A 115,343-nucleotide genomic window follows, 5' to 3' on the forward strand; every position below is an offset into this window, starting at 1 on the left:
TCAGCCAGAGATGATGTTGTGCCCCTTGAAGGCGCAATACGGCATGCCAGCCGTCAGATGCCTGTCTGATGGCGCCCGATGAAAGGTCGGCAAGCGGTAGCCCCGCGCCGACCGCTTTTTCGCCGGACGCGCTGCGAACGACCGGCACCACCGTCGGCAACGCCTCAGGTGACCAGAAGATTGTTTGTTGGTGAAAGGACCCCTGGGGGTCATGAGCGAAAGCAGACGCCCCATCTCCTTCGGAATTCGGAAGTCATCTGCGATCGATTTTGACGATAGGAAGCCCGATAGTTGGAGCTGCGCCGCAGTGACTCCCAGGCGAAATCCGCCATCTCGCCCGACTTGATAGCCTGCTGATACGCCTCTGGTGAGCGCCAGTCGAACTCAGACATTGCTATGATTCCCTGCCGTGATCGATTGCGGCGCAATGTCTATGAAGCTTAGCATTGTAGGAAGTCACCAATTGTGCATCGCGTGATGCATGCAGGCGATCACGCGTCAGCGGAGAAATCTCTTCTCGAGTGCGAACTCACCATGAGAAATTTTGCTATTTAGTCGCGCCGCCGCGAAGCAAGTTACGGTAGCCGTGGTCTGCCATCCATTTTGCGCGGGCCAGATGACTATCAAACGCATTGCGGGCGCGAGCCGGTTCACGATCTGGATCGATATGCAACACGATCCGAGCCACTTCTTTCCAATCGGCGCCGTCAGTCTCGGCATCAAGAAGTCGCCAATACGTTATCAGATGCTGCTCGTCATAGGTCGTCAGCACCGGCTCATGCGGCGCGACATCGGCGACATCAGGATCTAGCTGCGGCTTCGTCATGACCATCCCAGCAAACAGCGAATGATTCAAACCTCTCTGAACGGCCGAAATTGTTTAAGCGTCCAATTTTAGCCCCATTCCGGGCCGGCCGGCCAGCGAGGACCGAGGAATACATACTATAGGAGATAAACCTCATAGTATGTAAAGACGCAATTTGCGCTAATGGACATGCGCAGGTTGGTCGGCCGAAATTTCGCAAGACTGCGGAAGCAGAAGCGCTTCACGCAGGAGAAATTCGCCGAAGTGTCCGGTTTCACCCAACAGTATATCAGTGACCTGGAACGTGGGCGCCGCAATCCAACCGTTGTAACCTTGTTTGAGCTCGCCAGCACATTGGGCATCAGCCACGTTGATCTCGTCCTCCCGGACGAAGAGGCGCGTAACGAGCGATCGAAGCCTGCCAGGCGAAAGTAATCGGGCCGCAAGAGTTGATTCGGCCAAGCGAGACCGGCACCTTCGCAAATCGCGCCCCACAGATGACGCGCCGGCCTCTCATCAAATGTAGTTGCTCGTCAGCTGCGCACCAATCAAGCCTAGCGCAACGGCCTGTCGGTCGGTGCGCGGACTGGGTAGGAGTTTAGGAAGCCCCGCTCGAGGGATCGGGCGGGGCTTGGTGGAGGGATTCTTACTCGCCGTTCTTGCGGGGCCGCGACCAGAGCAAGGTGTAGCCTTCGCCGCCTTCCTCATCGAACAGGTTCGCGTAGATCGGCGCGTTGAACGAGGGGTCGTCGAGCTTGAGCGAGAGGTAGTCGCGTCCCTCTTCGGAGCGCTTCGACCAGGCTGCCCCGATCTCGACGTTATGTCGTGCACCACATAAGACCGATTGGTAGGGCTTGCTTAAAGCATCCGAGGAGAAGCCCTGTCACCTTTCACTCAAGCTCGACGACCCCTCGTTCAACGTGGCGCCCTGTGCGACCTTCGACCGATGATGGCGACGAAGCGTCATCACTCATGCGTGGCGGCTGTGAGAACTGGTCGAGGCGTATTCTCCACCCTGCCGGCGGACTGCAAGGGGCGGATTTTCGCGAAAACGGTCAAGCGCGCCCATGTCATTGCCTGATGATCAATCCTCTCAGAGAATGTGCGACTCCGCGAGTCCAAGACGCACTATTTTTCGTAGTACGGAGATAATCAATTTTTCTTATTTCGGAGCGAACGCATTGTTTCGTTGCTGCGCGGTGAGAAACGGCGTCTACGGACTCGTCACCTGACGTCTGTTCGCTGAGCGAGTTGCTAGCGAGCGTCGTTACTGTTCCTCCGATGATAAATGTCCTATCAAACTGAGTTTGCCGCCACCACCGTCGCGAGCCAGCGTGTCGCGGCGTCATCTATCGTGCATTTGATGACCTGCGCATGCAACTTCGTTTGTTTGTTGAAATCTGTTGCCAACTCACGGTGACATCCGCAACACGCGCCATGTTGCGCTGGCTCCTTAGCGAGCAACAAAGGCATGCGCGCGCTCCCGAACAGAGGCAGTCGAACGAATAAGAACGTCTTGATGGCCAACCGATCGTTCCTGGCGTGAAGGTGGTGCGTGAATCGTCGCAGCTCTCTACCTCGATTACTGGAAAACCTTGCGCACACGCCCGATAAACGACAAGCTCCCCGCCGAACGCAGCACAACAGACAGCATGGAAGTCGGCCCTCCATCCGGATTTCGCGTGACAGATCGAATAAGCTGATGGAGCGTTCGCGACGGACTAGCAGCGACAACGAAGCATAAAGCTGCTTTTCGTCGCGACTTCGCCAGCTATCATATATGCACTGAAGCAATCGAGAGTTCCGATGGAAGCAGCGCTGGTGAGCCGATAACGAAATGGAAAACAGGATCCGGATTGACGGTCCAGCAAGCGAACCCGTCAATCCGTGTGTCCTCGACGCACCTTGCGGCTTACGAGAGGCCGATTGGCCTCGCGCAGAGATATCATCGGAGCGCGATCAGCAGAGCTTGACGATCCTTCTGGAGGCGGCGGTGAACGACATTGGCATAGACATCAATTGCAAATCGGATCGATGGTCGATCACCTTCGATCTGGAGAAGATTGACAAGTTTAAGGCTGCGCACGGCGCTGATCGGTTCATCGAACTAGGATGTCGCTACGTCGAAGAGCGCTGCGATGAGCTCGGCCTCGTTGACGACCTCTGGCTCTGGCTTGACGCAGTTCGCGCCAACGGGAGAGCAAACTGACCTCCGCCGTTGGCTATTTCGCATGATGAGCACCCACCTGCGCCAGCGACTATTTACAGATGTCTTGCCGAAGCGAACCGTGAGATGATTCGATTTTGATGGATACTGGGCACGCGATCACGTGACCTCATGGGTTCGAGTCGAGGCGCACTGCCACCCCATCCGCCGCCGGACTTGCGATATGCCCTTGCTATCACTCACTGGCTGCAAAGCGCCGGGGCGAATAGGGCGCTGGGTCAACCACCGGCTTCGCGCCGCAAATGATATCCATCCAAAGCATTTGCCGATCATTTGGCAATTTCCTCGGCAGTCCGGGATAGGCATTGAGCGCGAATCCCCGAAGGACGTGTGCGCGTTTCCAGTTAGGTTTGGCTCGTAAGCCTGCCAATTCGACCTGCCCGGTTACGCGAATGCCGGAACGTGTGCTCGTGGTGGCGAGTTTTGGATCGGTAAACAAGATCAGGTGCTTCAGCCTGATCTCCGGGTTGCGAATGATGACGTGATAACCCCGCTCACTCTCAAGAAAAATGCGATCTCCAAGGGCCGCAGTAAGTTGTTTCGACCACGCGCCGGCCGAAATTACAGCTCGGTCGCAGAATACCTCGCCGTCAATCGTCCGGACCGCTTTGAGCCGACCGCTCTCGATGCGGAAACCGGTTGCTCGGCCTCTTATGATCTGCGCACCGGCACGGACCGCGTGGCGTGCCAGCGCGGCGACATAGCTGCCGGGATCGATACATGCGGTTCCCTCGACGGCCACAGCAAAGGTGTAGCCGGGGTCGAGGTCCGGCTCCATCGCTGACAGCTCCTGCCGTCCAGCTCACGCCAAACTGTGCCGTTTTGTCGTCTAAGGCTCCACGCCAGCGAATTGCTATCGAAATCGCTTCGCTTCCGAAATACGTGGAGCAGGCTCGCGTCCTCGGAGCAACTCCGGAACACCTGCGCGCCAGCTTATGATGTCGCTCCCTGCAATCCGAAATCAGGTCACGAATGACTCGCGCCGTTCTTTCAACCCGCTCAACGGTTGACCCGGAACGAAGGAACCGCCAAAGCCATGGAAGTAGGTGGGGAAGATAAGACCAGCGAATGGTGAAGGACCGAGTGGATCCGCAAGGTAACGTGGAACAAGTCGCCAAAGCCCGGGCACAGACACTGGAACGACGAGGCCTAAGCCATGCGCCGTTGCCGTAGCTGGCCGCATGATCACCTCCAGGTTCGCCGAGCTCGATGATCGTCACGTCATGGCCGTGCCGTACAAGTTCGATTGCGGTTGCGGCGCCGACAATTCCGGCGCCGATCACCACGACTTTTCGAGGCGATGTTCCTTCAGACTCGCGCATCGACTGCATCGCGATCGGCCCTGACGGCCAGCAGCATGATCTCGACCAGCGTGTCGCCGATAAGTTGCGCGCCTACGCAGGTCCGCTGGGGCCAATGGCGTGAATCGTCGCCGATCCAGGTGCACCAAGCTTCGTCAAAAGACGCCTTGTGGCTCAGATCCGACAGATAGACCGTGGCAGAGAGTATTCGCTCCTTGTTGCTACTGAGTTGCGCCAAAAGGTGATCGAGCTCTGAGAAGATGTCGGCGGCTTGGTCCAAAATGCTTGGCGGCTTTCGATCCGGGATAGTGGCCACCCAAACGAAGTCGCCATACGCCGTTCCTGCGTTCCTGCCGGTTGCCTTTCCACGAAGCCGTTCGATTCCATATGCATGATCAGACACGGGCCAGCGGCTGCAAGCGGCAGAGGTTCGGCGTCAATTCGGGAGAGACAAGATCAGGCCAAAGGCCGTCGAATCTGATGACGAACAAGCGGCATCTTTCGTCAGACATTGTTTTCGCGCCTATCGCAAGAATCGTCAGCCGACAGTCTCACATCGGTTCGCGGTCTTCCCCAATTGGAAGCTCTTGCGACGACACGATCTACATCCTCCTCGATCATGAAGCGCTTCGTAACAAGCCGTTCGGCTGCGTCGCGTACGCTGCGAACATACGCAGCGGACGACCCATATCGCTCGAGCACTGATTTGCGAGGATCGCGCGTTGCTCGCTGTTCATCGGGCGTGTCCGGAAATGGGATATAGCTCCCTTTCGTTAGCCAACTGATAGCGCCATGGCCATTCCCCCGTTTCAGGATATTCCAACCGGTATAGGTTCCCAAGGGAGCCGTTGCCATTGGAACCTTGACGCCATCGCATTCGTTCCCGTCTTCGTCGACGCTTGGGACCAAGATCATATATCCTTCCCGGTCCACGATCACTGGCGGGAGTGAAGAGAGCACACCTTCGGCCGCCTTGGGACCGAAATCCATCAGGGGCAGATCGAGAGGTCCTTCCGGAAGCATTTGCCCCTGGATGTTCGGGAATTGTGTCGCCCATTCCGCGAATGAGACAAGCGTACCGGCTTCGATCGTAGGATAGCTGGAATCTGGCGGAGCCAGTCCGTCTGATGCCCATACGTCCATCGCATCCAACATCGCTCTGAAGAACGGGGACGTATACACGTTATTGATGAGATTGACGACGTCCGCTGATTGTTTGGGCGAAACCAGTCTGGGATTGGCCGAGTGCTGCGAGCTCGTCCAATGATAAATGCGGACGTTTTCCGGCTGCTTGAGGTCCCGCCCCCGCGTGTCGGTGTGGACGAGAGAGCCGCGACGTTGCCAATACTCCGTCGATGTATGTGTGTGGATGACGAGCGGATCTGTGCTTGGACGCTTCAAGATTGCGTCGCTTGCCCCCGTCAGGTGATCGGTTGTTTCAGCATAGGAGAACGGAAATAGATCGCCGTAGCAGAACCGGTGCTGATAGGCGCCGCCGCTTGGCGAGAAGATGTTGGCGAAGCGCCGGTTCATTTTGACCAGTCCAGCACCCGAGACGTGAGGCATCACCCCGTCGAAAACTCGTCGGCCTTTTTTATCGGCGTTGAACCCGTGATAAACGAAGTCTCGCAAAAAGCGTCCCGTTTGGGAGCGCCCCCAAGCGTAAGCCTTCTCCATGCCTCCGATTGGGTTAGGTCGACCTGCCGAATCCTCTTGGTCATAGCGCAGGAAACTGACTAGATCCCGAAGTGCGACATAGCCAAGGCCAAGCACAAGAGGATCTTTGGCCGTATAAATCAACTCATAGATCCAACCCGGTTCAAATCCGTCCTGCAGCAGCAAATGGGTGGACGAAGGTACTATGCCGATCTTCTTGCTCTGATCATCCAGCCGCGTCCCGCCCTCGATCCGCGCAAACTGCCAGGCGTCGGGGTCAATGTCTTCACGCTCGCTATAGGGATACCGGCGCCGGCTGAGAGTTGCATTCCGGGTGTTTAAAGAGGTCGTCGGGTAGGAATGTGCGTCGGAACGGCCCGACAGAGGCATCATGTAGCTGCCGCGCTCGTCGACCGAAAACTCCTGCAGCACCGTTCCGTTGATCGGCTCTCCTTTATTTGTCGCAACGGGAAGCTTAAGAACCACCCGCTCACGCCCCGGCAAAATTCCACCCTGCCATGCGCTCCAAAGGAGGGTGTACCCACGCCGGAACAAAAAACCGTTTCCCGCGTCTTCGAGGGTGCTTGGATCATTGTTGGCGGGGGCGTCGTTGAAGAACTGGAGGGAGCGCATATTGCCCCTGTTCCCGCAGTCATAGAACAGCCGGCCGTTCCCCCTGGCCGGCTCTACCGGCTTCAAGATCAAGAAATCCGCGAAGAATTCCACCAATCCGTCTTCGTTTCGAGGCGCCAAGTCCAGGTCGAGTATTCCAGCTTGCGGGCCTGCATCCGGGCTCACTGCGAAATGCGCGCAACCGCGCAGCCGCTCATAAGCACCAGCCTGGTCAAAGTGATGTCCGCCAGCGAAACTCTCTCGCTGCTTTATTTCGATGATGATTTTGTTGGTCACGTTTGTATCCATTCGTATGACGAAGGCTCGGGGCCGAATACTTAGGCCGTTCGCCCGCGGCGGCTAATTGCCGATCGCCGTGCAGTTTCAGGTGAGATCACGGGCCGAAGAAGTGCGCGGCACAATGTCGCTAGCCGCGTCCAACTTGGCAAAAACGTCAATGGATGCTGCGCTGCATGTGCCGGAAAGAAGCATGAGTGCGGCGCGCATCGGTGCGAGGATCTTACTTTTCATTCTCGACACCTTTAGGCTGCAGCCGGATTGAAGTGTCTCGGACCGCGATTTCCCTGACGAAGGCTGCCGCTTCGCAAATGGCAGTGACAGCTCGGGGAACCATCCGCGTTCGGGCTGCAAAGCCGTGGGTCAGCCCGTAGTATCGTCGCACGACGGCACGCCCACCTTCCTTGCCGAGGCGCTCGGCAAAGGCGAGTTGATCGTCACGAAGAATGTCGAGCTCGGCTATTCCGAACCACATCGGGGGCAGATTGGAGAGGTTCGGTGCCAGAAGCGGAGATATATAGGGATTACTGACCTGAACCCCACTCGGCACATAGTTTACGATATAGCCCAGTTTCCGGATCGTGGGATTGCCGTAGCGGCCGTCGCCGAAAGTCAGATGGCTCGAGGTGTTGAAATTGACGTTCTGATAACCGCCGTAAAACAGGACGAGACCGCTCGGAGAAGGAAGCCCTTCGTCCCGGCACTTAATCGCTGCAACGACGGAAAGATTGGCACCGGCCGATCCCCCGCCAAGAAAGATGCATTGACCATCCACATTCAGATCTTCTGCATTCCTGCGGCACCAATCCATGGCCGAGAGAACATCGAGAATGGCGGCGGGAAAACGGTTCTCGGGGGCGAGGCGATATCCGAGCGACAGAACCGCGAAACGACATTCCTTGGCTAGGTGTCGACAAGTGCAATCCGCTGAGGCGATAGATCCTCTGTTCCAGCCTCCGCCATGAAGGTAGATCAGGATCGGGGTGCGTTCCCTTGACGGTTGATAGAGTCGGCCCGACAGAGCGCCGTCTGAAATGGGAATCGTCACGTCGTTGACGGCCTCAATGTCAGGCGCGCCCTCGTTCCAGAATTCCGAGAGACGCGCCTGTTGCTCGCGAATGCCCTGCAGTGTTTTCGCGGGGCCACCGTCAAGACGTACCAGGTCCTCCTGCTTGGCTATGGCATTCGCCATATCTGCATCCAGCGAAGGGGCGCCCGGCGCCGGAACGAAGTCGAATTGCAATTTTCTCATCGTTTCTCTCATTGATCAGATGCTGATGTCGCTGATGGCGCGGTGCATCGAGCGGGGAGTTGCGCCGATCCGCGCGAACGGCGGGTGCGTTTCTGGCAGGCAGGACGATAATGCGGCCACGTAGGTCGTTGTCCTGCAGCTCTTGGAACAGCTTCATCAGGATGATCCGGCCCTCGTACTCGTTACCGTAGTTGCCAGCCATCAGCAGTACGCCCGAGCCGTCACCGTTCCGGATCGTGATAATCGGGACGGTTCGTAGTTGTAACCAGCGTCGTCGCCTGACCGATCGTGGACAGCGAGAGGCAACCGGAAACATGCGACCTGCTTTCCCTTCACGTCCAGATCGAGCTCCGAAGCAAAGCTCTACGTGTAGCGCGCATCGAGTAAATCTCCTGCGAGTTTATCCAATCCCACCGACAACCGGATGGAGATCGGGCAGCTTAAGATCGGTCACACTAGCTCTCCCACACACGTCATCCGATACGGGGTCTTCGCCTTAGGCCAACTGTGGCGGTGAGGCTCAGAGCATAGTTTTTGCTGTGAGCGGTTTTTGCTTGTTCTGGTAGTCAGCCGCGACTGCATCCTTCCGTCTGCGGCTTTCGGCAACTATCTCGTTGTAGAATTCAACAGCTTCTGGATCAAAATCGCGGTGCGGACGTGGCTCGGCGATAAAGCTCCGATGCTTATCGGTTCCGCGAACCAAGGTCGCGCTATCCCTGAACCCGCTCGTCTGACTAACGTGAGCAGCGACGTATCTAACGGTGATCCCCAAACGGCGCGTATCGGAGAAATTCGGTTTTGAGCCATGAATCAGCATGGTGTGATGAAGAGATATCTGGCCAGGTCGAAGCTCCAAATCGACAGCCTGAGCTTCATCGACATTGACCTCGACATCCTGGCCTCGGCTCAATAAATTGTTTCTATTGTCGGTGTCCCTGTGCGGCAATTGGCCTTGATGATGGCTGCCGGGGATCACTCTCATGCATCCATTCTCGCGGCTGCTGCGCGTTAGGGCCACCCACGCCGTGACGACGGTCGGCTCGGAAAGACCCCAATACGTCGCATCCTGATGCCACGTTACAAAGCTCGGATCGTGAGGTTTCTTATCAAAGTGGCCGGTTGCCCACGCCAGGATGTCTGGCCCAAGCACATCCTCGACCGCATCCAAGATCCTCGAATTTCTCATAAGATCATTGAGCCACATCATCAGCAGATGCGGCTTTATCTTCGATCGTGCCCATAGGTCTGGCTCGCGACTTTCGAGACCTTCCATGCGCGCAAAGAATTCAGCGGCCTCTTCAACTGAAAGAGCGTCGATCGGACACACGAACCCTTCTGAGCGATATTGCTTAATCTGGGCCTCACTCAACATTTTCGGCATTTTTTCTTTCCTTGATAGCCAGCATCGAATGCTTTGATTAAATGAAGCCGCGCTTGGCAAGGTAACAGGCGATAGCAAAGGCGTGCCTATTACCATTGACCACCTCGTCGTCGGACTTCTTGATCTCGGGCGGCGGCGCCGGAATACCGCGGTTGACCGGATGGTTCTTGGATAGTCCATAGCGCAGGAGCGCAAACATTTAGGTCTCCAGAGATGAGCGCGCGGATCAGCTGACCCAAGCACCCGAGAGGTAGCAGGCGCCGTCCACATGTATGCGGCGAAGCACCTGCGCGTAGGAACCAAGGTGCGCGTCAAAGACGTCTTCGCGAATTGAAGGACTTTCCTTGGCTGATGGCGCGATCAGTTCGCCAAGCACCCGTCCGGTCATACTCTGCGACACACCCACACCGAGCAGCCGTAGAATGGACGGGGCCACGTCACAGATGCCGGACGGCACCGCCGAGACGGAACCTGCTGCAGGGAACGCGGAGCCGGCGACGATGCCCAAGGCCGCTAGTTCTTTGGGGTGTAGCCCGCCATGGACGCCGAGGCCCGTGCGACGATCATTATCATAGAAGGTGCCGCCGGCGAGACCGAATGGGTCGATGGTATCGTCGGCGCGGAAGGAAAAAGCGACGTCCGGCGCACGGGCATGATCGGCGAAGACGAGGCGGTTTGAGAGGCTCCCGGGGGCAATGCCGTTGACCTCATCCTTCGCGCGGGTGAACACTGACCCGCACCACGGCTCGGACGTAATGGTCGCAACCAAACGGGCAATGTTCGCCTTATCCGGATCGAGAAGATAGAGAGCGCCGACCTGGCCCGGCACTACCACCACGTCAATATCGGGAGCAGGTGCGACGCCGGGTCTGAAGCCAGCCGCACGCAGGCTATCAGCCACCGATACGCGCGTGCGGCCGGTGATATGGCCATGGTCTGAGAGCGCGAAAATCTGAACGCCGGTCTGTCTCCCCTCGGACTCCCACCAGTCGAGCACACGGCCGAACTGTTGATCGCAATAGGCGATGATGGACCGTGTCGCCTCCGCGCCCGTACCGTGGAAATGCGAGGTGACGTCGGGTTCGCCATAAGAAAGGATAGTGACATCGGGACGATATTTCGGCCAGACGACGTCGAGGAATGCCGACGTGATCCAGTCCTGCCCGATGCGATCCGGCTCAGTCTTAGGCGGGGCCGGGGTCAATGGACTAATATGCGCTTCAATCTCGGCGAGCACATCGTCCGGCGTGCAGGCCTCGCGGAAATGACCGGAGAGGCGGACATGTCCGAAATCCTCAGCCTTATGGTGAAAGAGCCGGGTCGTTCCGGGCGTATTCGTGGCGAGGACAGCGAGGCTCCGCCCGCTCGCCGCCAAGATCTCGCCGAGCGAGGGCACCGAATAAAGCCGCCCGCCGCTCTCGAGGTCGAGCCGGCGCAGCAGAACTGCGTCTGAAGTATCAATGTAGCGCGCCGGGGTAACGGCGCGATCAACGTATTTGTTACCGACCATGCCGTGCCGGTCCGTGGTGGCGCCGGTGACAAGACTCGGGAAAGCCGAACGGGTCTCGCTCGGATAGACCGTGCAATGGTTAGCAAGCGTCACCCCGGCCGCCTTCAGGCGCCAAAGGTTGGGAGTCAGTTCTGGGTCAATCAGGTCCGGACGTAGGCCATCGAAGCTGGCGATAAGAAAGCGGTTCTTGGAATCAGACATCGTTTTCATTCCACGCGAAGCAATCGATAGGTGCTCCGAAGTAGCGCCTCAGTGCGCAAAGCCCGCATTATGCCTCTCATATTCGTTGCCGCCGTTGCCGGCCTCAGCAAGACGCCGCGCCCCTCGCCGTTGTGCGGCAACAGCAGCTCATGAGTACGATGCCGAAGAGCAGATGCGAAAAACCACAGCTTCGCGGGCGCATTCGGATGCTCTCAATCAATACGGATGTCTTAGCCCATACTTCGCATGAAACGTTTGCCGAGCACCGCAATGAGACTACCTATCTCGTTTGCGCGCGTTCGCCGCTCTGCGAGAACTTAGAAACTTGCATTGCTACAGTCCGATGACACCCATCGAATAACTCGATGCTAACTGGCGCATCATGCGATGACGATGTATGGCGCTCCGAAGGAGAATGATGTCGGAAGAGAACTTGTTATCGCTCTGATGCGATGCCCACTTCGTGAAAATCGCTCAAACAGAGCGTGATGCGCGCGGTAAAGGGCCGACGCAAGACCCTGATCCGCACCGAAACAATCGGCGACGAACTGGCTGCGTTTCATACGGGTAGCAAGATAGCGATTGTGTCGGGCCACACGCGGAATACGAGTCTTGCCGGCGGAGGCGATCCGGAAGGATGTGATCAGCGCCAGCGAGCTTGTTGGCCTCAAACGACGCGCAGTTGTCATCTCCGCCGATCCCTGCACGCAGAGACCGGAACGTTTGTTGTCGTCGCGGTTTCGAGTGAGGGAAGCACTAGACTAGCAGCGCATCTGCCTGTTCCAACGATCACTCCGTAGGCCGGATCTGCAGACGGGTCGCGGCACGCGGTCGCGTACGCCTCCCGCGAGACGAACTGTTCCCGTGGAGGCGGACCGCGCCCTCAATCAGACTAAACGTAGTGGAGAGATTGGCATTGGCTCGAGAGTTCGAGCACTTGCCAGGATGGTGCGCGGACTAGCTGGAGCGCAGCACATTGAGCGACAGCCCGTCCTGTCGCGACATCCCTTTCTGCACGAAGTCTTACGCACCATCCCATCTTGCGGGAGCTCTCATCGAATTATTCGATGGGCGTCATCCCTCTGTTTCGATTTCAATGCGAAGGATCGCGCGTCAGAGACCTAGCTCTTTCTCGGGGGTATTATGCGAGTTGATATAAACAGTACCGGCGTTACCAACGCCCGCGTTCCACAAGATGATCAGATGAAGCCGCTGTACGCAGCCGCAGAATCTGTTTTCAGTTTTCGACCAACTACAAAACAAAGAGGGCTTGTCGTCGCGCTATCCCTCGCAGCAAGTTTCGTCGGCAGCTCGGCACTGGCACAAACTGCCAACATGCCTAACCCAAAAAGCGACACTCCGGATGAGGTCGCTAAAAGAAAGACTCAGAAGAAGAGAGACCCGATCGTAAAACTCCAGCAATCTCGTCAACAACGAGCAGCAAGTCTCGTGGGCAGTCCGGCGCCGGCACAAACCGCCAATGCGCCATTCGCAAAATTCGAAAATCTCCGTGAAAAGGGATTGTCTGTCAACATTCCCGGGCCTGCCGACACGGTTGATCGGGACATTGGGGGCGTGAGATCTGCTCTGGCAGAGGCAGGCATCGGCTATATCGGCTGGACGCAGAATACCTACACCAATAATCTTCTTCCCGATGCAGCCAAGAGCACCATCGCCAAGCAGCTGTATAATGGTCAGAATCCTACCTACAGCACCGTCAACTACATGATGATGGTCTACGATCTCAGCCGCTACGGAATCCCTGACGGGCAGATCGTCATAGGCACTGAGCACCAGGCGTGGAGCTGGCAACCGGGAGGGCCGGACCGTTGGGGCATCAACGAAATCGCTTACTATCAGACGCTGTTCGACCGCAAGGTCGAGCTGAAGTTCGGCTATCTCAGAAACGCAAACGAATTCCTGGGCCCGAGCGTCGGTGGAAACGCTGGCGCAAACGTGTTTGGCCCTTCCTCCAACATCCTGTATCAGGGCGGCGAGAGCAGCAACGCGACGCCCACCCCGGCTGTGAACGTCAAGTATAATTTCGACGGGAACTTGTACACAAAGGCCACGATCCAGCGCTCGATCAGTCCCGACGGCGTTGCAACCGAAGTGACCCAGAATCCGACTGGTCTCGACTGGAGCACGCCAAACACAGGCGTTCTCTTCATGGATGAAACGGGTTACAAGGCGAAGGCCGCACCGGGATCGTTTGAGACCTGGGTCCGGGCTGGCGTAGGCGTCAACAACAGCCGCTATACGAACCTCGCCTTTCCGAAACAGCCGAGAGCGAACGAGAACAATTTCTATTATGTGGCAGGCGATAGACAGCTCTGGCAAAGCGATCCGCAGGGGCTCGTATCGCGAGGCTTTTATGGTGGCTTCTCCGTCATGGGTGCTCCGCCCGACCTGAACAAGGTCGCGCAGTACTATGAGCTTCGCTTCTACGTGAAGGGCCCCTTCGACTGGCGGCCGACCGACCAGATTTCACTTGTTGCGACCCGGACGGTTTGGAGCAACATTGCTGTGCAATCGGCACTGGCCGCAGGCAATCTCGTTCATAGCGACAGCAAAACCATCTCAGCGACGTATTCCGCGCATCTTGCACCCGGGGTCTACGCGAATATCGGCCTGTCATATATCAACCATCCGACGAGCATCACTTACCTGCCGCAGACAGGACACGCTCTGAACTTCTCGGCATCTACGTCGATCTTCTTCTAACGCCTCCTCTTGCGGCCCTGCGCAGCGGATCAACCAGATCGGCTGCGCAGGGCTTGTTGCCAAGGAACTCCGCTGCGAACCGGATTGATCGCGAGTCTACCGCGCAGTCAGTTCGCAGTATCAGTATCAGCTCGGACTGAGCTCAGAACATCGGCTTTGTCTTCCGCGAGAGGCAGGTCTGCCTGCTCTCGATCGGGATCGCACCAATCTCTCTGGCTTCTCATGTAGAAGCTCACTCGGGGCTACAGGTCGCGCAGGCGCGGCATGATCGGCGCTCGGCTCGAGGTGCGTCTCAGCGCCCCAACATTCGATCCGGCCGCCGGCGATATAGCCCGCACCGCCAACATGCTCGCGCCGAAGAATCTGGCGATAGTCCCCAAGCCGGGCCTCAAAGACTTCCTCGCGCGGGTAATGAGATTTGGCGCCAATGCGAGCGCCTCGTGGAGCACCCGTCCGCTCATCGTCGGCGTGGCCGACACTCCAAGCAGATGGAGAATGGTGGGCGCGATGTCGCAGATTCCGGACGGCAAAGAAGACGAGGCGATCCCGACTGCTGCAAGCTCTTTCGGATGAAGACCACCATGCAGGCCGAGGCCAGTGCGGCGATCATTGTCGTAGAATGTGCCTCCCTCAAGGCCGAAGGCATCATCGCTGTCGTCCGTGCGGAAGGAAAACGCAGCGTCCGGCGCTTGAATATGGTCGGCAAAGACGAGCCGCTTCGAGAGGCTGCCCGACGCAATCCCATTGACCTCGTCTGCCCGCGTGAAGATCGGGCCGCACCACGGCTCGGCCGTAAGGCTTGCGACCAGCCGCACGAGTGTCGCCTCATCCATCTCATCAAGATAGAGCGCGCCAACTTGCCCGGAAACGACCACGACGTCGACTCCGGGACCAGGCGCCGTACCCGGAGAAAAGCCCGCCGCCGGTAGGCTACCCGCCACGGAGATCCGCGTATGGCCCGCGATATGGCCATGATCGGCGAGGGCGAATAGCTGGACGCCGGCCGCCTTCCCCTCCTCGACCCACCAGTCGAGCACGCGGCCGGACTGGCGGTCGCAATATGCGATGATGGACCTGGTCTGATCGGCTCCCGCGTAGAAATGCGAGGTGACGTCGGGCTCGCCGAATGAGACGATCGTGACATCCGGACGGCATCTGGGCCAGACATAGTCGAGGAAGGCCGATGTTATCCAATTCTGGCCGGCGCGGCCGGGCTCGATCTTGGGAGGCGCGGGAGGCAAGGCCCCGAGCTGGGCCTCGGTGTCGGCGAGGACTTCGGAGAGCGTGCATGCCTCGCGGAAGTGACCGGAGAGACGGACGTGACCAAGGTCCTCGGCTTTGCGGTGAAACAGCCGCGTCGTGCCGGGCGTATTCGTCGACAAGACGGCAAGGCTCCGGCCACTCTTCGCCAGGAGCTCGCCAAGCGAAGGCGCCGAAAACAAGAGCCCGCCGCTCGCGACATCGAGTTCACGCAAGAGAACCGCATCGGTCGTGTCGATATACAGCGAGGCGGCAGGGTGGTGCGATCGTCACATTTGTTGCCGACCATCCCGTGGCGGTCTGGCGTTGCGCCTCACCGTGCGGTGATTGGCAAGCGTCAGGCCAGCCGCTTTCAGCCGCCACAAATTGGGGGTGGTCCCGGCTGATCAGATCGGAGCGAAGGCCGTCAAAGCTGACCACGAGAATCCGAGGTGATTCAAGCATCTTTCAAATCCGTTCTTTCTCGCACGGGACCAAGGTTAGGATCCCGATCCGGCAGCCGGCTCGAACATGCTGGCGCTGTTCGCCTCAAGCCTTCTCACGCCGCCTGATGCACCCGCTCGCATCAAGGCTAATCCAATCTCCGGGGGCCAAGACCAGCGATTCAGGGACGCTCTCACCCGCAGCTTTCGCATCAGCCAGGCAGCGCTGGAATTGATGGACCAGCGGATCGTCGGGGTCGGTATAGTGACAGGGCAGAACCGTCTTCAGGCCAAGCCACTGCGCTGCCAGGACGCCTTCCCGCGGCGAAAGATCCGTGGTGAGTTTGCGGCCGGGCCTTGGATCAGCAATGCCGCTCGGATTGGCAATACCGAGCGATCCGATGGTCGGCTGATAGAGCTCGCCCTGCAGGCGCATGTCGGAGAACAAGGAGGTGTCACCGGGATGATACCAGCGCACGCCCGCTCCGAGCTCGATGATGAAGGCCAGGGGAATGCCGGAAACGAAAGATCCGTCCGGCATTGTCGCCCCCGAGCAGTGCCGGCATTCCAGCGTCTGGATCTCAAATCCTGCAATCTCGAGGCGCATGCCCCAGGCCGTCGGCCTGATCTGGGATGCCGGAACGTCCAGTGCCCGGAGATAGGCCTGGACCTCATTGCCGCACAGGACCGTTGCGCCCGTAAGTTTCGCAATCGCCGGCGTGTCCCCGAGGTGATCGCGGGCCGCATGCGTGACCAGGATGAGGTCGACACGCTCAAAATCTTCGGCCTTGACCAGAGAGGACGGATTGCCGGCAAAGAACGGGTCGAGCAGAATGCGCCTGCCGTCGGGGGCTACGATTTCATATGCGGCAACGCCATGATATCGAACGTTGCAGACTGAATGACTCATCCTAATTACCTCCAGGAACGAGAGCGAAGTGTTGTCGCTGCGGCTTGCGCATCAGTATGGGTCCGCAGGTGAGACAGCTTGAATCTGATACGGATTGCAGGCCGGCGAGGATTGGATGCGAGATGATACTGGGCCGGCGCTCATGCTTGCACCCTCGCCTTGCCTGATGTGAGCAATGAGACTGGACAACCGCCCGTGCTTTCAGCGGCGAATTCATTTTGGAAGTAGCTGCTGGACCGCTTCGGTCATTGCCTTTATGGCGTCTTCGGGCGAACGGCGCAGCGTCACCACATCCTGCAGCAGCAGGCGGATCCGGTCCGTGATCCGAAGCGAGTTGTCGCCGGGGAAGGAATACCAACCGCCCGCTTTGCCGGCCTCCCGGATCGCGGCCATCCGCGGGTCGCCGGGCGGCGTCGAAGCCTCGAGCGCCGCGATGGCAATTTGGTTGCCGGGCAAATAGCTCGTTACATCCGAGACGATGCTTTGTGCCGCCGGGCTCGCCACGAACTTCATGAACGTCCAGGCCGCTTTCTGGTGCTCGGGCTTGCGGGTGACCATCATCACGCAGTTGCCGCCGACCGGGAGCCTCCCCTTGTCCACGACCGGAATAGGCGTTGTCCGCAAATCAAACTTCACCTGTTTAAGCTGCGTCTTGAGGAATCCGCTCGAGGTCACGATCATTCCGATCGTTCCGGCGGAGAATGCCTGGTAGGCCTGTCCGCGAGGCATATCCACTTGGCCCGCCTTGCCGAAATCGCGGAGGATTTCGAGGGCGCGCAGTCCCTCCGGTCCGTTGAACGTGATCGTGCGGTCGTCGGCGGACATCATCCGCCCCCCTTGCGATTCGATCAGCGCCATGAAGGTCCAGTTGCCGGCCGCGGCGTAGTCGAAAAAGCCGCCGATCCGGTTGTCGCCAAGCGCGGTGATCCTGGCCGCGAGAGCTGTTATCTCAGGCCAAGTCTGGGGAAGGTGGTCAGGATCGCCTCCCGTCTGCCGCACGAGTTCGGCGTTGTAATAAATGATTGGCACGGAGATGATAAACGGCAGCCCATAAAGCTTCCCGTCAGTCCGGCACAGATCGTCCGAGATCGCGTGGTAGCTGCTCTCAGCCCAGGGTTTATCCTCGATCAGGAATGGCGACAGCGGGAGGACCAGGCCCCGGCGTATGGTCAGTTCAGAGCGGTTGTAGCCCTGAAAAATGACGTCAGGAGCTGTCCCGGTGACGTTGTCGCGGAGCAAGCGCTGGGTAAGGTCGTCATAGTCAGTCGCCGGCGGCCGCACCGTTACCTTGATCTCCGGGTGCTCGGTCTTGAACGTCTCGATCAGCTGAGGCGGCACCAGCGAACCGAGTGACATGACGTCGATACCAGCTGCTTCAGCCTGCTGGATACACGCACCCATCAGGAAGAGCAGCAGAAGAAGCGGTCGCTTGAACATGTTGGGTGCGTCCTGATCAAGGCTGAACTAAGTAAGCAGAAGGGAGAGCGAGCTTGAATTTTGCAGCGGGCCAGCTGCCGCCAGCCGCTCAGATGTCTCTTGCCTTCAGGTTTGCCAAAAATCGTGCGGCGGTTCTGATGGCATCGTCAGCGCGGGGGACAAGACGAACGCGATTGGCAAAGCCGTGGATCAGCCCCTCATATCGCTGAACATCGACCAAAACGCCTGCCGCCTCGAGCCGGCGAGCCATCTCGAGCTGGTCGTCGCGGAGCACGTCGAGCTCGGCGATCCCCATCCAGATCGGCGGCAAGCTCCTCAGATCGGCGTGAAGCGGTGCGAGATAGGGATCAGATGGCGATGTTCCCTCAGGCACCAGGGCTTGGATATAGTGCTCGACGCGAGCCTTCGACATTCCGAACTGTCCGTTCCCGAAGAGACGATAGCTCTCGCGCCCGGTATTCGTGATGTCATAGCCGCCGTAGAATAGCGCCATGCCGACGGGCAACTTCTTGCCTGCGTCGCGCCGCCAGAGCGTTGACGTCAAAGCAAGAGTTGCACCTGCCGACCCGCCTGCCACGGAAACGCGGCTGGCGTCCAGATCATAGTCGCCAGCTGAGGCAAACAGCCAGTCCAGCACCTTGACGATGTCCTCAAGCGCTGCGGGATAGGGATGTTCGGGCGCCAGGCTGTACTCGGTCGCGATCACCGCGAGCTTTCCCTCTTCGGCCATTCTCCTGCAGATGCAATCGCAATGATCGAGCGAACCCCGAACGAAGCCGCCGCCGTGCATGAACAGCGTCACGGGCAGGTGTCCCGCAGCGTTCTTGTAGAGGCGGGCTTTGAGCGGGCCATGCGCGCCTTCGATCGAAATAGGTATGACCTTTTCGATCTCTGGTGAGCCTTCATTCCAGAAGGGCGCAAACCTTGCTTGCTGGTCTCGGTCCCCCTCGAACGTGGAGGGCGGACCGCCATCAGCTTTTACCATTTCTGACAACTTCGCCATCGCGATCGCCATGTCGGGATCGATCAAGTCGTTGGAGGCTGCCTGCCCGCGTCGGGTGCTCTGCGTAGACATGGAATGTCCTGAACTCGGTCGTGAGGTAGGTGACGTGATGAACCCCGATGCTTGCCCGCACGCGCGGGCCGCGCCGCTTGGGCCTGCTCAAGATAGTTCAGTTTGTGCCGGCGGGTGACCAGTCACGGCCAAGAGCAAAGACGCAATCGCCTCGCCCGGTTCGCGCCGGGATTCGCCTTGTGAGCACGAGCCCACCAGTCCTGGTGATCACGGGCTCGGGGTCTCGCCAGGGCGTCGTCGTGAAGTGGATTCTACCGACCACCTGGCCGGCCTCGACCGTGTCATTGAGGCCTACCAGGGGTTCGAACAGCCCTCGTTCGCTGCTGTCGGCATAGACATAGTCGCGGCTGGGAACGCGTGCGACGAACCGACAATCAGGCGCACGGCGATCGGTCAGGGGGCGGCTGGTTACTCCGATGTGATGGAGGAGCCGGGCCAATCCATGTTCTGCCATCTCCACGGCAGTACGGTTGACGTCGCCGCCGCCGCCGAGCTCAGTCGACAGATGTTTGACGCCCTGGCGGCGGCAGGCGCCGATCAACGCACCATCGCCGCCGGTTGAATGTTCGATGATCATGCCGACTGGCATGCCGAAGACGCGCAGACGTGTCAGCGCCTCCTCCAGGTGATCCGGGTTTGGGGGACGGGCGACGACGGCACAAGGCAGATACTCGGCGGTGAGACTGCCCGAATGCAGGTCGATGACATACTCGACGCGCGGCAGGATGACGCTCTCGATGAAATGGGCGATCATCGCGGTCGGGCCCCCAGAGGGGTCACCGGGAAACTGACGGTTCAGGTTTCCGTCATCGAGCGGGGAATTGCGCCGATCTCCCCGCACGGCTGGCGCGTTCGCAGCCGGTAGAATAATCAGCCGGCCGCGCACGTCTTCCACTTTCAGCGCGCGGATCAGCTTCATCAGGATGATCTGTCCTTCGTATTCGTTGCCGTGATTGCCGGCCATCAGCAGCACGCTCGGGCCTTCTCCGTTACGGATCGTCACAATCGGAATCGGCTCGCAATTGTAGCCGGCGTCGTCGCCGGAGCGATCGTGCACAGCCAGTGGCAACCAGAGAAAGCCGGTCTGCTTGCCTGGCGCGTCGATATCGAGATCGGTCCAGATCTTGGACGCTTGTTTTGCTTTATCGTTCATGACGTGTCCCTTATCCACAATAGACTTTTGTGATCGCGAAGAGCCCGCGTTCGAAGGCAACTCGATCGCGCGGCGTTCCCGTGCCAAAGCGAATTGCATTTGGTGCAGGGCTATCGTCCATGGCGTATGTGCCGGCGGGGCTGACGTCGACGCCAAGCTCCCTCACTTTGGCGACGAACTCCTGCGCCGGGCGATCTGCGGGTAACGAGAGATAGACGTGGAGGCAATCTGGCCGGCTGCGAAGGTCGGGGCTGGAAATGCTGTCGATTACCATGGATTGGCGAATACGCGTCTCGGCTCGCACCGCCTCGATGATGTCGTCGACGGCCCCGGTTTCGATGAGAGACGATACGATCGCGCCGTTCATGGGGGCGCACATCCAGTAGGTGGCGCGCACGCCCGGCCAGAACAGCTCCGCCGCGGCCTCGCCGCTTGGTGCAACGAGGTAAGCGATCTTCAGCGCAGCGGCCAGCGACTTGGCGGTGCCGAGCACGTACCAGGAGATCTCCGGCGCAAAACTCGATAATGGCGGGGGGACACCCTTGGGAAGCAGGCTGTAAATGTCGTCCTCGATGATCGCGACCTCGTAGCGCCGGCAGATCTCAGCGATGGCCTTGCGCCGCTCGAGGCTCATCATTCCCGTTGTCGGATTCTGGAGCGTCGGCATCGCATAATAGGCGGCTGGGCGATCGGCACGGCAGATCGCCTCGAAGGCATCCGGCCGGGCGCCCTCGCCGTCCATCGGGATCGGTGAGAGCTGGAAACCGAGATGCTGGGCGAAGGTGCGCATCGTCGGGTAACTCAGGGTCTCGACAGCGAGGCGTCGATTGGGGCCGACGAGGCTGGCGAGCAGCATCATCAGGATGCTTTGCGTGCCATTGGCAACGACCACTCTGTCCACCGCTGGAACGTCCTGCATTCGGCGGCCAATAAAGCGGGCGCCAAGCGCGCGATCGCGATCGCTGCCGCGAAATTGATGTGCACCGATCAGATCATTCGGCTCGCACTCGCCAAGAACCCGTTGAACGGCGCCACGATAGGCTTCATCGAAGACATGCGGCACCTTGGGCGGCAGATTGCCGCTCATGTTCAGAATGTCGCTTGGGCGGAACGATGGTGTCATGGGGATTTCCGGTTGGATGAAGAGCGTCTCAGGAGCTCAGGAGCTTGCGGGTCTGATCGGCCATCGCCTTCAGCGCGACATCAGGCCTCGTCCGATGCGCCACGACGTCCCGCATGACATCGGCCATCATGTCGGTGATCTTGACCGTGTTGTCTTTGGGGAACGAGAACTGATCCGTGGTGATCGCGAGGGCTTCAACGATGGCACGGTGATAGGGATTGATCTGAAGATACTCCTTGAGGAAATCGGCTTGCCCGAGCGCCGACATGTTGACCGGCATGTAGCCGCTCTGCCGTGCAAGGATCATCTGGCCCTCGGCACTTGCGGCGAAGCGGAAGAAGGTCCACAGCGCCTTCTGTCGTTCCGTATCCTTGGTGAAGACCATGAATCCATGGCCAGCTCCCACCAAGCGACCCTTTGGGCTCGGGATGGGCAACCGGCCGACCATCAACTCGAAGCGTCCCTGGGTGGCCTTGGAGACGGACGTAGTTCCGCTGGCGGATCTGATCAGAATGCCACAAGCACCGGCATTGAACGCCTGCCGCGCCTGCTCGCGGCTCATGTTCGTCCCGCTCACATCGCCAAACCGCCAGAGAAGCTCCAGGGAGCTGCGGCCTTCGGGGGCATTGAACGCGACGTCGGATAGATCGGGCGTCATCATCCGCCCACCGAAACTTGCAACTAGGTTCTGGAAGATCCAGGCGTTGCTCGCGTCGTTTTCAATGAAGCCGCCGGTGATCGTGCGGTCGAGTGCAGAGATCTTTCCGGCAACCTCGATAATCTCGTCCCAGGTTGAGGGCGGCTGCGCGGCGGCGTACCCGGCCCGCTTCAGGAGATCAATGTTGTAGTAAACGACAGGGATCGTGGTTCCGAACGGCATCGCGTGGACGCCGCTATCGCCAGAGATTGATTCCAGCAGAGGCTCCGGGAGGCCGAGTCCGGTGAAGGCAGCCCGGCCACCGGCCAAAGGATCGAGTGGTTGTATGTAGCCGCGACGGGCAAGGAGGCGCGCATAGGCAAGCGACTGCCAAGTCGCATCGGGCAGACCGTTGACGAGGCCCTCGCGAAGCGTGACCTGCAGCAGGGGATCCCAATTATCGCCCTTGCCCAAGAACTCGACGGCAATGGCCGGATTGGCCTTGGTAAATCGTGCCCCGAGCTCCTCAATCATTTTCTGATGGAGGCCCATCGGCACACTAATCCTCAGGGGTCTCTGAGCGGCGGACGCCGCCCGCGGCGCGGGGACAGCCGCCACACAAAGCCCGATCAGGGCCTTCCTGCGGGTGAGATCCATTTGGCGCTCCACGATCCTACTTGACGGTTCCGCCAGTCATTCCTTCGACGAACCACTTTTGAGCGGCAAGGAAAGCGACGACCAGGGGGAGAACGATAAGGGTCGATGCGGCCATCAGCGGGCCGTAGTCATTGCCGGACTCTTCGCTCTTGAAAGCCATGATTCCGAGGGGCGGAGGCATCAGGGATTGGTCCCGTACCGCAATCAATGGCCAGAACAGATCATTCCAATGGCCGACAATTGAGAAGATCGAGAATGCGGCAAGTGCCGGCAGCGCCATCGGCACCATGATCTTCCACACGATCGCGATTTCTGAGAGACCGTCGAGCCGCGCGGCATGGACCACGTCATCGGGAATGGTCTTGAAGAACTGGCGGAACAGGAAGATGCCGAAGGGCGAGACCACATAAGGGAAGATAAGCGCAGCATACGTGTTGAGAATGCCAAGCTGGTAACCGAGGACGAAGAGCGGCAGCGAGAGCACCTGGTGCGGCAGCAGCAGGCCGATCAACACCATGGCGAAGAGCAGGTCTCGGCCGGGAAAGCGAAGCTTGGCGAGCGCATAGGCGCAAGGGGCGCATACGAGGATCTGAAGGCCGAGGATCAGAGCACAAACGATCAGGCCATTGCCCATATAGCGCGGCAGCGGCGCTTCGGTAAGCGCCTTGGTGTAGTTCTCGACGCCATAGAATTGCGTCGGCCAAAAGGAGAATGACGCGCGGAAGATCTCCCCCGGCGGCTTGAGCGATAGCGACACCATCCAGACGAAAGGTACAAGAATGAGCGCGCCGGTGGTGAGTAGAACCGCATGGCGGACGATGGCGGACGGCTGCAACAAGCGGTTGGGGTGCATGTTGATGCTCATTGGTAATGCACCTTCCTATCCATGAGCCGGGCTTGAGCGAGGGTGAGGGTCACGACGATGGCGAGAAAGACGACCGCAACGGCGGCGCCATATCCGGTGCGCAGATACTCAAAGCTCTCCCGATATAGCGTGTAGAGCAGCATTTCGGAGGCGTGGCCGGGCCCGCCTTGGGTAAGCACTTTCACGGTGTCGAAAGACTCGAATGCCCTCAGCGCCACGACGATGACGACGAACATCGAGACCGGCCCGAGCAGCGGCAAGGTGACGGTGCGCAGTCGGTCGAGCCAAAGGTCAGCACCGTCGATATCGGCAGCATCGTAGAGATCCTGCGGGATGCTCTTCAGGCCGGCCAGAAACAGCACCATGGCGTAGCCGAGGTTCTGCCAGATACCGATGACGGCCAGCACCGGGAGGGCTGTATTCTCGTCGCGCAGCCAGTTGGCGGTCGGCAGGCCCATGGCGGCGAGCGTCTGGTTGACGAGGCCGATCGTGGGATGCAGCAATGCCTCCCAAGCGACCGCCATGGCCGTAAGCGTCGCCATGAAGGGCAGGAAGTGGATGGCGCGGTAAAAGGAGCGGCAGGACTTTCCGCTTTCGATCAGAAGTGCGATCAGAAGGCCAAAGACGAGGGTGCCCGGCACGACGATCAGAACGTAGACGATTGTGTTGACGAGCGAGGCCCTAAAACCATCGTCAGCGAAGATCTCGCGGAAGTTGGCGAGGCCTACAAAGGAGAGCGTCAGCCCGCCGAACTGCCAGTCGGTGATCGCGATGACAAAGACGCCGATCACCGGCAGGAAGAACAGGGCGAGCAGAAAGAAGACCGCCGGCCCGGCCAGCGCCCAAGCCGCCAGCGCTTCTGTAAAGGCCCGCCTGCGGGCCGGTGCGGCGGCAAGGGATGGCGGGAGTGTTCGAACACTACCGGTCGCAGATGGCTCGTTGGGAGCGCCGGTAAGAGCAAGAGGCTCGCTCATCGGGCTACCTCCCGGATCGGCGTGACCGATGCGCGGCCGGATTCGACTTCTTGGCGCAAACGCCGCCCGTTACGATCAAACAGAAGCACACGGTCTGGCCTGACGCCGACGTGTAGGGTCTGGCCGGGGGCGATATCAGGCGCCCGTTCGGCGAGCAGCCTTGCGATCAACGGATGATCGCCACCCGCCAGATCGAAATGGACGAAGAGATCGGAGCCCATATGCTCGATCATGCGCACGGAACCGGTCAGTACGCCCTGCCCGCCGCGTTCGGCGAGATGAAAAGCCTCGGGGCGAATACCGAGGGTGAGATGCGCTCCGGCAAGCGCATCAGCCCCGATAGCAAGCGTCGATCCGGCCACATCGATCAGGCCACGTTCGCGCACCACACCGTCGAGCATGTTGATCTTGGGCGAACCGATGAATTCGGCGACGCGCCGGTCGTCCGGATCGGCATAGATCTCCTGCGGCGGAGCGACCTGCAACAACTCGCCGTCGAGCATCACAGCCACGCGGTCCGACAGCGTCATGGCCTCGGCTTGGTCATGAGTGACATAGACGAAGGTGACCCCGAGCCGCTGGTGCAGTTCCTTGATTTCGGCGCGCATCTGCACACGGAGCTTGGCGTCGAGGTTGGACAGCGGCTCATCCATCAGGAAAACAGCCGGATGACGCACCATTGCCCGGCCGACCGCCACGCGCTGGCGCTGGCCGCCGGAGAGCTGCCCCGGTTTGCGGGCCAGCAGGTGGCCGATGCCGAGGGACTTGGCCGTACGGGTGACTTCCGCGTCGATCTCGGCAGCGATCCGCGCCGTTCCCGGCAGCAGACGGCCCAGAAGAGGAAGCCTCTGGAAGGTCGAGAGCCGGCGCATTCGAAGCGGCAGGCCCATGTTGGAGGCAACCGTCATATGGGGATAGAGCGCGTAAGATTGGAACACCATCGCTACGTCCCGGCACTTCGGCCTGAGGTTGTCGACCGCCCGCTCGCCGATCGAGAGCGAACCTGCATCCTGCACCTCGAGTCCCGCCAGGATACGCAGCAGCGTCGACTTCCCACACCCCGATGGTCCCAACAGCGTCAGGAACTCGCCATCCGCTATCGACACCGAAACACCACGCAGGACGGATGTCGCGCCGTAATTCTTATGGATGCTGTCAATCGATACGGATGCCATCGCCGTTACCTCCACATCGTCATGAAAAACCCCGCAGAGCACGGCAACGAGATCATCCCGTCTGGACGTGTACGCTGGCGTGGCAGACGTTAGAAACTCGTACTGCTACAGTCGGATGACGCTCATCGAATAATTCGATTTGTACATCCGTAGATGCGATGACGTGTTCCGCTCTTGGGGAGAACGACGGAAAATAAGTGCAATCGGTGAGCGCGGTGCGCAACTTTGGTGGGAAGGTCTCGTGGGCGACGCGGGTGGCAAAGGCCTCGGTATCAGCCGGAGTTTCGGCCAGCATCCTCGCTGTCGGGAAAACTATCTCGAGTCAAGGGTCGCCGAGTTGGGCAGCCGAACAGCGAATTGTCGGCCTCCGCCGACGCCCTCGCTAAGCGAGCGATCCTGTTAACTGCGGAGCGCATGCATCGGCGCGACAAAACGGAAGCGAACCGCACCAGCGTGCGCACCTATCTCACAATGTTTTTCTAGGCGCGCTCGTTCAAATCTTCAGTCTCACTTGTCCGAGGTGCGACGAGCCGTGACCAACGTCATCAGTGTTCTGATGTTGCTCGCGGCTTCGACCGCTGGATGGCGCGCCCGCAACAAGGGCACGTCGATGCGACGGGCGTAAAGGATCGTAATTCTCGATGCCTTCATTTGAAAACGCGATGATATGATTGGTTAACCCGTCAAGGAACGAGTAGAAGCCGTCGGGAATTTTCGCTTTGAACTTGGCAGGTATTCTATCTTGTCTCTCGTTGCAGAACGGCTCAATGCCGTCCGTCCCTCCGAAACCAAGGCCATGACCGCCCGCGCCTCCGAACTGAAAGATCAGGGCGCCGATGTGATCACGCTCAGCCAGGGCGAACCGGATTTCGACACGCCGTCTGCTGTCTGCGAAGCCGGTATCCGGGCGATCCGCGATGGGCGGACGAAATACACCGCGGTCGCCGGTATCAAGCCGCTGCGCAAAGTGATCCGCGAGAGCTTCCGCCGCGATCACGGGCTCGACTACGACATCGACCAAATTACGGTCGGCTGTGGGGCCAAGCAGGTCGTATTCAACGCACTGTTCGCCACCCTCGACCCGGGCGACGAGGCGGTGATCCCGACACCCTGCTGGGTCTCCTATCCCGATATGGTGGCGCTGGCTGGCGGCAAGCCGGTTCTCGTCGCCTGCGACGAATTCCATGGCTTCAAGCTACGCCCCGAGGCGCTGGAAGCTGCGATCACGCCGCGCACCAAGTGGCTCATGCTGAATTCGCCGTCCAATCCGACCGGTGCGGTGTACAGCCGAGGCGAATTGCTCGCGCTCGCTGCGGTGTTGCGCCGCCATGGCCATGTCCATGTGCTCTCCGACGATATTTATGAAAAGCTCACCTACAACGCCGACTTTGCTAGCATGGCGGCGGTCGCGCCGGACCTCTACGAGCGCACGCTGACGGTCAACGGCGTGTCCAAGGCCGACGCGATGACTGGCTGGCGCGTCGGTTATGGCGCGGGGCCTCTGGCGCTGATCAAGGCCATGAACCTCATCCAGGGCCAGACCTCCTCGCACACCAGTTCGATTTCCCAATATGCCGCCATCGAGGCGCTGTCCGGCGGGCGGAAGCATATCCAGGAATTCGCGAGCGCCTTTGTGCAGCGTCGCGACCTCATCGTTGCCAAGCTGAACCAGGCCGCGGGGCTTTCGTGTCGCGTGCCGGACGGCGCCTTCTACGTTTTTCCCTCTTGCGCGGGTGTTATCGGCAAGCGCACACCGGGCGGCAAGGTGATCGAAACCGACACCGATTTTGCCATGTACCTGCTCGACGCATTCGCCGTAGCCGTCGTGCCCGGAAGCGGATTTATGGCCTCGCCCTATATCCGCATTTCCTACGCCTCCTCGCTCGAGGACCTCACCCGCGCCTGCGACCGCATCATCGCCGCCTGCGCCGCCCTGTCCTGAAAGATCTCCGGATGTCCCCTGCCAAACGCCTCCGCGCTCGCATGGTCCAGACCAGCCTTGTCCACATCATGGCGGCCCACAGCCCGCTTTCGGCGATCCTCGCGGAAGAAGCCGGATTCGATGGCCTGTGGGCCTCCGGCTTCGAGTTGTCGGCGCTTTACGGCCTGCCGGACATGAGCCTGATCTCGATGACCCAGCATCTCGACATGCTGCGGGCGATCGCCGGACGCACGACGCTGCCGATCGTCGCCGATATCGATACCGGCTACGGCAACGCAATCAATGTCATCCATGCGATCGGCGAATACGAGCGGGCCGGTGCGAGTGCCGTCGTCATCGAAGACAAGACCTTTCCGAAAGTGACGAGCCTCGTTGCCGGTGGGCGCCAGGAACTGCTGCGCATTGAGGAGTTCAAGGGCAAAATCGCGGCCGCCGTCACGACAAGACAGGATCCGGATTTTCTCGTGATCGCCCGCACCGAAGCGCTGATCGCAGGCCTCGGCGAAACCGAAGCCCTGCAGCGTGCGCAAGCCTATGTGGACGCTGGCGCCGACATGATCTTGATCCATTCGAAAAAGAAGGATCCTACCGAGATCGAAAGCTTTTCCCGCGCCTGGACCGGATCGGTGCCGCTGGCGATCGTGCCGAACGCGTACCCGGAACTTAATGCCGAGCGCGTCAAGGCACTCGGCAATATTCGCATGACGATCTACGGCAACTACGGGATCCGCGCTGCTGCAACTGGCATGCAGGAAACCTTCCGCCGGATCATCGCCGATGGCGGCGTCCAGAACGTCCACAAGGACATTCTGCCGGTGGAGGACATTTTTAGACTTCAGAGGATGGACGAGATTAAATCAGCCGAATCTCGCTTCCTTTGCTGATCCGTTCCAGCCCGCGCCGCGAATGGCGAGGTTTTCAACGCGATAGGCCATTACGCCGTTCATTTTGGCTTAGGCCGTTTTTGCGCGCGACATATCGTTTATAAGCAGTAATCCGGCGATAGACATCGAATAATGTGCTAGGAACTTTCATTTTGTCGTGGCCTGCTGCCAGTAAGAACTGGCGACAATTTTCTGGAATAGAAGATGGCCACCGAAGACAATGAAGTGCCCCTCAACGCTATCCGCGTGTTCGTGACGATCGCGCGAGAAGGAAGCGTCACGCGCGCGGCTCACGCATTGGGAATGACCCAGAGCTCCGTCAGCCGCTACCTGGCCGTGCTGCAGGACCATCTGGGCACAGACCTCATGCAACGACGCGGCAAGCGGAGCGAATTGACGGAATTCGGACGGCTCTTTGCGAACACAGTCGCCGAGCCGCTAGACACCGTGTGCTTCACCGCTAAGAGAATGCGCCGGCGGGATCGACCAGACGTCAATCGGCTTGTGGTCCGCACGTCGCTTTCGACCTTCGCGTACTCTCTTCTGATTCCGAATCTCCAGGCATTTTCCGCTGAAATGGGCGGCGTCATCGTGGATGTGATCAGCTCACTGTCACTGCCGATATCCTCCGACGATTTCGACATCCTGATTACACGCGATCTTTCCATCGTCGAACCGGCCGACGATTGGGAAATCTACAACGAGCAACTGGTCTGTGTGGGCTCTCCAAATCACGTCGATGGTAAAGGCCTCTCGATTGTTCGCGCAATGCCGATTCTGAATATCACATCTCGGCCCGACATACTGCCCACATGGCTGCGGGCGATGAACCTGACCACTAAAGATATAAGCTCGGGGGCGCGTTATGATCACAATTACCTTGCTCTACCGGCGGTCATGACGGGAAAATGCCTTCTGGTAGCGCCCGAAATCATTGTCAGCGATCTGGTGCGCGGGGGCGCTCTACAAGTGATACCAGGATCACGTGCGCCCAGCGGCATGCACTATCGGGCCTATGCGGTCGACCGCAGTGACAATCCCGAAATTTCTCGTGCTTTTTGCCGTTGGCTAGTCCGCCTTTGTAAAAAGGCCACCCTTCCGGAAGCCGCTTGATATCGCATGAGGTCTCCAGATGGTCATCTCCAATCCGACTTATTGGATGGCTGAAGAGCTGATTGCGCCACCAATCACGAATTCGCCGCGCCAAGGCCCATCGACCGCTGGACTCTGATCTAGCTAGTCTAATCAGGTTTCGCAAAAGCGTGACGGAGCGCGCTGCTCCGACACGTGAATGGGACGAAGCCGGATCGCCGCGCAACGCGCAGAAAACGCTTCGGCGCGTGCATAGCGCGCGAGCCCGCGAGCGCGCGAGCGCTTCAGTCACGATGACGCAACATCGCCGGACTGGCGCAACGCGCAACGCCTCGTGTCATCGCGAAGGCCAAAACGCAGGAAGCGCGCATGCTCTCATCCTTGTCGGACTGATCTTGGGCGCTCAGATGCGGATTTTCGAGCACGATGGAAACTCCCTTGTTGGCGCAAGCCAAACCAAATAGGTGCGTCGGTTGTTGGCGCCTAGCTCGACGTGAGCGCGACAGCTCCGGCTATACCCGGATCAGCGCGTAACTTCGGACGGCGTGTCTCAAAGCATCCGCCCTGATCGATAGTTAGATTCACGATCTCGCATCGCGCAACAGACATCGAATCGTTTGATGAAACGCCCTGGTTTTGCGATGGATGACATCCGCCCTCGTTGGGCTCGGGCTACAATCTGAGCGCGTCTTGCAGCATGGCAGCGGCCGATGACGTAAGCCCGATGCAGGTCCGCGAGACGCCTTGAGCGGCGACCCTCTCACAGTAACAGGGGAGCGCTTAGAGCTTCGCAAATGCATCAAATCTCTCAAGCATTTGTGCGTAGTCGGTCGATCATGAGCAGCGCATTGATCTCGACTGGACCCATCTTTCGCAATCCCGAATGTGAGCCTGTGCTGAGCATGCAAAGCCGGGGGACCCGCGGTGGGTCATCTGGCTGAGCTCGGCCGCTGGCGGACCGTCCCACACAACTAAAAATCGTCACAATCCATGCGCACAGCTTCGTTACCTTCGATTAATTTGGTAAGTGTGCGATGGATGATCCAGGCTCGCGACTGTCTATCGAAGCACCTCGCATTCCGAACCTTGATCCTCGGCAACTTCGCTATGCTGTTATAGCCGCGGACTTCGGAAGTCTCCGACAGGCGGCTGACGTACCTCTTGTCAAACAAACGACGCTTAGCCGCTCGATACGACAGTTCGAGCATCTCGTGGGTATTGCGATTTTTGAGCGGTCGAACGCTGGCATTCGTCGACAGCCGCAAGTCGTACTTTTTTCGTATTGCGCGGTTCCTACTCGAATACATGGAGGTCTCTCAGCGCCAGAAATCTGCGTGCGCCATGCTTGAATTCAGGCAACGATTCCCAAATCGACCTGACTACGGCTGAGCGATCAGGAACACTTCCGCGGGCCGAGACGTTCGAATTTTCTGCGCAATGGAGGCCAGATAACGAGATCCCTGCTCTGGAGAGGCTCATCGATTGCGCCTGCCCTCCAGAGGGCTGACTGATTTAAACGGCCAAGAGAGGCAAGCCACCGTGGAAGTCCACTCAACTCGCGATAGGAGGCAATAGGTGGGCTGCGGCCTCAATCGACACATATGAGGAAAATGAAGGAGAGCAGCATGTCCAGTCTGAGGCTATCGGTTCGCAACCCACCTCTGAACACATCGAAAGAGAGGACTGAGAAAGCTCGATTGACGGCTACCATGAAAAGGCGGGCGCTCAAGCGCAAGATCAAAGCTTCCAAAATTTTGGTGGTGTCCTCGTCTGGGTCGACGCCGGAACCGGAATCCTAGCTATTCCGAATTGACCGCACCTCACAGTAGTCAACGAATTCGCTGGCAGGGGTGCTGAAGAAGCGCAATCAAATGGAGTGACCCATTCAAGAAACAATTTTGTCACCGGCAACTCGCCATAGCGCTTCGACCGCGCCTGTGGAATTTCGAGATCTACGCTGGGCGATCGCCGCATCCCAGCACCGAAGCCTGCGGCAAGCGGCGGAGACGCTCAACATCAAGCAGTCGACTCTTAGTCGACGCTTGCGCAATCTCGAATGCAAGTTGGGCAGCACTCTGTTCGAGCGCACAAATGGCGGGACGCGACCGACCATTGAAGGTCAGGAATTCCTCGATGCCGCCCGGCGCGTCGTGGGCGAAGCTGATGCAATGACCGCTCGTCTCAAGACCCGCTCGCGTGGCGAGAGCGGTCGGTTGACCATCGGCATCCACACCTCCCTCTCGGCCGGCAATCTCCGGGCCACTCTCCTCGAGCACCGGCACCGCTTCCCCGATGTCGATAGGCAACTGGTCGACGGCTCGAGAGACCATTTGATCTCGGATCTCGCCAGCTCCGCCGTTGACGTCGCCTTCGTGGTCGAGCCCAACCCGAAATGGAGTGACAGGTCATTGTTGCTCTGGAGCGAGCGTGTCGTTGCCGCCCTCCCCGCGAACCATCCGTTGGCGGGCCGTGACGTAGTTCACTGGGGCGAACTGAGGCGCGAATCGCTTTTAATGTCACAGCGAGGCCCGGGACCGGAATTCCTGAAGCTCCTCATCAGCAAATTGGGGTCCTCCGACCCTTGCCTGCTGCTTCGCCATGATGTCGTGCTCGACCGCCTCCTCTCCTTGGTCGGCGTGGGCTGGGGCATTCTACTGATATTGGAAAGTGCGACTGGCGCAGTCTATCCGGGTGTCACCTTCCGCGAGGTGCATGATGCCGAGGGTCCGACGCGGCTGAGCTTCCGCGCCTATTGGCGGCAGGCCAACTGCAATCCATCGCTGGGTCCGTTCCTCGACCTACTTCGCGAGCGCTATCCGGATCTTTCCGGTGACGCAGGTGCGGGCTGAGAAGCATTTCGCCGCGCCTTCGCAAGGGCGCGGTCGGTTGCCATGAAAGGCTCGATCATCGGCGCGATCAAATTGGCCAGCTCGATCGGGATTGTCGCGTTTCCGATACGCGTCAGAATCTCGGCATAGCTTTTGAGGTCCCTGAAGACCGCTGCTGGCAGCTAAATTGTGAGCCTGACCGGCTTGTCGTCTTCAAGGGGCCAAGCTTTAGGTTCGTCACGGTGTTCCTCCCTTGCGGTAGGGCGCCAGCACTAGGTGTGGTCTTTCAGGAGGTTGTCCATCTGGTCTGAACCGAGGAAGCTGAGGTTGCGAAGCTTCAGTGTTCCAAGGAGAGACCAGATGAACATCCACAAGAATGCGCCTCTGACGCCCAAAGGTCGAGAGGCGATGGTCCGAAGCGTGGTGGAAGGTGGGCTGAGCAAGGCCGACGCTGCCTACCTGTTCAACACGACGCCGAAGACCGTTGCCAAATGGGTCAAGCGGTTCCGCGGGGAAGGTGTGGACGGTTTGCGCGACCGTTCGTCGCGACCCCATTCATCGCCGAGCCAAACCCCGCCAGCCACGTGTGCAGCCATCGAGGCTTTGCGCCGGCAGCGCCACACCGGCAAGCAGATCGCAGCCGAGGTCGAGGTGTCGGCGGCTACCGTCAGCCGCGTCCTGCGCCGCTTGGGCTTGAACCGGATCCGCGATCTGGAGCCGGCCGAGCCGGAACGTCGCTATGAGCGCGAGAACCCAGGCGAAATCATTCACCTCGACATCAAAAAACTCGGGCGTTTCCAGCGTGTCGGCCACCGCATCACGCGGCGATCCGAGTGGTCCGAATAAGAGCCGTGGCGCCGGTTGGGATTTCGTCCACGTCTGCATTGACGACCATTCCCGCGTCGCCTTCTCGGAGATCAAGCCCGATGAGACGGCAGACAGCGCGGTTTCCTTCCTCAAGGCGGCTGTGGCTTATTACAAAACCCTCGGCGTCACCGTCACGCGCGTCATGACCGACAATGGGAGTTGCTACCAGTCCTTCGCCTTCCGCGATGCTTGTCGGGATTTGGGCATCAAGCATATCCGGCAATTTTCAAGCAACTCAATTCCGCCATCCGCCGAATCGTGGCGATGGCGCAAAAGCCCCGGACCTTCCGCGTAGACCGAGTGGCGCACATCCTAGCAATTTTAGCGCTGGTGCAGGCCTTGTGAATTCAGGATCGATGCGATGGTGGTGGCGGCGCGCGCGGTCGGCTCAATGTCACCACCGTGTCCAGTGCCATTGCCGCGAGGCCAGGTGTAACGGCAGCGCGCGGCCGTAACGGCTCGATCAAGTGCAACCGTTACGGTAATTCTCCAATGATTTCATTCCGTTGGTTTACTGTAACAGTTGTAACACTAACTTTCCTAGAAGATAGCTAGAGAGGTCACGGATAGACTTGGTGGTATGGCGGCCCGCCCCAAGCCCTCGTAGGAAAACTGCTGTTACGGCGTTACTGCCGTTACATCCCTGGCAATGCCGCGTCGTTAATGCGGATGCATAGCGGGAAAGTGTGTCAACGGATAAGTGAAGCTCAATCAGGCCTTCTCGTCGTCCCGTATGGGTGTGCCTCGCTCAACGGTAAGACCATGGGCCGCCGCCATGGCCAGGTCGATCCGGAAGCAATTCACGTCTTCGACCACCCTCCGAAGATGCAGTGCACGAAGTCGACCCGGCTGCAGCTCGACGTATTGCAGGACGAGGTGCCAGACTTCCTCATTGTCCGGCGCGAAATAGATGTAACGTTCGGCGACCCTCCCGCATTGGACCTCGCCGGCACCGATGGGCTCGATCAGCGTGTCGCCGACCGCAGGCATCGCCTCCTGAAAATACCCAGGCCATTCAACGCCGCCGCTCACCGATCCGTCGTGGGGATCGATCCAAGACATCATGATGCGCACTATCTGGCCTCCAACATTCGGTCCAAGGGGTTCGCCCTGACGTCCTCGGGCAGGTCGGAAAATGCCGCCTCGATCCGAAGCCGGTCCCAAATCACGCGCCCGTCAATTTTCTTTGGCCTGGGCATGCGGCCGTCCGAAACCATCTCGTCGAATTTGGTTGGCCCCACGCCGACGTAGCGGGCGGCCTCGTCGCGGGACATGCCGCGCGACGGATAGGCGATCGGATCCGGACGCAGGACGGTCATTGCGTATCTCCAAGAAGCGAATAGATTGTTGCGCAACTGTCGCGAGCGCACAAGAACCTTGGGTATTGTTGATTGTTTACATAACGCGACAGGTGAGTGGGGGAACAATGGTTCGAATGGTGGCTCTGGTTTTCGCGGTCGTCTGCATGCGTGCAGAGGTGGCAAGCGCGGCATCGAGCCCCCAGACCTGTTGGTTTAGCGATGGGGGCTGTCGCGCTTTCGTGGGCAAGCGCCTATGGGTGGCAATCCCGCCAGGCAATCTGAATGTAGTTGAGGTGACATTCACTCAACATGATTGGACCACAGAGCGAACTCTCAAACTGAAATCAGGAGCATCGTTCGTCGTCAAAGAGATTACCAAAGGGAGCGTCGGATCCGACGATTATTTTGTTGAGCTCAGTGACGGTCGGTGCGGGTGGACCGGTACGTCTTCGCCGTTTCTTATCGACTACGATCCGGCTGCACGGAGCAAACAAGCGGCCGAAGAATGCGCGCGTCGAGGACCGCCGAAGATTGGGATGACACCAGCGGAGCTGACGGAAACCTGCTGGCGCAAACCTCTGCGTATTGTAAAAAAGACGACCGCCGCCGGCGTCGAGGAAAATTTCGTCTACGGCATTGGCCACGTCGTCAAAATCGTTGACGGTAAGGTCACGGAAATTGTCGAAGCGCGTTGAAAAGATCAACCGTCCTCGTCCCAGTTGGTGACGGTGAGGATCTTCGGCAGCTCGCCGAAGGCGCGCCAGAAGAGCGGTGGGATTTCGATCCGAAGCGGATGATTGTCGTCGACGCCGATGTAGAAGTTGCTCTCGTCGCCAGAGATCGAGAGACGGACTGGACAGCCCTTGTGCTTGGTCCAACCTTTCAACATCGCGATGCTCATGCCTCGGAAGCCGTGGCGGATAGTGTTTGCTTCCTGTAAGATTTCCTGCGCGGTCGCAATGCCCTTCGAGAGAATCCGGGCTGCTCTTGCCTGATCTTCCGTGTCCATCTCGCGAACCCGCGCTTCGATCTCCTCGCCAAACTCAATGAAGGAGAGGCGCTTCGCGCATCCCTTGATTCTCGATGCCATCCGCGAGACCTTCGGGCTGAACATCTGGTAGCTTGGAAATTCATGCAGTACGCGCGAGTCTAGGAAGTCCACCGCCTCTTCGGTGCCGTCCCTTGACCGACGCATCCGGCGCCCTGTTTCATTGACGTTGAGTACGCCACGCCCGACATGCCGCCAGAGGTCAATCCGGAGCACTCCGTTGATGCGCTGCTGCAGCGTGCCGTGCACCTGGTCGATTACCTCCAAGGTCGGCAGCGCCCGCTCGATCACTTCGCGGGCAGGCACGTTGAGGTGCAAGTTAGCGATCAGGTAAGCAATAGTGCGCCGTTCGGCTTCTTCTTTGTCGAACTGCGCCACGGCTTCCCAGTGGCCTTCAGGGTTGAGCGTCGCAAAGCATTCCGGCCCGATCATGCGGATGACATGCTCGTCCGGAAACCAGGCGATCTTCCCCTTACGAGAGAACTTCGGCGCTCGCGGCGAGCAGCACGGGCAAGGCGCATGGCGGTCGGGCGCCTGGTGACTCGGAGGGAGGTCGAATTCCCCGATGTAGACGATACGGGCACCGGTCGTCGGCTTTGAGTGCGTATGGTGACGCCAAGAATGCGGCTCGCCAGTCTTCTTGATGTGGTTTTTGATCTCCCGGAGCACAGCCTGGGCCGCATCGCGCGTGCGGTAGAACGGTTTAGCGTCGAAATACTCGTCGGGGATATCCAAGTGCAGTGACATTGCGAATCGCTCCGGGGTGATGTCTGTTCACGTAGCGGCTCCCTCTTCTTGAGACAGGGTTCACGATTTGTTTGCACTGGGGCAATATCGGTGATTCGCTGGAACCCGGGTATGGGAATGTTCCGTGCCGGCGAGCTATCCACGTCTAAACCGGGTCGCATTTGTGGGCCGACGGTCAACAGCCTCAATTTCGTTCATTGTTCTTGCTATGTTCTTGGCATGAACGACCACGCTACATCATGGCGCATGCCGCCCCGGAAGCAGATGGAACAGATGGCCTCTCGTCGGTAGGAAGCCCGCTAGGAGTGCCGATCCAGCTCCGAACGGGATTTGCCGCCCGAACACTGGGAAGCCGTCCTACTGGACCCGCGCGCCGCCGGGAAGCCATGTCCCGAGCAACCGTGCAGGTGGAGAAGGGTGAGTGCCTTCTTCGGCGTGATGCGCAGATGTGCAACCCGGCGATCTACGCTCTCGGTGTGGCAGTGCTAAGAGGTTTTGGCTTCCGGCCGAACTCTTTCCATAGACCCAAAATGAGGAGAGAGTGGACGATTAGGTTGCTCAGGTGCCAATAAAACTGTCCTGCGTCCATCAGACCGTGCGCTATCTCGTTGCGCAAGTTCATTCCACGCGGGTCAGCGTAGAGCGCCTGAAGATGCAAGGCGACATCTGGACCGAGGGCAGCGACCACTCTCTGGTTGTATAGTATTTCGCCCATTCCGATCGCCACGCTCGTTTCCGAAACCGTCGGATGTGGCCTTGTGATCGGCAACCCAAGGTCTCCCGCAAGTTTGCGAAGCGCGCGCTCTACCTGCGGGACAATCACATGCGCTGCCTTCACATGGTCATCGCGCGTCCAGGCCCGGACACCTTCCACAAGTAAACTCATGTCCTCGAATAGGCCGTGTCGGTTAGCCCAGCCGGCAAAATGCTCGGGCACCGCCTCGTGCTTCTCGAACAGCCGCCGAAGGGCTTGCGCAAGCCATGGCCTGGCGAGCTGGAATGCAAAGTTGGTTTGATGCATCAGCCGCCCGAAGGGATCGTCTTGGACGGAGCCGATTTTAGCAGCGACGTGATTGTTGGCCATAATAGTCGCAGGAATATGGGCCATGAGGGGCGCTTCTTTGAGCGTCTGCTTTACTTGATCTTCAAGCTGGGCACGGTTCAACAAGAACTCACGGGCTATGCGAACGAGAGTCGTAGCCAAGTCGTCGTCCACGATCAGATTTAGAAACTGCTCCATATCGTCACGCGGTATTTCGATCTTGTGCTCGACGGATTGGAGGTTTGCGGCCGCCGCTCCGATCTTTTCCTGCATCAAGATGCGGGTCCGGTCGCGTTCTTCTCTTAACCCGGCATTCCGGTACTCGTCGGTGGCCGTCTGCAGAAGTGCCGCAGCGAGCATGGGGTCAGCATTGCTCGCAAAATGCTCGAACGATTCGCCGACCGCTCTATGGAGTCGCTTGACATCGTCAAACTTACCGAGTCGGTCGTAGTGTCGGATCAAACGTTCAGAAGCGTCTTGAGCCTCGTGTGGGTTCAGGTGCGCAGGATCACCGACGTTGGACCCCGCAGTGACGATGCTCTCCAGGTCGGCTACAAGGGCAGCGCGCTCTGCGGCGGTAACGCCAGCCTTCTTATCTTCGAGCAAACGGTCAATGGTGTGCCACCAAAGCCCGCGCTTCTCGATCATTAGCCGGCGATGTACGCCCATTAGTTCGGTGCGTGCGCGTTCGGTCCGCGCCTTATCGGCGATCAAGACCGCTAGGTCGAGCGCGCGGATCGCAAACTGAACGTGCTCATGGTCCTCGGCCATTCGAGGGATCGCGTCGAGATAGCAGTCGACCGCGAGCCGGGCATCATCAACATCGCGCTTCCGCTTTCCGATGGGTGCGCTCATTTCCCATGCAAGATCGGCATACCGCGCTTTTAGGAACGGGTGATTGAGAGATCTCGCGCGCTCGGCCCAATGATCGACCGTAATGGGAGCGGTACCCGCGATGTCAGGAAAATAAACTCTCTGACCCTGGTCATTTGTACCAGATCCCATCGGTCCAAAATAACTGTTCCAAGGGTTTTCGTGCTGGCCGGTGGTCAAGTCGAAAGCCAGGTACTCGGCCCATATTCCTGCTCGCTCCGATTCAGACGGATCAACAAGCACCGTGCTTAGCGCTCGCATTTCCCCCGTGATGGCGAACTCATTGAACGGCTCGTCCTTAGCGTCGTAGCGCTGGATTATCTCTTCAACGAGGGCTGGCACGGTGAGCGTGGGCATGCCGCTAGGGAGCTCGGTGTGGGGCACAACGTCGGTGTCTCCTTGGGCAGGCGGCTACGCTATGAACTGCGGCTACGATTCTCGCCACTCCCCGAGATAGCGCCGATACATTTCAACCCTCTCCTCATGCAAGCCAAAACGGCCCGGTTGAACATGACCTGCAGCGCGGTCATCTCCGTGCATGATGCAACTCAAGTCTGTCGCTTGCTCATGTTTGTTTACGATCATCTTTACAAGATCCATCGGCAACTCACCCCGGGCGACTGGGCTTGGCCCGAAGTCGTTCTGTGCTTGATAGATCCCGACCTCATATTCCTTAAGCACGTCTCTCATATACACCATTGCGAGCTCATCGATCTCTCTCGGAGCTTCTTTTCTCCCGAGAACCAGCTTCGAGAGTAACCGGGCGCTCTTCCAGCTGCCTCGTTCGCGACCTTGAATTATTCGCTCTTTCAGGAGCGCTAGAAAATCAGGGTGGTTATAATCGAAGGGGACGTGAGGCCAGCCGTCGAGAAGATACATGTCGTACAAACCGCGACCGAAGAGGCTGCGGATCGTGTCGTCATCCAACCAACGCGCGATCTCTTGGCTGTTTACGGACGAGAGCCGATGGCTCATGTAGGCAAACATGATGTCTGATATTTGATTGAGCGAGTAAATTCCCTGCGACGCCTCACCCAGAATGGAAGACAGCATAGAGAATTCGGCTTTTGTCGCGAACATCTCCATCCACGTCGATGAGGCTCGCCTCAAGCGAACATCGATTGGATGAGGGGGCTTCGTGAGCTTCCTGGCATTTTCCAGCGCAGCTCTATACCGGGAGATCCAGTATCGAGTCCGGCTGGGGGTTTCCAGGAACACGTCGTCGTAGGACGTTTCGATTTCCTGAGCGAGCCACTCCTCTTGCTGAGCCCTGACCTTGCCCGTACGCGCATCATCAAGCATTTCGCCGAGGTCACGCAGCACGGGGTGCATTTTCGCTTCAAGGCCAAACAGCGATTGCAACCGGGCCTTCTCGGCATCCCCCTCAATGATATGCGACGCCTGCTTAAACCAGAAAATTATCGGGGCTGGGTCGCCAACCCGGAACAGCCTATCGCGGTAGTCCTCGGGCACGTCGCGCGTCAGATCGTAGTGATCCTCGTTCTCGAACTGGAGAAACGCGCTGATATTGTAGTCGGCGTCCATCTCCGGGAGATACATCGCGTTGCCGGACTCGAAGATCGGCACACCAATGGAATCGGCCGGCGACAGCCGTAGAGCAGCCGTGACCCTCAATGCATCGGGGATCAAATCTGCACTCCTGCCCGGGTATAGATTCGCTCAACGCAGTCGTAGATGGTCGAGTAGTGCTGGTTCAGGCTCAAAGGCAGAAGCCGGTACGTTTCAATGTGATTGGTGAAGTTCAGCAGGGATTCGCGCACGCCTTCAGTGCGAGCATATTCCTCGGGAATGACGACGCCCAGAAGGTCTTCCTTCCTCAGCGGAATGTCTTCACCGATCTGCACCTCAATTGCGGCGGCGCGATCGTCATAGTTCTTGGTCGATCCTTCCCGATACAATTTTCCAAGCGCAAGTATCTCGGCATGGCTCATCGTAAGCAGATGCTCATCCTTGATCTTCTCCTCGTCCAATGACTTTCGGTCGACGTAGCGCCTTGGCGTATCGAAATAGAGGGAGATAAGCCGGCCGATTTGTGCCTGGTCCGAGCCAAGCTCAAAATTCTCCATGTCGAATGCGGTGAGATAAGCTGGCATCCTATTGCCGTCGAAGGCGCCAGTGTCGAACGGATACAGCCGCTTGATGGGCGGCGGTGTGGCAAACCGCATGACGAACACGGAGGGGAGTTGCCACGGTTGAGGATTGAGCGAGTCCTTACCCTTGTATGCGGCGCGACCCACAAAGAGATAGCAGAGCTTTTCCTTCTTGAAGACGTTGCATCCCATCGCGAGCAACTTTTCGTCTTCGATGATCTTGATCAACTTGCTGGACGGCGCACTGTGCACCCACGGCGGAGTCTTAGGTTCCGCTAGATTGGACTGTCTGAGAAAGTCACGTAAACGCACTTCCCGAGGTTTCATGGCTGATCCTAGAGCTGCGGCAAATCACTTGCACCAATCTAGCAAAATCGGTTGAGGTAGGGAGGGTCACAACCCGTAATCCCCACTGCTCAACCGAATTGGCGGAGGAGGACGGTACCCAGTGTGACCAGGACACCGGGCCAAAACCGCAGGCAGCATGAGGACAAACCCCTGGCCCGGCAAAGACTCGAACGTCGGTCTCAGACCGGGATAAGATGCCGCCCATACCCACAGTGATGGCGGGGACGAACAAGTTTGCCGAGGTTTTCTGTGCTTGTGATCGCTGGCCATCCCGTTTACAGTATGCGGCATGCCTGACGCTCACCGGAAAATGAAAAAGCAATTGGATGCCTTGGCGAAGAAACCATCCGATTTTACAGTCGCATGGTTTCAGAAGTTGGCCGAAGGATTGGCCACCGGCCGTATGAAGACCGACCGGATTACAGTCAGCGACGACATGGTCTCGGGCCTGCGCGCGATTATCCGAGATACCGGCGCCATCAGTTTTCACGTTCAGTACACGATCGGGAAATCACGGCCATACCTCAAGATCGGCGACGTACCGGGCACCACCGTTGAGGAGGCCCGTAAGCTGGCGCGCACGGTTCTGGATCTCGCGCGGCAGGGAATCGATCCGCAAAGTGGCCTTCACGAACGACTGCTTCGCGAACTCGCCGAACAGGGCTCGAAGTGGCGTCCCTGACGCAGAGTAGCATCTTAGACTGGTAGGGCATGCGGTAGGGCACGCCCATTTAGGGCCGGATCACTTCCGTAAGTGGATCAAGCTCTTAGGTGCTATTTAAGGGCGGACACCCCTTCCGCCATCGCCGCATCACCGCGCCCGGCGGCTGCCATCGCCGCGCCCGGCGGCCGCCATCGCCGCGCCGGCGAGGCTAGTTCCGACAGCAGCGCCCGCGCCAAGCTGCGGCGCGCCGGAGAACAGACCGTTAGCGATGCCCGGCGCCGGGGCCGAGCATGGCGAGTGCGGCGAGCACGACAGAAAGCGTCTGCTCGATCATCGGCTGGCAGCCGCCATAGGTGGTGGTGAACTGCGAGACAGTCCGGTGCCGATGCCGACGATGACAGCGAGCACCATCATCTTCACGGAGGCGACGACATTGCCCAGCACCTTCTCGGCGAGAAAGCCAGTCTTGTTGAAGAGGGCAAAAGGAAAGAGGATGAAGCCCGCGAGCGTTGTCAGCTTGAACTCGATCAACGTGACGAATAGCTTCACCGCCAGAATGAATAAGCGATCAGGACCAGGAGCCCGGACACCATCAGGACCGCAACCTGGACGAAGTTCGCAAAGAAGCTGGTGAAGCCCATCATCTGGCAGTGGGTTCCCCGCGTCGAGACCGACCTGCGCGAGCCGGCCGGGCCGCAGGAAATCGGCTGTCGAGATGGAGGAGCCGCCGGCCTTCAGGCCAAGGCCGGCGAAGCTATTGAAGATGACGCGACGCACAGAACTCTCTTCAGTCGCGGGATTCGGCTGGATATGTCTGCTGCGAATTTGGGTTCGCCTGACCTCCTTCCTTAGGGCCTTGGCTTACTGACGGGCCTTAGTGGCAAACCCAGGCCCGCAGTTTGCAGTCCTCGTCGCCGGTCTCATTGCATCCGGCCAGCGCGCCTTGTTGCGATAGCTCCTCTTCAAATTCACCAAGTGGGTGGGACCACCACCCACGTCCCAGCCGGCGTCCATTGCCTATGGCAACGGCGGCGCAAGCGTTGCTTTCGTAAGCTTCGATTTGGCAATCCGAGCCGCCCTTGCGGCGACAGTCGAGCAGGGCCCACCGTTTAGCGTGCTTTTGTGATCTACACCCGTGCGAGACACCGACCACGTCATCTGGTTTGGAGTATGCGATGGCCCCGGAGCCGGCGAACGCGGTAGTGTTTGAAATGAACAGCGCGAGGACGCCGATTATTAGTTTACGCATTCACTTTTCTCCATTCGGATTTGAGCATCGCACCGATTGGCGCCTATTGCCCTACGGCGAGATACAGCAAGGGCCGTGCCAGCGCTGCCTCGCGCGCACTAAGCGCCTGATTGTGCTTTGAAACAGTTCGCGATGCGCAAACGGCGCACGGTGTTTTGAATCTCAGAGCTTTGTGCACCGCTGTCAGAAAGCGGACAAGGATCGAGGAGCTGACGCATCCGGACCTGCCCCACGGACTTGATCCGGGTTGAAGGCAATTCCATTTTGGCAATGCGCGCGGCGCCCTGGGAGACTTGCGATGGGCTACCGCCAACTGCTGCAAGAGGATTTCACGGTCCACGCCGCGCTTACAGCAAACTAGGGTACAGACTCAATTGAGCCAATATGCGACGAGAGCGGCGAGCTGAACAGCGGCCAAGAAATTCCGGGCGAGCTTGTCGTATCATGTGGCGATGCGGCGGAAGTCCTTGAGCCGGCAAAAGCAGCGTTCGATGACATTTCGGCCTCCGTAGGCGCGTTTGTTGAAACGATGAATGACGACACGGTTGGATTTATTGGGAATGACGCGCTTGGCACCGCGACCAGCGATTTCGGCGCGAAGGTTGTCCCCGTCGTACCCTTTGTCTGCGAGAAGCGCGAGCGCCAGAACATCGGGCGCGGCAGCGATGTCGGCATCCTGACCTGGGGTCAGATGCAGGACGACTGGTCGGCAGAGCGGATCGCTCAGCGCATGGATTTTTGTCGTACGGTTACGGCCGATTGCCTGATTGTGCTCCCCCTTTTCCGCCGGAGGCACACCGATGAGCTTTGATCGAAGTCGAGTCGAGCGACAGCACGACGGCATCTTTGCTGGGTTTGGCCAGTGCTTGAAAGATTGCGCACCATCGATCGCGCTTGGCCCAGCCATTGAAGCGATTGTAGATCATCGTGTAAGGGCCGTATTAGCGCGGACAATCACGCCATCGCGCACACGATTGCAGCATGTGAACAATACCGCTGATGATGCGCCGATCGTCGTCCCGGCTCCGTCAGTCCCGTCGGCAGATGAGGCTCGATACGAGCCCATTGCCTGTCATTCAACCAAAACAAACCCGCGCGCATTCTCTCGCCCCGAATCAAGAACACGGAGGCAAGAGGCTCACGTGGCGCTATTTAGGTACAGACCTTAGCAGCGAGAGACAGCTCAGCGCCGAATGACGTCTGCCGGCCGAGCTGATGATCCGCCGGCCCGCCAGCGGACCGCATTTCCGGGTGGGAGATCTATATTCACAAATTGCATTTATCCGTCGCTGATAAAAACCATGACAATCGATGAGGTCTAGGCCAAGTGAGCCGGTCTATCAGCAGACCGGTCAGCTCGCTCATCGCGCGAGCTGACCCTCGGACGCAGGGATCTGAAACGATCAGCAGGCCCGGCGGCCGTAAGCCGCCTGGCCGGCTCGATCACGCCAATCTATTTCCGAAAATTGAATCACATCTCAGCGCTGGTGACCCAAGCCAATCCCCAAGGTACGTGCTTTCTGTCGTAGAGACCCCTCGGATCGCTTCATCAGTTTTGAAACCCTAGCTACAGGGGTGCGGGCCTTTGAGTGCGCTTTGAGCAGCTTGACGTCATCCTTACTATACTCTTTGCGCTTGACGGCTTTTGCCACGTGATGTTCTCCGATTTCGCTTTACACATTTGTCTGTAGCGCCTTGTTTTTGGCGAAGACGCAACTGCCTCCCATTACCATATCAATGGTCATCGACAACTATTCAGGCGGATTTTTCTCTTCGTGATAAGAACTGGAACTACACGCGAATTTGTCCTCCCTCCATTTTTATCTGCGTGACAAACCCGATTTTCGACATGCACGTCACCCAGCTTCAACATGGAAGCAAGCTACAGAGAAGGGACGCTCGATGCGTGTTCGAAAGACAACTCGAAGAGCGCTTCTTGCTTGAATGTTGCGACCTCGGCTCACCAAGACATTTCGTAGAATGATACTAGACGCCAGTATTAAGTAGCGCTGGGTCGGCCGGGACGCTCGCACTGCCTCACGCACGCATCATCAACCGGCCTCCACGGCGAGTGCACGGCGTTACCGCGCGAATAAAAAACGCCTTGTCTTATTTTCCGAAGGAAAGCCGCTTTAAGTGAAAGTTCTCACAAAGGCAAATCTTGCGATACCAGATCCTCGTCGGTTGATCGAGCACGACTCGCCCGTCCTAATTGATCTGCCGCAGTATTCTTGACCTAATTAGCAACGTTGAGATACCCAGGCCATTCCGCTGTGAGAAACGATCGCCTGCCCCCGTCTCATGGACCCGACGAACGAGCGTCGTGATACTCCCCCGGGCTGGTCACTACCGCATGGTAAAACAACCGGCGGGCCTAGCCGTCCTGGGTGAGCTTGGCACCGGCAGGCGATTACTAGATCATGAGTTGCCGGAGCGCTTGGCCAGCACAATGCCGGTGGCACGCTGCGGATCATTCGTAATCTGTGCACACTGACCGCCACTGTCGAGCAGATGCAGGTCGAACTGTCCAACGCGGCGGAACGGACTCTGCGTCATGTCAGAGGCCTCGCAACAAATCCAGGCGAGATGTGGAAATTTCTGCCGGAGCGTGAGGCAGGGCTCAGACGCTGTATCAATAGCGGCGAGCGTCTGCTCGATGTTCGTCAATTCGCCTGCAGCGAGCACCATCTCCATAATCCTTATTGCCAGAATAAACGTTCAGGGTCGGCGTTCAGAACCGCTGTCGCCAAGCCAAGCCGTTGATGGGTAGAATGCCACTCCCAGATGCCCTTGCCGTGATCTTTGCGGAACAGCTGCCATGCCGCCCCAGTCTTATCGTGGTGCAACAGCGCGACATCGACGAGGCCTCCCTCCGCATCGATATTGCCTGAGCAGCACAGGCTCTCGACAAGATAGCCGCCAGCAACCGGTGTCACCTTTGGCGAGACATATCGGTAGCGCTCGCGCCTTGTCAGCGCGCGCACGATCCGCCACCGGTCGAGCTCGTTGGGATGGGCAGGCAATCCCGAATGATGTTGTCTGATGATGGCGGCGTTCATTGCGCGATGTCCTGGACTGCGGAGATCTCTGCCTCGAGGCAGCCAACCACCAACTGCTTGCCGAAGTCGACCATATAGATGGGTAGGTTCGCTTCTGTATGGAGACCGACCTGGACGATCTCACCAATGTGTCCGATGCTGACCAGACACTCTTTCGCCGAGGCGTCGGGAAAGGAACCGTCGTTGAGCAGATCGATTGCCGCCTCGACACGTTGGCCTGAGCGGTATTTTGGCAACCTTGGTTCGATCATCAGGGTGCCCCTCCTGACAAGCAAGGCTCCTCGCCTCTGTGGCTTCGCGTGACTAGATCAAGCTCTTTGCGTTTCATGCCGACGCGATAGCCTGAAGCAAGGAATTCGACCCCATAGATATAAAATTGCTGCAGGAACGTACCGATCGAGACAACATAGCCAAGCTCGCCTTTCTTGACCAGAACCTCACCGATCTCCTTGCCCACATAGGTGCCGTCGTTGCGGATGGTGCGGTTGGCCCGCACCTTGTCGCCATAATTAAAAAAGGGCACGTCCGTCAACTCGACGATGTCACTATCACGGGCGATGTCACTCATGCTGCCCTCCCCTTTCCATGCTTCAACTGTCCGGCGCTTCGTGAGCGCCCGGCGTTACGGACCGCCCTATCATAATCCTCGATCAACTCCGTCGATTCCCGCACCGCCGCGCGGCTTGCGACCACGTAGTGGATGAGCCGACGGGGATGACGATGCGTCAACATCAACGCCCGGCACCCCAAAACGGATGCTTGAGGTGGCGATCCGCGAGCCCATGATTGATGTTGAGGAAGCCGCCGATGCTGCACGCGGGTCTGTCGTTGACGCAACGAGTATGAGCCGGCAGCAAGCAGCGCGGTTCAGCGCGACACGCGCGGCCGGCACAACCTGATTGCCCCGGCAACTGAGGGCATCGTCGATGACATCACTCATGGTCCCGCCCATCCGCTCGAGCGTGCCTCACAAACCTTGGCGCCAATCTCGTGCGCGGGACTGCGCCCCAGCAGTCTCCCGACAACCGCCGTCCTTCCCTGGAGTTGCCCGAGACGCTCTCCAAGTGGGCAAGCCTTGAGCGAGAATAGCAAGACCCACGCGAGGTGCTCTCATAGCAGCCGTATTCGGGCTGGTGGCACGACCGCCCCGGTCGGCAGCAAAATCATATCCGCATCACGAACGCCTTGGCTTGACACGGGTTGATTTTCTGCGTCTTCATCGAGGTGATAGGATAACCCTGCCGCCCTGCAATTATGCTCGGCCGGCTCGATACCGTGCGACCAACACAGGGCTCGGTGAGGACGCCCTCGTTTCGCTCGGATGACCGACTGAAGAAGGCCTCTGGCATGAATGTCGCCTGTTCAAAGATGGCCGCAGGTGACTGGATTGATATCGCGGAAGACGAGTCCGCTCTTGGTGGACCCATCGGCGAAATCGATCCTCGACGTTCAAGACCGCAGCCTTCAGGCCGGCAGGAATAGCTTAACGCGTTGCCCTCGACGTTCGCGTCGCCAGAACATGGCTTAGCAATTGGCGAACACGTCGGCCACCAGGGCGAGCCGTCGTCTGAGAGGGCGACAGCCGCGGTCGCCACCTCGTCAAGGCGAAGCGTCATCCTCTCAAGTTTCTGAACCGTTCGTGTCGTGGTGACATCCATGTCGCGGTCCTCAGGCGGGCGCCCGATAGCGTGGCAGTGCTGGGTCGAGCACGCATGTGTTGTCAACTGGGCAAACCGCCACGCATTGCGGTTCGTCAAAGTAGCCGGCGCACTCGGTGCATGTCTCCGAATCGATCAGGAAAACGCCGGCTACTTCGGAAATAGCAAGATTTGGGCATTGCGTTTCGCACGCTGAACAGCCCGTGCATTGCGAGGCGATGATCTTGAACGGCATTGTCTGAACCCATTCTTCAGGCGGCGGAAATCAGCGCATTGTGGCGGGCCGGTTCGACCCGCTCAAGGTGCTTGATCTTCCGCTCATTGACTTTATCGAGATAGAGTTTGAACCAGGCGATCGTCGACGCATCGATGAACTCGCAGGCGTACTGTTCGATCGGCTCGATGCCGGCCTTGATCAATTCGGCCTTCGGGCAGCCGCCGATCATTGACACGAATACGGCGTGGCAATCCTTGATAGCGCCGATGGCGATTGCGAGCTTGCTGTCCTCGCCATGGCCGCCCTGGCAATAGGGATGAATAGGACGATGACCAACGAATTTCGCGCCTGAAGTCGAGAGCTCGTAGATCTGGAACTCCTTGGCGTGACCGAAGTGCTGGTTGATCAATCCCGAGCCCTTGGTTGCAACCGCCACCAGCACTTTGATTTCGCTGGAAGCGCTGGCGAGCCCCGCAAGCTCCTCCTGCTTGGCCGCAAGCTTTGCGATGCGCGCTTTCTCGACTTCGGCCTGATACGCCTTTCGGGGCTGCTCGTCGTATTTGATGTCCATCGCCATGATCTTTTCCATGGTGAACTCCGAGCCGCGGTCCTCTCCGAGCAGTCCGACGGCGTCGGCCCGGCACTGACGACAATGACGCATCATGTTCATCTTGCTTTCGCAGCTATCCTGCAACGCTGTCACTTCCTGTGCGGTCGGGCCGCGTTGCCCCCTGAGACCGAACACGGTGCCGTGCTCGGGCGACGATATCAGCGGCATCACGTTATGCAGGAAAGCCCCGCGCGACTTCACAGCCTTGTTCACCTCAACCAGATGCTGATCGTTAATCCCGGGAATCATGACCGAGTTGACTTTGCACAGGATACCGCGCGCGGTGAGCATCTCCACGCCCTGGAGCTGCCGATTGCTAAGGATGCTTGCAGCTTCAACGCCGGTGTAGCGCTTGTGGCGGTAAAAGATCCAGGGATAGATCTTTGCACCAATTTCGGGATCGATCATGTTGATCGTGATCGTCACGTGATCGATCTTGAGTCTTGCGATCGTGTCGACATGATCGGCTAGCGCAAGACCATTCGTCGAGAGGCACAGCTTGATATCTGGCGCGAGGTTGTTCACAAGCTCGAACGTCTTGAATGTCTTGTCCGGATTCGCTAGCGGATCGCCAGGGCCGGCAACGCCGACCACGCTCATCTGAGGGATCGCGGAAGCGACCGCCAGCACCTTCTTGGCGGCCTGCTCTGGCGTCAACTTCTCGCTGACAATGCCGGGGCGCGATTCGTTGGCGCAATCGTATTTACGATTGCAGTAATTGCACTGGATATTGCAGGCGGGTGCGACCGCGACATGCATGCGGGCATAATGGTGGTGCGCCTCCTCGCTGTAGCAGGGATGGTTCTTCACCTTTTCCCAGATCTCATTTGGCAGATTGCTGATGCCGGTCTGAGATCCGCAGCTCGCCTTCCCGCTGCCGCGGATAGTACCGCAGCCCTTGTGCTTAGTGACCGCTTGCATGGTCTCGCTGATCTCGCCGCCGCCGCAGGATACCTGGTGTTGCGCTGAAGTACTCATGTTTCCAATTCTATTCGCAAGCCGAACCCTTTTGGCAAGCATCCACAGAGACGTTTTCCGAAAAGCTAAGAGCAACTGGCGTGCCATGCCTGCCACAAATGACTTTTGCGGTTTGCTTCAAGTAGTTAGGTAACGCTCGCTCGAATGTCAGTTTATCAACTCATGTTGGAAAGCTGACAGAGATTGCGATCACAAGAGCGCTGGCAGCGTTGTTTTGACGACGAGTTGGCTGCTTCACCAACGCCCTTGGCAAAACGCAGGGCGGGTGGCCGGTCACGCCAGGCCCAAGCCAGGGGAATGGTGTCGCGTTCCTCCCAGGTGCCGGAAGGCCCCGCCAAGAATAGCTTCCGCATCCGCCGGTTGGCGAGGTTCTGTGGAACCGCAGCATTCATCATTCGGTTGCTTCGCCGCCGCGCTTCTTGGCGTTGACAGTGATTGGTAGGGTGGTGTCACTCGCCATCGCGGGTAGGTCGAGCACCCAGCCGTTCGCGATTCTGATCCAACCGCCCCACAGCGTCTCGTGCTCCCATTCGACGATCGGCTCCTCAAGATCCTTCTTGGGCACATAAATCGAAAGGCCCGTCTCGGGCGAACGGCGAATCATAACCTTCATGGGAGCTCCGCACGTTGTGAGCTCTCGCCCGCGCGCTCCTGATACGCACGCCACAAGGCTCTCTGTTTGGCAGTGATGTCCGGCATGACTTGCAGGACACGGTCGATCTCATCTGGCGCCGTCTCGCGCGACAGCGAGAAGCGAACCGCGCCGCGCAAAAAGGCCGGTGGTACTCTCATCGCGCGCAGGACGTGGGATGGCTCCATCGAGCCGGACGCGCAGGCTGCACCGAGTGAGACGGCAATTCCGTTGTGGTTCAGGTGGTGGACGATGGCCTCTGCTTCGAGATGCTCGAAAGCAATGTTAGACGTATTTGGCAAGCGGTTCTTGACATGGCCAAGCACGATGCAACAGCCGTGAGCGAGAATGCCCTGCTCCAGCCGGTCGCGAAGGGCGCCAATCTGCATCTGGTCTTGTATGAGGTTTGCCGCAGCGAGTTCCGCCGCCTTGCCGAGTCCAACAATACCCGGAACGTTTTGGGTACCAGCGCGGCGACGCCGCTCTTGTACGCCGCCGAAAAGCAGCGGCCGGAACTTGACGTCCCTGCGCACGTACAGCGCGCCGATCCCCTTCGGACCATGGAGCTTGTGCCCGGAGAGCGACAGCATGTCGATGTCCGTAGCCTTCAGGTCAATCGGAATTCGCCCGACCGCCTGGACTGCGTCGGTGTGAAAGAGCGCGCCGACTGAGCGCGCCATCTTGGCGAGGGACTTCACCGGAAAGATCGTACCGGTCTCATTATTGGCCCACATGACCGAGGCGACTGACGTGCGCCTCGACAATGCGTTGCGATAAGTCTCGATGTCAAGTCGGCCGCTGGCATCTACCGGAATGACATGGGTCTTGATTCCTCGTCGACCCAACTCCTCGGCAAGGGACAGCACGGCCGGATGCTCAACGGCCGTTGTGACGATCTCGTCGCGCCCCTCCTGCACGGCGAGCGCAGACAGAATCGCTGTGTTAATGGCTTCAGTCCCGCCCGAGGTGAAGACGATCTCATGATCGAATGCCGCGCCAATGAGGGACTGCAGGTTCCGGCGCGCCTGTTTCAATGCGGGCGCAACCTCGCTGCCGAATGCATGTGCGGACGACGCATTGCCGAATTGTGTAGAGAAGAACGGCAGCATCGCCGCAACGACCAACCGATGTGCGCGGGTCGTCGCGTTGTTATCCAGGTAGATCGGCCGCACGGACTGTCCGCTCTGCACTTAATGTTGCCCTTTGGCAGCTCCGCGGAGCGGGATCAGGCGGACGAACTCGCCGAGCCGCTCGATCAGACGCGCCTGAATGGCCGCGAGCGTCGTGCCCGCAAGCTTGCATGACATGCAGGCGCCGGTCAGCCTGACGATGAGCTCACGATCTCCACGATCACGCCTGAGGCTTGCCCGATTCTCATCGAGCCCGGCTCCGACAATTTGCTCGCAATCGGAAGGCTCAGAAATCGGAGGCTGCTTCGTTGGTGCAGTCTTGATGCCCATGTTTCGAAGCCCTTCTATTGCGGATGGTCGAGGACAGGCTCACCTGCACGGTTTGTCGCAGGAGCAGCTCGACTTGGCATTTGGATTGTCGAATCGGAACCCCGATCCTTCGGGCGACACCACGAAGTCGATCGTGGTACCGTTGAGATGCTCTTGGGTCGCGCTGTCGACGAAGAGTTTGATGCCGTCTAGCTCGACCACGGCATCATCGGAGCTCGGCCCATGCGCGATATCCATCTTGTATGTGAACCCTTCGCAGCCGCCGCCATCGACCATGATCCGCAGGCCGCTCGCCGGCTGCCCTGTCGTGGAGATTGCGGCCCTCAATGCGTTGATGGCGTTATCCGTTAGGCTGATCATTTTTGACTCGCTTTCAGGTCTTGTCGCAAGGCACGTTTCGCAAATCCCATGCCAGTCGAGATGCAGCTGAAATGAAGGATTTGCGGGCGGCCACTGTTCGATTCACGACTTGTGTGTCGGGTTTTCGACACGAGGCTTCCCGGCCGCCGCGTCATCCGGCCAAGACCTCGCGACGGTGCCAGCACGTATCCATGCACATAGCGCCAAGCTGCCGCTTACGCCGCGGAGATAGCGTGACGGCAAACAACTTGCATAAGCGTAGCCGACACGTCGCTTTGCGCGACGCGTGCACACCACGCATTGATGAGGAGCCTTTCCATGACGTCGATTGACAACACTGCTCTTGGCCCGTTGGACAAGGAGGGGCGGCTATTGAATGCGGTGCTTAAGAGTGAAACAACGAAGTCGGGGCGATTTGGATTCCGGGGCGACATCGCGCTGAAGTTCCAAGCTCAGCTGGCCGACGAAAAACGACCACCGGACTATTCCATCGAACAAGTTCTTGCGATAGCGCAGGAAGGCGAGCCGACCATCCCAGTCCTTGCCGGATATCTGCATTCCTTCGCGTATCTACCCGAGGCCGCAAAGGTGCTGGATGGCAGGCTGAGCCCCAAAGGCAGCTATTTCATCTTCTGCAACAACATCGATCTGCTCGCGAAGTACCGCGTCAAGATAGGCGACATCACCTTCCGCATTCTGCCTTGCGACGAATCAACTGTGTGGAAGGAGATGATGGACCTCGCCGGCGTCGACAAGAATGACATCAAGAAGTTCGGTACGGCCGGTAGGCTCGACTACTTGCTCGACGCGGCCAAGGACATCGGTGGATCATACAGCGAGATCTCATACGAGGACGGTTTGGCCAAAATGGAGCCGGTGAAGAACAGAGGCGAAAACCGCCCGGTCTGAGGCATCGCCTCAGATCCCCTCGCCAGCTCGACGAGTCTGCCGCAGAGAGAGTCACTGCACCCAGAGTGAGTCACTGTACCGCCTCGCCTGGGACTGGCTCTGACACCCTCGTGATGGACTTCTCGGCCTATGTTTGGGAGATCACACGACCCGCTCTGCTAAGCGCGTGTTGGTCATGAGTACTGTCGTCAATTACACCGAGGGGCGGCTGGCCGCGAGGGTCCGGCTGACTGCGTCCATCGGGATCGGAACATTCCAATGATGATCGGCTCATGATCGCGCTCATATTTCAGAGGGCTGATCGACGGTGTATGGATCAGCTTTGGCGTTGTGCTCCAGGCCTTTGCTGGACTGAGCGGAGCTGGGATGTCGCGCGAGGAGCGATCACTATGCTGATGTTCAAGGAAGACCGCAGGCGATCGGCACGCTCAGCGGCAGGGCGATCACCGTGCTGCGGAAAGCCGGCGCCATCCGCGAGTGCGAGGAGCACGGCTGGACACAGGACCGCGCCGACCCGCATGCGCGCCAACGAGCCTGCGAAATCGCTCAGCAAGATCCGCCGCAAGGAGTGTCGGGGGACGAAGCTGTCGCTGAACTGGTCGAGGTGCTGGACTCGATCGGAGATACCTGCCCGTGTGCCCGCCGCTGTAATCCACAGCACGCGCGAGAGGTCGAGCAGGCGGGTGGATTTCTCCTTCAGCCTCGGCTTCGGCCATCCGCGGCGTCCTTAAGGATTGCTCACGAAGGTTGCTGTTTCGATGCGGAGCAGATCGAGCGAGGCAAACGGGATCAAGGCTAGCAAGCACCAGAAGAAATAGAAGGATGCGACCGCTTCGTATGGCGCTATCGAGTCGACCGTGTCGGATGACAGCTTGGCCGCAGCGCGCTTCATCCTGTAAGCAGTAAAGTCGATGATTGTTGCCGAGGTCTTTGTCATCTGATTCGTCCGCCCACTCTTGAAAGTGTCACGCCTGAGTCCATGGTTGCAGCAGAACTATTCTGCCGGCGTCCATCTTGCGAAGAGCACGGCGGCGTGCTGCAGCGAGTCGGGTGCCACGCGTCAAGCAGTTCGCAAGAAGCGAAGCCATTTGTGGTCGGCCTCGCGCCGCGCGTGGAAGCGGTTGACGCACTTCCTAGAACAAAGCGCCGTTTGCCGGCAGCGGTAGCGGATAAGCCCGAATCTTCCCACCGCATACCGAACCTCGCTGACCCGTGGTTGGAAGCAGGATAGTCATTGCGCATTCTCGCCTTCATGTCGGCGTCACCTGGAATCTCCCGCATTTATCTTCCATTTCCGCGACACAGCTCGCAGTTCAACTGCGGGGTCGCCAATTGCGATGCTTGTGGCATGTACGGACCACCGGCGCAGAGTGTGACCCTGGTGTGCGCCTCCGTGGCAAAAGCGGCGCGCGCTATTCCAAGCGCCTTCGTCGGGATTGCCTACAGTAAGGGACAATTGATCTTGATTGATGCAATCAGCAGGGCAGTGACGATGAAATCATGCGGCTTTTTGCCGATCTTCGATGGACTTCAACTGACCAGGCGACGGCGAGCGTATATATAGCAGCCCTCACCTGCTGTCCTGCAACCCTCCCTGTCATTGCGCTCCAGGCGCCCCGATCCCGTACCTTCCTCAGAACGACGCGTAGCGGACGTCAAAACGATCTCGCGTGATCACGAGGCAGGAAAGTCTCAGCCGGCCCTCTCGTGAGGATCTGCTTCGGGGTGCGCTGGCCGGACGCGTGTTGGAGCGGTGTTAGCGCTTTATCATCATCGGGCGCGTGCGGTGTTCGGTATGTCGGTGGTACTGTCTCAGCTTCCGGAGCTCAATCGCGATTCGGCTCGGCGTCCGCGTTAGCAGCCATTTGGCGCAGCGCGCGCCGGTACTCGACCGGCATCACCTTACGGAATTTGGGCAGCCAGTCCTTCAAATTGGCCAGGATGTCGGCGGCGCGCTTGGAGCCGGTCGCTTTGGCGTGGCGCGAGATCAGGACGCGCAGGCGCTCGACGTCGGAGGCGAGCAGGTTCTTGAACACGTCGACCCGGCCATGCGCGTCGAGGTCACCGGCGTGATGATAGGTGCCGGCGTTGATCAGCTCTTCGGACAGCACCGGCTCGAGCTCGACCATCGCCATGTTGCAAAGCTTGTCGAAGTCGCCGGTCTCGTCCAGCACGTAGGCGATGCCGCCGGACATGCCGGCCGCGAAGTTGCGCCCGGTCTTGCCGAGCACGACCACGAAGCCGCCGGTCATGTATTCGCAGCAATGATCGCCCGCGCCTTCGACGACGGCGACCGCGCCCGAGTTACGCACGGCAAAGCGTTCGCCGGCGACGCCGCGGAAGTAGCACTCGCCGTCGGTCGCGCCGTACATCACGGTGTTGCCGACGATGATGCTCTCTTCCGGCACGATGCTGCTGTTCTTCGGCGGCTTGACGATGATCTTGCCGCCCGAGAGGCCCTTGCCGACATAGTCGTTGGCTTCGCCCTCGAGTTCGAAAGTGACGCCATGCGCGAGCCAGGCACCGAAAGCCTGGCCGGCGGTGCCCTTGAGGCTGACCTGGATGGTGTCGTGCGGCAGGCCGGCATGGCCGTAGATCTTGGCGACCGCGCCCGACAGCATCGCGCCGGCGGAACGGTTGGTGCTGTTGATGGTGGCCTCGATCTTCACCGGCGCGCCGCGGTCGAGCGCGGGCTGCGCCTTCTCAATTAGCGAGCGGTCGAGCACGGCTTCCAGATGATGGTTCTGGCGCTCGGAGTGATAGATCTTCTGGCCCTTCTCTTCCTTCGGCTTGACGAAGAGTTTCGAGAAATCGAGGCCCTTGGCCTTCCAGTGCGCGACCAGCTTGGTCTGATCGAGCAGCTGCACCTGGCCGATCATCTCGTTGAAGCTGCGGAAGCCGAGCGAGGCCATGATCTCGCGGACTTCTTCCGCAACGAAGAAGAAGTAGTTGATCACGTGCTCGGGCTGGCCGGTGAACCGCTTGCGCAGCACCGGGTCCTGCGTCGCGACGCCGACCGGGCAGGTGTTGAGATGGCACTTGCGCATCATGATGCAGCCGGCCGCGATCAAGGGCGCCGTGGCGAAGCCGAACTCGTCGGCCCCTAACAGCGCGCCGATCACGACGTCACGCCCGGTGCGGAAGCCGCCGTCGACCTGGACCACGATGCGGCTGCGCAGCCGCTCGCGCACCAGCGTCTGGTGGGTTTCGGCGAGACCGATCTCCCAGGGCGAGCCGGCGTGCTTGATCGAGGTCAGTGGCGAGGCGCCGGTGCCGCCCTCGAAGCCCGCAATGGTGACATGGTCGGCGCGCGCCTTGGCGACGCCGGCCGCGACCGTGCCGACGCCGATCTCGGAGACGAGCTTCACCGAGACGTCGCCCGCCGGGTTGACGTTCTTGAGGTCGTAGATCAGCTGCGCCAGATCCTCGATCGAGTAGATGTCGTGGTGCGGCGGCGGCGAGATCAGCTCGACGCCCGGCGTCGAGTGACGCACCTTGGCGATGGTCGCGTCGACCTTGTGGCCGGGCAGCTGGCCGCCTTCGCCGGGCTTGGCACCCTGCGCCATCTTGATCTGCATCATGTCGGAGTTGACGAGATACTCCGTGGTGACACCGAAGCGACCCGAGGCGACCTGCTTGATCGCCGAGCGCATGCTGTCGCCATTCGGCAGCGGCTTGAAGCGATCGGCTTCCTCGCCGCCTTCACCGGTGTTCGACTTGCCGCCGATCCGGTTCATGGCGATCGCGAGCGTGGTGTGCGCCTCGCGCGAGATCGAGCCGAAGCTCATCGCACCAGTGGCGAAACGCCTGACGATGTCCTTGGCCGACTCGACCTGGTCGAGGGCGATAGACTTGCGCTTTTCTTCCTCGGCGTTCTTGATCCGGAACAGGCCGCGCAGCGTCAGAAGCCGCTCGGACTGCTCGTTCAGGATCGTGGCGAAGTCGCGATAGTCTTTTAGCGAATTGCCGCGTGCGGCGTGCTGAAGCGGCCTCACCGACTTGGCGGTCCAGGCATGGTCCTCGCCGCGGCTGCGAGGGGCATATTCGCCGCCGACATCGAGCGCGGTCCTGTAGACCCGCGCCTCGCCGAGCGCGTCGGCGTGGCGCCGCACGGCCTCTTCCGCGATCTCGGCAAGGCCAACGCCCTCGATGCGGGTATGCGTGCCGGCGAAGAACTTCCCGACGAAGTCCGCCTTGAGGCCGACCGCGTCGAAGATCTGCGCGCCGCAATAGGACTGGTAGGTCGAGATGCCCATCTTGGACATCACCTTGAGAAGGCCCTTGCCGATCGACTTGATGTAGCGATTGACGATTTCGTAGTCGTCGAGCGAGCCGGGCAGGCGGTCCTTCATCGCGATGATGGTTTCGAACGCCAGGTAGGGGTTGATCGCCTCGGCGCCGTAACCCGCGAGGCAGGCGAAATGGTGCACTTCGCGCGGCTCGCCGGATTCGACGACGAGACCGACCGAGGTGCGCAGGCCGGTGCGGATCAGATGATGATGCACGGAGGCGCAGGCCAGCAGCGACGGAATCGGCACGCGGTCGGTATCGACCATGCGGTCGGACAGGATGATGATGTTGACGCCTTCGCGCACGGCAGCTTCCGCGCGCGCGCAGAGCTCGTCGAGCACCTGGTCCATGCCGGCAGCACCGAGGCCGGCGTGGAAGGTGGTGTCGAGCGCGCGCGACTTGAAGTGGGTTTTGGCCAGGTCCGAGATCGAGCGGATCTTTTCGAGATTAGCATCGGTCAGGATCGGCTGACGCGCTTCCAGACGCTTGGTCGTGGCGAGGCCTTGCAGGTCGAACAGGTTCGGCCGCGGTCCGATGATCGAGACCAGGCTCATCACCAGCTCCTCGCGGATCGGGTCGATCGGCGGGTTGGTGACCTGCGCAAAGTTCTGCTTGAAGTAGGTGAACAGCGGCTTGGCCTTGTCCGACAGCGCCGAGATCGGCGTGTCGTTGCCCATCGAGCCGACCGCTTCCTCGCCAATGGACGCCATCGGCGTCATCAGGATGGAGATGTCTTCCTGGCTGTAGCCGAACGCCTGCTGGCGATCGAGCAGCGACAAATTGGAGCGCACGCCGGTGGTCGGCACCTTCGGCAGCTCTTCCAGCACGATCTGGATCCGCTCCAGCCACTCCTTGTAGGGATGGCTCCGGGCGAGCTCGGCCTTGATCTCGTCGTCCGGAATCAGGCGGCCCTGTTCGAGATCGACCAGCAGCATCTTGCCGGGCTGCAGCCGCCACTTGGTGATGATCTGATCCTCGGGGATCGTCAGCACGCCCATCTCGGACGCCATCACGATGCGGTCGTCCTTGGTGACGAGATAGCGCGCCGGCCGCAATCCGTTGCGGTCGAGCGTGGCGCCGATCTGGCGGCCGTCGGTGAACGCGATCGCGGCGGGGCCGTCCCACGGCTCCATCAGCGCGGCGTGATATTCGTAGAAGGCGCGGCGCGTCTCATCCATCAGGGGATTGCCGGCCCACGCCTCCGGAATCATCATCATGACGGCGTGCGGCAGCGAGTAGCCGCCCTGCACCAGGAATTCGAGCACGTTGTCGAAGCAGGCGGTGTCGCTTTGGCCTTCGTACGAGATCGGCCAGAGCCGGTTGATGTCCTTGCCGTACAGTTCGGAGCTCGCCGAGGCCTGGCGCGCCGCCATCCAGATGGTGTTGCCGCGCAGCGTGTTGATCTCGCCGTTGTGCGCGATCATGCGATAGGGATGCGCCAGCGACCAGGTCGGCAAGGTGTTGGTCGAGAAGCGCTGGTGAACGAGTGCCAGTGCGCTCTCGAAATCGTTTTCATGCAGATCGGGATAGTACTTGCCGAGCTGGTCGGCGAGGAACATGCCCTTGTAGATCACGGTGCGGCAGGACATCGAGCAGGGGTAATAACCCGCGAGCCCGCGGTCGCGGCGCTGGTAGATCGCCTGCGAGATCGACTTGCGCAGGATATAGAGCCGGCGCTCGAAATCGTCCTCGGTCTTGGCGGTGCCGTTGCGGCCGATGAACACCTGCATGCAGGCGGGTTCGGTCGGCTTCACGGTGACACCGAGCGAGGAATTGTCGGTCGGCACGTCGCGCCAGCCGAGCAGGGTCAGGCCCTCTTCCTTGATCTGGTCGGCGATGATGCTCTTGATGACGTTACGCCAGGCGGTGTCGCGCGGCATGAACAGCGCGCCGATGGCGTATTCGCCGGGCACCGGCAGCGCGAAGCCGAGCTCCTTGGCCTTGCGGCTGAAGAAGGCGTGCGGGATCTGCACCAGGATGCCGGCGCCGTCGCCGGCGCGCGGGTCGGCGCCGACAGCGCCGCGATGCTCGAGGTTGCAGAGAATGCTGAGCGCGTCCGAGACGATCTCGTGCGACTTCTTGCCCTTGATATTGGCGATAAAGCCGACGCCGCAGGAATCCTTTTCCAGACTCGGATCGTAGAGGCCTACGGCCGGCGGGCGCGAATTGTGTTCCTGAATCGGGTCAGTCGTTTTCGAGGCGACGGTCGCCGACAGCTGTTCTGCCACGATGTTTGCGCGCTCGAATTGCGACCCGTTCATTGTTCCAATCCTCTCCGTGCGGCAAGCTGCCTCACCGCCATCATCGGCGCACCTTGGGCGTTCCGCGGCACCCGCTTCTGGGTCACCGCTCGTCCGCTGCGAGCCGCATTTTCTTAAATTCAGACCAAGGCGTTCTTCGTCCCCGAGAACGGCTTTGCCTCCTCATCCTCGTACTTGGCCAAGGCCGCAAGCAACAGCCGCAGGTAGTGTGCCTTCTGTTCAGCCGGCATTGGCTTCGGGTCGTCCAGCGACTTCACCGCCGACTCAGCTAACTCGACCGCACGATCGTTGTCGCCGCATTCGAAACAATACTGGGCGACCGCCACATAGGACAGAAACTTGCGGCCGGCCCAGCCTTCTGGAGAGTCCAGCGCGAGGATGTGTTCGGCCAAGTCCTTGCCAATCGCAAAGCGATCAGAATGCGGGACATCAGAGTTCTTCTCCGCTGGATTAGAGAGTTGGCGGATCGCTTGCACCCTCCACAACTCGGATTGTTTTTCGATCGCATCGCGAGCCAATTGACGCATAACGGGTAATCCCGTCTGCATGTCATGGATTTTGTGCAGGGCTAGATCCTCATGAACTAGGTGAACGTTGATTTCGTCCGGCATGATTGCGACGCCCTCTTTAGCGGCCGAAAGCGCCGTCGACGAATCCTTCGCCTTCAGCGTCAGTCCAATTTTGCCCCAGAATGCTTGCGTCCGGGCTTTCTCGCGCATTTCAGATTCTGCTTTAGCGATTCGCTCAGCATCCGCTGCTTTGGCTTCATCGCTGGTGCGCCAGGTGCCATTTACGATTGTTGGAAACACGTCATACAGTTGCATCGGGTGACCGATAAAGGCGACGCGACCGTCACGGTCGATGACGAATGAGGTGGGGATAGTGCTGGAAAGGCTGGGCGCCATCCAAGACTTCTTCATGTTTCCGGAGTAATCGAACGCGATCCGAAAGTTCAGCTCCGAGCCGTTCTTGGTCAACCACGCGTCCAAGTGTGTTCGCGCCTCCTCGGCCGTTGAGCCTCGCTCGGAAGCTGCAACTGCAACGACCTCAACTGCGCTATGGTCGTATTTCTCTTGCAGCTGCGCGAGGTGGGAAATCTCCGCCACACATCCGCCGCACCAAGTCGCCCAAAACGCGACAATATACAGCGTACCCAGCTTAAAGTTGGTGAGGGGCTCGCCACGTACCCAGCTCTCCACTCTGATCGGAGGAGCTGGCGACTCCATACGAAGATTCATGTTGTTCTCCAAAGATATTGCCACACCTTCACGCGAATGTTTGCGCAAGCTCGTCTGTCTCTAAGAAACGCGCCCCGAGTTCAATGAACGAGAGAGCGCGTCTGCATGCACTCCGCCTGACACCGTGCTCAATCTCAGCAGCAATGGCCGTGCCAACGCCAGCAACGAACATCACGCGCCTGATCGGGTCTGAGATTGCCTCGGCAGCTCAACATGACGGTACGTTTGTAGCTAACGGTCTCGTTCGATGTCAGACATCGGACGCGGGTCGAGCGCTTCGGGCCGCGGGGTTTGTGCCCCGCCCATCATGACGATCGCTGCTGGCGTTTTGAGGATCGCTGCCGTAACCGCCGGCGCGCGGCGCCGGCAAATAACAGTTAATATGAGCCTCGCTCGCTCTGTCTGTCTGACCTGCTTCTTAAAGAAAGCGCGGCCGCGGCTGCTTGAAGATAATCCTGTCGCCGAATTGAGCGCCTGCGGAACGTACAAAAGGCAATTCGAACTTTTAATCGCGAACTTTTGTGCGGATACATTCTGAAGGGCAAGACAAGACGCAGTGACGCAGTCCAGTCACGGTCCTGGAAGATCACGCGCAGCACCGGGCTGAGATACAGCACGTAAGTGAGGTCATAGACTTGTGAAGAGAAACGGTGTTATCAAAGTCCCGGCGAGACAGTAACTCCACCATGCGTTGGTTCAAGCACGCAGGATCTCGAATCGTTCGTGTGGGAGTTCTGGACGGCGGTCAGATTGCCCTCGCTCTGGTCGATATCGTACGAATGTCATCTGGCAATTGCGTTAGCTGGCTGACGCCTCCTCCTCCTCCTGCCAGCCAATCTTGCTCTTCAGAAATTCAAAGCCCAGCGCTTCGAGGCCTGCGCGCTCCTTGTTGTCCTTGCCGCGGCCGTGCCCGCCCGCCGCCTCGTAGAAATAAGCCTCATAGCCCATCGCCTGGAGCTTTGCGGCCATTTTGCGCGCATGTCCGGGATGGACGCGGTCGTCCCGCCGCCTCGTGGCGATCAGGATTGGCGGATAGGGCTGGCCGGGTTTTGCGTTGTGATAGGCGGAATAGGTCTTCAGCCATTTCCAGTCCTCGGTCTTGTCCGGGTCGCCGTACTCCGCGATCCAGCTCGCGCCGGCAAGCAGCTTGGTGTAGCGGCGCATGTCGGTCAGCGGGACGGTGCAGAACAGCGCGCCGAAACGCTCCGGGTAACGCGTCAGCATGTTGGTAATGAGGATGCCGCCGTTCGATCCGCCCCTGGCCGCGATCCGTTTCGCTTTCGTGACACCGCGGCGGACGAGATCGGCGGCAACGGCCGCGAAGTCGTCATGCGACAGCTTCTTGCCGGCGAGCCGGCCAGCCTCGTGCCATCGCGTGCCGAACTCGCCGCCGCCGCGCAAATTCGCCTGCACAACGGTGCCGCCGCGCTCCAGCCACAGCTTGCCGAGCGACGAATTGTAATATGGTTTCACCGAGCGACCGAGGCCGCCATAGGCGGTCATATAGACCGGCGCATCGCCGGTTTCGCCTGCGGGGCCGGTCTGCACATAGGGGATATGCTCGCCGTCGATCGAGATCGCTTCATGCTGCGTCACCACCAGGCCATCGGCGGTGAAGGCCTTCGATGCCTGCTTCAACACGACAGGACTTTCGACACCGCGCTCGATCAACAGCAGCGAGGGCGGCGTGAGCGGGTCCTGCACTTCGGCGAGCAGGTCGCCGTTGCTCTCCGACGGATGACAATCGAGCGGCCGGACGTCGACCACGCCGATTTCAGGAAGCCCGCCGAGTATCGCGCGGCTCCAGCCCGTGGCGAATGGCGTGAAGATCTGGAATTGCGGCTTAAGTTCGTCGAGGATCGAGAGCACCAGTCTGCCGGCCGTCCAGAACAAGTCCTGCAATGCGCGCCGCCGTCCGGGCTCGAACAGGAGCGAAAAATCGCGGCTGCCTGCAAGGAAAGCCGAAAGCGAGATGCCGAGGACGGCATCGGTGGCATAGGTTCGACCTCCGGTCGACCAGGGCTGGCGCAGCTTCATCGCAAACCAGTCGCCATGGGCCTGCATCCAGATGCCGGACGGGAGCTCGAGCTTCGTGGTGGTGCCGGCGTGATCGCGCAGCCAGATGCGCTGGTTGAAGAAGTCGATCCGATCGATGATCCAGGTACGCGGGACCGCGCCGGTATGGTCCGCGAGGCCATGGACACGCATGTGATCAGCCGCGGTCTCGAAGATCACTTCTGCCCGATCCACAGGTTCGCCACGACACCACAGGCGAACGGTCCTCGAATATCCGGAGCTCGTGACCATGCCCTCGCCATGGGCGCTGGACAGCAGCAGCGTGTCCGTGTCGAGCCAGTCGACGCTGCCCTTGGCTTCCGGCATCGCAAAGCCGTTCGCGACGAAGCTCCTCGTGTCGGCGTCGAATTCCCGCAAGGTGACGGCATCGCTGCCGCCGCGCGACAGGCTTAAGATACTTCGCGGGCTTCCCGGCAGTGAGCTTGTCGAGTTCAGTAGCCAGTCTTCGCGCTCGCTTGCCGCAAGCTGGTCGATATCCAGCATGATCTCCCACGCCGGATTGGGTCTTCGAAACTCCGGCATTGTTGTCCGCCGCCACAGCCCGCGCGGGTTGGTGGCGTCCTGCCAGAAATTGTAAAGATAGCTGCCGCGGCGCCCGCCGTAGGGGATCCTGTCAGGCCGATCGTAAATCGCGGTCAGCGCATCGCGATCTCGTCCCGCGGCCGGTCCGCCGAACACGCGCAGCGTCCTGCTATTCTGCCGCTCGACGAAGTTCAACGCCCGTCCGCTTTCGATCTTTTCCAACCATAGATAGGGATCATCATCTGGAGTCGAGGCCGTTGGCCTTTCAATCCGCGACTGCAACGGCACACCTTTTTTGACCAAGATTCACTCCATGCTTAGCATTGACGCGCACTTTCGACAGGATTCAAGGCTTCGCCGTACATGTCGTCGGCTCGATGCCGGATCTTCCGAGCTACCTTTGTCTCTGACAAACCACCCCTGTTCATAGCGAGAGAAACGTCGATTCAAGCAGCTGGCGCGTGGGTCTGACAGTTTGTCGGACAGACCCGGGCGCAGGCGCTGCAGCCGATGCAGGCCCCCTCGTCCTTCATCACCATGACCTTCTTTTCGACCTCATCGTCGTCCTCATCGAGATCGATCAACTCGCCGCCCTCGCTCAGGCCCTTCAGCGTCATGACCTCGCGGCCGCAGACCTTGTAGCAGCGGCCGCAGCCGATGCACTTGTTCGGATCGATCCAAACCAGGTAGTCCGGCCTCCAATCGCGGCCGTCGCGGGTTCTGAATGACATGGCTTGAGGTCCGTTATGCTTTGTGTAGCGCCTGGAGAACTTGGCGCTTGCTTTCGAGCTCGCTGAAGGCGTCGTGGGCCTTCTGCGCCACGCTCAGGATCGCGGTCCAGTTGACGGGCAGTTCCTCGGAGAGGTCGTGGAGGTCCATCTTGGCCTGGGTCGCTTTGGCCGACAGCTTCTTTATTTCCGCTTTCAGGCTTTCAACATCGCTCATACTTGCCTCAATAGTTCGCCACTTCCGGGAACTCGCGGATCATCTCAACACCACTGTTGACGATCTCGTCGCCTTGGTCGGCAAGATGACACAGATTGTTGAAACCAAAGCGATGCACGTCCCGTAGCTGCTTGCTCACGACAACGAGCCGGCCCCCGATCAGCACGATCCGACCGAACCCTTCATGATGCATCTTCAGCATTGGCGAGATCATCACACCCGTCGCCTTCTCGATCGAGAGCGCAATGGCGTCAAAGAACAACTGCAGTCGCCATATCGTGTCGGGGTCGGGATTGCCAACGATCGGCAGCGCACGGCGCTTGCGCTTGTCCAGAATGTAGGGGTCTAGCAGGTCGAGGTCCTTCTTGCCCTCCCAGGCGCCGTGGGTGTCCTGGGCGCGCCAGATCTTGATGAGCTCTTTGAGAAATGGCCGCTCTGCCGCGGGGGCGGCTGGAGTGATTTCAGACTGATCGGGCATCCTCTTTCCTTCAGGCTTCGAAATCCACCGTACGTTCCGAGCTTTTGGTGAGCAGCTTCCGCAGCCAGGGCGGCGGCGACCCCTTCAGCACGGTCTCGAGTTTGACGCAAAGGTCGTCGATGGGCTCTGGTTGCAGCACCTTCATCGGATGGATGTTGCTCGCGACGACGCGCGCAGCACCCGAGCCGCCGATCGCCGCTACATAGAGGATTGCGCAGTCCCTGATCGCCTGGATCTTCGGCGCCAGCTTATCCTCATTGCCGTCTTCCGTGAGGTCACCGCCGAACTGAACCGCCTCAATAAACCGATGCCCGTCCGGGCCGACCTCGTAGATCACGATGTTCTTGGCCCAGCCGAAGTGCGCATCGACGTGCTTCAAGTCCTGAGTGGCGAATGCAACTTTCATCCGAGTGGTTTCTCTTCCTGCTCAATGCAACTGGGGCGGATGGACCTGCAGGTCACCGCAGGTGATGGCCAGGAGTCGGGCGTCGGCCCATGGTTGGTTTCGCGGTCGGTGATGATCAGATTGGCGATGTCAAAGATCAGATCACGCGTGCCGCGATAGCCCACGGTCGTGAGGTGCGCAGCGCCAAGGCGATCGAACATCGGAAAGCCCACCCGGAGGAACGGAACATTGAGTCGCGAAGCGGCCTGGCGACCGTGTGAATGCGACATCAAGAGGTCGCAGTCACGTGACCTGGCAAGCTCTTCAAGATCCTCCAGATCGCCGATCAGGACGTCCTCGGTCCTGACCCGCTGGAGCACAGGTGAGTTCGTCGTCGTCACCGCGGCCGTTACCTGCGCCCCCATGTCGTGAAGGAAGCTGGAGAGATCGAATAACAAGTCCGGCTCGGCGCCGATTGCGAGCTTGCGGCCGCCGATATGGAAATGGGCATCCAGCATGGCGTCTGCCAGCTGTCCACGCTGCCGGCGATATTTCGAGGGCACCGACCGGCCGCTGATCTCGCTCAGAAACGCGATGAATTCGTCACTTGGCATAAGGCCGCAGAGCCGCTCGAACAGACGGAACGGCGTGCCTGTCCGCGCCTGCATGATCTCGGCCGCACGGCGCATTTGCGCGCCGATCGCGATCGTCCAGGCCGCCTGCCCCATCGTCGCGATCTCGTCAATTCCAATGCCGCCGATCGTGGTTGGCGTGAATTCGTCGGGGATGTGGCCATCCAGCGAACCGGCAATGTCCGGCAGGAAGGAGGGCTTGAGCCCAAAATCCTCAAAGGTCGTGCGAAGCTCGTCGAGATCGCCGGGCGTGAGGTGGCAGCCAGGTAGTACGTTGACGCGGGAACCATCGCGCGGTCTCGCTGCGTCGACGGGAGCCACGAGCACCTCGATCATCCGCGCCACTGTTTTGCCCCAGCCATCCTGAAAGGCATCCTTGAAATCCGGCGTCGAGACGTAGACAAGGGGAAGCTTTTTGAGCTGCGGATGCTTCTGCCGGATCAACCGGATGAAGGCCTCGACGTCATCGCCGTTGGTCTCGGTGACGCCAGTCGAATTGATACCAATGACCTCGGGCTCGACGCGATTGTAGATGTTGAGGATCGCCTGTTCGAGATTCTCGAGACCGCCGAGCACGGTGGCAACCTCGTTCACGGCGGTCGTCTGCATCGGCACGGCTTCGTTGAAATGGCGCACGAACAGCGTCAGCCCGAAGGAGGCGCAACCTTGCGGGCCGTGCAAAAGCGGCATCGCGCCGCGCAGGCCCATGAAGGCAAATGAGCCGCCGATCGGCTGACTCATCTTGAGCGGATTGACCGAACAGGCTTTCTTCGAGGCAGTGACGATTGCCATGTCGTTCTCCTACTCCGCCGCCTGCAGCGCCGGGGGCTGGAGATCGGAACGAGTGTCCTTACAAGCAAGGCCCCTTGCGGTGGAATTGGTGCACGGCTCGGCGGGCTCGACGAGGTTCGGGCCATGCGCCGCAATCGCGCGCTCACCATCGCCGATCTCAGTTTTGTTGGAGACACTTATCGTCTTGACGCCGTTCGCGCCCCGAACTGGATCAACGGCTTGCGCATCCATCCGCGCAACCGTCTTTGCCTGACGCTTCCAATCGAACTCATCCCAGGGCGCGCCTTGACGGAGCTGATCCCATATCGGATTGTAGAGCGCTTTCTCGATCTCCTCCATGAGCTTGACAATCCCGACATAGCCCATATAGGCGTGGCAGCGCTCCTGGTTGATATCGAGCCATGGCGTCGCCGCCTTTAGTGCGACGAATTGCGACTTGCCGCCCGAAAGCATGATGTCGGCTTTTGCGTCATTGAGCATCTTGTAGATCTCGTGAGGTGACATGTCCTCGATCATGTGGGCGTGCTGGCCCATTAATTCCTTGATACGTTCCTTGTCCTTCTCGGTCGATTTCTTCACTGACGTGCCGACGATTTCGAGCCCGGCCTCCTGCAAAGCGGCCACCATCGACCAGGATTTCACGCCACCGGTGATGAGAACGACCCTCTTGCCGGCAAAGCGCGGCTTGAAACGTTCGATCGCAGTCCAGGCTTTGGTCTCTTCGCGTACGATCAGGGTTTGCGTTCGTTCCATCAGCTCAGCCGGCGCGCCACGTTCGATTAGCATGCGCGCGATCTGGCGCAGTGAATCGCTGGAATCCTCAATACCGTAGAACGAGCCTTCAAAAAACGGGATGCCGTAGCGCTGCCTCATCTTGCGTGCGACGTTGATCATTGCCTTTGAGCAGACCATCATCGCGGCTTTGGCTCGGTGTGAATAAGCGACCTCGCGGTACTTGCCGTCCCCCGAGATGCACGACAGGATCCGAATTCCGAGCTCATCGAGCAGCGGCTTGACCTGCCAGAGCTCGCCCGACAGGTTGTATTCGCCGATGATGTTGATGTCATACGGAGTGGTGTAATCGGGCTCTCCAGTACCGATGACGTGCTCCAGCAGTGCTTCGCCTGCGAGCTTGTTACCAAGGTTCTTCGACCCCACAAATCCCGGTGCATTGATGGGAATGACCGGTTTTCCGAATTTGGCGGAGGCCGCCTTGCAGACCATATCGATGTCGTCACCGATCATCGCGGGCACGCACGTCTGGTAGACGAAGATGGCCTGTGGGTCGTATTTCTCTGTGATCTCCTTGACTGCGCTGTACAGCCGTTTCTCGCCGCCGAACACGACGTCGGTCTCGCTCATGTCAGTGGTGAAGCTTCTGCGCCACAGATCGGAGCCGGAGGAGGCGGACCCGCGATTGTCCCAGGAATTGCCCTCACAGGCAATTGGACCATGCACAAGATGGGCGACATCGGTGAAGGGCTGCAGTGCGATTTTGGCGCCATCGAAGGCACACCCGCCGGCGGCGCCGCCCGGCTTCAGCTGCTTGGTGCATCCATTCCTGCGCTCGACGTTCGACTTGCTCGCGTTCCTGGCGCAGCCCGGTTCGTTAAAGACGTCCAGTATGGTCGTGCGAAGCGTAGTCATGGTGTCTCTTTCGGGGATGTCAAGACACCGCACAGACCAAGAGGATGGCCGGCGGATAATCTGTGATCCCCGCCACAGCGCCGCTGTTCCTGCGGACGATGAGGCGGGGCGCTCGCCTTAGCGTATGATGTCGAAGCTGTAGTCTGTCTTGCCAACCGAGCTGGTCTTTCTATCGATCTCATCAAAGATCTTGTCGAGAATCTTGACCAGCACATTCATGCTACCCTGATAGCCCCACACTGGATAACGATGGTGATGATGGCGATCGAAGATGGGAAACCCGATGCGGATTAGCGGTGTTCCAGTGTCACGCTCGAGATATTTGCCGTAGGTGTTACCGATCAGGAAATCGACGGGTTCTGTGAACAGGAGCGAACGCATGTGCCAGAGATCCTTGCCGGGGAAGGCGCGGCAGTTTTTACCGAACGGCGAGCTCGCGAACAGCGCCTGCATTTTCTGCTCCCAGGCCTTACTCCCGTTCGTCGACAGCACGTGGGTGGGCTCAGCGCCGAGCTCTAACAAGAATGCGGCCACGCCATAGCAGAGGTCAGGATCGCCGTAGATCGCGAACTTCTTGCCGTGAACATGCGCGCTAGAGTCAGCCATTGCGTCTAGCAGACGCCCGCGCTCCCGCTCCAGCGCATTTGGAATTGCCTTGTTGGTGATACGCGACAGCGTCATCAGGAAATCGTCCGTGGCGCTGACGCCCAGGGGATGATTGAAGGCGACGACCTCTTGGTCGTGCCCCTTGATGAAGGCCAACGTCTTCTCCGTACAATATTGCTGCATGGAAATGGTTGCCTTCGCGTGGACTGCGTCCGCGGCATCCTTCAGCGTGGTGCCGCCATCATACATGCGGAACTCGCCGTCGGTGGGGGTGTCGAACACATCACTGTTGTCCGCGAGGATGGTGTAGCCGATCCCCATCAGCTCGAATATGCGCTTTATTTCACGCATGTTACCGACAGTGTAGCCGTCGAAGCCGCCGATGAAGTTGATCGTGTCGTTGGCCTTGCGCTGGAGTTTTGGTGCCGTGCCGGCTTTGCCGTCCCAGAAATGCTCGAGGATGCCCTTGAGCGTGTTGTCGTAGCCGGTAACGTGGCTGCCGACGAATGCGGGAGTGTGAGCGAATGGTACATCGTAGTCCGCGGGGACTGATCCTTTTTCCTTGGATGTTTTGATGAAGGCGTTGAGGTCGTCGCCGATGACTTCCGCCATGCAGGTCGTCGCGACCGCGATCATCTTCGGCTTGTACATGTTGTAGCTGTTGGCAAGCCCGTCGGTAAGATTGTTGAGCCCCCCGAACACGGCCGCGTCTTCCGTCATGGACGAGGAGACGCACGAGGTCGGCTCCTTGAAGTGGCGTGACAGATGGCTGCGATAATACGCAACGCAGCCCTGTGAGCCGTGGACGAACGGCAGTGTGCGCTCGAACCCGAGCGCGGCGAACACCGCACCTAGCGGCTGGCAAGCCTTCGCCGGATTAACCGTTAGCGCCTCGCGGGCAAAGTTCTTCTCGCGGTAATCGGACGTCTTGGACCATTCTCTGATACGGTCGACTTCGGCGGGATCATGCGGATTCTCAAATAGCGCCTTCTTATTGGCCAGCATCTGCTGGTATTCGTCTCCCAGGAAAAGCTCAGAGTGGTCGCGTATGTGTTCGGCGTTCTGTGTCATCATGGCACTCTTTAGGTTCTTATGTTCGTTCTCCTGCCCTTCCCCTCCTCTCCTCTGCGGAAGAAAGGGGCCGGGCGTCGGCGTTCCTATTCCGCCGCCATGAGGCTCGGCCGCGGAGCGTCCTTCCAAGGTGCCGTGGTCTTCCCCCAGATCGGGGAATTGATCGCCATGTCCATGTCGCGGGCGAAGATCGCGAAGCCGTCGTAGCCGTGGTAAGGACCCGAGTAGTCCCAGGAATGCATTTGACGGAACGGCACGCCCATTTTCTGGAAGACGTATTTTTCCTTGATACCGGAACCTACGAGGTCTGGCCGGATCTTTTCGACGAAGCGCTCGAATTCGTAGCCGGTGACATCGTCGTAGATCAGTGTGCCATCTTTGACGTAGTGCTGAGCGGTGCGCTGGTAGTCATCGTTATGCCCGAACTCATAGCCTGTGCCGACAACATCCATGCCGAGGTCCTCGTAGGCGCCAATGACATGGCGAGGACGTAAGCCGCCGACGAACAGCATTACGGTCTTGCCTTCGAGCCGCGGCAGGTATTTCGCGGTCACCGCGTCGACAAGCGGCTGATATTTCGCGATGACGCGCTCGGCGCCTTCTTTGATCTTATCATCGAAGAAGCTTGCAATTTTGCGCAGCGACTCCGCGATTTTGGAAGGCCCGAAGAAGTTGTACTCGCACCAGGGAATCCCGAATTTTTCCTCCATGTGCCGTGAGATGTAGTTCATCGAGCGATAGCAATGCAATATGTTGAGCTTCGCCTTCGGCGTCGCCTCCAATTCAGCGAGAGATCCATCCCCGGACCACTGGGCGATGACGCGCAGGCCCATTTCTTCGAGCAGGATCCGTGACGACCAGGCATCGCCGCCGATGTTGTAGTCGCCGATAATCGCGACATCATATGGCGTCGGCTCAAATTTTGAACTGGCCTCTGGGGCGCTCTTGTCGAAGATCCAATCTCGAACTGCGTCGTTCGCGATGTGATGTCCGAGCGATTGTGACACGCCACGAAAGCCCTCGCACCGCACAGGCACGATGGTTTTGCCGCCATATTCCTTTGACTTTTCTCTGGAGACCGCCTCGATATCGTCGCCGATCAAACCGATCGGACATTCGGACTGAATGGTGATGCCCCTGTTGAGAGGAAATAGCTCCTGGAGCTCATCGATGAGTTTCGTGATCTTTTTATCGCCGCCGAATACGATATCCTTTTCCTGGAAATCGGAGGTGAACTGCAGTGTCACGAAGGTGTCGATGCCGGTCGTGCCGACGTAGTAGTTGCGCCGCGAGCCCCAAGAGTACTGACCACAGCCGACCGGACCGTGGCTAATGTGGATCATGTCCTTGATCGGCCCCCAGACCACGCCCTTGGAGCCTGCGTAGGCGCAGCCACGGATGGTCATCACGCCCGGAATGGACTTGATATTCGACTTGACGCCACAATCCGACCTCCCCGCCTCGTGAACACTGAGATGCTTGGCGCGTCTTTTGGCGGTCTTCTCTGGGTAGACCTTCAACACCTCATCGATTAGCTGCTTGTTGCGCGCCTTGATCTCAGCGACACTCTGGGTAGTTGCTCGGCTCATACAAATTTCCTTTGATTGTCGCCTCAGATCATGAAGCGACGCTTTTCCGGTAGACCGACGGATTTCCGATCCGGCATTCAGGTGTAAAGCGTGCAATCTCCGTGACCGGTCCTACCGATCGCAACTTCGCGGCCTTCCGGATCATGCGGCGGCGGTCGTTCACGATCTTGCAGTTCATCTCGGCTGAGCGCTTGCGAACGCGGTGTGCGTGACGCTGTTGACTTGTCGACGGGATCGCTGACCAAGACGCGTCTCGGTGAAGTCATGCCTACTCTCCAGCGGGTGGTCATATCGGCTTCTTTACTCACTGCCTGCCATCAGGGGGGTGTTTCTCTGCATGTTGTTGCAAAGGGCTAACAGCCGCCTCTTGCGCAGGGGTTTGCAATGAGTGTGCCAGCGCTGGTCGAAGACAAAAACCCACGTCTGTAGAGCTAGATAGTTGGCAGGATGCGGATTGTTAGAAACCTGACCTGTTGGCCACCGACAGGCGTACCGGCTAACGACCTGTCTGAAACAAGACAATCAGTTGCGCTCTCCGGGAAATCTACGCCGCCAAAGATCGGTTATTCGCCGCATTGAAGGTCGAGTTAGGGACGCAGAAAGATATCGCCAAGGAGACATCGCTCAACTTGAACATCACCGAGCACCGGCATTTCGGGATCCGACTCATCGCTGCCATCGTCGTGCTTTCCGCTGTGATGAGCATGTCCGTCAGTGACTGGTTGGAATGATCCTGCTGGCCGCGGCGTACTTTCTGTCAACCATCGCCGCCTTCGGGATTCGGCATGACTACCCCTGGGTTGGCCATCCTGAACGTCGTCTGTGGCTGCACCGTACTCGGCGGGCTTGGGTTGTTCGTGTGGGCGCTGATTGATCTTGGGAAATCGGCATTGGACGCCATGTCACAGTATTCGGCACTCGGCCTGGCGAAGACTGCAGCCGGGGATCGCGCTCTAAAGATATCCGATTACGATCTGCGCTCTGGATGGAAGATGCCCGTCTTGCAAGCCGAGATCTTCTCCTTCGAGAGAAAGAGGGAGTCCGGTGGAATCAGCCGAATCCATCGAGCTGCCTCGCCCGCGTTCCTTGCTTCTGTAACGGCGAGTTGGCTGCACTCAGCCGCCAGTCGGTTCACGACCTGCTCACGACCCGTTTGGAGCTTCTCGCGCTCCTGCTGGGGCGCTTCGGTCTCTCGGGCGAGCTCCGCGTCCTTGCTCGCCCAGTTGTTCCTGAAAGCGCAGGCAGGTCTCCGCGAGGAGAGGGGCGGCGAGGGATTTTCAGTCGGCCGAATGTAATCATTGCAGTTCGGGCACGACAGGCGGGGTCATGAGCGGTTTTGGGCGCCGTTGCGTTGGATGTCATGAACCCTCCCCTTTTCGGTAGCTCTCAGGCCGGAATAACGTGATCCGGCCCGCTCTGCCACGCTTCCGATGTGGCTTTACCGTTATCTCGACGTCCTGGTGGAACGCCGTCAGCATACGCAGCAGCTTTACCACAGAAACCAGCCTGAACTGGCCCCGAAGCATCTTGGACAGGTTGGGCTGCTTCACGCCCACCAGCCTCGCGGCTTCGGTCTGAGTGATCTCCCGCTCCGCCATCAACCGCTTCAGTTGTACGACAAGTGCTGCCTTGAGTTGGTGCTCCTGGTCGTTCGCCAGGCCGAGGTCAGCAAAAATGTTGCTGGAGCCCCGGCTGTGGGCCAGCAGCTTCTTCTTCTTCGTGCTCATCATCGGGCTGTGTCTGTTCCTTGTCGATAGCTTCGGTGTCGCGCAGGCGCTGCCGAAGAGATGCCCCTTCTGCGGGACCAGTTCGTCCCTGATGCTGATCAGCACCATAAAGAGCTGCTGATCGGCTCGGGGGAAGGTTAATTTGAAAGCTCTACAGCGCTCGAGTGCCTTCGGAGTTTTAGCTTAACTTGTTGCGGGTGTGCTCGCCTTGGAGGACAGCACACAGGCTGGGGAGCACGTATTGTGTGCGGCTAAGAGTATGGACGGTAATTCGTGCGTCCGAGCGCCTGCGGAAATCAGCGTAAGACACGAGTTCACCTCCGTAGAAGAGATTCGGGCCAATCTGTGAAGTCCAATTCGAAGCTATGTAGGCCAGTGGGTTTGGTCGTAAATTTAAGGGTCTTCCCTGAAAGGGCTGCCAATGAGCCAGATGCGAACTTGAATACTGTCGTGCCGGAAGTTGCGACCGCAATGCCCTGCTCGCCTTCCATGATAGAGAAGCCGGTCGCCTCGGAGAGTTGTCCAATTGCAACTCCCTCCAGCGCGCGGTGAAATTCCAGGGAAGCCAAGTATGACCCTTTGTCAGCACCCCACTCGCTGACCGACACCGCTGTGATCTCCGCGTCGCTCAAGAGACCACCCGCGATCCGGCAGCCATATTGAACGCTGAGAATGACCCGCTCATTCCGAACTCCGACCGGCTCTCGATCGGCGGCAGTGATCGTGCACGCGTACCGCCTTGTGTCCGCAACCGCGCCCGTGCTTGGCCCGATCAACTCGAGAGCGGAACACAATACAAAAGCGAGAACGGGTCTTATCATTCGGCTGCACCTGGTCTGGAATATCGTTCGCCTGCTCTGTACAATCTGACGCTACGGCCGATTCAAGCTTCTTCGATCGCTTTGTCGAATGAAAGCTAGTCACGGTGACCGCGGTGTCACAGAAACGAGGCGATCGGTGTCCCCCGGCGACACCCCTGGATGGGTGCCCGAACGATTCCAGTATCCGCGTTCACGCCGCGCAGCGGGCCAGCACGTCGGTGAACCAAGGACCGACGCCATTCAGCTCGGCGGCGGCTAGGGGGGCCCGACAGCCCGCGGCGCCGGAGCGCTACGTTCCTGACGCGGGCGCAGGCGTTCTGCGGGCGGAAGCCATTTCCGCGCCAATGCCCCGCGGCCAGGTCCCGAAATTTTCTTCACAGTTTCAATGTAAAAGGAAACGTGGTCGCCAGGAGCCGGTCAAAGGCAGAGTGCCGCTCAAGCAGACGCTCTTCGAGGAACTTACGCTCGACATCACTCAGCTCACATTGAAGCCTTCTGCGACAGCGCCAAATGTCATTCCGCACGTATCTGATCTCATTCAAGCGATCGTCAATCGAAGCTATCACGCTTACCATATTTAACCTGAACCAGCCATGGACAGCGGGTCAATCACGTCGTTCCGGGGAAGACGCCGATGACATGTCACGACCTGGCCATCTGCGGACATGATGTCACGATCTCCTCCCAGCATGTCCTCTTGTATCGCAGTCTTTCAACGCAAGGGCACGAAGTGACGGTTGCTTCTGCAGAAGTTCAGCGGCTTTTGCCATCAGCGCGCAGGACTTCAAAAGCTGCCACTCGCCGTCAGTAAGACGAAGTGGTTTGTTATTCCAACCAACACCCGGCCTGATCCGGTGTCAGGCCGGCGACTTGAGCTGGCGTCGAATGGGAGTATCCGACTAATCGGACCGTCGCACCGTCAAGCTCTGGGTAGCCGCGCCTTTCAGATTTGAGAACGGCAATTGTCATGCCAGCGAACTTCAGGTGGAAGGCAGGCCATGTTCAGGCTTGGGGCTGGTCCGTTACAGAGGAGCGGGATTTCGCGGCGGCGGCGTCCCCGGAGCGGCCCGGATATGAGTCGGAGAGGCTCCTGTAGGGCAGGGCTCGGCAAAATCGTGGGCGATGCGCACCGCCTTGGCGCCTCGGCCCAGTGTCTCGCCAAACCTGCTTAGACCTTATTACCGCCGTTCTCGCGTTCGGCCCGCAGGCTGGCAATTCGATCTCATCACAAAACTCTCTGTGCGATGATGTCTAGCCGGGACCAGCGCTTGTCGCATCTGTAACACTGCATGTATTCATCAAGCCAAGACATCCGACGTTGTTTGTTCGCCCGGGCGAGCGAGCATCTTGAAATCGTACGTTTGATGCAGTCTCGCTTTCAGAGGATCTGGTGCATACTGCGCCAAGCCGTTGAACGAACGGAGGGTGGCCTCGTTCTCGACTGTTTCCTTGATTAACAATCAGAGCTGATGAGGTGGGTGTATGAACAAATCGATCCGGAAGCTTCGGCTTGTGGCCGCAGCATCTGTTTTGGCGACTGGGCTGCTGATGTCCGGACGATGAGCTGATGAGAACCGCCAAGCAGATCTTCCATCCGATCCCCTGAGTCATTCCTGCGGTAAAGGACAATTCAGTCACACATGAAAAGGTCGAGCTTGGCAAGATGCTGTCCTTCGATCCGCGGCTATCGGCAAGCGAGATCATTAGCTGCGATACATGCCACAATCTCGGTACCGGCGGAATGCCGTTCCGACCTCAGTCGGTCACGGCTGGAAGGTCGGCCTACGTCGGGCCCCCACCGTCTACAACGCGGTGTTCAATGTGGCGCAATTCTGGGACGGAGGCGCCGCGGACCCGAAGGCGCAAGCCACCGGCCCTGTGCAGGCAAGTGCCGAAATGAATGCGACTCCGGATCGTGTGCTCGATACCTTTAACTCAATGGCCAGCTATGTCGCCTTGTTCAAAAACGCCTTCCCGAACCGATACCAGTCCCCTTCGAAAACTATGCGAGGCAATCGAGGCTAATGAAGCGACTCTCATTTCACCTGCGGCCCCATTCGATCAGTATCTGGAGGGCAAAACACATGCTCTGGATGATCAGCAGAAGTCAGGGTTGGCGCTGTTTATAGAGAACGGATGCTCCGCTTGCCACAAGGGAATCAACGCCGGTGGACAGGCATACTTCCCATTCGGCTGTGATGAAAAAGCCTGACGCAAGCCTGCTCCCGGGCCGCCGATAAGGGTTGGTTCGCGGTCACCAAGGCAGTCGGTGACGAATATGTCTTCCGCGCGGCGTCCTTGCGGAACGTCGCGTTGCGAGCCCCTTATTTCCATTCGGGCCAAGTTTGGAGCGTGAAGCAAGCTGTTGCCCTGATGAGTGAAATCCAGCTCGGCGCCAAGCTTAGCGATGAGGAAGAGAACGATATCGTAGTGTTTCTGTATTCGCTGACCGGGCGGGTACCTAAGATCGAGTATCCGCCACTACCCACGCGTACAAACACGAGGCCAAAGCCTTCCATAAATAGATAGGATTAGCAGCACCGGCCTCATGCTTGGTGTAGCAGATGCCATGCAAGTACCCGGGGTCACGCAATGACGTCAAAATGAATGATCCCGTGCCGTCACTCATAGCCAGGCATATAAAAAAGCGCCCGGCCTACTCTGGAGGCCGGGCGAAAGTCACGCAGGAGCGACGCTGCTTTACGCATCGCACCAGCTTTCGTCGGTAGGGAGGACTACCGGCGATCGATTTACGGCGAGGGCATTCGCCGTCAAACACGAGAAGCGGATATCGCCTCCGCGCAAAATCTGGAGCCGCTTGCCTTCCGCTCCTGTGGGACACTTCAGGATTGCCCACCACTCGCACCCGCGTCCAGTTGGCAAGGCAGTGCCTTGATGGAGCTGGATCCTTCGCGCAATGCGCCGCGCCCTGAAACTCAAGCGGCCGCTCACCGTCGCGCAGCAGCATTTGGCATCCCCAAAACACCAGCAACGCTCGATTATCTTCCCGAAGATCGTGCCAAGGCGCCAATCTCCTATGACATTCCGTAAGGGAGGTAAAATAGATTGTTGTGATGGGACACATCCACGCGATGGATAAATGAAAAGTAGAGCTGGGTTAGCATCGACCGTTAATGACTTCGATCGACATCGCCGGCAGGCTATCGGCCGTCGGATCGAGAATCGAGCTTGTCGCCGGCTGTTATGCGACCGCCTTGGCCAACGCCGGCCGGCATTCCCGTCTCTAGAACTTTGGGAAGCTCGCAAGGACATCGCAAGCTCCCAAAGCGTTTGCATCTCATTCACAAAAGCGTGGCAAAACGGTCGGCACGTGGCGCAGCCCGCAACTCGCAGCCACCATATTGACGAGCGCGGGACGCACCTCCTCCCACTTTCGAGTTTTCAGCCTGCAGTCGGGATTGATCCAGAGCTGCCGATCAGACACTCGCTGCGGCGCCAACACAATAAGCTGCTTGGAGGCTCCGCCTGTGAATGCGTTCGCGTTCGATACCCTGTTCTGGTAACCGGATGAGCTCCGCGGCCGGAACGAGCCCGGGCCGCTTTCGATATCTTTGCGACGGGCCTGGTTTTTCCGTCAGCAGCTTCTCGAACCCGCCCGTCAGGAAGTTGCGATCATCCTCGGCCGACGTCCGTTTGATCACACCGCCATGAGGCTCCTTAGGAATTGCCAATGCCGGATTACTCTAGAATCGCAGGGATGATCAGGTCGGACAGCTTGGTATTCGGCTAGCCCTGAGATGATCTCCTCGGGGCGGCAGGTATTCACGTGCTGAGCAACTTTGGCGCGCGCCTTCGATGCGTCGGCCGCGGCTTGGCGAGTGGAGCCTGGACGCGGGCGATATGCAGAAACAGCTCCTGACCTCATCAGGATGCATTCTGAGTTGCGAACTGAAGTAGGCAACCAGAGCGCGGGCGGCGGGATCGGGCTATGACCCTACACTCCATGCACTCGTGCACGGTGACCACGGGCAAGCGGAGGTCGAGCTTCTCGGACCTCTTCAGGATCTCCGGAACGATCTCGTCGCGCGAGGAGACCGGCTCCTCGGCTCCGAAGTAACGCAGTTCTAGATATTCTGTAAGCGATCTTGAGATACTCGACGCCCGTCCACCTCGCCTCGGCTCGTCAGCCAGCGACGACAAGCCTCAACGCGGCCACTGGAGCATCGAAGCGGCCTTGTCCTTATTCCAGATAAATTTGAGGTGTCATCCGACAGCCCCCTTTGAGCGCGACTTCGACTACTTCGTTCACGACATCGATGAAGCCTTACGCGGGCTGCTTATGCTGTCTTAGACGGGACACAGGTGTCAGGCATCGGACAGACGGCCGCGCATTGCGGCGTGTCGGAATGGCCCTCGCACTCCGTACACTTTTTGGCATCGATAACGTAAATGTCGCGCTTGAGGCTGATTGCCGCGTTGGGACACTCGAACTCACATGCACCACAAACGGTGCATTGCGAAGCGACGATCTTGTAAGCCATGCCTTCCGACTCCTTAGGCGAGCGATGCCATTGGCGATCCCTTCAAATGCCGTGCCAAACACAGATAGGCTCTCTGGCGGGCAATTTGCGCAATTGTGCTGTCCCGGGGCTGAGACCATGTTGCATCTGCTACAGCAACAGGCCGCTTCAATTCAAGCTATGAGAGCCCTCGGCAGTACTCCGAGAGCATGTCGCGAGTCGACCGCCGCGCGCTTCCGTCGGTTTGTCCGGCTCGGCAGCGCGGGCTACGCGACGCTCGATGATCCGAAACCGGCGGCGCGACTAAAAGCCGCGAGCCGACGCACGTCTAGGCCGGGTTTCGGCAAACCTCCGGTCACACGCCCTGACTGGAGGTTTTGTCCAAGTCTCGCTCGGAGGGAAATGAAGTCGCGCCGGGAGGAGCGACACTGGCCTTGCAGACTGACCGATAATTGCAGTCAGCCTCACGCCTGGCGCCGAGTAAGCATGGCGGTGTGGGCGAGCGCTGCTACGCTTTGCTTGACTGTGCTCAGCCACTCTCACGCACCTAGTTTGGAAGAAGTGGAGGAGTGCTGAAAGATGACTGCGCAAATTGCTTCAGCGGCATGGCCCTTCCGAACAGATGGCCCTGCGCAAGGTCGAAGCCGAGTTCGGTCACAGCGATCAGGTCGGCATGGCTCTCCACACCTTCGGCGACGGTGCGCGCACTGTATTCTTTGGCTAGATCGACGATCTGGCGGCACACCGTTCGCTTCAGGGGCCCATTTCCGCAACCCGAGACGTATTGCCGGTCCACTTTCAATTTCATGAACGGGAATCTCTCCACCCCCATCAGCTGCGGCCAATTGGCGCCGACATTGTCGATTGCAAGGCCAATGTTGTAAAAGCGAACCTCGCGCGCGACCTCAATCAGGAGATCTAGATTGCGGATGGCTTCCTCGCTCTCGATTTCAATAGTCAAGCCGCCGAAAGCGGGGTGCGACGGCATGCGCTGACACAGATCGCGTACCGCCTGCGGGTCCATCAGGAATGCTGCCGGGAGATTGATGGAGAGATCGATTGAAGTTTTCTGCTCCAGAAGATACCGCCAATCCTTGATTGCGCGGTCGATCACGAACTCCGACAACTCCCTAAAATGCGGATCGTGAGGCTCTGGGATGAAATAGGCCGGTGGAACAACGCCCCAGGTCGGGTGCCGCATTCGCACAAGCGCCTCGGCGCCGCGGCGGCTGAGGGTACACGCGTCAAACTTCGGCTCATACCAGAGCTCAAGCCATCCAGCGTGTAAGGCTTCTCCGACATGGACCGCGGGACGGGGCGCCGGCTCTTTGGGCAAGAGCATGGCGACCCGATCGCGCAGCGTCTCGGCTGCAAACGGCGTCCTCAGCGGCGGCAGCATAGCAAGTCCATATTCGCCCCCGACCTGCTGCACTGCCGTCATGATGATCGATTCGCGGGCGCCAAATGCCAGCACTCTGCCTGCAAATTTTTCGCGCACGAGCATCTCGAGCAATCGTCCAGGCTCGATGCGATCCGAGCCAATGCCGAGCAGGATCAGATCAGGGAGCTCCGTGCAGAGTACGAGCGGCAGCTCTTCAGCAGTCCCGCATTCGCTGATAATAAACCCCATATCCTCCAGCACATCCTGTAGAAACGCGCGCAGATGCCGCTTGCCGACGGCCACGCACGCTCGCGGCCGCACCTTACGCCGCCCGAAGATCGCAGGTTTCCCTCCGATCAATTCGGCCTGCCCATGCTCCATCGCAACCACTCCCGTTCCGTGACGACCGTTTAAACGAGGAGCGAAGGTCCAAACAAGCTGCGCTTGTCGCTATCTTTCGTTCTTCGAGGTAAGCTTAAGATAGTGCATGAGCAGGCAATTCGCGATGTTGTTCTGACGATTTTGTCGGGCGCGCGCATGATACCTCTTCGCGTAATTTTGTTGAGTGACGCACGCGACTGTGGAGAATCTCACCGTCGGACTGATGCGCCCTATGGCGCGGCGATCATCATGGTGCAAGATCTACTTCATGGACTCACTCATGAGTGACGATCGGCAAACTCTCTTACGAATGGTTCGTCGGCATGGCCGGTTTGCACACGCGCGAATGTGTCGTATGGTTCATTTATTTTCCAATCGAAGGAAGTCCATCCTGAGTTCGCAGGCGCTCAAGACGCGGTCGATTCTGAAAACGGAAGCAGCTTGCACTTACTCACCTCTGTTGCTTATAGCAGTGCGGAGGTCCCATTCTCTACCGAGCTTGATAGTTGCTCTCGGTTGAGCTTTCGGTATCCTTTTGACTATGGATTTCTTCAAGAGGGATTAACGTCGCGGTGTTCGTGCTGGCGCTGAAGCGCAAGGCGCGCCACGGGGGCTCGGCTTCGCGCAGGGGCGTGCCAGGAGATGAGGGCGCGATCGCAGAAGCGGTCGAAAAGCTAATATCTGAATTACGTGGCCCCGGAGCAGAGTTCAGCCTTTGAAGGCGCGAAGCAGGCGGATCTGCGCCTGATTCAGGATCCCGAAGGGGCCTTCATTCTTGTTATCGAGCAACAAGCCACGGGGCAGATTGTACGGCTCGCTACCATCTCATCCGTACAGGCATGGGAGCAGCCGGAGCGTACGGCGTGCTTCAGGAGCTATGGATTTCCCGCGACTTCCGAAGCTCTGACAACGTCGGCATCTCCTCGAGGCGGTACATTCGGAGGCGACGCGCCATGATTGAGGTTGCGTCGCCTCCGGATGGCTATCCGGCCTTAGCACGGGTACGCCGTTTCTACGAGGCGAGCACATATCGATTGCAGGATTGCGCGCGCAAGAGGCCGTGACGGCACTATGAACTCTGCTTCACACGGTTAAATCGCTCCTGAGCTAGCGCGCTACCAGTAAAGTCTTTCAGCAGCAAGTCCTGTTGGTTCTCGCAACGAACGCTTCAACGCGTGCGTCGCGGCCAAGCATGGTCGAGCACCTGGACTGGATGCGGTGCTACTCCCACTGCTAGCGGTTACCTCTTCGACCTTCTTGGCGGGAAGATTCGACATGTCAGTGATCAAATCGTTCTTCATTGTGCGAAGCGATAAGATCGTCTTCTCAACGCTCCTGGACGGCAAGCCGAGACTTGCCCGGCTAAAAGCGCGCAGGCAAGTCGGCGGGGCGCGGGCGGGCGAAGCCCCGGCCGGTCTTTCCCCGCACAAGCCACCATAATGGTGAGTGCACAAGACGTGAACGTCCCGGACAAGGTCCCACTCTCGGTGCAGGCCACCATGAAGAAGGATTTGCGCGAGGTCTATTGGGCGCGAGCCCAGCGTCCGCCGAAGCGTCGACCGACGTCTTCGCCAAGACGTTTTGCGCGACGTACGGCTGGGCGGTGGAATGCCTGGTCAGGGATCGCGACGCACTGCTGCCCTTCTAGGATTTTCTTGCCGCACATTGGGGCTGACTTGAGCACCACCAATCCCATCGAGCGCGTGTCCGCAACCGGGCGATACAGGACCGTGCGGACGAAGGGCTCCTTCGCCAACCACCGCCAGGCCGATGGTGTTCAAGCTGGTGATCGCCGCATCAAGGACCTGGCGGCGGCTCAAAAAGCGCAAATCCGTTGCCGAGGGTCGTCGCAATCGTCGGATTCAACGACGGCATTAAGATTGAGCCATTTTTTCTCAATGTGCGATGAATGCGCGACGGTATCCCCGATCGTGCACGCGTTTCGCTAAACGCCTGACATTCGATCCAGTTCGTCCGCAACCAGCTTTTCGGCATTAAAGTTCTCGTTGGACTGACAAAATACTTCCTCGGCGGTGTAAGCCATGGCCTCTAGCGGACTTTGCCGATACCCATGTTTCTCCAATCCATCGGCGTACGTCGCGAGAAACCTTTCAGGACCAAGCAATCGCCACTGTACAACATGGACTAATTCATGAAAGTGGAGCCGCTCACTCGACGCAGAGCGACGCTTTACGAAGAATGTGTCCAGGTACGTGATACCGTCGTAATCGCCGTTTTCGAATTCGGCGAACTGGCTGAGTCCTAAAGATGATAGTGGCGGCATCGGAACCCGTTCGACGACGGCAACCTTGGTCGACGATAAGAGATTTCCGCTGAAGTATTGCGACAGTCTCGGGAATCCGAGCGAACTTACGATCCTTACTTCGTTCGAATGTGCTTGTAGTGTTTGATGAATCCAACCGATTAAGTGAGGGTATAGTGTTTGGAACTGTTCCGTCGTCATGCGCGCTTTCCCCGAATTTGGAGTTTGGGAGACTCGATCAAACCTAGCATAGAGCTATACGCGCCGCCTGTTGGAGCCTTCCCTTTATTGCGAAAGTACCTTCCCTTATTGCTTATTCTCAATATGGATCTCATTCATCAGGTCTCATTAATTGAGGAGCGGACATTTTTGTCTGCGCCATATCGGACCTAACGTACCTTTCTGGACCGGACATTTTTGTCCGGGAAGTCTCCGTGAGATACAGTTCATAGATGTTCGTCTTGCCGAGGCCTCGTCTCTGGATCGTGAGCAGCCCATTTGCTTCGTGTGTGATGCGGTGGCCTGGTCTTACGAAACTGCCGAGCTTCTTGATGTCCATATGGATGAGCTCGCCGGGGTGCTCGCGCTCGTAGCGGCGCACCGGCTCGGCGGGCTCCAGATCGCGTATCCGGCCTAATCCCAAGCGGCGAAAGATACGGCTGATGGTGGCCGGTGACACCTCGATCTCGGCATCAATCTGATTACCGGAGTGGCGCTGTCGGTGCAACGTCTCGACGGCAGCGCACGTGGCCGGCGGGGTTTGGCTCGGCGATGAATGAGGTCGCGACGAGCGGTCGCGCAAAGCCATCCACGCCTTCTGCTCGGAACCGCTTGACCCATGTGGCCAAGGTTTTCGGTGTCGTGCTGAACTAATTTGCCGCCTCAGCCTGCCTCAGCCCGCCCTCGACCTCGTCTCGCACCATCGCCTCTCGACCTTTGGGCGTCAAAGGCGCATTCTTGTGGACGTTCATCTGGTCTCACCATGGAATACTGAAGCTTCGCAACCTCAGCTTCCTCGGTTCAGACCAGATGGACAACCTCCTGAGAGACCAAAGCTAGAGCGCTCCGTAGCCCATATCCGGGCCGGTCAGGTCGGACAGAAACGCCACCTTGTAATTATGAACATCGCGTCGCGTGCAAGTCGCGTGGCAGTTCGGCAAGAAGAATGATGCTTCGAAAGCTGGTTCCACATTCCTTCGCGACAATCTGTGATATGCAAGGGCGCTTGACCCACCTCAGGGGAATACATGAGAAGCGACCGAGGGAAGAGCTGCTCGTATGGACGAGATGGGCCAACGGCTTCGACAATTCGAAAGGTCTCGATTGACTTTCCACGTGCAGGCAACGGACCTCTCACAGCGTCTTGAGATACTCGACAAGTGCGCGCCGCTCGGCGTCGGTCAATTCTGGCCCGATGACACCAGGCGGCAGCTTCGTTAAGTCGGTTTCCTTGCCTTCAAACGAATGTCCACGATTGCCGTTCCCAAGCAGCGAGACACTGAATTCCGTCAGACCGGCCGCACAGGCGTCGCTCGCTTGAGTTTTCGTGACAAGCCCGACATTGACTGGATCGAATTCGCGACTGCCAACGCAGAAGGACATCGGCCGTTCCTTCTGCGGCAACAACATGTCTCTTAGCGTCGGCACAGACCCGTTGTGCAGATACGGAGCTGTCGCCCAAACACCATCCAGCGGGCGCGCCCGATATTGAGGTTCGAGAGCAAGAACATCTTCGTCCTTTCCGTTATGGTTCGCCCGAGCCCCAACGTAGACTCGTTGGTTTTGGCAATTCTTCCTGGGTCCCCAGATCTGCTGCTTGGCTTCTTCCGAGGTGCCGTTCGCAATGATCCATTGGTCAATTGTCTTTCCGACCACGTCCATGAGTGCGAGTACGAAAAGAGGATCTGCCCCTGTGTTCACTGGAAGGCCGCAAGCCCAGGCTTTGTTGAGGTCATCGACTGGACTTAATCCAAGTGACTCGGGCAGGTGAACGCGGCGCGTCGTGAGGACATCGGATTGTTGACGATCGGTACCGATCGCCGTGACCGGCATCTGAACCACATTGAAATAATGCCGCCCCCCTATGTTCACCCAATTCTTCTCGTTCTTGGCGGAGCGATCGGGGTTCTCCGGCTTCCAGAACGAATGCTCCGGCCATCTTTTGTCGAAGGCAGGATCGTTGACCGGGCCTCGGTGGCATTCAAAGCAGTGCGCGCGATAGAGATCGCGGCCATTTTCAACGAGCTTTTCGTCAATGCCCCATGCCGGGTCGCTCCGAAATTTTTCCTGTGCGTCCCTCCACCTGGGCGCTACGAGCCCGGTAAATTTTTTGCCGCTTGCATCGGCCGCCGAAAAGGGATCGGCGCCGCGCAGAAGTTCTTCGAACCGCGCGATGTCGGATAGATGTATCGATGAGGCAAAAAGTGGCCGTCCGGGCGCGGGCGCGGTCATATTGATTTTCGCGCTGACACCGAGCGCCTCGCCTGAATTGCGAACAAGTTCGTTGAGAACGGAGGCGTCATACTGCGCCCAGAGGAAATATGGTGTGTCCCAGATCGGCGGAAAGCTCACGGGCGCATCGTGGCGGGCTAAGTTGCCCTTGAGGAGTGGATCCGTGAGTTCGCCGGTCAGGGGATCGAGTAGGTTGCTATAGAAAACCTGGTTCCCGATCCGGTTCAGCGCGTCAAGCCGACCGAAACCTTCATCGAGATCCGCAACTCCCTGTTCCCTCAAAAGGCTATCGCCCTGCGCCTTTTGCTTTTTGATCTTTTGAAGTGCAAGGTCCAGATCGCTTCGAAGCTGCTTTCGATCAACGCCTTGACCTTTGATCTGCTCCAGTCTGCTGGCGAAACGCTCGAACCGCCACGGCAAAATCAGCGTGTAGCCGATAGACAGCCCGACGACTCGTTCAACCTCCCCGAGATTGAGCATCGCCGGCCCACCGTCGAACCGAAGGCTGACATTTTTGTACTCCAGATGCCCCGTATGACAGGCGGCGCAGGTCAATCCGATCTGATCTTCGTACGAGCCTCCCGTCGCCGGGTCGACCCCGCCCTTAAGGATGGCAAACCCGACAGGCAAGCCATTTGGATTGTCGGGTAGGTTTGGAGTCCAACCGGAGCTCCCACCGCCCGCATTCGACCCATCTTCGTGATAACCGTATGAGGGCGCGTTACGGGCGAAATCCTTTGAGCTAGGACTCGGGATAAAGCCAAGGCGGCGCAAGTAGTCGTCGTCCGTCAAGCTCGTGTAAGAGAAGGACAGCTCCGGGCGCTCCAACGCCAGGAACCATTGATAAGGGACAGGTATGGTCGCCGTCCCCTGCGAGGTGTGGTGAAACCAGTAACGCTGGCGCGAGCTCCAATTCTGCGGCAGCCAATAGGCGCTTTCGATTTTCGATGGCTCCGGCAAGGTAGCAGGCAGCAGTTGAGCGAGGAGAGTTGCGTCGTTCTTGATTTTAAGAGCTGCATCGCGAACCTTCTCAGGCGCGAAATACACCAAGCCGGCCGACACAATCGCGACGACGACGATTGCGAACAACAGCCCGGCGACATGAGGCCAGCGCCTCACCCAGGAATAAAGGTGAGAGCCGAAAGAACGTCTCCCCATGGCAAGTACTCCATCTATCTCTTTCGCGCGGCCGGCGGGCAGCCGGAAACGGCGACAGCGTCTATTACTAGTTCAGCAATTGGCTATTGATGAAGGCGACCACGTCGGCCGTCTCGGCTGCCGCGCGTCGCGTTATCGTCGCCGCCGCCGGCCCGCCCTGCAAGAACGATGGGAACCAACCGAAATTGCGAACATTCCAGTTTTCCTTTGGCAAGACTGCTCGGTTCACGCCTGGCACTGCGAAGTTTGGAACGTTCCTGGCGAGTGGCTGCGCCGTCTCGGTGTGACAACTGACGCAATCGGTATTGAAGAAGTGGCTTTTCTTCGGGTCGGCAATGATATTGACGATTTCGAGTATGCGACTGTTGGGCACGTTGCCATCAATGAACTCGGATGTCGAAACACCCTTGCGATCGGCGGCTGCTAAAGGCGGATTTTGCAATGCCGCGTGACGACAGGTGATCGGACTCTGATTGTTGGTAATCGGCTGGGGGACGACGTGTTTTCCGCCGATGACGCTGAACATCTGCGCTGCGTGTACGCCATCAAGCGTCGGACCAGGCACGGGTATTAAGCCAGCCTGCGGGACCCTTAACATCGAGACGAAAACCCAGGGCTCGGGCGGCGAGATGCCCATGACAGCCATGGTGTTGAGGCGCTGCGGTGAAAGATGCTTCTCGAGTAGGGCCTTGAGTGCATCACGAAACGCCTTTGCCGATGCCCCAACAAGGCCCGGATGCACATTCAGATCACCAGCAGTCGAGACTTTGACATTGCCAAAATGTCCGGCTGCAAGTTGATCGCGCAAGGTCGCGACGTCGCGAATGATTGCCTTGAAGGCTTCATCGTCCGGCTTGAACCGCGGAAACGGCGCACAACCGTCGAGAGGCGGATCCGGGTCGAGGTTAAAGCTAAAGATGAGGTGGCCGGCGGTGTCATGAACTTTGAATTCGTCTGGTCCATTGGTTACCGGCTGAATGATGAGGCGGATTTGCGGTTGTCGGCCAAACTGGGCAATGACATCCGGCGACAATCCCGGCGCTCCCGGGTCGATTCTGATGCCGGCAACAAACCAGGCGTCGATCTTTTTCACGGCATCGGGCAGCTGGATGTGGCGTACACCTGAGTCGGGCACTCCCGGACGCTCGGGATTCTCGGCGTTGGCGATAAAGCGTGCAAAGTCTGCGTCGGAAAAAAGTCGCTGCGGAGATCCTGTGGGGCCGGCGAGATCGGATGCCGCGATCAGATTGGCCAGGTCAGCCGACGACCGCGGTGGAGGGAAGAGGATGGACACATCGTTGGGCGAAAGCGGCTTTGCGGCCGTTTGCGCCGGAGCCGCTCCCACCCCCAAAGCCGTGACGAACACCACCCCCGCCGCAAACAGTCTTGAAAGCCGTCGACGAAACCTTGTTCCGCACATTTCACCCCTTGCCGTCATTGGCAGTCCCCCTTTGAGACGAACAAGTTCAAATATCAGTCGTCGAAATCTCGACGCAACGTTCACTCAACAAGCAAAACGGACCGGCGGCTCAAGCTTCTCATTCCTCACCGTATAACTGGCTTTGCAGGGTCTTGATTTTCGTCGGATGCAACGCCTCCTCGATACAGCCGAGGAACATCTCACTCCTTGCATTGACGCGCGCGCCGTCAGCCGGGGCATGTTCCATGTCCGTCTGCAACGCACGCACGGCCGTCCAATCCTTCGCACGATCTTTCAGCAACTCGAACAGTGTCTGATGGTTTTCGTAAGGACTGATTCGAAAGTGAGCGAACGTCACCTTGGCTGAAATCTTTGCATCCCTTAGCGCGTCGGGAAGCGTTAGCAGATCAAGTCCTTCCAGCTCGTCAAGCTGTTGCGTTTGCCTCTGCGCTTCCTGATATTGTTCACGCCCGACCAATTGATACATTCCTCGCGGACGAAACAGCCATCCGTCATCCGTTCCTGGCTGGTTTCCGAACGGGTTGCCGTCGTAACCAAGAACGAAGTTGGCCAACTCCTTGGGATGGTTAAGCAATGAGTTCACGTCGACGGGCGGCCTGTTTGCAGCCACAAGCTTTGCGTTGTTCTTGTCGATGCGATCGTGCCATTTCTGCGGGAGTTGAGAAACCGCGCTGTAAGAGAAGTTCTCGCTGCTGCGCGTAAAGTCGGAGCTGTCGTAGGAGACTGATCCCAGAATATAGGCCAGGATGCGGGGATCCGTCTCCTCGACGCGATCCCATTCCTGCAACAAGGCTTTGACCTGCTCGGCCTGAAAATATGCCATATAGCTCTTGCGATATGGCGGAACAGGTGAAGGGGCCGGCGAATGGTCCTTGCTCGATTCAGTCAGCTGGTGCGCGTAGGCGGCGGCTTTATCCTGATATTTCTCATAACCTCGCTCTTGCAACCAATTGCTCTCATAGCAGGCAAGCAATGGCTGCGGCTTGATCTTTGGAGTTGGTCGATATTCCTTGGCGAGCTCGTCGGCGTAGGCAGCGTGTGCGAGTTTGGCGTCTTTGAGCGTTTCAAATGCGGACGCAACCGATCCATTCAGGAGATGAAACAACTTCACTTGCAGGCAATCAGCGTTGCTCTGCCGCTGGCGGGACTGATCGAAGTCGTCCTTCGGGACGCAGTCCCAAAACCGGCCACTGCTCAGTGAGATGATATCTTCGGTCTTCTGGGACAACGTCCATCCGAGCGGAAGGCTATAGAACAAGCCTGTTATGTCGGTTCGGCCGAAGGTTGGAAAACGCTGCACGCTGGGGGTGACTTCCGCGTCCGGCCGACGATCGATGCTGGTTGCATGATTGAGCGCGACATAGGTTCGGGAGCTTCGCGTGCTCAAGAGCGCGCGTACCGGCTCCATGAGCTCACCGAACATGAATGAACCATGATCACCGAATCGCCCGCTCACCAGGGACAGCAGGTAGATCCGGAATTTTGGCGCGTCAGAAGTGCCCTTGATGCTGTTAAGCTTCTCAATCAGGTCGAGCGCGGTCTCGATCCCCGAATTCTCCACATATCCGCCATCCACCAGGCGCGCCTGCGGGTTAGTGGTTATGCAGTCATTTTTCAATGAGACGGTCGCTGCCGGTGTCACCCATGGAAATCGCGCGCTCGTGAATGCGGCTGTGCTGAGCGAAATCCGAAGTGAGTGACTCTTGACCGTTTGGTCGGCCCCCGTTGCCACGCGTTCGAGTCCCGCGAGAACACAAAGGTCCGTGTCATTCGGGTGTAGCGGATCGAAATCGAAGGGAGAGATAACGGCCCGTTTACCGCTGCCGGCATCTGTCGTGTTGAACAACAGCGCCGGCATGTTGTTGCCGACTGTCCAATGGGACTGAAAGTCGGCCCTTAGCAGATTGGATTGATCGCCGGTGCCTTTGTGGCTGTCGAGCATTTTGTCGCCGGCGTTCTCCAAAGTATATTCCAGAAAACGCGCGCGATCGAAGGCGGGGATCGCGACCGGAGAAAACATCTGAGTGAAATCGGTAAACAGGAAGCCGGCAACCAAAGGCGAAAGAAAATCGGTCGCCAAGACGCTTGCAACGCGCTGCTCCACCGGCCCAGGCGCATCAATATCTTGGACTCGTCCGACACCGGCCAGAAAGTCCGCGATTTTCGGGCATGTCTTTCCGTCGGCGGCATTCGAATCAAGGGACGCATTCTCGGCGTGGAGCGCAGCGGCGAAGATGGCGGAACCGACGCTGCCTCCGGAGACAGCGCTTATCGCAAACAGATGCTGTCGAAATGCCGGACAAAGATCCTGCATTCTCGCAAGAAACCGCGCCGCATTATTCGCAGCATAGATACCTCCTCCTTGAGCCGCGACAATGAAGACGGGATATTCGCCGAGCCTCCTGGCTTCCGCCAGCCGCGGCTTCTGTAAGAGCCACTCACGGAACGCCGCGACCGCGGACATGCGCGCGTCTTTTGGCAGGCTGTTTGCTTCAGCGGCGGTGCGCAGTTCGTGGTCGTCGCCTCCCAACAAGGAGGCAAGCAGAAACAAGCCGCCAAAGACAACCGGTATAAATGGAAAGGTAAACTTGATCGTCAGTAAGGCAAAGTGGACGGTGAGACCAACGACGCAAACCGCAAAGAGAGCGATCACGCCGAACGATCCGAAAAATTGTGCGAGCCTATCCGGCAGCAGAATGAATGCTGTTGTCAACAGGACGATGCCGCCGATCGTGAGCGCGAGAAACCTGTAGCGGATGAAGTAGGTATTGTTGGCGCGGCTCGCGAGATCAATCGATCGATCTCTTGATCCCATCCGCCACGTAAATATCACGAAGCAGACGAGCATGATCAGCATGGCGATTGCGAGGATGAGCAGTATGTTACGCTCGAACGCGAGCGCATGGTCCTGAATGCGGAAGATACTTCCGACTTCCTCGACCTCACCGACCTTTCTCGCTGGGCGCGACGCGAATTGACCTGCCGTCGCGGCGATTATCGGCAGTGCCCCAAGCAAAACGGGCGCAAGTCTTATGTAAAAGGCCAAACGGCCCGTAGCGTGGGCAATTTCCGGCAGGGACGCAGTTGTGAGCTGAAACGCGCCTGCCCAGATCGTTACGGCAATCACGCCCAGGGCGGAGAACTCCCTGACGGTCACCCAACCAATGTCGTCAGCGGCTATCCGATAGAGCTCCTGGATCTGATCTGGCAGATATAGCAATATTGAGATGGCTACCGACAGGACAATCATCCACCGGAGGTTGCGTAACAGGGCAAAGAGCTGTTCGCGCACAGTCATCGCATCAATTCCCTAAGAGGCTTGCGGAGATACTCACGGAGTTAGCAAAGCAGCAGGGGATTCCGGACATTCGTGCTGCTGGTACCGAACAGGATCGAGCCCGTGGACATACAGGGGACCTGCAACAAAATAATTATGGCGCGCTCGCGAGAAGAGCGTCGAAATTGATGACTTAACCTACAGTAGCAATCCGGCTTTGTCGACGGTGAATCAAGAGTTTTTCGACGCGGATACCCGAGACTATGACGAACTCGTTGGCTGCATTGCCAGTCCACGCGGCAAGCACACGCGTACAACATTCCTCGGTCTCCACTCGATAGATCGTCTTCGCCCTACTCGCCGTCGGACAGGCCCGGCGCGGTCAACGTACCGTACCTTGAAGTCAAAGTTTCTCAATTTAGTCCGATTAGAGTTTGAATTTATGCGCCTGATTGGCTGACTGCGCAGCTTTTGCGCCACTGATGACGCGGAGCGAGCCTCGAAAGCCACGCGCTCTTAAGTGGCGCCAAGGTTCGGCTCCATTGCGGTAGCCGGACGCCCATTGATCGTCGAGCGATGGCAAGTGCGGATCCAGCGAACTTTGCCTGGTTCGGAAGACGTCGTGACGTTCGCCGCGGACCACCTGTCGCACCAGCTTCCCGCTATGGCCAGTCTCACGTACGATCTCCTTGATAGGTATGCCGTTCTTCGAGAGAGCCATGATAGCCGCGTTGGTCACCTCGCGACGCAGATAGCCCTCATACTGGAGGCGCTCAGCGGCCATGAGCAGCTTAGGATCGATCGTCGTCGTACCGATGACGATGCGTATCTGGCGCATCGATTTGCGCACGGCATCGAGGAAGGCCCGACTGGCGTTCTCCATCAGATGCCAACGATCGGCGACCGGTACCGCGTGCGGCGATGCTTTTGCCGTGGCTTCGCCATATCCTCCACCACGATAACGGGCGACAATCGCGATCCTGGGATGAGCAGATAGCCAGGCTTGGGCGGTCGCGGGTTCACGATCCGGCAGCAAGGTGACCACCCCGCGCCTTTCCAGGTGGCAGATGATGCTCGCCTGTCGGTGATTGCGCCGCCACGCCCAGTCATATGCCAATAACCCTGAGCGTGTCAGCTGGGGGACGGCTACGGCGCCGAACTACCCGAAGAAGCGTATCTTTGCTCACCGGCAGCATTAGCCGCTTTGCAAAGTCTGCTGCCGGTCGACCGAGCCGTCCGTCGCGCTGATGGCGCCAGTACCCCTTCGGCGGAACGCTCGGTGAAGATTTGCGCCCGCAGAGGACGGCATCGCAGCGGAAGCGGCGGGCGATTAACACGAGCTGGACGATCCGCCCCGAGAGCGGCAGATCAGTCACGCGTCGCCGATAACGGCTAGACGGATTGCCTCCACACGCGCCGGCTGCAAAACGATCTGTCTTGAAAAGGTTGCTGGTCTCTCGTAAAGAACTCCCGCTGCGCCTGCCCGCACGGATCGCCCTTCCTTTGGGCATTCATTCAGCAACTCAATTCAGAACGCTCAGAAATCCTAATTAACTGATACCGAGGCGAGCGAGAGAAGCACGACCACTACCGCCAGCTGATACGCGTTAGCCGAGCGCGCTGACCGAAACATTTTCGTACACACCAAGCGAAAGAACCTTGATCCTTAGCTTGACCTCGTATCGACTGAGAACGACCTCCTGAAGCCCGCGCAGCTCAGCTTCGATCGCCGTCGATCCATCGAGGTTTGGCATCGGCAGTCCAAACAAGCGATCGTTCGCCCCTGATTTGCGGCGGTAGAGATCTTCGAGAAAGATGAACTCCTCCCGGCGCTGTTCTGCGATGCTTTCCAAGGCGGTAACGACATAATCTTCGTTTCCATAGGCCTCGTAAGTCGCGGCAACCTCCTTGGCCAAGATCGGAAGGCACGAGCGCGTCCAGCTCGGCAACGATAGCACATCGTACTCCTCCCAGCCTTCGCCCAAGATCACTTCGTCCCCTTCCGTTAGAACGCCTTTGGAGGCTCCTTCCTTTACGGTGACGCAATATCTCTTGCGAAGTGGCCGACCGAGCGAAAGAGATAGTCCGAAGCTAAGGCGCAACGCGTTCGTGCGGCGGCCCTTCTTCGCTTTGTCCCTCAATCCAAAGAGGATCGGAGCATTCAGGAGAAAGGCCGCGGATTGCTTCTCAACCCATCGGAGCCGCGTTTCCCAGCTCGCGGCATCGTTCGGTCGATGGGCGACGAACACCGACTCGTTGTCGGGGAACGACAACCGATAGCCTTTGTCGTTCTCGATGCAGGTCCCGTCCGCATTCTTGGCGATGTGGCGAAGCAACCTACTAACTGCGCGGTCGCCAAGTCCAGTCCGGCGGCGTGATTTTTCCATACTGACCATAATCCCCGACGTATTGCCTCAACTCGTCTTCACCCAAGCTGATCATTCGCCTGCGCATGTCGGCCGCGTCCCGGCTCTCCATCAACGCCCGCCCGATCCCCATAGTCAGCTTGTCTTCATAGACCTTCTCGACCTGCATGGGCGACATGAACTCACCCAAGACGCTGCGGCACTCTTTCAGCTTTTTGGTAAGGACGATCTGCACGTACTCCTCGACCGTTCCTCGGGTGCGGAAGTTGTAGATGGAGACGTCGCGATCCTGACCGACCCTGTCGACGCGCCCGATTCGCTGCTCGACGCGCATCGGGTTCCAAGGAAAATCGTAGTTCACGATGGTCCGTGCGAATTGAAGATTGAGCCCCTGACCGCCGGCGTCCGTCGAGATTAGGCAGGCCTTCGTCTCGCCCTTGAACGCGGTGCGCGCTCCGGTCTTCTCGTCCTGATCCTGGGTCCCCCGATAGCCGATGACTGCACAATCTGGGTTTTGCGCCGCCAAGGCCTTCATCAGGAGTTCGTGCGTCTTCAGGTAGTTGACGTAAACGATGAACTTCTCGTCGCGCGCGAACAACTCCGCCGCCAGATCGAGCAGGCGCTGGGATTTGGCATGATGCGCCGCGTCCCAAGGTTGGCTCTTATAGCATGCAATGAACGCATCGAGCTTCACGAGGTCCGAATCGTCGCGCGTTATCGAGGCGAGATCCTCGACGCGCTTGCGCAGCGCCGTGCTCAAGGTGTGGATGGCCGCAAGCGGATGGCTCGCCATTTCTCGCAGCACGAGCATAGCGATCAGGACGAACTGCGAAACGTGCTGCGCCATGCCGGACGCGCGAGACACTTTGGCCGCGGCGCCCATGTGTCGGCTGTAGATTCCCTTCAGGAGCACGAGCAATTCATCGTAGATGACTTCTTCGGCCGGCTTGAATTCGGTGATCTCGACGAGTGTGAAGTTCCGCTTTGCGAACAGGATATCGGTCTCGCGACGAAGGCTCCGAGCCATCAAGGGCGCCAAACGTCGTTGAAGAACGTCGTTGTCCTTGATGATGCGGTCGCCGGCCATGTGCTTCTCGGCGAAGAAGCGACGCTGGCCGAGATAACCCGGTTTCAGCAACGTAGCGAGATTGAACATATCATAGCCGCTATTATGGATCGGCGTGGCGGTGAGGAATACGCGACGCCGGGCCCGCAGCGAGTAGACGAAGCGGAATCGAAGACGGTCCGCGTTCCGGCAGTCATGCGCCTCGTCGACGACGAGCAGATCCCACATCCGCTTTCGAAGCATCTCGGACAACGCCGTGTCCTTGCCAGTTCCTTTCGCCTGATCGAGGGAAAGCAGGAGGATCGGAGTTGATTCGAGCTCGGAGTACGATAAATTCTTGATGTCCGAAAGAAGTTCCCGCCCGAAGAACCTCGACACCTCTTCGATCCACTGCGGTTTGACGTTCGCCGGGACGAGCACGAGCGCAGTCGCATACGGATCCTCGGTGAGGATGTCCTCGAGGATGAGGGCTGCGACGTTCGTTTTGCCTAGGCCGACTTCGTCGGCGACGATCGCCAGACCCCTCATGTCCTCCGCGACATTTCGGGCGGTCGTGACTTGATGGCGGAAAGCGACATGAGACCCCTGCATGCGGCCGTGACCAAGCAAGAACAGGTCCGGATGTTCGGCGGCGACGTCGAACGAGAGATCGAGCGCCTGCGCCGCGGCGACCGCGCTCTCCTTTCCGCGACCGAAGTTGGCCACATGGCTCTCCGCCGGCGATCGCGGTATCTTCGCGAGAGTTTCGTCCGCGGTCGGAACGCTCAACCTCGCGCCTTCGTTGATTTCGCGCTGTTCCGCGGCAGGAACGTTCTTGACGATGCTCCAGTAAGCCGCATGGACGTCGAGCGCGGAGCCGGTTCGAACGTCCACTCCGAGAGCCCGTAGGTCGCTGCGGACGGTCTTCGGCGGGAATTCTTCGACCGCGTCGACGAAGCTCGGCACCGAGACCGAATCCTCACGTTTACGAAGGCGTTCGAGGACGCGAACGTAAGTCAGAATGCGCCCGAGCGGCGGTCCACCGGCCGTCATGACCCGGGAGGATCGTTCTTTGGTCGAAACGTCAGGATGGTCCGCCAGGCGCTGAAGTAGCCGGACAGAAGCTGCAGGCTCGAGAGAGCCAGGAAGATGAAAAGAACGATGTAGAACGGCGAGACACCCGGCGGAAGCGCGTTGGCGCCGGCAACGCCTAATCCGATCAGGTGCAGCGCGCCCTCCGCGCCGTAGATTATGACCAGTACGACGAAGGCTGGCGGCAGGAGGACAAGGAGCAGGTAGACGAGGACGCCGTACGACCACATCGATTTGAATAGCTTCATCTTCTGGCCTGAGATGAACGTGTCGTCCGATCGGGCGTCCTTGATCGCTTTCTTCAGCTCCTTGGCGTCCGCCTGAACGGGATCCAGGGCCGATTTGAAAAGGCCGACGCCGTTCGAAGATCCGTAGAGCAACGCGAGCACCGCGAGCAACGTTTTTGCATCCTCATCCATCGTTTCAAGCCGCCGGTATCTTGTACATGTCGTAGAACTGCTTCTGCAGAGCCTTGTCAGTCTTGATGACGTCGATGGTCACGGTATCGATCCACATCCTGTGGACCTCTCGATCCCAAAGATACGGACTCGCCATCCGCTTCGCAGGCAATTGAAGGCGAATATCATCGACCAGGTACTGCGCGGCGCTGACGAAACGGGCCGAAGGTATGCGATAGATGCTGCCGCTGGCGGGAAGGCCCTTCGAGTGCTTCTCGCCGGTCTGCTCGGGTTCGACGGTATTTATGAGATGGTAGAGCCGCCGCAGGGCGACGGGATAGATGATGGTCTTACGGAAGCGCGCGATGAAATCCGATGCGAGATTGGCGGCCTTGCGCTGCGTCAAGTTGAAGATCATCGCCAAGTCGTCGTCGTCCGCGAGATTCCAGTACCAGATGTACTGCACGTAGTTCCGTAGCCGCCATAACTGAAGTTCTCGTGGGGTCACGAAAGGCTGCTGTCCATTTATCCAGGCGCGGTATTCGTAGTCGGCCAGACCGCCGAGCCGTTCCTCGACATAGGCCTGCAGGATCGCCTGCCGATCTCCTTTGCCCGCGTTCGGAAATTTCTTCGACGTACAGTAAGCGTGGCATTCGGCAGGAATGGCGCGGGCGACAGTCACGAGCACGTTCGGCATGTAGACCAGATCGGTCGGTATCTTCACTTCGAAGTACGCTTCGTAGTCGGTAGGAACGGTGACCGCCTTCGCCATCGACAATTCTCGTGTCCCCTGAGCAACTCGGAGTCGCTACTACGCCCCTATAGGATACAACGAGAGAATGCAACGCCGCGAGAGATGTAGAAGCGTTTCTCGTTTGAAATGCGTCGATTAGTCCGCCCATCGAGCGTCACATCGATGCCGCAAAAGGCCCGTGTCCCGGATGACACGCTGGCGGCGGGGTCCACAGGGGCACGGCCGAGACGCTACTCAGATAGTGTTCAATGCTGGGAGTGTTGGCGCGCTGCGATTTCGTTGCGGCGTTCTCAGAGAAAAAACTGGCTCGCCGGTGAGCTTCTCGGCAGCCAAACGTGGGTTTATGCTGCGCTCGGATTCTTAGCGATTTCAGAGGCTTGCAAGGCCGAGCTGCACAGTAAAGCGCATTTCGGGACCGCCTGTGCTCTTCAGCTTGGCCAGGTTTCAAAACCATCAAGGGGAGCCCAGTTGCAGATGTGTTTGCAGACAGCCTGTGACCTTCAGGTTATGAGCCCCGTCACAAGGCGCAAAAAGCCCAATCTTTTCAATCTTCAAGCGGGCGCTTCGTGCCAGTTCTGTGCCGTGGAGAGAACAGCTACGGCTGGTAATTATTGTGAGTCCTTCCCGCGGGCTTGGGCCGCGAAGAGGTGGATACATAAGAGTGATCAAAGCCGGGGCCGATCCCTTGCCGTCGGAGTTGCCAACTGTCCTAGCTGACTCCTTCTGCGAAGCACCGATCTGGAAGAATTTTCTAATCGCATACGCCGTTATGTTGCCCCGCAGCCACGATCGCCTCCGCTGGAATACGGAGTGAAGCATACCCTTAGTTATCAACTGCGAATTGTTTACTTCCAAGTTTCGCGTCCATAGTATCTGTGCGGGGTTTGGGGGACGACCAGTGTCGCGGTTGAGTAAGCTTGCAGTTGAGAGAGAGATTATATCGGCGAGCCCTAAGGGGCAGACTCCGCCTTCGCTGACGCTGATAAAGTCCGTCAGCGAAACGATCGCGCAGCTTCCATCGACGAGATACTATGGGAGCAAGCGAAAATTGCTCCCGTGGATATACGATCACGTCCGAACCCTTGAGTTCGACACCGTCTTGGATGCACTCGGTGGTACGGCGTCTGTCTCGCTACTTTTCAAAGCAATGCGTAAGACAGTCACGTATCACGACGGGTTCCGATTCAACTTGGACATCGCAAGCACGTTGCTTTCCAATCAGACTGCGATGACCCGAGACGATGTATTCCAATTCCTTGACAACGTTACTCCTGTTTCCGGCGTCGTATCGAGATCATTCCGCGGGATATATTACAAGAACAGAGAGAATAGCTGGATTGACGGCTTTGTGGCTTCGCTTCAACGATCAGACCTGTCGCGAGCACAGACCGCGCTTCTCCGCTATCTTCTCTATCAAGCATGCCTAAAGAAGCGCCCATTTAATCTCTTTCATCGGTCCAACTTACACCTCCGGACCAACAAAGGGGTAAGTCGATCTTTCGGCAATCACGTAACATGGGAGCGTAGCTTTCAGCATCACATCATGCAGGCTTACGACGAACTGCCAAGCGGCCTCAGAACGCACGCACAATGCGTTGTCATGCAGTCTGGCAACGTCGAGCGCATCAAGCCGGGCTACGACCTCGTTTACATCGATCCGCCCTACGTAAGCGAGATCTCGCGTTACAATCGAGACGATTATTGGCGTCGCTATCACTTCTTGGAAGGCTTGGCGAACTACAGCACTTGGGAGCAGCGGATCGATACGGCTTCGGACATTCGACTACTGCGTCGCCCCAAATGGATGCTCGACTGGGCGACGAAAGCCACTTTCGCGGAACGTCTATTTGCTTTCATCAGCACGCACAAACAGTCCCAGGTCGTCCTGTCGTATGTGACGAAAGCGTGTCCCGGCGAACGCGAAATTACGCGTTTCTTTGAAGACACATTCGCGAATGTCTCGATTCACTCACGGGAGCACAGCCACGCGCTTGGCGCTACTCCCAGACGAGAACTACTATTCATAGGACGACCATGACCATATTTGAGGCCCGAAATACTTCAATACCGACATGGCTTTTGATTGTCCTGATGGTGGCGATCGTCACATCGGGTAGCGCAGTCTATTACTTCCTTTATCTAGATCCGAACGACGCTAAGTTGATTGGCCTCGTTGGCGGCGTCATTTCAGGCGGCCTCGTCTTTCTTCTTACTTACATTGTATCAGCTCAACCCCTTCGAGATTTGGCTCGCTATGAGCAAATGGGAATTCGCGGTGTACTGGCCAGCCGCCATGACAAAGCCTATTATGCTGTGCTCGTGTCGAAGGCACGACGATCCGTCCAGGTGATGGGCGCCTCTTGCACAAGATTCGTCGAGGACTTCTTAGACTTACAGAGTGAAGACCACGCACTTGTAGATGCGCTTCGGCGCAATCAAACACTGTATGTTCAGCTCCTCATCCCAGACGACGAACACATCGCCGAGAGCAGCACGCCTCGATTACCTGGATTGTTTCACAAGCTCGAGGCACTTAAACCGGAGTTCGGCGAACGGATCGAGCTGCGCCGCTTTCATGCAAAGGCCCAGCACAGCTTCATGAGCGTCGACGACGACCTGGTTGCTGGGCCCATCTTTCAGGACAACGAAAGCAAATACGCTCCTGCTGTGCACGTAGCGATGTCAACGCGGTTCGCTCAGAAGTACTATGATCACTTTGAAACGGTCTGGAATGCCTGTGAACCAACTGGCTGAGGCAAGCATCGTCGCGTCCGCTCGTATCCATTTGGGCCTGATCTCGATGCATGCAGGAGGCCCCAGAATGAATGGCGGCATCGGATTCGCCATCGTGAATCCGATCGCCAACGTCAACGCTAAATTAAATTATCGCTTCACAATTAGAGACTCACGACCTATTCCACTCCTTGAGCACGAACTCGATGAGCTGATCCGTGATGTCGAGGTCGTTCGACTCGAAAATGGCCTTAGGCCAGCAACGATCACCATCTTCGGCCCCATTCGAAGTCACGTGGGTATGGGATCGGGCACAGCAATCAGGCTTGCCATCCTGGAAGCTCTATTTGCGCTGAACGGGCAGTCGCCCGCTGATAAAGCTCTTGTTGCAAATTCGAAGAGAGGGGGCACTTCTGGCGTCGGAGTGACGTCTTACTTCAGCGGAGGGATGATCTTAGATTTGGGCCGCCCCACCGACGGCAGCCTTCCTACGCCGTCGTCGCAATCGAATAGGCTGGTCTCCGCCGCAACTATCCTTCCTACTTTGAGAATGCCGGACTGGCCACTCTGCGTCTGTATTCCTGAGCGTATACGAGCAAAGACACAGCGAGAGGAGGTGGAGTTCTTCGAGCGCGTCCTTCCGCTGGCTATCCAGGATAGCTACCGCACCTGCTACGAGGCAGTCTTCGGAATCTACGCTGCGGTCAAAGACCACGACTATCAAGCGTTTTGCCGCGCTGTAACCTCAATCCAGACGACGACTTGGAAGGCGCTGGAGTGGAACGAATATGGCGGCGCTCTGCAGCGGCTGAAGGGGCAAGTGGAGCGCTTTGGCGTTGATTGTGTCGGAATGTCCAGCTTGGGACCATCCCTTTTCTGCTTTGCGACGCCCCAAACACTAGATCGCTTAGTCGAGGCCCAATTATCCTTGAATTGCGAGATCTACAAAACGCGCCCAAATAACAGCGGGCGCGTACTGCGGCTTTTGCCATGAAAGAACTGACTTTCTTTACATCGAACTCAACGAAATTGGCTCATGCACGTTACATCGCCGAGAGATACCCGGTACGCATTAAGGGCTTCCGGCAACGCACCTACCACGCAAATTACGATGAACCCCGGTTAGCATCGAGAGCAGATCTATTGGAGGCAAGTTATCGCAGTGCACTCCGTCAGTGCACAAAAGCAGGCCTCTCGACCGACAACCATCCATTCATTCTTGAAGATACATCCGTAAAGATCGATGCACTCAGCCGGGACGGAGGCGAGGTACCTGGCGTTGAGATCAAATACTGGATGGAAGGGCAGACATTCTCCAATCTCGAAGCAATGCTACTTTCAGGCGGGAACAATAGATCGGCGACGGTGCGTTCAGATCTTCTTCTGCATATTCCGAAGCACTACAAAGCTATCTGGCAGATCAAGAGCGACTATTTGACGTTTGTGGGTACGCAACAGGGACATGTTGCGGGATCGGAGTTCATTTTTGAGACCAATCTAGTCTATCCTTGGCTAGACAATCGATCTTTCAACAAATGGTTCGTCCCAAGCGGTCACGCACTTCCCTTCGGAGCCCTACCGATTAGCGATGCCGATCGTGTTGACTTCAGACGCAAGGCTTTCGCACAACTCTTCGACTTCCTAATTGAGCGGCGCTATCTATCCTCCGAGCCGAAGCAACTTGAATTTGGCCTCGACCGTAAGCCCAACTTGGTCATGTCAGGCTTCACCTGTGCTGGCAAAACCACCGCCAGCCAGCACCTCGCTCGAAAGTTTGGCTATCTACACGTTGAGGCGAGCGATTTCATGTATCTGAATTACTATTATCGACACGGCTATCGTGGTGACATTTCGATAGGCGATTTCGCCGAAGACGCTCTAGCTCAGAAACCCGAGATCGCCGCAGAGAGAGTCGCGGAATATATCGCAGACAAGGGAAGCGGGCCGGTAATCATATCCGGCTTTCGCTCCCCCGGAGAAATTGACTACCTCAGCGACGCCATGAACGTACTGGGAAAGGCAATCCGCATAGTCTTCGTTGAATCCAACGAAGCCGCCCGATACAAACGCCTTGCTGCGCGTGGGCGACCTGGAGATGATATATCCCTAGATGCGTTTAGACGACGCGATGAACAACAACGCCGAATGGGCCTCGAAGAGATCGCCAAGTCCGCAGGTGCGATGACTCTTAGCAATGAGGCTAGCCTGCCCGAATATCTCGAAGCCATCGATGTTCTCGCCGGGCCGGATCTGCCGGACGATATTATCGTTGCGAGCGCGCTCGCCCGACTCGTCGACGTAAAAGAGGTCAAATTGGAAGACGCCATTTTAATCGCTCTTCTGGGCGCTTGGACCAGCGAGGAGAGTCGGCCTTTCTTTTCTACCACGCAGATTGCCCGGAGAATTCAGGCGACATTTTTGAATGCCCCGCCAAAGCATAAAGACAACGTTAGCCGTTACTTCAATCAGGATTTCTATGCGTATTACGAGATTGCCGGCGAACAATCCGACGCCAAACGTCGTTACCGGCTTTCGAACACCGGTTACGGCATGGCTATTCGCTCGTTAAGGACTTTGTTGAGAGCCAGCCAAAACCTTTCGCGTCCTGCAGAGCCGCTTTAGCTTCAGATTTCGGCCAGCAGATTTAACCGAGCATCTCGGCCGGGATTGCGTCCATGGCCTTCTGATCGTCCGACTTGAATAAGTGATCGGTCGCGGCTCGTTTGCGGGCCACCTCTCGCTGGCTTCGGATTGACACGATTTGCGGGAATGAAAGCGCATAGGGCAATGAGTACCGTTGCCCACAGTGACACGGTCCCCAATCGGGTGTATTCCGAACCCACCACCAGAACGCCGCGCGATAGCTCGCCACTAGGCGTACTTTTTTTCTGCTCAGCCTGCCAAGGTGTTCTTCTGGTCAACCGCAACTGCGGCTGCCCAGCTGAAGTCATAATGAGTGCCCAACAACTTCATTGTGACAACAGCGACAAGAACGCAGATGATCTTCAACAACGTTCTGGTCGAGAACACTCTATTGAAGCGCGTCATGATGCCGCCTTCTAGCGCTGATGACCGAGCCGGATTCCAAGCTTGAGCGCCTTTTGGCGGAGTGAGCCTTCGGAGCGCTTTGTGAGCTTCGCAATATTCGCAACCGGAGTCTTCGCTTTCGAATGAGCGCGCAGCTCCTTCACGTCAGCCTTCGTGTATTCACGACGCACAGGTTTCTTTTTCGTAGCCGTCTTCTTTGCCTTTTTCGCCACTCTTAGCTCCTCGATTCGAGAGTGGGCGTACTAGCACAGCTACATTGAGGCGCAACTCTCCATCAGTTGACCTTATCCGCTGGTCCGATGCGTGAACTCGCTCATGATGTCGGTTTTGCCGGCGATTTGATGACGGAGAGATTCGGTCTGTGCCCGAAGTTCAAGCACGCATTAATGCGCTGCTGGCGGCGGGTATGGCCACCGGTGCTGCCAAATTCATCCACGACGAGCGCGGCATCCAGACGTTTGGAAAGGCCCCGGGCCGGGCGCTGGCGCGCCTTCACGCCGACCTTCGTCGTTTTCTTTGCACACGGGGCCAAGTGAGCACGGGCAGGGCGTGCTACGAGCTTGCCAACAGCCCATCCGGTCTGTCCGATTTGCACGCTACAGCGCACAGGAGTTATGCGCCTCCGATCCGCGGCGCGACGCACCTCTTCGTTTGTCACCCGACGGCCAAGGCTTGAATGGGGAGCAGATTTCATTTATGCCCTTCCATAGCAAGCCGCAGCGCCTTTCGGGATACGCTGAGCTTTTCCGCCTGAGATAAACGCCACACGTACACGCGCCGTGACCAAGATATCCTCTGCGCGCCTGCATTCCTGCAGTAAGGTAATTGACGCGCCTCTCACCTCTTGCGGGAGAGTAACGACGTCAAGCACGTCGTCCAAAACTGCCGGCTTTAGAAAATCGATTGTCATCGACCGGACCTAAGGTAAAGTTTGGGCGCATCGTTCCGCGCCTCTTGGAGCAGCGCGTGCTGACTCGTTCCGAGCAGGCGCAAGTAATTCGTCCTGCCGCGTTCCATGAAGCGTAAAAAATTCGCGTGATACACAATTTGGCCGAACACTGGTTTGCCGATGTCGCAACAGAAGCCTAATGACTTGATTTCATTGGGACGCTGGAAGGCAAAAGCGTGAATGAGGCGTCAGATTTATCTATGCCCTTCCATAGCGAGCCGCAGCGACTTCGGGATGCGCTGCGCCTTTCCGGCCGAGATAAACGCCACCCGTACGCGCGCCGCGACGAGGAGATCGTCTCCGCGCCTGCATTCCTGCAGCAAGGCAATCGACGCGCCCCTCACCGCTTGCAGGACTGTACGACGTCAAGAAGTTCATCCAAGACCGCCGGTTTTAGAAAATCGATTGTCATGGAGCGCACAACGAAGGCAAAGCCGGGCGCATCGTTCTTGGCCTCTTTGAGTAGCGCTTGCTGATTCGTTCCGAGCAGGCGCAAGTAGTTCGTTCTGCCGCGTTCCATGAAGCGCAAAAAATTCGCGTGACCTGCATATGGTGGCGGCCGTCGCGAATTTCGCCGTCAAGAGAGGCTGCCACGGTGCGGTTCCTTATTCCCTTTTGGCACCCATTGTCTCGCACAGAGGCGCGTGGGATTGCTTCGTGCAGTCCGAGGCTCCGGCGCACCGCCGTGGGTGCTGCGCGCCCCCTCAAGAGAGATCAACAACTTAGAAGCTCGGCCGCATCTTCGGGGTGATGACGAACTGCCCATTTGGACTGCGATTTGCAGGCCAGTGTGGCGCTGCCGGCGCAACGTCTGGATGACCTGGCACTGGTTGCGGGGCTTGGCTCGTCGGTGAGTGGGGGGCTGGAGGATCGATCATGCGCCGCTCCACACCTTCCGCGGAACCGCTCGACCCATTTGGCGATGGTCTTCCGTGTCGTGTTGAACTGATAGGGCGTCGGCCTTGCTCAGCCCGCCCTGGACGACACTCCGCACCATCGCCTCTCGGTGGGCGTCAAAGGCGCCTTCTGGACTTTCATCTGGTCTCTCTTGGAACACTGAAGCTTCGCAACCTCAGCTTGCTCGGTTCAGACCAGATGGACAACCTCTGGAAAGACCACACCTAGCCCTAACCCTGCGCCTCCTCCGGCGGCCGGTCCTCGCCGACGGCCCGCCACGCTGCGCCCTCGAGATCGTCATACTGGCCACTCCGGAGCGACCAGAGGAAGGCGATGAGACCGGCACCTCCGAGTGCCAGCATCAGCGGAACTAGGATCACCAGAATTTCCATCACGCGATCTCCCGCGAAGTGCTGCGTGCGCGCAGCGAATTTAGCATGACCAGGACTGACGATCCGCTCATGGCCGCCGCCGCAATCAGGGGCGTCACCACGCCGCTGATCGCGACCGGCACCGCCAGGACGTTATAGCCGATCGCAAGCCAAAGGTTTTGCCGCATCAGGCGCAGCGCCTGGCACGAAGAGTCGATCGCCGCGACGACCGGAGCCAACGGCCGGCCGAGGAAGACCAGATCGGCGGTCGCCTGGCTGAGATGCGCGCCCGAGATCGGCGACATCGAGACGTGAGCTGCCGCAAGCGAGGGCGCATCGTTCATGCCGTCGCCAACCATCAGCACTTTTGCGCCCCGCTGCTTCAACTCCTCGATCCGCGCGATCTTGTCGGCAGGGGTGACGCCGGCGCACCACTCGGGAATGCCGAGGGCGTCGGCCGCCGCCCTCACCGCCGGTTCGCGATCGCCGGACAGGATCTCGATGCCGATGTTGCGCGCCTTCAGCGCCGCGATCACCGCTTGCGCATCCGGACGCAGGCCCTGGCGCACGGAGAGGATGAACTTTTCGCCGCCCTTGCTGAAGACCACGACGGACGCCTCTGGATCGAGATCGGTGCCACTGACCAATGCCTCGGCACCGCAGAAAGACGGACGGCCGAGTCGGATTTCGACATCATCGACCACAGCACGCACGCCCTGCCCGGCCTCTTCGACCGCACTGAGGATGGGCGATTTGGCACCCGCAGCCTGCGCCACCGCAGCTGCGACAGGATGATGGCTCGACAACGCGAGCCGGCCGGCGAGATCGAGGATATCTGCCGGAATATCGGCCGCGTTCGTGACTTCGAGATCCGGCAGCGTCAGCGTGCCGGTCTTGTCGAAGATGACATGGTCGACTTCGGCGAGGCGTTCGATGGCATCGCCCGAATTGAGCAACACGCCGGACTTGAACATCGCGCCCGAGGCGATCGTCTGCACCGTCGGAATCGCAAGCCCGAGCGCGCAAGGACAGGTGATGATCAGCACTGCAACGCCGGTAACGATCGCATCATGCCAGCTTGCGCCCGCAATGACCCAGCCCAAAATGGTGATCAGCGCGGTCGCATGCACCACCGGCGCATAGAGCCGCGAGGCGCGGTCGGCGAGCCGCATGTAGCGCGAGCGCGCCTGGAGCGCGTTGTCGAGTAGCCGCGTGATCTCGGCGAGCAGCGTCGCTTCGGAGGCCGCCGAGACCCGCACCCGCAGCGTGCCGGAGATGTTCATGGAGCCGGCATAGACCGGCGTGCCGTGCTCGGCCGTGACATAGAGCGTCTCGCCGGTGATCAGGCTTTGATCGATCTCGGAACGCCCCTCGATTACGGTGCCGTCGACGGCGCAGCGCTCGCCGGGCCGCAAGAGCACGATGTCGCCGGGATGAATCGCGGCGACCGGCACCTGCGAGATTTCATCGGGGCCGACGAACTTGGCCGCGGTCTCAGCCTTGAGCGCGGCGAGATTGCCGGCGACCGCGCGGGTCCGCCGCCGCATGTTCTGGTCGAGGAAGCGCCCAACCAGGAGGAAAGTCAGCAGCATGATCGCCGCGTCGAAATAGGCGTGCTCGGCGTGGTTGATAGTCTCGACCACGGACATGCCCAGCGCAAGGCACACGCCGATCGAGATCGGCACGTCCATGTTGGTGGTCTTGGCCGACAGCGCGCGCCAGGCCGAGCGGAAGAACGGCTGGCCGGCATAGACCGCCGCCGGCAGCGCGATCAGCGCCGACAACCAGTGGAAGAAATCGCGCTGCTCCGGCAGCATGTCCGAGACATTACCGGACCACACCGGGATCGACAGCATCATCACGTTCATGGTGGCGAACGCGGCGACGCCGAGGCAGCGCAGCAGGAAGCGCGATTCGGCGACCTCGGTCGCCTCCGCGCTCTCGGTCTCGTAAGGGTAGGCCTTGTAGCCGAGCTCTTCGAGCCGATCGATGAAGCGGGCCGGATCGAGCGTGCCCTGCTTCCATTCCAGCGCGACGCGCCGGTCGGTGAGATTCACGCGCGCCAGCGTGACGTCGGGAATGGCGGACAGCCCGCGCTCGATCTTCGCCATGCACCCGGCGCAATGCACGCCTTCGACGGCGAGATCGATGTGCTGGAGGCCTTCGCCCGCAGCCCGGACATAGTGCGAAAAATCCCGCGTCATCTGCATGGCGTGTTCTCTCAATTCAGGATCGCGCGGTTGCGCGACATGAACACACGCTCGCCCCGCGCGTCGCCCTCGATCACGAGATCCCACTGGCCCGGCGCGACGGAAGCAACGCTGCCGCGATAGATGCCGACGCCGGCCTCGGAGAGTTCGACCGCGAGATCGGCGCGCTTGTCGGTCGGCCGCTCCAGGCGGCCGCCGAATTTCAGTCCGGCGATCGGCTGGCCGCTCGCATCGCGCGCTTCGACCTGAAGCACGGCGCCGCCATCGGCGCGCCGCTCGATATGGGCGTTGACCCGCCATTTGCGCGCGGCCTGGTCCTGCGCCGCCGAGATCTCGCGGTCATAGGCGAGACCCGCAGCGTAAGGGCTGTCGACGTCGGTCCCGGGCAGCGTCGCGATCGCGAGCTTCGCCATGGTCACGTTGACGCCGATCACGACGCCGAAAAAGGCGACCAGCATCAGGAACACCTTCGTTCCGGTCAGCGGCTTCGGTGCGGATGCCATGGCGAACTCCGGACTTTCTCAAGGAGCGACAAAATTATCGGTGGCGGAGGCGACCTCGCCGAGCCCGATATCGGTGACGTGGAAGCGAACGGGGGTCGACTTCTCCGGATTGCTGTCCGCCGGCGCGGTAACGAGCAGCCGCAGCTCGCTGGTGGAGTCGCGGGCGATCACGATCATCGGCCGGTCCGGCGTCACCGAATCCACGCCGACGACATGAATCGTCACGTTGACCGGACCATCCGCGTCGATCGCGACGACGCGTTCGTAGCCGCTCTTGTTCAGGAGTCGGACTGTATAGGCGTTGCGGATCGAGCCATCGCTGAGCCTGACCGCGACCGGATTGCGGTCGTGCAGCACGTTGACGTCGAGCAGGCTGCGCGTCGCCAACGTGTAGAGCATGAAGCCGCCGACGGCCGCGATAATCGCGCTGTAGACGACGGTGCGGGGACGGACGACACGATATAGCGGCGCCTTGCCTTCCTGGCGGCGATGGATGTTGATGTCGTTGTCGTAGCCGATCAGGCGCTTCGGCCGGCCGATCTTGGTCATCACGTTGTCGCAGGCGTCGATGCAGAGGCCGCACTGGACGCATTCGAGCTGCGGCCCGTTGCGGATATCGATGCCGGTGGGGCAGACCGCGACGCACTGGTAGCAGTCGACGCAGTCGCCGGCGTGCTCGCCCAGCGCGCGCAGCTCGATAGCCTTCTTGACCGAAGTGCGCTTCTCGCCGCGGTCGTAGCGGTAGGTGACGTTGAGCGCCCATTCGTCGGTGAGCGCGGCCTGGATCCGCGGCCACGGGCACATATAGGTGCAGACCTGCTCGCGCATGGAGCCGGCGAGCACATAGGTCGTAGCAGTCAGGATGCCGATCCAGATATAGGCGATCATCGGCGCCTGGAAGGTGACGAGCTCCTTCACCAGCGTCGGCGCGTCGTTGAAGTAGAGCACCCAGGCGCCGCCGGTCCACCAGGCGATCAGGAGCCAGATCGAATGCTTGAGCACGATCTCGGAGATGCGCTCGAGCTTCATCGGATCGGACGACTTGTCCTTCTTCATCCGCTCGCGCCGGTCGCCTTCGATCAGCCGCTCGACGGCATAGAACAGGTCGGTCCACACCGTCTGCGGGCAGAGATAGCCGCACCAGATGCGGCCGCCAACCGAGTTCATCAGGAACAGCGCCACCGCGGCGACGATCAAGAGGCCGGTGAAGTAATAGACCTCCTGCGGCCACAGCTCGATGAAGAAGAAATAGAAGCGGCTGTTGGGAAGGTCGATCAGCACCGCCTGGCTGGGAGCACCGAGGCCGCGGTTCCAGCGCACGAAAGGCAGGACGTAGTAGACACCGAGGCAGAGCGCCATCAGGCCCCATTTGATCCGGCGGAAGGTGCCGGAGATGCTCTGGGGATACACCTTCTTGTGGGTTGCGTAGAGCGGCCCGTAGTCGTCGTCCGATGTGAGGTCGTTCGGGTTCACGGGCTTGTTCATCGCGAAATTTGTCTCGAGAGGTGCGATTAAACCTAGACCCGGCGCCGCCGCGTCAGTTGATCCTGCTCAAACGGGGGCACTTTTGTTTGCCCCCGTCGTTCGCTGATCCACTATTTTCCGCCGCCCAGCGAGTGGACGTAGACCGCCATGGCCTTGATGGTGGAAGGATCAAGCCGCCCTTCCCAGGCCGGCATGACGCCGGCGCGGCCCTGGCTGATGGTCTCGATCAGGGTTGCCTCGTCGGAACCGTAGAGCCAGATCTTATCGGTCAGGTTGGGCGCGCCCATCTCCGGGTTGCCCTTGCCGCCGTCGCCGTGACAGGCGACGCAATTGTCTGCGAAGATCTTCTCGCCCTTGGCGGCGTCATAGCCCTTCCGGGTCGGGAGGTCCGACAAGGACCGCACGTAGTTGGCAACCGTGACGACCTCGTCCGACTTCAGCACGCCGTCCTTGCCGAAAGCGAGCATCTGGCCTTCATGCGCCTTGGCGTGGCCGGAGCGCGCGCCGAACTGGATGGTCTGCATGATCTGGTCGAGCGTACCGCCCCACAGCCAGTCGTCGTCGTTCAGGTTCGGATAGCCCTTGGCGCCGGCGCCGCCGCTGCCGTGACACGGCGCGCAATTGTCGCCGAACACCGTCTTGCCCTTGGCCCGGGCGAGCGCCAGCAAGGCCGGATCCTTCTCGATGTCGGCGAGCGAGGCCGCGCCCAGCGCCACCATCTTGGCTCCGCGGATCTTCTCGAGATTGGCGAGCTCGACCGCGACGTCGGCGCGTGTCGAGTAGCCGAACAGTCCTGTGGTATTGCTGGAGATCAGCGGCCAGGCCGGATAGACGATCCAGTAGCCGATCGCCCAGACGATGGTGAGGTAGAACGTAATCACCCACCAGCGCGGCAGCGGCGTGTTGAGCTCCTTGATGCCGTCCCACTCGTGCCCGGTCGTGGACCTGCCGGAGACGGAATCGATGTCGCCATGATGATCGGTCATGATCTCTTACTCCTCCCGCAACGGCAGGCGTGCCGCTTCGTCGAACGCAGCCTTGTTGCGGGGCCAGAATGCGTAGGTGATGATCGCGAGAAAGATCGCGACGAAGACCGGCGTCCAGATCGTGGTGACGAGACTGGAGGCGAGATTGTCGAGTGTCAGGATGGCTTTCATCGGTGATGCCTTCTCAGCGAAGATTGGCTTTCTCGTTGTAGATCTTGAAGTCGACCAGCGTGCCGAGCATCTGCAGATATGCGATCAGCGCGTCCATCTCGGTCGGCGTGCCGGTCTTGCCGTCGAAATTGCGCACCACCGCCTTGGCGTAGCGCTTGCTGAAGGCATCGGTGCCGGCATTGTCCGGATCGGCCTGGGCCTTCATGTCGGCGCCGGCGTTGGCGATCTGGTCGTCGGTGTAGGGCACGCCAACGGTCTTCAGCGTGCGCATGTGGTCGGCGATCGTATCAGGATCGACTTCGGTCTGGCTGAGGAACGGATAGCCCGGCATCACCGACTGCGGCACGATCGCGCGCGGGTTGGTCAGGTGGGTGACGTGCCAATCGTCGGAATATTTGGCGCCGACGCGGGCAAGATCGGGGCCGGTGCGCTTCGAGCCCCACTGGAACGGGTGGTCGTACATGCTCTCGGCGGCGAGCGAGAAATGGCCGTAGCGCTCGACCTCGTCGCGCAGGGGGCGGATCATCTGCGAGTGGCAGAGATAGCAGCCCTCGCGGACGTAGATGTTGCGCCCGGCAAGCTCCAGCGGTGTATACGGCCTGACGCCGTCGACCGCCTCGATCGTGCTCTTGAGATAGAACAGCGGCGTGATCTCGACGAGGCCGCCGATCGCGATCACCAGCAGGATGCCGACGATCAGGATGATCGAGTTCTTTTCGAAGATTTGGTGGCGTGTCCAGAACGACATGGAAAACTCCTCATTCCGCCGGCTGAAGAGCGACGGGCATCTGGACTTCCGCCTCGCCGAGGCGAACGGTCATCCAGAGATTGTAGGCCATGATCAGCGCGCCGATCAGGAACAGCCCGCCGCCGGCGGCGCGGATGATGTAGAAGGGATGCATCGCCTCGACGCTCTCGATGAAGGAATATTCGAGGAAGCCGAGCGAGGTGTAGGCGCGCCACATCAGGCCCTGGAGGATGCCGGACACCCACATCGCCGAGATGTAGAGGACGATGCCGAGGGTGGCGACCCAGAAGTGCCAGTTGACGAGCTTGAGGCTGTAGAGGCCCTTGCGATTCCAGGCCCACGGCACCAGGCAGTAGAGCGCGCCGAAGGAGACGAAGCCGACCCAGCCGAGCGCGCCGGAATGCACGTGGCCGATGGTCCAGTCGGTGTAGTGGCTGAGCGAATTGACCACCTTGATCGACATCATCGGGCCTTCGAAGGTCGACATGCCGTAGAAGGCGACGGAGACCACGAGCATGCGCAGCACGGGGTCGGTGCGCAGCTTGTCCCAGGCCCCCGACAGCGTCATCAGGCCGTTGATCATGCCGCCCCAGGACGGCATCCACAGCATGATCGAGAAGGTCATGCCGAGCGTCTGCGTCCAGTCCGGCAGCGCCGTGTAGTGCAGATGATGCGGACCCGCCCAGATATAGAGGAAGATCAGCGCCCAGAAATGGATGATCGAGAGACGGTAGGAATAGATCGGCCGCTCGGCGCGCTTGGGGATGAAGTAGTACATGATGGCGAGGAAGCCGGCGGTCAGGAAGAAGCCGACCGCGTTGTGGCCGTACCACCACTGGAACATGGCGTCCTGGATGCCGCCCCAGGCGACGTAGGATTTCGAGCCGAACACCGAGACGGGAAGTGCTGGATTATTGCCGAGATGCAGCACCGCGATCGTCACGATGAAGGCGAGATAGAACCAGTTCGCGACGAAGATGTGCGGTTCCTTGCGCTTGATGATCGTGCCGAGGAAGACGAGGAGATAAGTGACCCAGACAATGGTCAGCCAGAGATCGGCGTACCATTCCGGCTCCGCATATTCCTTGGACTGGGTGACGCCGAGCAGATAGCCGGTGCCGGCGATCAAGATGAAGAAGTTGTAGCCCACCACGACGAACCAGGGTGCGAGGTCGCCCGCGAGGCGTACGCGGCAGGTCTTCTGCACCACGTAGAACGATGTTGCGATCAGCACATTGCCGCCGAAGGCGAAGATCACGGCCGAGGTGTGCAGCGGCCGCAAGCGGCCAAAACTGGTCCAGGGCAGATCGAAGTTCAGCGCGGGCCAGGCCAGTTGCGAGGCGATGATGAGGCCGACAAGGAAGCCCGCAATGCCCCAGAACATCGCCATGAAGGACGAGAACTTGATCGGCCCCATATTGTAGTTGGGGCGCCCGTTGATCTCCGCCGGCGGCAGCTCTGCCGGCCGATCGAAGTAGCGGTTGACGATGCAGAACACCGCGGCCAGGCTCGCCGCCGCGCTGAGCGCGGCATGGAACGCGAACGGCGCATCGAGCGCCTTGGCTGAGGCGATCAAGCAGAGGAAGGCGGTGACCGCAAACACGAGCGCCAGGCCGCTTTCACCTGTTGTCATGGATTTTGAGATAGATGGCTGGCTCATGCGGATTCTCTTTCGAAAGAAACACAGCGCCAGAAACCACATTCAACCTCGCGGGGACTTGATTGAAATCAAGGTCAGTGAATTTCTGTTAATGTGAAGCAGCCGCTGGTCGGAGAGCGATATCAACCGCTCGCGCTCCTCGCAGCGCGCGGTAACCACCGCTTGCGTGAAATCATGGAGCTCAAGTCGAGCGATTTGCGGACGGCCTGTCAGTCGCGCGCGGTCGCCTTGAGTGCGGCGATGACGTCCTCACGGGCGATGATTCCGACCAGCTTCTGGCGGCTGTTGAGCACGATGACGCTCCTGATGCGGTGCTCGACCATGATCTGGAGCACGCGCGTCAACTTGGTGTCGGAACTGACATAAATGAATTCAGGCGCCATGACGTCACCGACTTTGCGGCTCGTCAGATCGTGATAGCGCGGCAGCATCTGGCTCGGCGTGAGGGCGAAGCCCTTCAGGATGTCGAATTTGGTGACGATGCCGACGACCTGCCCGTCGTCCTCGACTGGATAGGAGTTGAAATCGTCGCGCTCGAACATCTCGCTGAGTTCGAGCAGGTCGAGATCGCGCTTCACCATCCGGACGTCGCGCGTCATGTAGCCGTCGACGGTCTGCTCAAGAAACTTGTACACGGCGCGTCCTCCTCGTTCATCTGGGTTCGCCGGCCGTCAGTGCGACAGCAACACGCAGCGGGCGGATTGCATCACAAGATACTGCGTAACGCCGCTGAGGATCAGCTCGCGGAAGCGCGAATGACCGTAGGCGCCGGCGACGATCAGGCCGGCACCGACGTCATGGGCGATCTTCTCCAATTGCACGGCGGCGGTTTCGTTTCTCCCGACTTCCGCGATGCGCGTGCTAGCAGCGACGCCGTGGCGGGCGAGCCAGAAGACGGCCGTTTTTGGGCTGATCGAGCGCCAGGCTGACCATCACTGTCGCATATGTCATCGGGAGCCTCCGGGCAGCGAGATGCGGTGGAATCTAGCCGCGCCGACGCAAGGCGGGATGAGGTAGATCAAATTTCGTCGCGCCAGCTGGAAGAAATCCGCCAATAAAATCAGACATCCGAACTTGCCTCCGGCCCGGCCTTGGGCGAAATTGCAGCCATCTTCACGGCACGGAACCCGCCGCAGGAGAATGGGAGCAATAGCTTGTCGCCGAGCCGCGTCACGCATCCACAAGACGACGCTCGCGGCGAATATTTTCGCGTCCGAATCGAAGGATTCGGCGTTGGCACCTGGGATCTCGACCTCAACACGCGGGAGCTGGACTGGTCGGAAACCGCCGGTATCTTGCTCGGCGTCGCGCGGGGCCAGCCGCGGAGCTACGACCTGTTTATGTCCCGCCTCGAGCCCGGGGACCGCGAGCGGGTCGAGACGGCGATCAAGCGCGTCTCCGAGCGGGGCGGCGGGTTCGACCTGTCTTTCCGGGTCGTAGGCGAATCAGAGAGTGGGCAATGGATCCGCGCCCGGGCGGGAGTCATTCGCGATGAAGCCGGCGCCGCCCGTCATCTCAGCGGTATCTTTCTGGACATCGACGAGGAGAAGCAGGTCGAGGAGGCGTTGCGCACCCGCGAGACTCACCTCCGCTCGATCCTACACACCATTCCCGATGCGATGATCGTCATCGGCGGCAACAGCATCATCCAGCTGTTCAGCACGGCCGCGGAGCGGCTGTTCGGCTGGTCCGAGCACGAGGCGATCGGACAGAACGTCAGCATTTTGATGCCGGAGCCCGACCGCGCCCGCCATGACAGCTACATCGCCCGCTATCGCTCCAGCCACGATCCGCACATCATCGGCATCGGTCGCATCGTCACCGGCAGACGCCGCGACGGGACCACCTTCCCGATGCACCTGTCGATCGGCGAGATGCAGTCGGGCGGCGAGCCTTATTTCACCGGGTTCGTCCGCGACCTCACCGAGCATCAGCAGACCCAGGCGCGGCTCCAGGAATTGCAGTCGGAGCTCGTCCATGTCTCGCGGCTGAGCGCGATGGGCGAGATGGCGTCCGCGCTCGCGCATGAGCTGAACCAACCGCTGGCGGCGATCAGCAATTACATGAAGGGCTCGCGGCGACTGCTCGCCGGCAGTACCGATCCGAACACGCCGAAGATCGAGAGCGCGCTGGATCGCGCCTCGGAGCAGGCTGTGCGTGCAGGCCAGATCATCCGGCGCTTGCGCGACTTCGTTTCCCGCGGCGAGTCCGAAAAGCGGGTCGAAACCCTGTCCAAACTGATCGAGGAAGCCGGCGCGCTGGGACTAGCCGGCGCACGCGAGCAGAACGTGCAGCTCCGTTTCAGCCTCGATCCGGACGCCGATCTCGTCCTTGCTGACCGCGTGCAGATCCAGCAGGTGCTGGTCAACCTGTTCCGCAACGCGCTGGAAGCGATGGCGCAGTCGCCACGGCGTGAGCTCGCCGTCACCAACGCCCGCGTCAGCGACGATATGATCGAGGTGGAGGTGTCCGACACCGGTTCCGGCTTTCAGGACGACGTCATTCCAAATCTGTTCCAGACCTTCTTCACCACCAAAGAGACCGGCATGGGCGTCGGACTGTCGATCAGCCGCTCGATCATCGAGGCTCACGGCGGCCTCATGGTGGCCGAAAGCAACGCATCGGGCGGCGCGACATTCCGCTTCACCCTCCCGGCAGCCGATGAGACCTGATTCATGACGACCAAGGGACATGTCTACGTCATCGACGACGACGAGGCGATGCGGGACTCGCTGAACTTCCTGCTGGACTCCTCAGGCTTTGGCGTCACGCTGTTCGACAACGCGCTAAGTTTTCTCGACGCCCTGCCCGGCCTCGCCTTCGGCTGCGTCGTCTCGGACATCCGCATGCCGGGCCTTGACGGAATCGAGCTTCTCAAGCGCACGAAGGCGCAGAACAGTCCGTTTCCGATCCTGATCATGACTGGTCACGGCGACGTGCCGCTCGCAGTCGAGGCGATGAAGCTTGGTGCGGTCGACTTTCTCGAGAAGCCATTCGAGGACGACCGCCTCGTCACCATGATCGAAGCCGCTATCCGCCAGGCAGAGCCGGCGGCCAAGAGCGAAGCCATCGCCCAGGATGTCGCCGCCCGCGTCACCTCCTTGAGCCCGCGCGAACGGCAGGTCATGGAGGCTCTGATCGCAGGCCTCTCCAACAAGTTGATCGCCCGCGAATACGATATCAGCCCGCGCACGATCGAGGTGTACCGGGCCAATGTGATGACCAAGATGCAGGCCAACAGCCTCTCGGAGCTGGTGCGGCTGGCGATGCGCGCCGGCCTGATCAAGGATTGAGTCAGGTCAAAGCCCTTGCGCTGGCCCTGTGCTAGCCAATGAGCATGATCGAGATCGGCTCGCACCATCAGCGGCTCCCAATGGCGTCATCGGCGAAGCTCACCGTCTATGTTGTCGATGACGATGCCGCCGTGCTGGGCTCCCTGCGGTTCCTGTTGGAAACCGACGGTTTTGCCGTACGGACCTTCA

95 protein-coding genes and 12 pseudogenes (1 of these 107 running past the window's edge) are annotated in these 115,343 nt (G+C 59.1%); 22 read left to right on the top strand and 85 right to left on the bottom strand.

Annotated features, from left to right (window positions below; translation table 11 throughout):
- Positions 1-209: 209 nt before the first annotated feature.
- Positions 210-392 (bottom strand): transcriptional regulator domain-containing protein, encoded by a 183-nt coding sequence (locus tag ABIB73_RS25865; protein WP_354097925.1) that lies wholly within the window; start codon positions 390-392, stop codon positions 210-212.
- Positions 393-547: 155 nt separating this feature from the next.
- Positions 548-826 (bottom strand): DNA -binding domain-containing protein, encoded by a 279-nt coding sequence (locus ABIB73_RS25870; protein WP_354097926.1) that lies wholly within the window; start codon positions 824-826, stop codon positions 548-550.
- 168 nt (positions 827-994) lie between these two features.
- Here ABIB73_RS25870 and ABIB73_RS25875 point away from each other — a divergent pair, with 168 nt between their 5' ends.
- Positions 995-1,240 carry a helix-turn-helix domain-containing protein gene (locus ABIB73_RS25875; protein WP_354097927.1) on the top strand — a complete coding sequence of 82 codons (246 nt, stop codon included), beginning with the start codon at positions 995-997 and terminating at the stop codon, positions 1,238-1,240.
- A gap of 211 nt (positions 1,241-1,451) precedes the next feature.
- Here the strand turns inward: ABIB73_RS25875 and ABIB73_RS25880 are convergent.
- Positions 1,452-1,619, bottom strand: a pseudogene (locus ABIB73_RS25880) (DUF736 domain-containing protein); the annotation flags it as partial.
- Positions 1,620-2,774: 1,155 nt separating this feature from the next.
- Between ABIB73_RS25880 and ABIB73_RS25885 the strand changes: the two are divergent.
- Positions 2,775-3,014 (top strand): hypothetical protein, encoded by a 240-nt coding sequence (locus ABIB73_RS25885; RefSeq protein WP_148778779.1) that lies wholly within the window; start codon positions 2,775-2,777, stop codon positions 3,012-3,014.
- Positions 3,015-3,207: 193 nt separating this feature from the next.
- Here ABIB73_RS25885 and ABIB73_RS25890 read toward each other — a convergent pair whose 3' ends face one another.
- From ABIB73_RS25890 to ABIB73_RS25935, 10 genes and pseudogenes are all read right to left on the bottom strand, one after another.
- Positions 3,208-3,810 (bottom strand): NAD(P)/FAD-dependent oxidoreductase, encoded by a 603-nt coding sequence (locus ABIB73_RS25890; protein ID WP_354097928.1) that lies wholly within the window; start codon positions 3,808-3,810, stop codon positions 3,208-3,210.
- A gap of 424 nt (positions 3,811-4,234) precedes the next feature.
- A pseudogene (locus tag ABIB73_RS25895) lies at positions 4,235-4,363 on the bottom strand (FAD-dependent oxidoreductase); the annotation flags it as partial.
- Complete coding sequence (locus ABIB73_RS25900; protein WP_354097930.1) at positions 4,341-4,736, bottom strand: Rid family hydrolase; 396 nt, start codon at positions 4,734-4,736, stop codon at positions 4,341-4,343. The gene ABIB73_RS25900 and the pseudogene ABIB73_RS25895, both read right to left, overlap by 23 nt.
- Before the next feature lie 101 nt (positions 4,737-4,837).
- Positions 4,838-6,898 carry an alpha/beta hydrolase domain-containing protein gene (locus ABIB73_RS25905; RefSeq protein ID WP_354228645.1) on the bottom strand — a complete coding sequence of 687 codons (2,061 nt, stop codon included), beginning with the start codon at positions 6,896-6,898 and terminating at the stop codon, positions 4,838-4,840.
- Positions 6,899-6,985: 87 nt separating this feature from the next.
- Positions 6,986-7,132 (bottom strand): hypothetical protein, encoded by a 147-nt coding sequence (locus tag ABIB73_RS25910; protein ID WP_354097932.1) that lies wholly within the window; start codon positions 7,130-7,132, stop codon positions 6,986-6,988.
- Positions 7,122-8,150, bottom strand: coding sequence for an alpha/beta hydrolase (locus tag ABIB73_RS25915; RefSeq protein ID WP_354097933.1), 1,029 nt, complete (start codon positions 8,148-8,150; stop codon positions 7,122-7,124). Before ABIB73_RS25915 ends, ABIB73_RS25910 begins: the two co-directional genes overlap by 11 nt.
- Positions 8,047-8,466: a M14 family metallopeptidase gene (locus ABIB73_RS25920; RefSeq protein ID WP_354097934.1), complete on the bottom strand. Its 420-nt coding sequence runs from the start codon at positions 8,464-8,466 to the stop codon at positions 8,047-8,049. Before ABIB73_RS25920 ends, ABIB73_RS25915 begins: the two co-directional genes overlap by 104 nt.
- Before the next feature lie 204 nt (positions 8,467-8,670).
- Positions 8,671-9,531 carry a phytanoyl-CoA dioxygenase family protein gene (locus tag ABIB73_RS25925; RefSeq protein WP_354097935.1) on the bottom strand — a complete coding sequence of 287 codons (861 nt, stop codon included), beginning with the start codon at positions 9,529-9,531 and terminating at the stop codon, positions 8,671-8,673.
- Between the two features lie 37 nt (positions 9,532-9,568).
- On the bottom strand, positions 9,569-9,730 hold the full coding sequence (locus ABIB73_RS25930) for a hypothetical protein (RefSeq protein WP_354097936.1): 162 nt from the start codon (positions 9,728-9,730) through the stop codon (positions 9,569-9,571).
- A gap of 27 nt (positions 9,731-9,757) precedes the next feature.
- Complete coding sequence (locus ABIB73_RS25935) at positions 9,758-11,242, bottom strand: alkaline phosphatase family protein (protein WP_354097937.1); 1,485 nt, start codon at positions 11,240-11,242, stop codon at positions 9,758-9,760.
- A 1,203-nt stretch (positions 11,243-12,445) separates the two neighbouring features.
- Here ABIB73_RS25935 and ABIB73_RS25940 point away from each other — a divergent pair.
- Positions 12,446-13,966: a carbohydrate porin gene (locus tag ABIB73_RS25940; RefSeq protein ID WP_354097938.1), complete on the top strand. Its 1,521-nt coding sequence runs from the start codon at positions 12,446-12,448 to the stop codon at positions 13,964-13,966.
- A gap of 242 nt (positions 13,967-14,208) precedes the next feature.
- Here the strand turns inward: ABIB73_RS25940 and ABIB73_RS25945 are convergent, their stop codons facing one another.
- From ABIB73_RS25945 to ABIB73_RS25990, 10 genes are all read right to left on the bottom strand, one after another.
- Entirely contained in the window at positions 14,209-15,348 is a 1,140-nt protein-coding gene (locus ABIB73_RS25945) for an alkaline phosphatase family protein (protein ID WP_354097939.1), read from the bottom strand.
- 406 nt (positions 15,349-15,754) lie between these two features.
- Positions 15,755-16,558, bottom strand: a complete 804-nt coding sequence (locus tag ABIB73_RS25950; protein WP_354097940.1) for an MBL fold metallo-hydrolase — start codon at positions 16,556-16,558, stop codon at positions 15,755-15,757.
- 213 nt (positions 16,559-16,771) lie between these two features.
- On the bottom strand, positions 16,772-17,995 hold the full coding sequence (locus ABIB73_RS25955) for an ABC transporter substrate-binding protein (protein ID WP_354097941.1): 1,224 nt from the start codon (positions 17,993-17,995) through the stop codon (positions 16,772-16,774).
- 88 nt (positions 17,996-18,083) lie between these two features.
- A complete protein-coding gene (locus ABIB73_RS25960) occupies positions 18,084-19,070 on the bottom strand; it encodes an alpha/beta hydrolase (RefSeq protein ID WP_354228650.1) in 987 nt (328 codons plus the stop codon).
- Between the two features lie 97 nt (positions 19,071-19,167).
- Positions 19,168-20,223: a succinylglutamate desuccinylase/aspartoacylase family protein gene (locus ABIB73_RS25965; protein ID WP_354097943.1), complete on the bottom strand. Its 1,056-nt coding sequence runs from the start codon at positions 20,221-20,223 to the stop codon at positions 19,168-19,170.
- 10 nt (positions 20,224-20,233) lie between these two features.
- Entirely contained in the window at positions 20,234-21,346 is a 1,113-nt protein-coding gene (locus ABIB73_RS25970) for an aminotransferase-like domain-containing protein (RefSeq protein ID WP_354097944.1), read from the bottom strand.
- Between the two features lie 28 nt (positions 21,347-21,374).
- Positions 21,375-22,640 (bottom strand): extracellular solute-binding protein, encoded by a 1,266-nt coding sequence (locus ABIB73_RS25975; protein WP_354097945.1) that lies wholly within the window; start codon positions 22,638-22,640, stop codon positions 21,375-21,377.
- A 16-nt stretch (positions 22,641-22,656) separates the two neighbouring features.
- Positions 22,657-23,505, bottom strand: a complete 849-nt coding sequence (locus ABIB73_RS25980; RefSeq protein WP_354097946.1) for a carbohydrate ABC transporter permease — start codon at positions 23,503-23,505, stop codon at positions 22,657-22,659.
- Positions 23,502-24,479, bottom strand: coding sequence for a carbohydrate ABC transporter permease (locus tag ABIB73_RS25985; RefSeq protein ID WP_354097947.1), 978 nt, complete (start codon positions 24,477-24,479; stop codon positions 23,502-23,504). The genes ABIB73_RS25980 and ABIB73_RS25985 overlap by 4 nt, the downstream gene beginning before the upstream one ends.
- Positions 24,476-25,654, bottom strand: a complete 1,179-nt coding sequence (locus tag ABIB73_RS25990; RefSeq protein ID WP_354228653.1) for an ABC transporter ATP-binding protein — start codon at positions 25,652-25,654, stop codon at positions 24,476-24,478. Before ABIB73_RS25990 ends, ABIB73_RS25985 begins: the two co-directional genes overlap by 4 nt.
- Positions 25,655-26,396: 742 nt before the next feature.
- Here ABIB73_RS25990 and ABIB73_RS25995 point away from each other — a divergent pair.
- From ABIB73_RS25995 to ABIB73_RS26015, 5 genes are all read left to right on the top strand, one after another.
- Complete coding sequence (locus tag ABIB73_RS25995) at positions 26,397-27,596, top strand: pyridoxal phosphate-dependent aminotransferase (RefSeq protein ID WP_354097949.1); 1,200 nt, start codon at positions 26,397-26,399, stop codon at positions 27,594-27,596.
- A gap of 41 nt (positions 27,597-27,637) precedes the next feature.
- Complete coding sequence (locus ABIB73_RS26000) at positions 27,638-28,480, top strand: isocitrate lyase/phosphoenolpyruvate mutase family protein (RefSeq protein ID WP_354228853.1); 843 nt, start codon at positions 27,638-27,640, stop codon at positions 28,478-28,480.
- A 204-nt stretch (positions 28,481-28,684) separates the two neighbouring features.
- On the top strand, positions 28,685-29,593 hold the full coding sequence (locus ABIB73_RS26005) for a LysR family transcriptional regulator (protein ID WP_354097951.1): 909 nt from the start codon (positions 28,685-28,687) through the stop codon (positions 29,591-29,593).
- A 1,013-nt stretch (positions 29,594-30,606) separates the two neighbouring features.
- The gene (locus ABIB73_RS26010; protein ID WP_354097952.1) at positions 30,607-30,921 is read left to right on the top strand and encodes a helix-turn-helix domain-containing protein; all 315 of its coding nucleotides are present in this window, start codon (positions 30,607-30,609) and stop codon (positions 30,919-30,921) included.
- A 588-nt stretch (positions 30,922-31,509) separates the two neighbouring features.
- Entirely contained in the window at positions 31,510-32,421 is a 912-nt protein-coding gene (locus ABIB73_RS26015; protein ID WP_245343983.1) for a LysR family transcriptional regulator, read from the top strand.
- Here ABIB73_RS26015 and ABIB73_RS26020 read toward each other — a convergent pair.
- Complete coding sequence (locus ABIB73_RS26020) at positions 32,385-32,582, bottom strand: DUF2274 domain-containing protein (protein ID WP_354098007.1); 198 nt, start codon at positions 32,580-32,582, stop codon at positions 32,385-32,387. The two genes, ABIB73_RS26015 and ABIB73_RS26020, sit on opposite strands and share 37 nt — an antisense overlap.
- 178 nt (positions 32,583-32,760) lie before the next feature.
- On the opposite strand from ABIB73_RS26020, the pseudogene ABIB73_RS26025 reads away from it, so the two are divergent.
- Positions 32,761-33,487: pseudogene (locus ABIB73_RS26025) on the top strand (helix-turn-helix domain-containing protein); the annotation flags it as partial.
- A gap of 491 nt (positions 33,488-33,978) precedes the next feature.
- Here ABIB73_RS26025 and ABIB73_RS26030 read toward each other — a convergent pair.
- Positions 33,979-34,341, bottom strand: a complete 363-nt coding sequence (locus ABIB73_RS26030; RefSeq protein WP_354097953.1) for a hypothetical protein — start codon at positions 34,339-34,341, stop codon at positions 33,979-33,981.
- Positions 34,341-34,586 (bottom strand): hypothetical protein, encoded by a 246-nt coding sequence (locus ABIB73_RS26035; RefSeq protein ID WP_354097954.1) that lies wholly within the window; start codon positions 34,584-34,586, stop codon positions 34,341-34,343. The genes ABIB73_RS26030 and ABIB73_RS26035 overlap by 1 nt, the downstream gene beginning before the upstream one ends.
- A gap of 116 nt (positions 34,587-34,702) precedes the next feature.
- Here ABIB73_RS26035 and ABIB73_RS26040 point away from each other — a divergent pair, with 116 nt between their 5' ends.
- Positions 34,703-35,263 carry a hypothetical protein gene (locus ABIB73_RS26040; RefSeq protein ID WP_354097955.1) on the top strand — a complete coding sequence of 187 codons (561 nt, stop codon included), beginning with the start codon at positions 34,703-34,705 and terminating at the stop codon, positions 35,261-35,263.
- 5 nt (positions 35,264-35,268) lie between these two features.
- On the opposite strand, the gene ABIB73_RS26045 is transcribed toward ABIB73_RS26040, so the two are convergent.
- From ABIB73_RS26045 to ABIB73_RS26060, 4 genes are all read right to left on the bottom strand, one after another.
- Complete coding sequence (locus ABIB73_RS26045) at positions 35,269-36,363, bottom strand: hypothetical protein (RefSeq protein ID WP_354097956.1); 1,095 nt, start codon at positions 36,361-36,363, stop codon at positions 35,269-35,271.
- A gap of 463 nt (positions 36,364-36,826) precedes the next feature.
- On the bottom strand, positions 36,827-38,635 hold the full coding sequence (locus tag ABIB73_RS26050; protein ID WP_354097957.1) for a DUF7380 domain-containing protein: 1,809 nt from the start codon (positions 38,633-38,635) through the stop codon (positions 36,827-36,829).
- Positions 38,636-38,707: 72 nt separating this feature from the next.
- Positions 38,708-39,928: a hypothetical protein gene (locus tag ABIB73_RS26055; protein ID WP_354097958.1), complete on the bottom strand. Its 1,221-nt coding sequence runs from the start codon at positions 39,926-39,928 to the stop codon at positions 38,708-38,710.
- Positions 39,925-40,716 (bottom strand): hypothetical protein, encoded by a 792-nt coding sequence (locus ABIB73_RS26060; protein WP_354097959.1) that lies wholly within the window; start codon positions 40,714-40,716, stop codon positions 39,925-39,927. The genes ABIB73_RS26055 and ABIB73_RS26060 overlap by 4 nt, the downstream gene beginning before the upstream one ends.
- A gap of 331 nt (positions 40,717-41,047) precedes the next feature.
- On the opposite strand from ABIB73_RS26060, the gene ABIB73_RS26065 reads away from it, so the two are divergent.
- Positions 41,048-41,419 (top strand): Arm DNA-binding domain-containing protein, encoded by a 372-nt coding sequence (locus ABIB73_RS26065; protein ID WP_354097960.1) that lies wholly within the window; start codon positions 41,048-41,050, stop codon positions 41,417-41,419.
- Positions 41,420-41,572: 153 nt separating this feature from the next.
- Here ABIB73_RS26065 and trbL read toward each other — a convergent pair.
- The 14 genes and pseudogenes from trbL to ABIB73_RS26135 all read right to left on the bottom strand — a co-directional run.
- A pseudogene (gene trbL / locus ABIB73_RS26070) lies at positions 41,573-42,172 on the bottom strand (P-type conjugative transfer protein TrbL); the annotation flags it as partial.
- Between the two features lie 103 nt (positions 42,173-42,275).
- Positions 42,276-42,650, bottom strand: coding sequence for a DUF4189 domain-containing protein (locus ABIB73_RS26075; protein WP_354097961.1), 375 nt, complete (start codon positions 42,648-42,650; stop codon positions 42,276-42,278).
- Between the two features lie 370 nt (positions 42,651-43,020).
- Positions 43,021-43,751, bottom strand: a pseudogene (locus ABIB73_RS26080) (IS5 family transposase).
- Between the two features lie 1,317 nt (positions 43,752-45,068).
- The gene (locus ABIB73_RS26085; protein WP_283018120.1) at positions 45,069-45,338 is read right to left on the bottom strand and encodes a DUF6129 family protein; all 270 of its coding nucleotides are present in this window, start codon (positions 45,336-45,338) and stop codon (positions 45,069-45,071) included.
- Positions 45,339-45,349: 11 nt separating this feature from the next.
- Positions 45,350-45,709, bottom strand: coding sequence for a DUF3024 domain-containing protein (locus tag ABIB73_RS26090; RefSeq protein ID WP_354097962.1), 360 nt, complete (start codon positions 45,707-45,709; stop codon positions 45,350-45,352).
- Complete coding sequence (locus ABIB73_RS26095) at positions 45,706-45,960, bottom strand: nitrogen fixation protein NifZ (protein ID WP_354097963.1); 255 nt, start codon at positions 45,958-45,960, stop codon at positions 45,706-45,708. The genes ABIB73_RS26090 and ABIB73_RS26095 overlap by 4 nt, the downstream gene beginning before the upstream one ends.
- On the bottom strand, positions 45,960-46,277 hold the full coding sequence (locus ABIB73_RS26100) for a nitrogen fixation protein NifZ (RefSeq protein ID WP_354097964.1): 318 nt from the start codon (positions 46,275-46,277) through the stop codon (positions 45,960-45,962). Before ABIB73_RS26100 ends, ABIB73_RS26095 begins: the two co-directional genes overlap by 1 nt.
- Positions 46,278-47,377: 1,100 nt before the next feature.
- A complete protein-coding gene (locus ABIB73_RS26105) occupies positions 47,378-47,602 on the bottom strand; it encodes a 4Fe-4S binding protein (protein ID WP_354097965.1) in 225 nt (74 codons plus the stop codon).
- Between the two features lie 16 nt (positions 47,603-47,618).
- Positions 47,619-49,172 carry a nitrogenase cofactor biosynthesis protein NifB gene (nifB, locus tag ABIB73_RS26110; RefSeq protein ID WP_354228658.1) on the bottom strand — a complete coding sequence of 518 codons (1,554 nt, stop codon included), beginning with the start codon at positions 49,170-49,172 and terminating at the stop codon, positions 47,619-47,621.
- Between the two features lie 155 nt (positions 49,173-49,327).
- Positions 49,328-49,567: a hypothetical protein gene (locus ABIB73_RS26115; protein WP_354097966.1), complete on the bottom strand. Its 240-nt coding sequence runs from the start codon at positions 49,565-49,567 to the stop codon at positions 49,328-49,330.
- Positions 49,564-49,785: a putative nitrogen fixation protein NifT gene (gene nifT, locus ABIB73_RS26120; protein ID WP_085399342.1), complete on the bottom strand. Its 222-nt coding sequence runs from the start codon at positions 49,783-49,785 to the stop codon at positions 49,564-49,566. The genes ABIB73_RS26115 and nifT overlap by 4 nt, the downstream gene beginning before the upstream one ends.
- Positions 49,782-50,975: a cysteine desulfurase NifS gene (nifS, locus tag ABIB73_RS26125; protein WP_317242881.1), complete on the bottom strand. Its 1,194-nt coding sequence runs from the start codon at positions 50,973-50,975 to the stop codon at positions 49,782-49,784. Before nifS ends, nifT begins: the two co-directional genes overlap by 4 nt.
- An 18-nt stretch (positions 50,976-50,993) precedes the next feature.
- The gene (locus tag ABIB73_RS26130; RefSeq protein ID WP_354097967.1) at positions 50,994-51,263 is read right to left on the bottom strand and encodes a NifU family protein; all 270 of its coding nucleotides are present in this window, start codon (positions 51,261-51,263) and stop codon (positions 50,994-50,996) included.
- Positions 51,264-51,302: 39 nt separating this feature from the next.
- Complete coding sequence (locus tag ABIB73_RS26135; RefSeq protein WP_354097968.1) at positions 51,303-51,623, bottom strand: iron-sulfur cluster assembly accessory protein; 321 nt, start codon at positions 51,621-51,623, stop codon at positions 51,303-51,305.
- 318 nt (positions 51,624-51,941) lie between these two features.
- Between ABIB73_RS26135 and ABIB73_RS26140 the strand changes: the two genes are divergently transcribed.
- Positions 51,942-52,532, top strand: a complete 591-nt coding sequence (locus ABIB73_RS26140) for a hypothetical protein (protein WP_354097969.1) — start codon at positions 51,942-51,944, stop codon at positions 52,530-52,532.
- 727 nt (positions 52,533-53,259) lie between these two features.
- On the opposite strand, the gene ABIB73_RS26150 is transcribed toward ABIB73_RS26140, so the two are convergent.
- The gene (locus tag ABIB73_RS26150; protein WP_354228661.1) at positions 53,260-53,469 is read right to left on the bottom strand and encodes a hypothetical protein; all 210 of its coding nucleotides are present in this window, start codon (positions 53,467-53,469) and stop codon (positions 53,260-53,262) included.
- A gap of 297 nt (positions 53,470-53,766) precedes the next feature.
- Between ABIB73_RS26150 and ABIB73_RS26155 the strand changes: the two genes are divergently transcribed.
- Entirely contained in the window at positions 53,767-54,096 is a 330-nt protein-coding gene (locus tag ABIB73_RS26155) for a hypothetical protein (protein WP_354097971.1), read from the top strand.
- 262 nt (positions 54,097-54,358) lie between these two features.
- Here ABIB73_RS26155 and gltB read toward each other — a convergent pair whose 3' ends face one another.
- The 13 genes from gltB to ABIB73_RS26220 form a co-directional block, all read right to left on the bottom strand.
- Entirely contained in the window at positions 54,359-59,083 is a 4,725-nt protein-coding gene (gltB, locus tag ABIB73_RS26160; protein WP_354097972.1) for a glutamate synthase large subunit, read from the bottom strand.
- Between the two features lie 119 nt (positions 59,084-59,202).
- Positions 59,203-60,321, bottom strand: coding sequence for a TlpA disulfide reductase family protein (locus tag ABIB73_RS26165; protein ID WP_354228664.1), 1,119 nt, complete (start codon positions 60,319-60,321; stop codon positions 59,203-59,205).
- Positions 60,322-61,119: 798 nt separating this feature from the next.
- Positions 61,120-63,222: a prolyl oligopeptidase family serine peptidase gene (locus ABIB73_RS26170; protein ID WP_354228666.1), complete on the bottom strand. Its 2,103-nt coding sequence runs from the start codon at positions 63,220-63,222 to the stop codon at positions 61,120-61,122.
- A gap of 143 nt (positions 63,223-63,365) precedes the next feature.
- Positions 63,366-63,650, bottom strand: a complete 285-nt coding sequence (fdxB, locus tag ABIB73_RS26175) for a ferredoxin III, nif-specific (protein WP_148775419.1) — start codon at positions 63,648-63,650, stop codon at positions 63,366-63,368.
- Positions 63,651-63,663: 13 nt separating this feature from the next.
- A complete protein-coding gene (locus ABIB73_RS26180; protein ID WP_085399641.1) occupies positions 63,664-63,864 on the bottom strand; it encodes a CCE_0567 family metalloprotein in 201 nt (66 codons plus the stop codon).
- A 7-nt stretch (positions 63,865-63,871) separates the two neighbouring features.
- Positions 63,872-64,342, bottom strand: a complete 471-nt coding sequence (locus ABIB73_RS26185) for a NifX-associated nitrogen fixation protein (protein ID WP_354097974.1) — start codon at positions 64,340-64,342, stop codon at positions 63,872-63,874.
- Positions 64,343-64,352: 10 nt separating this feature from the next.
- Entirely contained in the window at positions 64,353-64,748 is a 396-nt protein-coding gene (gene nifX / locus ABIB73_RS26190) for a nitrogen fixation protein NifX (RefSeq protein WP_085399643.1), read from the bottom strand.
- Positions 64,745-66,151, bottom strand: a complete 1,407-nt coding sequence (nifN, locus tag ABIB73_RS26195) for a nitrogenase iron-molybdenum cofactor biosynthesis protein NifN (protein WP_354097975.1) — start codon at positions 66,149-66,151, stop codon at positions 64,745-64,747. The genes nifX and nifN overlap by 4 nt, the downstream gene beginning before the upstream one ends.
- Before the next feature lie 9 nt (positions 66,152-66,160).
- Positions 66,161-67,798, bottom strand: a complete 1,638-nt coding sequence (nifE, locus tag ABIB73_RS26200; protein WP_354098010.1) for a nitrogenase iron-molybdenum cofactor biosynthesis protein NifE — start codon at positions 67,796-67,798, stop codon at positions 66,161-66,163.
- A 117-nt stretch (positions 67,799-67,915) separates the two neighbouring features.
- Positions 67,916-69,475, bottom strand: coding sequence for a nitrogenase molybdenum-iron protein subunit beta (nifK, locus tag ABIB73_RS26205; protein WP_354098011.1), 1,560 nt, complete (start codon positions 69,473-69,475; stop codon positions 67,916-67,918).
- A gap of 86 nt (positions 69,476-69,561) precedes the next feature.
- Positions 69,562-71,064, bottom strand: coding sequence for a nitrogenase molybdenum-iron protein alpha chain (nifD, locus tag ABIB73_RS26210; RefSeq protein ID WP_085399646.1), 1,503 nt, complete (start codon positions 71,062-71,064; stop codon positions 69,562-69,564).
- Positions 71,065-72,422: 1,358 nt separating this feature from the next.
- On the bottom strand, positions 72,423-72,899 hold the full coding sequence (locus ABIB73_RS26215; RefSeq protein WP_354097976.1) for a helix-turn-helix domain-containing protein: 477 nt from the start codon (positions 72,897-72,899) through the stop codon (positions 72,423-72,425).
- A gap of 206 nt (positions 72,900-73,105) precedes the next feature.
- Positions 73,106-73,423 carry a hypothetical protein gene (locus ABIB73_RS26220; RefSeq protein WP_354097977.1) on the bottom strand — a complete coding sequence of 106 codons (318 nt, stop codon included), beginning with the start codon at positions 73,421-73,423 and terminating at the stop codon, positions 73,106-73,108.
- Positions 73,424-75,275: 1,852 nt separating this feature from the next.
- On the opposite strand from ABIB73_RS26220, the pseudogene ABIB73_RS26225 reads away from it, so the two are divergent.
- Together ABIB73_RS26225 and ABIB73_RS26230 are read left to right on the top strand one after the other, a co-directional pair.
- Positions 75,276-75,637 (top strand): annotated as a pseudogene (locus ABIB73_RS26225) (cytochrome-c peroxidase).
- 867 nt (positions 75,638-76,504) lie between these two features.
- Entirely contained in the window at positions 76,505-76,663 is a 159-nt protein-coding gene (locus ABIB73_RS26230) for a hypothetical protein (RefSeq protein ID WP_354228671.1), read from the top strand.
- Positions 76,664-76,910: 247 nt separating this feature from the next.
- On the opposite strand, the pseudogene ABIB73_RS26235 reads toward ABIB73_RS26230, so the two are convergent.
- From ABIB73_RS26235 to ABIB73_RS26295, 13 genes and pseudogenes are all read right to left on the bottom strand, one after another.
- Positions 76,911-77,087: pseudogene (locus ABIB73_RS26235) on the bottom strand (hypothetical protein); the annotation flags it as partial.
- Positions 77,088-77,910: 823 nt separating this feature from the next.
- On the bottom strand, positions 77,911-78,114 hold the full coding sequence (locus tag ABIB73_RS26240; RefSeq protein WP_085399650.1) for a 4Fe-4S dicluster domain-containing protein: 204 nt from the start codon (positions 78,112-78,114) through the stop codon (positions 77,911-77,913).
- 526 nt (positions 78,115-78,640) lie between these two features.
- Positions 78,641-79,855 carry an EAL domain-containing response regulator gene (locus ABIB73_RS26245; protein WP_354228673.1) on the bottom strand — a complete coding sequence of 405 codons (1,215 nt, stop codon included), beginning with the start codon at positions 79,853-79,855 and terminating at the stop codon, positions 78,641-78,643.
- 1,945 nt (positions 79,856-81,800) lie between these two features.
- Entirely contained in the window at positions 81,801-82,319 is a 519-nt protein-coding gene (locus ABIB73_RS26250) for a hypothetical protein (protein ID WP_354097979.1), read from the bottom strand.
- A gap of 307 nt (positions 82,320-82,626) precedes the next feature.
- Positions 82,627-82,972, bottom strand: a pseudogene (locus tag ABIB73_RS37645) (helix-turn-helix domain-containing protein); the annotation flags it as partial.
- 499 nt (positions 82,973-83,471) lie between these two features.
- On the bottom strand, positions 83,472-85,727 hold the full coding sequence (locus ABIB73_RS26260; RefSeq protein WP_354097980.1) for a di-heme-cytochrome C peroxidase: 2,256 nt from the start codon (positions 85,725-85,727) through the stop codon (positions 83,472-83,474).
- A gap of 67 nt (positions 85,728-85,794) precedes the next feature.
- Positions 85,795-87,165, bottom strand: coding sequence for a hypothetical protein (locus ABIB73_RS26265; protein WP_354097981.1), 1,371 nt, complete (start codon positions 87,163-87,165; stop codon positions 85,795-85,797).
- A 100-nt stretch (positions 87,166-87,265) separates the two neighbouring features.
- Positions 87,266-90,466: a hypothetical protein gene (locus tag ABIB73_RS26270; RefSeq protein WP_354228676.1), complete on the bottom strand. Its 3,201-nt coding sequence runs from the start codon at positions 90,464-90,466 to the stop codon at positions 87,266-87,268.
- Positions 90,467-90,887: 421 nt separating this feature from the next.
- Positions 90,888-91,956 (bottom strand): annotated as a pseudogene (locus ABIB73_RS26275) (transposase); the annotation flags it as partial.
- 96 nt (positions 91,957-92,052) lie between these two features.
- A complete protein-coding gene (locus ABIB73_RS26280) occupies positions 92,053-92,832 on the bottom strand; it encodes a hypothetical protein (RefSeq protein WP_354228678.1) in 780 nt (259 codons plus the stop codon).
- Positions 92,786-94,822 carry a DEAD/DEAH box helicase gene (locus tag ABIB73_RS26285; RefSeq protein ID WP_354228680.1) on the bottom strand — a complete coding sequence of 679 codons (2,037 nt, stop codon included), beginning with the start codon at positions 94,820-94,822 and terminating at the stop codon, positions 92,786-92,788. The genes ABIB73_RS26280 and ABIB73_RS26285 overlap by 47 nt, the downstream gene beginning before the upstream one ends.
- A gap of 83 nt (positions 94,823-94,905) precedes the next feature.
- Positions 94,906-95,346 (bottom strand): hypothetical protein, encoded by a 441-nt coding sequence (locus ABIB73_RS26290; RefSeq protein ID WP_354228682.1) that lies wholly within the window; start codon positions 95,344-95,346, stop codon positions 94,906-94,908.
- A 25-nt stretch (positions 95,347-95,371) separates the two neighbouring features.
- Complete coding sequence (locus ABIB73_RS26295) at positions 95,372-96,118, bottom strand: hypothetical protein (RefSeq protein WP_085399657.1); 747 nt, start codon at positions 96,116-96,118, stop codon at positions 95,372-95,374.
- Positions 96,119-96,998: 880 nt separating this feature from the next.
- Here ABIB73_RS26295 and ABIB73_RS26300 point away from each other — a divergent pair.
- From ABIB73_RS26300 to ABIB73_RS26315, 4 genes are read left to right on the top strand one after another with little or no spacing between them, the layout of a single operon-like run.
- On the top strand, positions 96,999-98,138 hold the full coding sequence (locus ABIB73_RS26300) for a DNA adenine methylase (protein WP_317242860.1): 1,140 nt from the start codon (positions 96,999-97,001) through the stop codon (positions 98,136-98,138).
- Positions 98,135-98,854 (top strand): hypothetical protein, encoded by a 720-nt coding sequence (locus tag ABIB73_RS26305; RefSeq protein ID WP_144030663.1) that lies wholly within the window; start codon positions 98,135-98,137, stop codon positions 98,852-98,854. The genes ABIB73_RS26300 and ABIB73_RS26305 overlap by 4 nt, the downstream gene beginning before the upstream one ends.
- Entirely contained in the window at positions 98,832-99,827 is a 996-nt protein-coding gene (locus tag ABIB73_RS26310) for a beta-ribofuranosylaminobenzene 5'-phosphate synthase family protein (RefSeq protein ID WP_354097984.1), read from the top strand. The genes ABIB73_RS26305 and ABIB73_RS26310 overlap by 23 nt, the downstream gene beginning before the upstream one ends.
- Positions 99,824-101,455: a non-canonical purine NTP pyrophosphatase gene (locus ABIB73_RS26315; RefSeq protein ID WP_085399661.1), complete on the top strand. Its 1,632-nt coding sequence runs from the start codon at positions 99,824-99,826 to the stop codon at positions 101,453-101,455. Before ABIB73_RS26310 ends, ABIB73_RS26315 begins: the two co-directional genes overlap by 4 nt.
- 437 nt (positions 101,456-101,892) lie before the next feature.
- Here the strand turns inward: ABIB73_RS26315 and ABIB73_RS26320 are convergent, their stop codons facing one another.
- From ABIB73_RS26320 to ABIB73_RS26385, 14 genes and pseudogenes are all read right to left on the bottom strand, one after another.
- Positions 101,893-102,093, bottom strand: coding sequence for a hypothetical protein (locus ABIB73_RS26320; protein WP_085399662.1), 201 nt, complete (start codon positions 102,091-102,093; stop codon positions 101,893-101,895).
- Positions 102,094-102,194: 101 nt separating this feature from the next.
- The gene (locus ABIB73_RS26325; RefSeq protein WP_354097985.1) at positions 102,195-102,377 is read right to left on the bottom strand and encodes a hypothetical protein; all 183 of its coding nucleotides are present in this window, start codon (positions 102,375-102,377) and stop codon (positions 102,195-102,197) included.
- Positions 102,378-102,575: 198 nt separating this feature from the next.
- Positions 102,576-102,979, bottom strand: a pseudogene (locus ABIB73_RS26330) (hotdog domain-containing protein).
- A 45-nt stretch (positions 102,980-103,024) separates the two neighbouring features.
- Positions 103,025-103,424 (bottom strand): annotated as a pseudogene (locus ABIB73_RS26335) (hotdog domain-containing protein).
- Between the two features lie 533 nt (positions 103,425-103,957).
- On the bottom strand, positions 103,958-104,119 hold the full coding sequence (gene ccoS, locus ABIB73_RS26340; protein WP_085399664.1) for a cbb3-type cytochrome oxidase assembly protein CcoS: 162 nt from the start codon (positions 104,117-104,119) through the stop codon (positions 103,958-103,960).
- Positions 104,119-106,308, bottom strand: a complete 2,190-nt coding sequence (locus ABIB73_RS26345) for a cation-translocating P-type ATPase (protein ID WP_354037553.1) — start codon at positions 106,306-106,308, stop codon at positions 104,119-104,121. Before ABIB73_RS26345 ends, ccoS begins: the two co-directional genes overlap by 1 nt.
- Positions 106,309-106,319: 11 nt before the next feature.
- Positions 106,320-106,811 carry a FixH family protein gene (locus ABIB73_RS26350; protein WP_354037552.1) on the bottom strand — a complete coding sequence of 164 codons (492 nt, stop codon included), beginning with the start codon at positions 106,809-106,811 and terminating at the stop codon, positions 106,320-106,322.
- Between the two features lie 18 nt (positions 106,812-106,829).
- Entirely contained in the window at positions 106,830-108,296 is a 1,467-nt protein-coding gene (ccoG, locus tag ABIB73_RS26355) for a cytochrome c oxidase accessory protein CcoG (protein ID WP_354097986.1), read from the bottom strand.
- Positions 108,297-108,406: 110 nt separating this feature from the next.
- Positions 108,407-109,282: a cytochrome-c oxidase, cbb3-type subunit III gene (gene ccoP, locus ABIB73_RS26360; protein ID WP_085399668.1), complete on the bottom strand. Its 876-nt coding sequence runs from the start codon at positions 109,280-109,282 to the stop codon at positions 108,407-108,409.
- A 6-nt stretch (positions 109,283-109,288) separates the two neighbouring features.
- A complete protein-coding gene (locus ABIB73_RS26365) occupies positions 109,289-109,453 on the bottom strand; it encodes a cbb3-type cytochrome c oxidase subunit 3 (protein ID WP_085399669.1) in 165 nt (54 codons plus the stop codon).
- Positions 109,454-109,466: 13 nt separating this feature from the next.
- Positions 109,467-110,201, bottom strand: coding sequence for a cytochrome-c oxidase, cbb3-type subunit II (gene ccoO / locus ABIB73_RS26370; RefSeq protein ID WP_354097987.1), 735 nt, complete (start codon positions 110,199-110,201; stop codon positions 109,467-109,469).
- Positions 110,202-110,211: 10 nt separating this feature from the next.
- Complete coding sequence (gene ccoN, locus ABIB73_RS26375) at positions 110,212-111,861, bottom strand: cytochrome-c oxidase, cbb3-type subunit I (protein ID WP_354097988.1); 1,650 nt, start codon at positions 111,859-111,861, stop codon at positions 110,212-110,214.
- Between the two features lie 209 nt (positions 111,862-112,070).
- Positions 112,071-112,496, bottom strand: coding sequence for a CBS domain-containing protein (locus ABIB73_RS26380; protein WP_085399671.1), 426 nt, complete (start codon positions 112,494-112,496; stop codon positions 112,071-112,073).
- 36 nt (positions 112,497-112,532) lie between these two features.
- Positions 112,533-112,751, bottom strand: a pseudogene (locus tag ABIB73_RS26385) (putative universal stress family protein); the annotation flags it as partial.
- Positions 112,752-113,015: 264 nt separating this feature from the next.
- Here ABIB73_RS26385 and fixL point away from each other — a divergent pair.
- The 3 genes in view from fixL to ABIB73_RS26400 are tightly spaced (at most 44 nt apart) and all read left to right on the top strand, a layout consistent with a single transcriptional unit that may run on beyond the window.
- The gene (gene fixL, locus ABIB73_RS26390; protein WP_085399680.1) at positions 113,016-114,533 is read left to right on the top strand and encodes a sensor protein FixL; all 1,518 of its coding nucleotides are present in this window, start codon (positions 113,016-113,018) and stop codon (positions 114,531-114,533) included.
- Positions 114,534-114,536: 3 nt separating this feature from the next.
- Positions 114,537-115,154: a response regulator FixJ gene (fixJ, locus tag ABIB73_RS26395; RefSeq protein ID WP_354097989.1), complete on the top strand. Its 618-nt coding sequence runs from the start codon at positions 114,537-114,539 to the stop codon at positions 115,152-115,154.
- A 44-nt stretch (positions 115,155-115,198) separates the two neighbouring features.
- A protein-coding gene (locus tag ABIB73_RS26400; protein WP_317242853.1) for a response regulator crosses the window boundary here: on the top strand, positions 115,199-115,343 show its 5' portion. Its footprint extends 278 nt past the window's final position; only the first 145 of its 423 coding nucleotides appear in the window; the start codon lies at positions 115,199-115,201; its stop codon lies beyond the right edge, outside the window.

Source organism: Bradyrhizobium sp. F1.4.3, assembly GCF_040548375.1.
GTDB lineage: Bacteria > Pseudomonadota > Alphaproteobacteria > Rhizobiales > Xanthobacteraceae > Bradyrhizobium.

Excerpts from the sequence above, each read along its gene's own strand:
- ABIB73_RS25875 (WP_354097927.1), top strand. The coding sequence starts at position 995 with ATGCGCAGGTTGGTCGGCCGAAATTTCGCAAGACTGCGGAAGCAGAAG.
- ABIB73_RS25930 (WP_354097936.1), bottom strand. The coding sequence starts at position 9,730 with ATGTTTGCGCTCCTGCGCTATGGACTATCCAAGAACCATCCGGTCAAC.
- ABIB73_RS25915 (WP_354097933.1), bottom strand. The coding sequence starts at position 8,150 with ATGAGAAAATTGCAATTCGACTTCGTTCCGGCGCCGGGCGCCCCTTCG.
- ABIB73_RS25965 (WP_354097943.1), bottom strand. The coding sequence starts at position 20,223 with ATGAACGATAAAGCAAAACAAGCGTCCAAGATCTGGACCGATCTCGAT.
- ABIB73_RS26035 (WP_354097954.1), bottom strand. The coding sequence starts at position 34,586 with ATGACCGTCCTGCGTCCGGATCCGATCGCCTATCCGTCGCGCGGCATG.
- ABIB73_RS26270 (WP_354228676.1), bottom strand. The coding sequence starts at position 90,466 with ATGACTGTGCGCGAACAGCTCTTTGCCCTGTTACGCAACCTCCGGTGG.
- ABIB73_RS26115 (WP_354097966.1), bottom strand. The coding sequence starts at position 49,567 with ATGATGAATGCTGCGGTTCCACAGAACCTCGCCAACCGGCGGATGCGG.
- fdxB (WP_148775419.1), bottom strand. The coding sequence starts at position 63,650 with ATGTCATTCAGAACCCGCGACGGCCGCGATTGGAGGCCGGACTACCTG.
- ABIB73_RS26245 (WP_354228673.1), bottom strand. The coding sequence starts at position 79,855 with ATGGAGCATGGGCAGGCCGAATTGATCGGAGGGAAACCTGCGATCTTC.
- ABIB73_RS26140 (WP_354097969.1), top strand. The coding sequence starts at position 51,942 with ATGACGTCGATTGACAACACTGCTCTTGGCCCGTTGGACAAGGAGGGG.
- ABIB73_RS25935 (WP_354097937.1), bottom strand. The coding sequence starts at position 11,242 with ATGTCTGATTCCAAGAACCGCTTTCTTATCGCCAGCTTCGATGGCCTA.
- ABIB73_RS26295 (WP_085399657.1), bottom strand. The coding sequence starts at position 96,118 with ATGGCGAAGGCGGTCACCGTTCCTACCGACTACGAAGCGTACTTCGAA.
- ABIB73_RS26075 (WP_354097961.1), bottom strand. The coding sequence starts at position 42,650 with ATGCGTAAACTAATAATCGGCGTCCTCGCGCTGTTCATTTCAAACACT.
- ABIB73_RS26135 (WP_354097968.1), bottom strand. The coding sequence starts at position 51,623 with ATGATCAGCCTAACGGATAACGCCATCAACGCATTGAGGGCCGCAATC.
- ABIB73_RS26100 (WP_354097964.1), bottom strand. The coding sequence starts at position 46,277 with ATGAGTGACATCGCCCGTGATAGTGACATCGTCGAGTTGACGGACGTG.
- nifX (WP_085399643.1), bottom strand. The coding sequence starts at position 64,748 with ATGAAAGTTGCATTCGCCACTCAGGACTTGAAGCACGTCGATGCGCAC.
- ABIB73_RS26305 (WP_144030663.1), top strand. The coding sequence starts at position 98,135 with ATGACCATATTTGAGGCCCGAAATACTTCAATACCGACATGGCTTTTG.
- ABIB73_RS26315 (WP_085399661.1), top strand. The coding sequence starts at position 99,824 with ATGAAAGAACTGACTTTCTTTACATCGAACTCAACGAAATTGGCTCAT.
- ABIB73_RS25955 (WP_354097941.1), bottom strand. The coding sequence starts at position 17,995 with ATGTTCAAGCGACCGCTTCTTCTGCTGCTCTTCCTGATGGGTGCGTGT.
- nifK (WP_354098011.1), bottom strand. The coding sequence starts at position 69,475 with ATGACACAGAACGCCGAACACATACGCGACCACTCTGAGCTTTTCCTG.
- ABIB73_RS26250 (WP_354097979.1), bottom strand. The coding sequence starts at position 82,319 with ATGACGACGGAACAGTTCCAAACACTATACCCTCACTTAATCGGTTGG.
- ABIB73_RS26105 (WP_354097965.1), bottom strand. The coding sequence starts at position 47,602 with ATGCCGTTCAAGATCATCGCCTCGCAATGCACGGGCTGTTCAGCGTGC.
- ccoS (WP_085399664.1), bottom strand. The coding sequence starts at position 104,119 with ATGGAAATTCTGGTGATCCTAGTTCCGCTGATGCTGGCACTCGGAGGT.
- ABIB73_RS25975 (WP_354097945.1), bottom strand. The coding sequence starts at position 22,640 with ATGGATCTCACCCGCAGGAAGGCCCTGATCGGGCTTTGTGTGGCGGCT.
- ABIB73_RS26010 (WP_354097952.1), top strand. The coding sequence starts at position 30,607 with ATGGATGATCCAGGCTCGCGACTGTCTATCGAAGCACCTCGCATTCCG.
- ABIB73_RS25925 (WP_354097935.1), bottom strand. The coding sequence starts at position 9,531 with ATGCCGAAAATGTTGAGTGAGGCCCAGATTAAGCAATATCGCTCAGAA.
- ABIB73_RS25870 (WP_354097926.1), bottom strand. The coding sequence starts at position 826 with ATGACGAAGCCGCAGCTAGATCCTGATGTCGCCGATGTCGCGCCGCAT.
- ABIB73_RS26215 (WP_354097976.1), bottom strand. The coding sequence starts at position 72,899 with ATGGTGCTGATCAGCATCAGGGACGAACTGGTCCCGCAGAAGGGGCAT.
- nifE (WP_354098010.1), bottom strand. The coding sequence starts at position 67,798 with ATGACTACGCTTCGCACGACCATACTGGACGTCTTTAACGAACCGGGC.
- ABIB73_RS26045 (WP_354097956.1), bottom strand. The coding sequence starts at position 36,363 with ATGTCACTGCACTTGGATATCCCCGACGAGTATTTCGACGCTAAACCG.
- ABIB73_RS26260 (WP_354097980.1), bottom strand. The coding sequence starts at position 85,727 with ATGGGGAGACGTTCTTTCGGCTCTCACCTTTATTCCTGGGTGAGGCGC.
- ABIB73_RS25970 (WP_354097944.1), bottom strand. The coding sequence starts at position 21,346 with ATGACACCATCGTTCCGCCCAAGCGACATTCTGAACATGAGCGGCAAT.
- ABIB73_RS26265 (WP_354097981.1), bottom strand. The coding sequence starts at position 87,165 with ATGACGGCAAGGGGTGAAATGTGCGGAACAAGGTTTCGTCGACGGCTT.
- ABIB73_RS25910 (WP_354097932.1), bottom strand. The coding sequence starts at position 7,132 with ATGAAAAGTAAGATCCTCGCACCGATGCGCGCCGCACTCATGCTTCTT.
- ABIB73_RS26065 (WP_354097960.1), top strand. The coding sequence starts at position 41,048 with ATGAAAAAGCAATTGGATGCCTTGGCGAAGAAACCATCCGATTTTACA.
- nifN (WP_354097975.1), bottom strand. The coding sequence starts at position 66,151 with ATGGCAATCGTCACTGCCTCGAAGAAAGCCTGTTCGGTCAATCCGCTC.
- ABIB73_RS26280 (WP_354228678.1), bottom strand. The coding sequence starts at position 92,832 with ATGGAAAAATCACGCCGCCGGACTGGACTTGGCGACCGCGCAGTTAGT.
- ABIB73_RS26365 (WP_085399669.1), bottom strand. The coding sequence starts at position 109,453 with ATGAAAGCCATCCTGACACTCGACAATCTCGCCTCCAGTCTCGTCACC.
- nifT (WP_085399342.1), bottom strand. The coding sequence starts at position 49,785 with ATGAAGGTTATGATTCGCCGTTCGCCCGAGACGGGCCTTTCGATTTAT.
- gltB (WP_354097972.1), bottom strand. The coding sequence starts at position 59,083 with ATGAACGGGTCGCAATTCGAGCGCGCAAACATCGTGGCAGAACAGCTG.
- ABIB73_RS26095 (WP_354097963.1), bottom strand. The coding sequence starts at position 45,960 with ATGATCGAACCAAGGTTGCCAAAATACCGCTCAGGCCAACGTGTCGAG.
- nifD (WP_085399646.1), bottom strand. The coding sequence starts at position 71,064 with ATGAGCCGAGCAACTACCCAGAGTGTCGCTGAGATCAAGGCGCGCAAC.
- ABIB73_RS25960 (WP_354228650.1), bottom strand. The coding sequence starts at position 19,070 with ATGTCTACGCAGAGCACCCGACGCGGGCAGGCAGCCTCCAACGACTTG.
- ABIB73_RS26040 (WP_354097955.1), top strand. The coding sequence starts at position 34,703 with ATGGTGGCTCTGGTTTTCGCGGTCGTCTGCATGCGTGCAGAGGTGGCA.
- ABIB73_RS25980 (WP_354097946.1), bottom strand. The coding sequence starts at position 23,505 with ATGAGCATCAACATGCACCCCAACCGCTTGTTGCAGCCGTCCGCCATC.
- fixJ (WP_354097989.1), top strand. The coding sequence starts at position 114,537 with ATGACGACCAAGGGACATGTCTACGTCATCGACGACGACGAGGCGATG.
- nifB (WP_354228658.1), bottom strand. The coding sequence starts at position 49,172 with ATGAGTACTTCAGCGCAACACCAGGTATCCTGCGGCGGCGGCGAGATC.
- ABIB73_RS26085 (WP_283018120.1), bottom strand. The coding sequence starts at position 45,338 with ATGGTGCTCGCTGCAGGCGAATTGACGAACATCGAGCAGACGCTCGCC.
- ABIB73_RS26185 (WP_354097974.1), bottom strand. The coding sequence starts at position 64,342 with ATGCCCGATCAGTCTGAAATCACTCCAGCCGCCCCCGCGGCAGAGCGG.
- ABIB73_RS26240 (WP_085399650.1), bottom strand. The coding sequence starts at position 78,114 with ATGGCTTACAAGATCGTCGCTTCGCAATGCACCGTTTGTGGTGCATGT.
- ABIB73_RS26350 (WP_354037552.1), bottom strand. The coding sequence starts at position 106,811 with ATGGCATCCGCACCGAAGCCGCTGACCGGAACGAAGGTGTTCCTGATG.
- ABIB73_RS26130 (WP_354097967.1), bottom strand. The coding sequence starts at position 51,263 with ATGGGCATCAAGACTGCACCAACGAAGCAGCCTCCGATTTCTGAGCCT.
- ABIB73_RS26310 (WP_354097984.1), top strand. The coding sequence starts at position 98,832 with ATGCCTGTGAACCAACTGGCTGAGGCAAGCATCGTCGCGTCCGCTCGT.
- ABIB73_RS25890 (WP_354097928.1), bottom strand. The coding sequence starts at position 3,810 with ATGGAGCCGGACCTCGACCCCGGCTACACCTTTGCTGTGGCCGTCGAG.
- ccoP (WP_085399668.1), bottom strand. The coding sequence starts at position 109,282 with ATGACCGATCATCATGGCGACATCGATTCCGTCTCCGGCAGGTCCACG.
- ABIB73_RS25865 (WP_354097925.1), bottom strand. The coding sequence starts at position 392 with ATGTCTGAGTTCGACTGGCGCTCACCAGAGGCGTATCAGCAGGCTATC.
- ABIB73_RS26150 (WP_354228661.1), bottom strand. The coding sequence starts at position 53,469 with ATGACAAAGACCTCGGCAACAATCATCGACTTTACTGCTTACAGGATG.
- ABIB73_RS25985 (WP_354097947.1), bottom strand. The coding sequence starts at position 24,479 with ATGAGCGAGCCTCTTGCTCTTACCGGCGCTCCCAACGAGCCATCTGCG.
- ABIB73_RS26345 (WP_354037553.1), bottom strand. The coding sequence starts at position 106,308 with ATGCAGATGACGCGGGATTTTTCGCACTATGTCCGGGCTGCGGGCGAA.
- ccoN (WP_354097988.1), bottom strand. The coding sequence starts at position 111,861 with ATGAGCCAGCCATCTATCTCAAAATCCATGACAACAGGTGAAAGCGGC.
- ABIB73_RS26050 (WP_354097957.1), bottom strand. The coding sequence starts at position 38,635 with ATGCCCACGCTCACCGTGCCAGCCCTCGTTGAAGAGATAATCCAGCGC.
- ABIB73_RS26000 (WP_354228853.1), top strand. The coding sequence starts at position 27,638 with ATGGTCCAGACCAGCCTTGTCCACATCATGGCGGCCCACAGCCCGCTT.
- ccoG (WP_354097986.1), bottom strand. The coding sequence starts at position 108,296 with ATGAACAAGCCCGTGAACCCGAACGACCTCACATCGGACGACGACTAC.
- ABIB73_RS26180 (WP_085399641.1), bottom strand. The coding sequence starts at position 63,864 with ATGAGCGATGTTGAAAGCCTGAAAGCGGAAATAAAGAAGCTGTCGGCC.
- ccoO (WP_354097987.1), bottom strand. The coding sequence starts at position 110,201 with ATGTCGTTCTGGACACGCCACCAAATCTTCGAAAAGAACTCGATCATC.
- ABIB73_RS26005 (WP_354097951.1), top strand. The coding sequence starts at position 28,685 with ATGGCCACCGAAGACAATGAAGTGCCCCTCAACGCTATCCGCGTGTTC.
- ABIB73_RS25940 (WP_354097938.1), top strand. The coding sequence starts at position 12,446 with ATGAAGCCGCTGTACGCAGCCGCAGAATCTGTTTTCAGTTTTCGACCA.
- ABIB73_RS25920 (WP_354097934.1), bottom strand. The coding sequence starts at position 8,466 with ATGTTTCCGGTTGCCTCTCGCTGTCCACGATCGGTCAGGCGACGACGC.
- ABIB73_RS25990 (WP_354228653.1), bottom strand. The coding sequence starts at position 25,654 with ATGGCATCCGTATCGATTGACAGCATCCATAAGAATTACGGCGCGACA.
- ABIB73_RS26165 (WP_354228664.1), bottom strand. The coding sequence starts at position 60,321 with ATGAATCTTCGTATGGAGTCGCCAGCTCCTCCGATCAGAGTGGAGAGC.
- ABIB73_RS25950 (WP_354097940.1), bottom strand. The coding sequence starts at position 16,558 with ATGAGTCATTCAGTCTGCAACGTTCGATATCATGGCGTTGCCGCATAT.
- ABIB73_RS26060 (WP_354097959.1), bottom strand. The coding sequence starts at position 40,716 with ATGAAACCTCGGGAAGTGCGTTTACGTGACTTTCTCAGACAGTCCAAT.
- ABIB73_RS26090 (WP_354097962.1), bottom strand. The coding sequence starts at position 45,709 with ATGAACGCCGCCATCATCAGACAACATCATTCGGGATTGCCTGCCCAT.